Source organism: Stenotrophomonas sp. AS1 (assembly GCF_048957655.1).
GTDB lineage: Bacteria > Pseudomonadota > Gammaproteobacteria > Xanthomonadales > Xanthomonadaceae > Stenotrophomonas > Stenotrophomonas bentonitica_A.
Genome location: NZ_JARVXM010000004.1, coordinates 1 through 115,343 on the forward strand (window position 1 = coordinate 1; position 115,343 = coordinate 115,343).

Annotated in this window: 96 protein-coding genes and 1 riboswitch; of the genes, 45 read left to right on the forward strand and 51 right to left on the reverse strand. The window is 67.4% G+C overall.

What is annotated here, in order from left to right; genetic code table 11:
- Positions 1–101 precede the first annotated feature (101 nt).
- On the reverse strand, positions 102–605 hold the full coding sequence (locus tag PV764_RS07355) for a hypothetical protein (RefSeq protein WP_019183834.1): 504 nt from the start codon (positions 603–605) through the stop codon (positions 102–104).
- A gap of 361 nt (positions 606–966) precedes the next feature.
- On the opposite strand from PV764_RS07355, the gene PV764_RS07360 reads away from it, so the two are divergent.
- Entirely contained in the window at positions 967–2,994 is a 2,028-nt protein-coding gene (locus PV764_RS07360) for a sodium-translocating pyrophosphatase (RefSeq protein ID WP_421116378.1), read from the forward strand.
- A 62-nt stretch (positions 2,995–3,056) separates the two neighbouring features.
- Here the strand turns inward: PV764_RS07360 and PV764_RS07365 are convergent, their stop codons facing one another.
- The 5 genes from PV764_RS07365 to PV764_RS07385 all read right to left on the reverse strand — a co-directional run bounded on the left by PV764_RS07365 (position 3,057) and on the right by PV764_RS07385 (position 6,092).
- Positions 3,057–3,785 carry a TonB family protein gene (locus PV764_RS07365; RefSeq protein ID WP_421116379.1) on the reverse strand — a complete coding sequence of 243 codons (729 nt, stop codon included), beginning with the start codon at positions 3,783–3,785 and terminating at the stop codon, positions 3,057–3,059.
- Entirely contained in the window at positions 3,782–4,207 is a 426-nt protein-coding gene (gene exbD, locus PV764_RS07370; RefSeq protein WP_019183831.1) for a TonB system transport protein ExbD, read from the reverse strand. The genes PV764_RS07365 and exbD overlap by 4 nt, the downstream gene beginning before the upstream one ends.
- A gap of 9 nt (positions 4,208–4,216) precedes the next feature.
- A complete protein-coding gene (gene exbB / locus PV764_RS07375) occupies positions 4,217–4,948 on the reverse strand; it encodes a tonB-system energizer ExbB (RefSeq protein ID WP_284128803.1) in 732 nt (243 codons plus the stop codon).
- A 114-nt stretch (positions 4,949–5,062) separates the two neighbouring features.
- Positions 5,063–5,455: a YbaN family protein gene (locus tag PV764_RS07380; protein WP_046274323.1), complete on the reverse strand. Its 393-nt coding sequence runs from the start codon at positions 5,453–5,455 to the stop codon at positions 5,063–5,065.
- Between the two features lie 49 nt (positions 5,456–5,504).
- Positions 5,505–6,092, reverse strand: coding sequence for a biliverdin-producing heme oxygenase (locus tag PV764_RS07385; RefSeq protein WP_019183828.1), 588 nt, complete (start codon positions 6,090–6,092; stop codon positions 5,505–5,507).
- 165 nt (positions 6,093–6,257) lie between these two features.
- Between PV764_RS07385 and PV764_RS07390 the strand changes: the two genes are divergently transcribed.
- Positions 6,258–6,515: a DUF2789 domain-containing protein gene (locus PV764_RS07390; RefSeq protein WP_019183827.1), complete on the forward strand. Its 258-nt coding sequence runs from the start codon at positions 6,258–6,260 to the stop codon at positions 6,513–6,515.
- Positions 6,516–6,608: 93 nt separating this feature from the next.
- Here PV764_RS07390 and PV764_RS07395 read toward each other — a convergent pair whose 3' ends face one another.
- From PV764_RS07395 to PV764_RS07415, 5 genes are all read right to left on the reverse strand, one after another.
- Positions 6,609–9,524 (reverse strand): TonB-dependent receptor domain-containing protein, encoded by a 2,916-nt coding sequence (locus tag PV764_RS07395; RefSeq protein WP_421116380.1) that lies wholly within the window; start codon positions 9,522–9,524, stop codon positions 6,609–6,611.
- A 192-nt stretch (positions 9,525–9,716) separates the two neighbouring features.
- Positions 9,717–10,661, reverse strand: coding sequence for a FecR domain-containing protein (locus tag PV764_RS07400; RefSeq protein WP_037553337.1), 945 nt, complete (start codon positions 10,659–10,661; stop codon positions 9,717–9,719).
- 134 nt (positions 10,662–10,795) lie between these two features.
- Positions 10,796–11,296, reverse strand: a complete 501-nt coding sequence (locus tag PV764_RS07405; protein ID WP_046274129.1) for an RNA polymerase sigma factor — start codon at positions 11,294–11,296, stop codon at positions 10,796–10,798.
- A gap of 104 nt (positions 11,297–11,400) precedes the next feature.
- Positions 11,401–11,877 carry a hypothetical protein gene (locus PV764_RS07410; protein ID WP_421116381.1) on the reverse strand — a complete coding sequence of 159 codons (477 nt, stop codon included), beginning with the start codon at positions 11,875–11,877 and terminating at the stop codon, positions 11,401–11,403.
- Positions 11,874–12,374 (reverse strand): hypothetical protein, encoded by a 501-nt coding sequence (locus tag PV764_RS07415; RefSeq protein WP_421116382.1) that lies wholly within the window; start codon positions 12,372–12,374, stop codon positions 11,874–11,876. Before PV764_RS07415 ends, PV764_RS07410 begins: the two co-directional genes overlap by 4 nt.
- 258 nt (positions 12,375–12,632) lie before the next feature.
- Here PV764_RS07415 and ppa point away from each other — a divergent pair, with 258 nt between their 5' ends.
- Together ppa and PV764_RS07425 are read left to right on the forward strand one after the other, a co-directional pair.
- Positions 12,633–13,169, forward strand: coding sequence for an inorganic diphosphatase (gene ppa, locus PV764_RS07420; protein WP_019183821.1), 537 nt, complete (start codon positions 12,633–12,635; stop codon positions 13,167–13,169).
- Between the two features lie 153 nt (positions 13,170–13,322).
- Positions 13,323–14,441 carry an HDOD domain-containing protein gene (locus PV764_RS07425; RefSeq protein ID WP_019183820.1) on the forward strand — a complete coding sequence of 373 codons (1,119 nt, stop codon included), beginning with the start codon at positions 13,323–13,325 and terminating at the stop codon, positions 14,439–14,441.
- 56 nt (positions 14,442–14,497) lie between these two features.
- Here the strand turns inward: PV764_RS07425 and PV764_RS07430 are convergent, their stop codons facing one another.
- The 6 genes from PV764_RS07430 to thiC form a co-directional block, all read right to left on the reverse strand.
- On the reverse strand, positions 14,498–14,704 hold the full coding sequence (locus PV764_RS07430) for a hypothetical protein (protein ID WP_019183819.1): 207 nt from the start codon (positions 14,702–14,704) through the stop codon (positions 14,498–14,500).
- A 172-nt stretch (positions 14,705–14,876) separates the two neighbouring features.
- Positions 14,877–17,735 (reverse strand): TonB-dependent receptor plug domain-containing protein, encoded by a 2,859-nt coding sequence (locus tag PV764_RS07435; protein ID WP_421116383.1) that lies wholly within the window; start codon positions 17,733–17,735, stop codon positions 14,877–14,879.
- 69 nt (positions 17,736–17,804) lie between these two features.
- Complete coding sequence (locus PV764_RS07440) at positions 17,805–18,686, reverse strand: helix-turn-helix transcriptional regulator (protein WP_019183817.1); 882 nt, start codon at positions 18,684–18,686, stop codon at positions 17,805–17,807.
- 113 nt (positions 18,687–18,799) lie between these two features.
- Positions 18,800–21,139 carry a winged helix-turn-helix domain-containing protein gene (locus PV764_RS07445; protein WP_421116433.1) on the reverse strand — a complete coding sequence of 780 codons (2,340 nt, stop codon included), beginning with the start codon at positions 21,137–21,139 and terminating at the stop codon, positions 18,800–18,802.
- A 251-nt stretch (positions 21,140–21,390) separates the two neighbouring features.
- Positions 21,391–22,068 carry an ion channel gene (locus PV764_RS07450; protein ID WP_019183815.1) on the reverse strand — a complete coding sequence of 226 codons (678 nt, stop codon included), beginning with the start codon at positions 22,066–22,068 and terminating at the stop codon, positions 21,391–21,393.
- A 97-nt stretch (positions 22,069–22,165) separates the two neighbouring features.
- Positions 22,166–24,043, reverse strand: coding sequence for a phosphomethylpyrimidine synthase ThiC (thiC, locus tag PV764_RS07455; RefSeq protein ID WP_421116384.1), 1,878 nt, complete (start codon positions 24,041–24,043; stop codon positions 22,166–22,168).
- A gap of 113 nt (positions 24,044–24,156) precedes the next feature.
- Positions 24,157–24,258, reverse strand: a riboswitch (TPP riboswitch).
- 287 nt (positions 24,259–24,545) lie between these two features.
- On the opposite strand from thiC, the gene PV764_RS07460 reads away from it, so the two are divergent.
- The gene (locus tag PV764_RS07460) at positions 24,546–26,114 is read left to right on the forward strand and encodes a BCCT family transporter (RefSeq protein WP_019183813.1); all 1,569 of its coding nucleotides are present in this window, start codon (positions 24,546–24,548) and stop codon (positions 26,112–26,114) included.
- Positions 26,115–26,369: 255 nt separating this feature from the next.
- Here the strand turns inward: PV764_RS07460 and ggt are convergent, their stop codons facing one another.
- A complete protein-coding gene (gene ggt, locus PV764_RS07465) occupies positions 26,370–28,088 on the reverse strand; it encodes a gamma-glutamyltransferase (protein WP_421116385.1) in 1,719 nt (572 codons plus the stop codon).
- A gap of 658 nt (positions 28,089–28,746) precedes the next feature.
- On the opposite strand from ggt, the gene ilvC reads away from it, so the two are divergent.
- The 9 genes from ilvC (at position 28,747) to gdhA (ending at position 39,078) form a co-directional block, all read left to right on the forward strand.
- On the forward strand, positions 28,747–29,721 hold the full coding sequence (gene ilvC, locus PV764_RS07470) for a ketol-acid reductoisomerase (protein ID WP_421116386.1): 975 nt from the start codon (positions 28,747–28,749) through the stop codon (positions 29,719–29,721).
- Positions 29,722–29,760: 39 nt separating this feature from the next.
- Entirely contained in the window at positions 29,761–31,494 is a 1,734-nt protein-coding gene (gene ilvG / locus PV764_RS07475; RefSeq protein ID WP_046273524.1) for an acetolactate synthase 2 catalytic subunit, read from the forward strand.
- On the forward strand, positions 31,478–31,732 hold the full coding sequence (locus PV764_RS07480) for an ACT domain-containing protein (RefSeq protein ID WP_019183810.1): 255 nt from the start codon (positions 31,478–31,480) through the stop codon (positions 31,730–31,732). The genes ilvG and PV764_RS07480 overlap by 17 nt, the downstream gene beginning before the upstream one ends.
- A 153-nt stretch (positions 31,733–31,885) precedes the next feature.
- Complete coding sequence (locus PV764_RS07485; RefSeq protein ID WP_026069874.1) at positions 31,886–32,983, forward strand: threonine dehydratase; 1,098 nt, start codon at positions 31,886–31,888, stop codon at positions 32,981–32,983.
- A 2-nt stretch (positions 32,984–32,985) separates the two neighbouring features.
- Positions 32,986–34,533, forward strand: coding sequence for a 2-isopropylmalate synthase (locus tag PV764_RS07490; RefSeq protein WP_037553334.1), 1,548 nt, complete (start codon positions 32,986–32,988; stop codon positions 34,531–34,533).
- A gap of 40 nt (positions 34,534–34,573) precedes the next feature.
- Positions 34,574–35,995 (forward strand): 3-isopropylmalate dehydratase large subunit, encoded by a 1,422-nt coding sequence (leuC, locus tag PV764_RS07495; protein ID WP_026069872.1) that lies wholly within the window; start codon positions 34,574–34,576, stop codon positions 35,993–35,995.
- Positions 35,995–36,573, forward strand: a complete 579-nt coding sequence (gene leuD, locus PV764_RS07500) for a 3-isopropylmalate dehydratase small subunit (RefSeq protein WP_019183806.1) — start codon at positions 35,995–35,997, stop codon at positions 36,571–36,573. Before leuC ends, leuD begins: the two co-directional genes overlap by 1 nt.
- On the forward strand, positions 36,563–37,624 hold the full coding sequence (gene leuB, locus PV764_RS07505) for a 3-isopropylmalate dehydrogenase (protein WP_019183805.1): 1,062 nt from the start codon (positions 36,563–36,565) through the stop codon (positions 37,622–37,624). Before leuD ends, leuB begins: the two co-directional genes overlap by 11 nt.
- Before the next feature lie 110 nt (positions 37,625–37,734).
- Complete coding sequence (gene gdhA / locus PV764_RS07510) at positions 37,735–39,078, forward strand: NADP-specific glutamate dehydrogenase (RefSeq protein ID WP_019183804.1); 1,344 nt, start codon at positions 37,735–37,737, stop codon at positions 39,076–39,078.
- 11 nt (positions 39,079–39,089) lie between these two features.
- Here gdhA and PV764_RS07515 read toward each other — a convergent pair whose 3' ends face one another.
- The 3 genes from PV764_RS07515 to PV764_RS07525 all read right to left on the reverse strand — a co-directional run bounded on the left by PV764_RS07515 (position 39,090) and on the right by PV764_RS07525 (position 44,682).
- Positions 39,090–40,166 (reverse strand): hypothetical protein, encoded by a 1,077-nt coding sequence (locus PV764_RS07515; protein WP_157267042.1) that lies wholly within the window; start codon positions 40,164–40,166, stop codon positions 39,090–39,092.
- Positions 40,167–40,367: 201 nt separating this feature from the next.
- Positions 40,368–43,532 carry an efflux RND transporter permease subunit gene (locus tag PV764_RS07520; RefSeq protein ID WP_421116387.1) on the reverse strand — a complete coding sequence of 1,055 codons (3,165 nt, stop codon included), beginning with the start codon at positions 43,530–43,532 and terminating at the stop codon, positions 40,368–40,370.
- Between the two features lie 4 nt (positions 43,533–43,536).
- The gene (locus PV764_RS07525; RefSeq protein ID WP_284128794.1) at positions 43,537–44,682 is read right to left on the reverse strand and encodes an efflux RND transporter periplasmic adaptor subunit; all 1,146 of its coding nucleotides are present in this window, start codon (positions 44,680–44,682) and stop codon (positions 43,537–43,539) included.
- Between the two features lie 121 nt (positions 44,683–44,803).
- Between PV764_RS07525 and PV764_RS07530 the strand changes: the two genes are divergently transcribed.
- The 5 genes from PV764_RS07530 to mgtE all read left to right on the forward strand — a co-directional run bounded on the left by PV764_RS07530 (position 44,804) and on the right by mgtE (position 50,310).
- Positions 44,804–45,469: a TetR/AcrR family transcriptional regulator gene (locus PV764_RS07530; RefSeq protein ID WP_421116388.1), complete on the forward strand. Its 666-nt coding sequence runs from the start codon at positions 44,804–44,806 to the stop codon at positions 45,467–45,469.
- Between the two features lie 131 nt (positions 45,470–45,600).
- Positions 45,601–46,248, forward strand: a complete 648-nt coding sequence (locus PV764_RS07535; RefSeq protein ID WP_019183799.1) for a protein-L-isoaspartate O-methyltransferase family protein — start codon at positions 45,601–45,603, stop codon at positions 46,246–46,248.
- A gap of 16 nt (positions 46,249–46,264) precedes the next feature.
- Positions 46,265–47,626: a TolC family outer membrane protein gene (locus PV764_RS07540; protein ID WP_421116389.1), complete on the forward strand. Its 1,362-nt coding sequence runs from the start codon at positions 46,265–46,267 to the stop codon at positions 47,624–47,626.
- A gap of 458 nt (positions 47,627–48,084) precedes the next feature.
- The gene (locus PV764_RS07545) at positions 48,085–48,753 is read left to right on the forward strand and encodes a hypothetical protein (protein WP_019183797.1); all 669 of its coding nucleotides are present in this window, start codon (positions 48,085–48,087) and stop codon (positions 48,751–48,753) included.
- Between the two features lie 174 nt (positions 48,754–48,927).
- On the forward strand, positions 48,928–50,310 hold the full coding sequence (mgtE, locus tag PV764_RS07550) for a magnesium transporter (RefSeq protein ID WP_046273515.1): 1,383 nt from the start codon (positions 48,928–48,930) through the stop codon (positions 50,308–50,310).
- A gap of 45 nt (positions 50,311–50,355) precedes the next feature.
- On the opposite strand, the gene waaA is transcribed toward mgtE, so the two are convergent.
- Positions 50,356–51,654, reverse strand: coding sequence for a lipid IV(A) 3-deoxy-D-manno-octulosonic acid transferase (waaA, locus tag PV764_RS07555; protein WP_019183795.1), 1,299 nt, complete (start codon positions 51,652–51,654; stop codon positions 50,356–50,358).
- A 95-nt stretch (positions 51,655–51,749) separates the two neighbouring features.
- Here waaA and PV764_RS07560 point away from each other — a divergent pair, with 95 nt between their 5' ends.
- Positions 51,750–52,670 (forward strand): LpxL/LpxP family Kdo(2)-lipid IV(A) lauroyl/palmitoleoyl acyltransferase, encoded by a 921-nt coding sequence (locus tag PV764_RS07560; RefSeq protein ID WP_421116390.1) that lies wholly within the window; start codon positions 51,750–51,752, stop codon positions 52,668–52,670.
- Positions 52,671–52,761: 91 nt separating this feature from the next.
- On the opposite strand, the gene PV764_RS07565 is transcribed toward PV764_RS07560, so the two are convergent.
- The 4 genes from PV764_RS07565 to PV764_RS07580 form a co-directional block, all read right to left on the reverse strand.
- Complete coding sequence (locus PV764_RS07565) at positions 52,762–53,217, reverse strand: REP-associated tyrosine transposase (protein WP_019183793.1); 456 nt, start codon at positions 53,215–53,217, stop codon at positions 52,762–52,764.
- Positions 53,218–53,324: 107 nt separating this feature from the next.
- Complete coding sequence (locus tag PV764_RS07570) at positions 53,325–54,647, reverse strand: O-antigen ligase family protein (RefSeq protein WP_046273513.1); 1,323 nt, start codon at positions 54,645–54,647, stop codon at positions 53,325–53,327.
- A complete protein-coding gene (locus tag PV764_RS07575; RefSeq protein ID WP_421116391.1) occupies positions 54,628–55,740 on the reverse strand; it encodes a glycosyltransferase in 1,113 nt (370 codons plus the stop codon). Before PV764_RS07575 ends, PV764_RS07570 begins: the two co-directional genes overlap by 20 nt.
- Positions 55,741–55,755: 15 nt before the next feature.
- Positions 55,756–55,953: a zinc-finger domain-containing protein gene (locus tag PV764_RS07580; protein WP_019183790.1), complete on the reverse strand. Its 198-nt coding sequence runs from the start codon at positions 55,951–55,953 to the stop codon at positions 55,756–55,758.
- Positions 55,954–56,338: 385 nt separating this feature from the next.
- Between PV764_RS07580 and PV764_RS07585 the strand changes: the two genes are divergently transcribed.
- The gene (locus tag PV764_RS07585) at positions 56,339–59,695 is read left to right on the forward strand and encodes a GH92 family glycosyl hydrolase (RefSeq protein WP_421116392.1); all 3,357 of its coding nucleotides are present in this window, start codon (positions 56,339–56,341) and stop codon (positions 59,693–59,695) included.
- 8 nt (positions 59,696–59,703) lie between these two features.
- A complete protein-coding gene (locus PV764_RS07590) occupies positions 59,704–60,390 on the forward strand; it encodes a basic secretory protein-like protein (RefSeq protein WP_152663755.1) in 687 nt (228 codons plus the stop codon).
- 415 nt (positions 60,391–60,805) lie between these two features.
- Here the strand turns inward: PV764_RS07590 and PV764_RS07595 are convergent, their stop codons facing one another.
- Both PV764_RS07595 and PV764_RS07600 read right to left on the reverse strand, forming a co-directional pair.
- The gene (locus tag PV764_RS07595; RefSeq protein ID WP_019183787.1) at positions 60,806–63,100 is read right to left on the reverse strand and encodes an NADP-dependent malic enzyme; all 2,295 of its coding nucleotides are present in this window, start codon (positions 63,098–63,100) and stop codon (positions 60,806–60,808) included.
- A gap of 199 nt (positions 63,101–63,299) precedes the next feature.
- Positions 63,300–64,649: a dicarboxylate/amino acid:cation symporter gene (locus PV764_RS07600; protein WP_070425883.1), complete on the reverse strand. Its 1,350-nt coding sequence runs from the start codon at positions 64,647–64,649 to the stop codon at positions 63,300–63,302.
- A gap of 264 nt (positions 64,650–64,913) precedes the next feature.
- On the opposite strand from PV764_RS07600, the gene PV764_RS07605 reads away from it, so the two are divergent.
- Entirely contained in the window at positions 64,914–66,080 is a 1,167-nt protein-coding gene (locus PV764_RS07605) for an OprO/OprP family phosphate-selective porin (RefSeq protein WP_019183785.1), read from the forward strand.
- Positions 66,081–66,136: 56 nt separating this feature from the next.
- Positions 66,137–68,800, forward strand: coding sequence for a PAS-domain containing protein (locus PV764_RS07610; RefSeq protein WP_019183784.1), 2,664 nt, complete (start codon positions 66,137–66,139; stop codon positions 68,798–68,800).
- Here PV764_RS07610 and PV764_RS07615 read toward each other — a convergent pair.
- Positions 68,797–69,447 (reverse strand): LuxR C-terminal-related transcriptional regulator, encoded by a 651-nt coding sequence (locus PV764_RS07615; protein ID WP_019183783.1) that lies wholly within the window; start codon positions 69,445–69,447, stop codon positions 68,797–68,799. The genes PV764_RS07610 and PV764_RS07615 overlap by 4 nt on opposite strands.
- A gap of 111 nt (positions 69,448–69,558) precedes the next feature.
- Between PV764_RS07615 and PV764_RS07620 the strand changes: the two genes are divergently transcribed.
- On the forward strand, positions 69,559–70,860 hold the full coding sequence (locus PV764_RS07620) for a CitMHS family transporter (RefSeq protein ID WP_421116393.1): 1,302 nt from the start codon (positions 69,559–69,561) through the stop codon (positions 70,858–70,860).
- Here PV764_RS07620 and PV764_RS07625 read toward each other — a convergent pair.
- From PV764_RS07625 to PV764_RS07635, 3 genes are read right to left on the reverse strand one after another with little or no spacing between them, the layout of a single operon-like run.
- Positions 70,788–71,927: an ABC transporter substrate-binding protein gene (locus tag PV764_RS07625; protein WP_421116394.1), complete on the reverse strand. Its 1,140-nt coding sequence runs from the start codon at positions 71,925–71,927 to the stop codon at positions 70,788–70,790. The two genes, PV764_RS07620 and PV764_RS07625, sit on opposite strands and share 73 nt — an antisense overlap.
- Positions 71,924–73,321 (reverse strand): sensor histidine kinase N-terminal domain-containing protein, encoded by a 1,398-nt coding sequence (locus tag PV764_RS07630; protein WP_421116395.1) that lies wholly within the window; start codon positions 73,319–73,321, stop codon positions 71,924–71,926. Before PV764_RS07630 ends, PV764_RS07625 begins: the two co-directional genes overlap by 4 nt.
- Complete coding sequence (locus PV764_RS07635; RefSeq protein ID WP_019183779.1) at positions 73,296–73,997, reverse strand: response regulator transcription factor; 702 nt, start codon at positions 73,995–73,997, stop codon at positions 73,296–73,298. The genes PV764_RS07630 and PV764_RS07635 overlap by 26 nt, the downstream gene beginning before the upstream one ends.
- A 156-nt stretch (positions 73,998–74,153) precedes the next feature.
- On the opposite strand from PV764_RS07635, the gene PV764_RS07640 reads away from it, so the two are divergent.
- The 3 genes from PV764_RS07640 to phbB are packed head-to-tail and all read left to right on the forward strand — an operon-like array spanning position 74,154 to position 77,470.
- A complete protein-coding gene (locus PV764_RS07640) occupies positions 74,154–75,335 on the forward strand; it encodes an OprO/OprP family phosphate-selective porin (protein WP_421116396.1) in 1,182 nt (393 codons plus the stop codon).
- Positions 75,336–75,375: 40 nt separating this feature from the next.
- Entirely contained in the window at positions 75,376–76,704 is a 1,329-nt protein-coding gene (locus PV764_RS07645) for a CitMHS family transporter (RefSeq protein ID WP_046273531.1), read from the forward strand.
- A gap of 25 nt (positions 76,705–76,729) precedes the next feature.
- Positions 76,730–77,470, forward strand: a complete 741-nt coding sequence (gene phbB, locus PV764_RS07650; RefSeq protein WP_019183776.1) for an acetoacetyl-CoA reductase — start codon at positions 76,730–76,732, stop codon at positions 77,468–77,470.
- Between the two features lie 221 nt (positions 77,471–77,691).
- Here the strand turns inward: phbB and PV764_RS07655 are convergent, their stop codons facing one another.
- From PV764_RS07655 to rsgA, 3 genes are all read right to left on the reverse strand, one after another.
- Complete coding sequence (locus tag PV764_RS07655) at positions 77,692–79,983, reverse strand: TonB-dependent receptor (protein ID WP_019183774.1); 2,292 nt, start codon at positions 79,981–79,983, stop codon at positions 77,692–77,694.
- 177 nt (positions 79,984–80,160) lie between these two features.
- The gene (locus tag PV764_RS07660; protein ID WP_019183773.1) at positions 80,161–81,402 is read right to left on the reverse strand and encodes a flavohemoglobin expression-modulating QEGLA motif protein; all 1,242 of its coding nucleotides are present in this window, start codon (positions 81,400–81,402) and stop codon (positions 80,161–80,163) included.
- A 31-nt stretch (positions 81,403–81,433) separates the two neighbouring features.
- Positions 81,434–82,531: a ribosome small subunit-dependent GTPase A gene (gene rsgA / locus PV764_RS07665; RefSeq protein WP_026069867.1), complete on the reverse strand. Its 1,098-nt coding sequence runs from the start codon at positions 82,529–82,531 to the stop codon at positions 81,434–81,436.
- A 185-nt stretch (positions 82,532–82,716) separates the two neighbouring features.
- Between rsgA and PV764_RS07670 the strand changes: the two genes are divergently transcribed.
- The 5 genes from PV764_RS07670 (at position 82,717) to PV764_RS07690 (ending at position 86,111) form a co-directional block, all read left to right on the forward strand.
- Complete coding sequence (locus PV764_RS07670) at positions 82,717–83,991, forward strand: pyridoxal phosphate-dependent aminotransferase (RefSeq protein WP_019183771.1); 1,275 nt, start codon at positions 82,717–82,719, stop codon at positions 83,989–83,991.
- Positions 83,991–84,611 carry an SGNH/GDSL hydrolase family protein gene (locus PV764_RS07675; protein ID WP_019183770.1) on the forward strand — a complete coding sequence of 207 codons (621 nt, stop codon included), beginning with the start codon at positions 83,991–83,993 and terminating at the stop codon, positions 84,609–84,611. Before PV764_RS07670 ends, PV764_RS07675 begins: the two co-directional genes overlap by 1 nt.
- A 17-nt stretch (positions 84,612–84,628) precedes the next feature.
- Complete coding sequence (locus PV764_RS07680) at positions 84,629–85,312, forward strand: class I SAM-dependent methyltransferase (protein WP_026069866.1); 684 nt, start codon at positions 84,629–84,631, stop codon at positions 85,310–85,312.
- A 68-nt stretch (positions 85,313–85,380) separates the two neighbouring features.
- Positions 85,381–85,752, forward strand: coding sequence for a hypothetical protein (locus PV764_RS07685; RefSeq protein ID WP_019183768.1), 372 nt, complete (start codon positions 85,381–85,383; stop codon positions 85,750–85,752).
- Positions 85,753–85,787: 35 nt separating this feature from the next.
- Positions 85,788–86,111: a hypothetical protein gene (locus PV764_RS07690; RefSeq protein WP_046273502.1), complete on the forward strand. Its 324-nt coding sequence runs from the start codon at positions 85,788–85,790 to the stop codon at positions 86,109–86,111.
- Between the two features lie 30 nt (positions 86,112–86,141).
- Here the strand turns inward: PV764_RS07690 and PV764_RS07695 are convergent, their stop codons facing one another.
- A complete protein-coding gene (locus PV764_RS07695) occupies positions 86,142–86,918 on the reverse strand; it encodes a polysaccharide deacetylase family protein (RefSeq protein WP_019183766.1) in 777 nt (258 codons plus the stop codon).
- A 58-nt stretch (positions 86,919–86,976) separates the two neighbouring features.
- Between PV764_RS07695 and grxD the strand changes: the two genes are divergently transcribed.
- On the forward strand, positions 86,977–87,903 hold the full coding sequence (gene grxD / locus PV764_RS07700) for a Grx4 family monothiol glutaredoxin (protein ID WP_046273500.1): 927 nt from the start codon (positions 86,977–86,979) through the stop codon (positions 87,901–87,903).
- Between the two features lie 77 nt (positions 87,904–87,980).
- Here the strand turns inward: grxD and PV764_RS07705 are convergent, their stop codons facing one another.
- From PV764_RS07705 to PV764_RS07720, 4 genes are all read right to left on the reverse strand, one after another.
- Entirely contained in the window at positions 87,981–88,520 is a 540-nt protein-coding gene (locus PV764_RS07705) for a DUF924 family protein (protein WP_421116397.1), read from the reverse strand.
- Between the two features lie 52 nt (positions 88,521–88,572).
- Complete coding sequence (locus PV764_RS07710; protein WP_019183763.1) at positions 88,573–89,349, reverse strand: AMP nucleosidase; 777 nt, start codon at positions 89,347–89,349, stop codon at positions 88,573–88,575.
- Between the two features lie 66 nt (positions 89,350–89,415).
- Positions 89,416–89,790 (reverse strand): hypothetical protein, encoded by a 375-nt coding sequence (locus tag PV764_RS07715; RefSeq protein ID WP_421116398.1) that lies wholly within the window; start codon positions 89,788–89,790, stop codon positions 89,416–89,418.
- Positions 89,791–89,955: 165 nt separating this feature from the next.
- Positions 89,956–93,537, reverse strand: coding sequence for an autotransporter domain-containing protein (locus tag PV764_RS07720; protein WP_421116399.1), 3,582 nt, complete (start codon positions 93,535–93,537; stop codon positions 89,956–89,958).
- 252 nt (positions 93,538–93,789) lie between these two features.
- Here PV764_RS07720 and PV764_RS07725 point away from each other — a divergent pair, with 252 nt between their 5' ends.
- From PV764_RS07725 to PV764_RS07750, 6 genes are all read left to right on the forward strand, one after another.
- Positions 93,790–95,196 carry an amidohydrolase gene (locus PV764_RS07725; RefSeq protein ID WP_046273498.1) on the forward strand — a complete coding sequence of 469 codons (1,407 nt, stop codon included), beginning with the start codon at positions 93,790–93,792 and terminating at the stop codon, positions 95,194–95,196.
- Positions 95,197–95,210: 14 nt separating this feature from the next.
- Positions 95,211–96,473: an amidohydrolase family protein gene (locus tag PV764_RS07730; protein ID WP_399617263.1), complete on the forward strand. Its 1,263-nt coding sequence runs from the start codon at positions 95,211–95,213 to the stop codon at positions 96,471–96,473.
- A 72-nt stretch (positions 96,474–96,545) separates the two neighbouring features.
- Positions 96,546–97,178 carry a 2-hydroxychromene-2-carboxylate isomerase gene (locus PV764_RS07735; RefSeq protein ID WP_156785804.1) on the forward strand — a complete coding sequence of 211 codons (633 nt, stop codon included), beginning with the start codon at positions 96,546–96,548 and terminating at the stop codon, positions 97,176–97,178.
- Positions 97,179–97,268: 90 nt separating this feature from the next.
- A complete protein-coding gene (locus PV764_RS07740) occupies positions 97,269–98,213 on the forward strand; it encodes a DegV family protein (RefSeq protein ID WP_046273496.1) in 945 nt (314 codons plus the stop codon).
- Between the two features lie 112 nt (positions 98,214–98,325).
- Positions 98,326–98,664, forward strand: coding sequence for a hypothetical protein (locus PV764_RS07745; RefSeq protein ID WP_026069862.1), 339 nt, complete (start codon positions 98,326–98,328; stop codon positions 98,662–98,664).
- Positions 98,665–98,806: 142 nt separating this feature from the next.
- Positions 98,807–99,370, forward strand: coding sequence for a DUF3916 domain-containing protein (locus tag PV764_RS07750; protein ID WP_343312917.1), 564 nt, complete (start codon positions 98,807–98,809; stop codon positions 99,368–99,370).
- 42 nt (positions 99,371–99,412) lie between these two features.
- Here the strand turns inward: PV764_RS07750 and PV764_RS07755 are convergent, their stop codons facing one another.
- The 4 genes from PV764_RS07755 to PV764_RS07770 form a co-directional block, all read right to left on the reverse strand.
- A complete protein-coding gene (locus PV764_RS07755; protein WP_046273493.1) occupies positions 99,413–100,828 on the reverse strand; it encodes an efflux transporter outer membrane subunit in 1,416 nt (471 codons plus the stop codon).
- Complete coding sequence (locus PV764_RS07760) at positions 100,825–101,880, reverse strand: HlyD family secretion protein (RefSeq protein WP_046273492.1); 1,056 nt, start codon at positions 101,878–101,880, stop codon at positions 100,825–100,827. The genes PV764_RS07755 and PV764_RS07760 overlap by 4 nt, the downstream gene beginning before the upstream one ends.
- A gap of 17 nt (positions 101,881–101,897) precedes the next feature.
- Complete coding sequence (locus PV764_RS07765) at positions 101,898–103,439, reverse strand: MFS transporter (protein ID WP_421116400.1); 1,542 nt, start codon at positions 103,437–103,439, stop codon at positions 101,898–101,900.
- A gap of 180 nt (positions 103,440–103,619) precedes the next feature.
- Positions 103,620–104,534 carry a LysR family transcriptional regulator gene (locus PV764_RS07770; protein ID WP_421116401.1) on the reverse strand — a complete coding sequence of 305 codons (915 nt, stop codon included), beginning with the start codon at positions 104,532–104,534 and terminating at the stop codon, positions 103,620–103,622.
- A 148-nt stretch (positions 104,535–104,682) separates the two neighbouring features.
- Between PV764_RS07770 and PV764_RS07775 the strand changes: the two genes are divergently transcribed.
- Positions 104,683–105,129 (forward strand): universal stress protein, encoded by a 447-nt coding sequence (locus PV764_RS07775; protein ID WP_026069861.1) that lies wholly within the window; start codon positions 104,683–104,685, stop codon positions 105,127–105,129.
- Positions 105,130–105,249: 120 nt separating this feature from the next.
- Here the strand turns inward: PV764_RS07775 and fghA are convergent, their stop codons facing one another.
- From fghA to PV764_RS07800, 5 genes are all read right to left on the reverse strand, one after another.
- Positions 105,250–106,080 (reverse strand): S-formylglutathione hydrolase, encoded by an 831-nt coding sequence (gene fghA / locus PV764_RS07780; RefSeq protein WP_421116402.1) that lies wholly within the window; start codon positions 106,078–106,080, stop codon positions 105,250–105,252.
- A 48-nt stretch (positions 106,081–106,128) separates the two neighbouring features.
- On the reverse strand, positions 106,129–107,238 hold the full coding sequence (locus tag PV764_RS07785) for an S-(hydroxymethyl)glutathione dehydrogenase/class III alcohol dehydrogenase (RefSeq protein WP_019183748.1): 1,110 nt from the start codon (positions 107,236–107,238) through the stop codon (positions 106,129–106,131).
- A gap of 55 nt (positions 107,239–107,293) precedes the next feature.
- Positions 107,294–107,569 carry a metal/formaldehyde-sensitive transcriptional repressor gene (locus PV764_RS07790; RefSeq protein ID WP_019183747.1) on the reverse strand — a complete coding sequence of 92 codons (276 nt, stop codon included), beginning with the start codon at positions 107,567–107,569 and terminating at the stop codon, positions 107,294–107,296.
- A 96-nt stretch (positions 107,570–107,665) separates the two neighbouring features.
- Positions 107,666–108,121 carry a hypothetical protein gene (locus PV764_RS07795; protein WP_421116403.1) on the reverse strand — a complete coding sequence of 152 codons (456 nt, stop codon included), beginning with the start codon at positions 108,119–108,121 and terminating at the stop codon, positions 107,666–107,668.
- Positions 108,122–108,183: 62 nt separating this feature from the next.
- Positions 108,184–109,068 carry a LysR family transcriptional regulator gene (locus PV764_RS07800; protein WP_019183745.1) on the reverse strand — a complete coding sequence of 295 codons (885 nt, stop codon included), beginning with the start codon at positions 109,066–109,068 and terminating at the stop codon, positions 108,184–108,186.
- 106 nt (positions 109,069–109,174) lie between these two features.
- Here PV764_RS07800 and PV764_RS07805 point away from each other — a divergent pair, with 106 nt between their 5' ends.
- The gene (locus PV764_RS07805) at positions 109,175–110,233 is read left to right on the forward strand and encodes an NAD(P)-dependent alcohol dehydrogenase (protein ID WP_019183744.1); all 1,059 of its coding nucleotides are present in this window, start codon (positions 109,175–109,177) and stop codon (positions 110,231–110,233) included.
- Positions 110,234–110,296: 63 nt separating this feature from the next.
- On the opposite strand, the gene PV764_RS07810 is transcribed toward PV764_RS07805, so the two are convergent.
- On the reverse strand, positions 110,297–111,661 hold the full coding sequence (locus tag PV764_RS07810; RefSeq protein WP_421116404.1) for a glutamate--cysteine ligase: 1,365 nt from the start codon (positions 111,659–111,661) through the stop codon (positions 110,297–110,299).
- 207 nt (positions 111,662–111,868) lie between these two features.
- On the opposite strand from PV764_RS07810, the gene PV764_RS07815 reads away from it, so the two are divergent.
- The 3 genes from PV764_RS07815 (at position 111,869) to PV764_RS07825 (ending at position 114,477) form a co-directional block, all read left to right on the forward strand.
- The gene (locus tag PV764_RS07815; protein ID WP_070425924.1) at positions 111,869–112,567 is read left to right on the forward strand and encodes a VIT1/CCC1 transporter family protein; all 699 of its coding nucleotides are present in this window, start codon (positions 111,869–111,871) and stop codon (positions 112,565–112,567) included.
- Positions 112,568–112,570: 3 nt separating this feature from the next.
- Positions 112,571–113,404 (forward strand): helix-turn-helix transcriptional regulator, encoded by an 834-nt coding sequence (locus tag PV764_RS07820; RefSeq protein ID WP_019183741.1) that lies wholly within the window; start codon positions 112,571–112,573, stop codon positions 113,402–113,404.
- A 95-nt stretch (positions 113,405–113,499) separates the two neighbouring features.
- Positions 113,500–114,477, forward strand: coding sequence for an MBL fold metallo-hydrolase (locus PV764_RS07825; RefSeq protein ID WP_421116405.1), 978 nt, complete (start codon positions 113,500–113,502; stop codon positions 114,475–114,477).
- Between the two features lie 153 nt (positions 114,478–114,630).
- Here the strand turns inward: PV764_RS07825 and yihA are convergent, their stop codons facing one another.
- Positions 114,631–115,254, reverse strand: a complete 624-nt coding sequence (gene yihA / locus PV764_RS07830) for a ribosome biogenesis GTP-binding protein YihA/YsxC (RefSeq protein ID WP_019183739.1) — start codon at positions 115,252–115,254, stop codon at positions 114,631–114,633.
- Positions 115,255–115,343 lie beyond the last annotated feature (89 nt).

Genomic DNA, 115,343 nt, shown 5'->3' on the forward strand with positions numbered 1-115,343 from the left:
CCCGGGGGGGGGGGGGGGGGCCGGGGGGGGGGGGGGGGGGGGCGGGGCGGGGGGGGGGGGGGGGGCGGCCCCGCGCCCGCCACTACCGGTGCGTGGTCAGGTCAGTTGCAGGCCTTGCCCTCGACCTTCATCTGCGCGGCGAACATCGGCACCTGCGCGATCTTGCCGGCGGCGGCCTGCTTCTTGGCGTCTTCCAGGTATATGCGCGACTGGCCCTGGCCATCGAGTTCGGGCGTGGTGGTGACCGGCATGCGCCACACGCGCACCACCGCCTGCTGCGCCGGGCAGCCTGCATTCGGCACACGGATCACATCATTGAGCTTCCAGCCCTTGGCCTCGCTGGGCTGCGCCTTGTCGTAGTCCACAAAGCGGGCGCGCGGCTGGCACTGCTCGCTGGTGCGGACCACGGCGAACTTGTACGGCTGTGCCGCCTCGCCGGTGAACACGCCTTCCAGCCGGGCGCAGGCTTCGGGAATCTGGCGCAGGGTGTGGGCCGCGCCCACCGCCTGCGGGGTGCCCGCGGCGCGCTGCAGTTCGGGGGTCTCGGCGGCGAAAGAGGACACGGCGGGCAACAGGGCCAGCCACAACAGATGACGGGGGGACATGGCAGGACTCCAACGGCTGGGGATGGGCCGAGGCTGCCAGTGGGTGGCTGAACGGCGTGGCAAAGGCGGCCCGTCGTCCGGATCTGCGTGGTTGCCGGCCAGCGGCCGGCACTACCCATGCCACTGGTCGGCGCTACCCATGTCACTGACAGTTCGGCCTCACGCATGCGGTTTGTAATCCTCGCTGGCTTGCATCGAGGATTTGCCCGCATACTCGGGCCACCAGGGATTGCTGAACACCGCCACACGCTTGACGACCGGGCACGGTCTGAATGGGTTGGTTCATGGTTGCAGCCCGTTGTGCCCCCCGTGGAGAAGTTCATCCGTTCACTGGATGTCATTCCATCACCCGGGAGGGGACATGCTGGAACGTTATGGGCTTTCTCTGGCGCTGTTCTGCGCCATCCTCGCGATTCTCTACGGCATCGTGTCGGCACGCTGGATCCTCCGGCAGCCGGCTGGCAATGCGCGCATGCAGGAAATCGCCGCCGCCATCCAGGAAGGCGCGCGCGCCTACCTCAACCGCCAATACCTGACCATCGCCATCGCCGGTGCCGTGCTGTTCGTGCTGGTCGGCATCTTCCTCAGTTGGTACACCGCGATCGGCTTCGCGATCGGCGGCGTGCTCTCCGGCGCGGCCGGCTACATCGGCATGAACGTTTCCGTCCGCGCCAACGTGCGCACCGCCGAGGCCGCCCGCAACGGCCTGAGCGCGGCCATGGACGTGGCCTTCCGCGGCGGTGCGATCACCGGCATGCTGGTGGTCGGGCTGGGCCTGCTGGGCGTGGCCGGGTACTACGCGCTGCTGTTGAAGCTCGGGCTGGATGTCGCGCAGACGCTGCACGCGCTGGTCGGGCTGGCGTTCGGTTCGTCGCTGATCTCGATCTTCGCGCGGCTGGGCGGCGGCATCTTCACTAAGGGCGCCGACGTCGGCGCGGACCTGGTCGGCAAGGTCGAAGCCGGCATTCCCGAGGACGACCCGCGCAACCCGGCGGTGATCGCCGACAACGTGGGTGACAACGTCGGCGACTGCGCCGGCATGGCGGCGGACCTGTTCGAAACCTACGCCGTCACCGTGATCGCCACGATGCTGCTCGGCAACCTGATGATCGCCGAGGCCGGTGCCAATGCGGTGCTGTATCCGCTGGTGCTGGGCGGTGTCTCGATCATCGCCTCGATCGTGGGCGCGCTGTTCGTCAAAGTAAAACCGGGCGGCTCGATCATGGGCGCGCTGTACAAGGGCGTGATCGTATCCGGGGTGCTGGCGGCGATCGCGTTCTACCCGATCACCACGCAGTTGATGCCGGACAACGCGCATGGCGCCCTGAACCTGTATTTCTGCGCGTTGATCGGGCTGGTGCTGACCGGGTTGATCGTGTGGATCACCGAGTACTACACCGGCACCCAGTACAAACCGGTGCAGCACGTGGCGCAGGCCTCCACCACCGGGCATGGCACCAACATCATCGCCGGCCTCGGTGTCTCGATGAAGTCCACCGCCCTGCCGGTGATCGCGGTGTGCGTGGCGATCTGGCTGGCACACTATTTCGGCGGCCTGTACGGCATCGCCATCGCCGCCACGGCAATGCTCTCGATGGCCGGGATGATCGTCGCACTCGATGCCTACGGCCCGATCACCGACAACGCCGGCGGTATCGCCGAGATGGCCGAACTGCCGCCGGAAATCCGCGACATCACCGACCCGCTGGATGCGGTCGGCAACACCACCAAGGCGGTGACCAAGGGCTACGCCATCGGCTCAGCGGCCCTGGCCGCGCTGGTGCTGTTCGCCGATTACACCCACAACCTGCAGGCCGCCAATCCCGGCGAGACCTTCGCCTTCGATCTGTCCAACCATGAAGTGATCATCGGCCTGCTGATCGGCGGCCTGATCCCCTACCTGTTCGGTGCCATGGCGATGGAAGCGGTGGGTCGCGCGGCGGGTGCGGTGGTGGAGGAAGTGCGCCGCCAGTTCCGCGAGATTCCCGGGATCATGGAAGGCACCGGCAAACCGCAGTACGACCGCGCGGTGGACATGCTGACCCGCTCGGCGATCCGCGAAATGATCATCCCCTCGCTGTTGCCCGTCGCCGTGCCGGTGGTGGTCGGCCTGCTGCTCGGGCCGCGTGCGCTCGGTGGCCTGCTGATCGGCACCATCGTCACCGGCCTGTTCGTGGCGATCTCGATGACCACCGGCGGCGGCGCCTGGGACAACGCCAAGAAGTACATCGAAGATGGCCATTTCGGCGGCAAGGGCAGCGAGGCGCACAAGGCCGCGGTGACCGGCGATACCGTCGGTGATCCGTACAAGGACACGGCCGGCCCGGCGATCAACCCGCTGATCAAGATCATCAACATCGTGGCACTGCTGCTGGTGCCGCTGCTCTGAGGCAGGACGGGCGCGCGGGCCTCGTTGGCCGGCGCGCCCAAGGGGTGTTCTCCTGCCGCGCCTCAACGCCGCCGGATGAAGAACGTCACCGGTACCATCACCTCCACCGGATCACCGGCCACCTCGGCGGGCGGCGGCGGCAGCGGGCTGCCGCGGCGCACCGTGGCCAGGGTTTCCTCATCCAGCAGCGGATGACCGCTGCTCTGGCCCAGCCGGATGTTGGAGGCATTGCCCTGGCGGTCGACCGAGAAGCGCACATAGGCCACGCCCTGCTGGCGCAGGCGCTCGGCCTGGCGCGGATAGCGGCGGTACTGTTCCAGATGGCCGAGCAGCAGCCCCTGCCAGGTGACCGCCGCGTTGCCCTGGTGGCCGGCCACGGTCTGCGTGGCAGCGTAACGTTCGGACGGGCGTGCGGAGACATCCGGCGGTGCCAGCGTCTGATCGACGTTGTGCGGGTCGGTCGGCTCCTCTTCGCGCGGCGTCTGCCGACGCAGCACGCCCTGCGCGTCCGGGGTGTCGGCCGGCGGCAGATCGAACTTCGGCACCGGCGTAGGCTCGGGCCGATGCTGTTCGTGCTGCAGCGGCCCGGGCGGCATCTCCTTCGGTGGCGCGGACGGCGCCTCAGGCACCGGCGCCAGTTCCACCATCACCGCTTCCACGGGCGTGTCGCTGACCAGCACCGGCGCACGCTGCTGCCACCACAGCGCGCCGCCGATCAGCGCGCCATGCACGGCCAACACGAGGGCCAGGCTGCCCACCCAGCGCAGCGTCGCGGCGGGGTCGCGGCTCATTCGCGGCGCTGCTCCAGCCCGACCAGCGCGATCCTGCGATACCCCGCCGTGCGCAGGGCATTCATGGTCTGCATCAGATCGCCATAGGGCACCGCCTGGTCGGCGCGCAGGTAGATGCGCTGCTCGTGGTCACCGGCGGTCAGCCGCTCCAGCGCGGCTTTCAGGCCATCACGGCCCACCGGCACGTCGTTGATGCTCAGTGACAGATCGGCCTGCACCGAGAGGAACACCGGTTCGCCATCGCGTGGCTGCGGCTGCGCAGTGCTGGCCGGCAGGTCCACCGGCGTGTCCACGGTGGCCAGCGGCGCGGCGACCATGAAGATGATCAGCAGCACCAGCATGACGTCGATGAAGGGCGTGACATTGATCTCGTGGCTTTCTTCCAGCGCGTCGTCGTCGTGGCGGGCGGTCTTGATGGGCATGGCCGGTCCTCAGCGCGCGTCGTGCACGGCCGGCGCCTTGCCAAGCCGGTCCAGATCGCGCGAGACCAGTTGCTGCACGCCCGCGGACAGATCCCCCAGCAGGCCGCGGATACCGGCCAGCACGCGGGTGAAGTGGTTGTAGATCACCACGGCGGGAATCGCCGCGACCAGGCCCAGTGCGGTGGCAAGCAGCGCCTCGGCGATGCCCGGCGCGACGACGGCAAGATTGGTGGTGTTGGCATGGGCGATGCCGATGAAACTGTTCATGATTCCCCATACCGTGCCGAACAGGCCGACGAACGGCGCGATCGCGCCGATGCTGGCGAGCAGGCCCACGCCGGTGCGCAGCTGGCGCGCATGCGCCAGTTCGATGCGTTCCAGGCGCGACGCGACGCGCTCCTTGATCCCGACCGGATCATGCGCGTCATGCGAGAGGCGCAGCTCGGTGCGGGCGGCATCGATCAACGCATGCGCGACCCCCTCGTCCAGCAACCGCTGCGTCTGCGGCGCCGGCAGGTGCGCGGCCTGCAGCAGCAGCGCACGGGCCGCGCGCAACGTCGTGCGCTGCCGCGCCAGCTCCCAGGTCTTGGCGACCAGCACGGTCCAGGTGGCGATCGAGGCGAGCGCCAGCCCGATCATCACGGCCTGCACCACGCCATCGGCGGCCTGGTACATGCCCCAGGGAGTCAGGTCATGCGGCAGCGCCGCCACGGTGGCAGGAAGAGCGATGGGCAGGGTCATGGGCGGAGTCGTCGGTCAGGGCATCGCGGCGCGTGACAGGGCCGGAGGCAGGCAAAGGGCGGAGGAGTATCGGGGGGCGAAGCAGTGGGAATCAGTGCGGGGCGGACAGCACGTTCAGCGCTCCGACGGGCGATCCGGCGTGGCCGATGGCCGCGGCGCGGGCCGTGACAGCACATAGGCCGCGCTGGCGGCGAAGAACAGGCCGACGCCGAGCAGCAGCGGCCAGGACGGATGCGCGCCCCAGCAGAACATGACGAAGCCGAACGCCATGCCGGCGCCGGCAAAGGCCTTGCCCTTGCGGCTGATCGCGCCCTGCTCGCGCCACAGGCGCAGCGGTGGGCCGTAACGAGGATGCTCGAGCAGCCGACGCTCGAACTTCGGCGAGCTGCGCGCGAAGCATCCGACGGCCAGGATCAGGAAGATGGTGGTCGGCATCACCGGCAGCAGGGCGCCGATGACGCCCAGCGCCACCATGATCCAGCCCAGGCCGAACCAGAGCCAGCGCATCACGGGTGGCCGTGGCGGTCCGGCACGGCGGAGCTGTGCCGAGCGGTGCTCATGCGAATTCTTCCTCGACATGACCGTGCACGCTGCGGAAAGCGGCATCGGCGGCATCGATCACCTGTTGCTCCTGCGCCCGGGTGAGCGCGACGCCGTCGAGCGCGGCGGTGAACGCGCGCCAATGGCGGGCCGCGCCATCGGGATGTGCGGCCAGGTGGCGCGCGCCGAAGTCACTGTCCAGGCCGAGCCTGGCGGCCATCTTGTACAACACGGTGCCCCCCAGGTTGGAGCCTTCGGCCACATACAGCCAGCCGAGCGCGGCCGGCAGCGGCAGGTCGCCATCCAGGCCGGTGGATGCCGGCAGTGGCAGGGTCTGTTCCAGATCCGCCAGGTCGCGGGCGATCAGCGGCAGCCGGCGGCGCTCGTCCAGGTCAGGCAGCAGCGCGTCCAGCGCGGGGTTGCCATACAGCGCGTCGATGTCGCGGTGAAAGCGGAACTGCACGCGCACGAATTTCGCGAACAGGTCGCGGCTGGCGAAGATGTCGCCGGCCATGATGCGCTTGTCCAGCGCGCCGTGGCTGTCACGGGTGGCGGCCTTGAGGCGTTGGCTGCGGGTGGCTTGGGGAGTATCGATGACGATCATGGCACTGCTTGGATGGGGAAGTGGGGCGCGGTTCTCTGTTGAAGACGTCTGTCACGGCTGCAACCCCAAGCCCATTGTCGCGTGGGGAGCGTTGCGTCCGTCACATGCCACCGTCACGGCCTTGCCCCGATAATACGGGCCACGCCCTGCCACTGGAATGACACGATGATCACCACCGAACCGCGCATGACCAATCTGTTCCTGCAGCTCGGGCTGGAGGCCAGCGAGGAGGCGATCGCCGCCTTCATCCGCGACCACCAGCTCTCCAACGATATCCGCCTGATCGAAGCGCCGTACTGGAACGATGGGCAGCGCCAGTTCCTGACCGAGCAGCTGCGCTCGGATGCGGAGTGGGCGATCGTGGTCGATGAGCTCAGCGAAGCCCTGCACGCCGATGCGACCGCGCAGGCCAACGCCGGCTGAGCGATCACGGGCATCTGATGCCGGCCGGCCCAGGATGGGCAGGCTGGATGCACGACAGGGGCCGGCCATGCCGGCCCCTGTCGTGTCCGGGCATCAGTAGCGGTAGGTCAGCGCCAGCCGCACCGTCCGGCCCGGTGCGGGCATCACGCCCAGCGCCAGCGGATCGAGATAGTAGCGGTCGGTCAGGTTGTCCACGTTGAGGTCGACCGCGAACTGCTCGCTGGCCTGCCAGCTGGCGAACAGATCCACGATGGTCACCGAGCGGTACAGCTGCTGGATCGCCGACAGGCCCACGTTCCATTCCTTGTCCAGCGTGCTGATCGGGCCGGCGTTGTGGATCACCCGGGTGCCGAAGCTCAGGCGCTGGTCGAACAGGCGCGAGCCCAGGGTCAGGTTGACGTTGTAGCGCGGCGGGTTCTGGGTGTTGCTGTAGGACCCTTCGAAGCCACCATCCACGCAGTCCGGCGTGTTCTTCAGTTCCTCTATCTTCCGCTGGATGCCGTAGGCACGACGCTCGGCGGCGATGTCCGGCGCGCAGGTCTTGGCCTGAATGTAGTAGTGCGCGGACAGATCGGCGAACACCATGCCGCTGTCATAGCTGGACTGGAACTCCACGCCGGAGACCTTGAAGCGGTCGACGTTGCGGATCAGCCCGGCCGACAGGGTGCGGTAGTCGCGGGTGATCAGATCAGCGATGCGCGTGTTGAAGTAGGCCAGCTTGAAGCCGGCCTGGTCGCCCTCGGTGAACAGGCTGTGGCGCACCGTGCTCGCACCGACCTCCCAGGTCCCTGCCCGCTCCGGCTTGAGCTCACCGGTCGGCTTGGCCGCGGTGAACAGGCCCAGGGTCGTCTCGAACAGGCTGGGCAGCTTCACGCCCTCGGCGTACTTCACGTATACCATCGTGTCTTCGTCGAAACGGTAGGCGACGCTGGCACTGGGCATGAAGGCGCTGTCGCGCCGACGGATCGGTTGCGACCAGGTCCAGCTGACCGGCACGCTCAGATCCTCCGCATCATCGGCGTCGTAGAAGTTCCAGCCGGTGATGTCGGCCACCGTGCCCTTCTCATACGGTGATGCCAGCAGCGAGGCCTCGGTGAACTGGCCGTTGGCATCCGGATACCAGTTGAGCATGGCGATGCGCTTGGCGCGCCATGCCGGAAGATTGGGGTTGCCGTCCAGCAGCTGGGTGTAGCGGTACTGACCGATCACCCCGTACGTTTCCGGCGTGGCCAGGCGATTGCGGTCGTGCACGTTGACGCGGTTGTAGCGGCCACCGAGCACCACTTCCCAATGCTCGTCCGGCTGCCATTTGACCGAGGCCACCGCGCTGTATTCCTTGCGCTCGGCGTTGCGCAGGAAGCGGTTGTTGACCAGGTCGTCGTGCATGACCGGCGAGTGCGGGCCCGGGCCGACGTCCTCGTCGCTGAAGGACAGGCCGTAGTCCAGCGTGAACAACCCGGCGCGACCGTCCAGATGCGTGGTGTTGCCCACATCGAAACCGAGCCGGGTCTGGGTCAGCTCATTGCGGTAGGCATCCTTGTAGCCCGGATCGGTGTTGAACGAGGGGCCGTCGTACCACTCGGTGCGGCGATCGAAGTACCACGGGGTGATGCCGGTCAGGCCGTTGTACATCAGGCTGTCGGCATCGGTGTACCAGAGGTTGGCCTTCAGATCGATCCGCTCGTTGTCCGGGTTGAAGCGGTAGCGCAGGTTGTAGGCATCCATGTCGACATGGCCCGGGTCCCACTGCGGCACGCGGTCGCGGTCCACGCGGATGATCTGCGAGGCCATGATCTCGCCGGCGGTGCCTTCATAACGGCGGTAGCCCGCTTCCAGCGTCTGGTCATCGTCGATGCGCCAGGTGCCCTTGAGCAGGAAGGACTCCGAGCGCGAGGAGGTGTTGAACACCTCGGTATCCGGCGGATTCAACGGCGCCAGCGTGCGCCGGGTCTGTGGAAAGTCGTCGTAGCCGTGCTTGCCGGAGAAATAGTTGCCGTTCTCGCGCCATGCGTAGGCGGCGACCAGGTCGAAGCGATCCCAATGCTTGGCGGTGGCGATGTTGAAGAACTGGCTGCCCAGGGCGCTGCGGTCGGTGCGCGGTGCGGCGTCGTAGGCGGGCACGTTGTTGGCGCTGGCATTGGCCATGCCGGTGCGCACGCGCAGCCCGGCGTCGCGGCCCTCACGCAGCACGTCCTCGATCTTCAGGGTGTCCATCTCGACCACGCCACCGATGCCGCCGGAGGCGTTGACGCCCAGGCTCGGCCCCTTGGTGATGGTGATGTTGGAGATCAGGTCCGGATCCAGATAGGTGCGCTGCGACTGGCCTGCGTAACCCCGGTAGGTATCCATGGTCGACTGCCCGCCGTCGATGATCACCGGAATGCGGCTCTGGCCCTGGATGCCGCGGATGTTCACGTCCAGCGCGTTGGCGGTGCGCGGATCGCCGGCGGTCACACCGGCCACGCCCTTGACGATGTCCGAGGTGGAGGTGCCGCGAAAGCGCTCGATGGTGGTGCGGTCGATGTAGGCGCTGGAACCGGCGGTGCGGTACACGTCCAGCGCGCGCTCGGCGTCGCTGCCGCCCTCGATGCGATCACCTGCCACGCTGAGCGCATCGGTGACGATCAGGCCGTCGTCGTTGGCGGCCACCCGTGCGCGCTCCAGCGTTACCGCTTCCGGCCCGACTTGGCGCATGTTCAACCCACTGCCCTGCAGCAGGCGCAGCAAGGCCGACGGTGCATCCATCTGCCCGGCCACCGCCGTGGAGGTCAGCCCTTCGGCCAGTGTTGCCGGATAGGCGACCTGGACACCGGATTGCCGCATGTAGGTGCGCAGCGCGTCGGCCAGCGGCTGGGCGGGAATGTCGAAACGCAGCGTGGCCGCAGCGGAGGCCGGGCTGGACTGGGCCAGGGCCGGCAGTGCCGGCGCGGTGGCCAGGCCGGCGCTGAGCAGGGCGATGCAGAGACGTGACGGGCGCAGGCGATGCCCCGCGCGGGTGGAAGTACGCATGAAAAAACCTGTCGAAAGATCAGTGCCGCAGAGGCGGGTCATCCGCACGCAGGTGCGGATGCAGCGGACGTACGTGGCGGCGGCGGGTACGTTATGCCGGGTAAGACGAACGAACAGGTCGCTGCCCCAAGACCAATGCGCCGCCCCCCGACTGGACGCACGCCACGCCGCCTCCGCAGCAGGCCCGCCGCGCTACGGGTGGGTGGCCGGTGCCACGATCGCCACGCCCATCGGCAGGCGGGTCACGCTCAACCCGGCGCTGACCGCCAGGGCATCCAGGGCCTGCTCCGGCCGGTCGATGCGGAAGGCCGCATTGATCGCGGGCAGACTGGCCAGATCTCCGCGCACGAAGGTGGGCCCGGACCGATAGCGCGCGATGCGCCGCACCGCCTCTTCCACCCCGGTTGCGTCGAGCAGCAGTTCGCCCTCACGCCAGGCCGCGATCCTGTCCAGCGCGACGTCTTCCTGCCGTGTGACCCGCCCGCCCGGTGCAAAGCGCGCACGCTGGCCCGCGTCCAGATAGGTCCAGCCACCCCGATCGGCCGCTGCGACCCGGACCCGGCCCTGCGCCACGACGGTGTCCACGTGGTCGCCTTCGCGTGCGACCGCGAACGCCGTGGAAATGTCCTCGATCACCCCGCCCTGCGCATCCACCTGGAATGGGCGCGCCGCGTCGGGTGTCACCTGGAACCACGCTTGGCCGCGCAGCAGCGCGATGCGCCGCACCTGCCCGTCGTAGCGGATGGCGATGGCGCTGTCGGCATCAAGCACGGCGCGGCTGCCATCGGGAAGCACCACGGAGTGGATGGCCGTGCCGCTGCGGTGATCGGCTTGCAGCCGCAACCAGGCTTCCGGCGCCACCCAGGCCAACGCCACCAAGGCGGCCGTGGCCGCGCCAACGGCGGGCCAGCGCAGGCGGCGCGGCGGCCGGCTGGCCACCACCGCCGGGGCCGGTTGCGGCCCGAGGCTGCGCCACAGCTGGCGTTCGTATTCGAAGGTGCGCCGGTTGTCCGGCTCGGCCAACCACTGCTCGAAGGCCTGCATCTGCCCGGGCTCGACCGCACCGGAGGCCAGCCAGGCAATCCAGGCGCGGGCCTGGACGGCAGCAGGGTCGGACGGTGGCAAGGGTCGGGACATCGGAGGCTGTTCGTGCGGGCTCATGGCTGGCAGTGGGTGCGCAGGCGCGCGCGGACGAAGAAGAGGCCGGAAGGGTCGGCATTATGATCAAGACGGATGGGAAACGGGCTTCCCCAAGCCCGGATGCGCGCCGCTCAGCGCCCGCTGCGCGCCCAAGCCAGGCGCTGCAAGGCGCTGCGCACGTGGTTTTCGACGGTCGTCACCGACACGCCCTGGCGCTTGGCGACCTCGACCTGGGTCATGCCCTGCAGGCGGTTGAGGCGGAAGATCGTGCGGGTCGGCTCGGGAAGATGTTCGGCCGCCGCCAGCACGCGCTGCAGTTCGTCCTGCGCCATCGCCTGCTCTTCGGTGGAGAGCACCTCGTCCGGCCCCCACAGGTAATGCTCGGCCAACAGGCGCGTGCGTCGCGTGCGCTCACGGCCGTGGTCGGTGGCCAGATTCGCCGCCAGCCGATACAGGTACGCCCGGGGGTTGCTGATCGGCTGGCCGCCGTCGACACCCCGGGCCTTGAACCAGATTGACTGGATCACATCCTCCGCGCCGCCATCACTGCCCAGAATGCGCTGCACCAGGCGCAGCAGCGCCGGGCGTTCGCGTATCAACAGCTCGGTGAGAGTGGTGGCGTTGGAGGACATGGGCCAGTGCACAAAGCGGGACCGCAGGGAGACGGCAACCCGTAAGGCGCGGCATGTTACTCCGCAAATGAGAATGAGTCACGTTTGGCCATGCCTCATGCCGGTCACAGGCATCCGGTCAGCCCTTCGTAGAGATTGGTCGTGGTGCCGGGCAGCCGCACGTGCAGTGGATCGTCCTGTTCCAAGGCCTGGAGCAGTATCGGCAGGGGCGTCCTGGCGGCCAGCGGGACGGGGCAGGCCCAGCTGCGCGCATCGACGATGATCCGCCCGCTCGATCCATCCACCTGCGCGGTGCTGCCGGTGAACGTCCATACGCACTCCTCCACACCGCCATCGGCGGCGTTGACCGAACAGCGGAAACGCAGTGACTGCAGGTTGTGATACTCCCCTTCGCAGAAGGTATCGCCGCAGACCTCATCGAAGCCGCGGACCAGTCGCGTTTCCAGCGCGAGGAAGCGCTCCCGGCCGGCGGCCGGGGTCGGATAGCTGCGCGCATCGATGAAGGTCTCCGCAGTGGTGCCCCCTGCCGGGAAGCTGGCGGCTGCAAGTACAAGCGCGACGCTCGCGAGGAAGCGGTTCATGGGTGTCTCCTGTGGGACGCGGCAAGCGAACCGCCTTCGCCGAGGCAGCCCAGAAGCGCGTCATGGACCGACCGTCCGGTACCCGGCAGCGGCAGGATCAACGCGTCACGACGTCCCAGGGCGGCATGCAGGGCCTCCACAGGCGTATGCGGGGCCAGTGGCACGGCGCACGCCCAGGTACGGTTGTCTGGCATGACCTTGCCGGTGGCGGCGTCCACCTCCAGGTTGCCGGCCGCAATGACCAGCGCGCATTCCGTCACGGTGCCCGTGGCCGCGTGCACCGAACAGCGGAACTGCAGCAGGACATGGTTGGCATAGACACCCTGGCAATAGGTGACGCCGCACAGGTCATGAAACTCCCGCATCAAGTGGCCCTCGAGGGCGTAGAAACGGTCCCAGTTCGCCTCCTTGTAGGGAAAGTCGACCAGGTCCACGTACGGTCTGGACGAGGCATGGGCCTCGGCGGCCGGGGCCACCAGGCAGAGTGCCGCCGCCATCGAAAGGCCGCCATCGGGGTCATCTTGGGCATCGCCAGGCTCGGAGTGGGTTCCATGCCATGATCGCCAGCGGCGCCGGGCTCGGCCATCAGGCCTCAACCCAGCGCCGCGTCGGGATGGAAGGGGCCACCGTGTGGCGATTCTTCCCTGCCGGGCGGACCGATTCGGCGCCCCGGCGGCCGGGCCGCTGCACGTTGGCCGGCAAAGGCATAAAATGGCGGACTTTGCGCCCTACCCCCTCTCAGCTGGAGCACACCCATGGGTCTGGAACTCGTTTCGCCGGGCAAGAACCCGCCGGAAGAAATCAACGTCATCATCGAGATCCCGAAGGATTCCGAGCCGGTGAAGTACGAAGTGGACAAGGAAACCGGCGCGATCTTCGTCGACCGCATCCTCTCCACCCCGATGCGCTACCCCTGCAACTACGGCTACGTGCCGAGCACCCTGTGTGGCGACGGCGATCCGGCCGACGTGCTGGTGGTGCTGCCGCTGCCGCTGGTCCCGGGCTCGGTGGTGCGTTGCCGTCCGGTCGGCGTGCTCAAGATGAGCGATGAGGCCGGCAGCGACGAAAAGATCCTGGCCGTGCCGATCTCCAAGGTCTTCAGTGGCTATGCCCACGTGGAAGACATCGAGCAGGTGTCCAGCCACTGGCTGGAGCGCATCGGCCACTTCTTCGAGCATTACAAGGACCTGGAAAAGGGCAAGTGGGTCAAGCTCGATGGCTGGGGCGGCGCCGCCGAAGCCAAGAAGATCCTGGTCGAAGCGCACCAGCGCTACCTCGGCAACATCGCCTGAGACTGACCGGCATCGCTCCGGCACCGCCTGCCGGAGCGATGTGCATCACGTTTTTCCAATGCGGCACATCACTATTCGTGCCGGATTGGGTACATTGCGTCTCTTCACACCGTCCACGGTGCGTTTCACCGTGGTCAGCCAGGGGACCGTGTCGTGCGCATTCTGCTTGTTGGGGACGAAGCCAGCCTGTCGGCTGAGCTGTTGGAATTCATTGCCGATCTTGGGGAAGAGTGGCAACCGCTGACCGCCGCCGATGGCCAGAGCGCCATGGGCATCGTTGCCGGCTCGCCGGTGGATGCGGTGATCGTGTGCCCGCAGTTGCCCGATCTCAACGCCACCACGCTGCTCGGCCAGATCCGCACGCTGCGCCCTGAGACCATCCGCATCGCACTGGTGGATGCCGAGCACGGCAACCGCCCGCCGCCGGCGCGCCTGATCGGTGTCGCCCACCGCTTCCTGCCGATGCCGCTGGCCCCGGAAGTGCTGCTCGAAGCGCTGACCAGCCTGGAAGAGCTGCGCGAACTGCTCGACAGCGCACGCCTGCGCAGCGCCATCGGCCGGATCGAGAAGCTGCCCTCGCCACCGCACCTGTATCTGTCCCTCACCCAGGCGCTGGAACACGACGACGACACCAATACCGCCGACGTGGCCAAGCTGGTCGCGGCCGACCCGGCCATCGCGGCGAAGGTGCTGCAGTTGTCCAACTCGGCGTTCTTCAACAGCGGCCGGATCATTTCCGACCTGCGTACCGCCGTGACCCGACTGGGACTGTCGACCCTGCGCGACCTGGTGCTGGCCAGCGAAGTGTTCTCGGCCCAACCGCTGTCCGGTGCCGAGCGCAACTCGCTGCAGCAGCGCGCACTGCTGGCCTCGCGCCTGGCCGCCAAACTGCTGCCCGATTCCAGCGCCGAACTGGGCGCCACCGCGGCCCTGCTGGCCGACATCGGCCTGCTGCTGCCGGGCGTACGCAACGAGCGCACCCCGGAAGACGCGGCCGACAATCGCCCCGGCCATGCCGAGGCGGGCGCCTACCTGCTGGGGCTGTGGGGCCTGCCGATGCCGATCATCGAAGCCGTGGCGTTCCACCTGCAGCCGCATCGCTCCACCACCCGCAGCTTCTGGGTGACCGGTGCGGTCCACGTGGCCCTGGCGCTGATCAACGGTGACCCGGTCGACGAGGAGTATCTGCAGCGGGCCGGCGTGCTCAACAAGCTCCCGCAGTGGCGCGATCACGCCAACGCACTGATGGGGCTGGTGGCCAGCGACGCCTGAGTGTGGGGCGGAGCATGCTTGAAGGATGGCGCGCCCCGTGGCGCGCCATCGTCGTTTCAGCGCTGCGGACAGGCGTCCAGCACGCACAAGCGCCACAGGCGCTCGCACATGGCGGCCGAGCCACCGTCGGCGAGGCATTCGATGCGGACGTCTTCACAGTAGCGCCCTCCCCCGCAGATGATCAGGCCGGGCGACGCACTGGCCGCGGTTGCCAGGGAGGCAAGCAGAACAGCGGAAATCTTCTGAGCGAGCGTCATTTTCATATCGATCTCTCAATCGTCCACGATTGGACCGATTGACGGTATCAACTGCATTTCCGCTCGAATTGTGAGGCGGATCACCGTTCGCTGAAACTCAGACTTTCCCTACCCCACAACGCAAAGAGGGCGGACCTTGCGGCCCGCCCTCCTTTTTTTACGCCATTGCTTCGATGGATCAGAAGCGCTGGGTGTACTTCAGGTAGTAGAACCGACCGATGTCGAAGCCGCCGTAGTAGGAGAAGCTCGAGTTCGGCTGGCTGTACATCACCGGGCCTTCGTGGTTGAACACGTTGTTCGCGCCAGCCGAGATGGTGGCATCCCACGGGGTGTTGTAACGCACCTGCAGGTCATGGAACGTGTTCGAGCCGGTGTTGCGCACCGGGATCGCCAGCGTGTAGGCCGAGGAGTAGCTCGGGTTGTTGCACTCCGGACCGCCTTCGCGATCGTAGGCGCACTCTTCCTTCAGACCGGAGTAGTAACGCATGCCCCAGTTGACGCCGAAGTTGCCCAGGCTCCAATCGATGTTCAGGTTGGAACGGACGCGGAAGTTGCCGCCCCAGTCGCCCGTGCCCCAGCCGGTGTGCTGCTCGACGGCGGTTTCAGCTTCGTTGTCGCGCTTGTACTCGAGGTAGTCCACATAGGTGGTCTTCCAGTCGATGACGATGTTGCCGAAGGACAGTTCCGGCAGACGGTAACGGATACCCAGGTCGTAACCTGCGGTTTCCTGGTAGCCGCCGTTGATCAGCGTACGGGTCACGTCGACGACCTGGCCCGAATCGGTGTCACGGGTGACACGGTCACAGGCGTTGGCGTTGTTCAGCACGTAGCACTGGTTGAGGATCGAGGTGACCGACTCCGCCGCGATGACGTTGTCGATGCGGATCTTCCACCAGTCCAGGCTGACGTCCAGGCCCTGCACGAAGTTCGGGCTGTACACCAGGCCGACGGTCCAGGTCTTGGAGGTTTCCGGCAGCAGGCCGTCATTGGAACCGGACAGGTACGGATAGTTCGACTGTGCGCCCGGGCCGGTGGCATCGATGCCACCCGACGCTTCCTGACGGAAGTTGGCCGGCACGGCGCCGCCGCAACGGGCAGCGACGTCGGGGTTGCGCACGGCAGCACCGAAGAAGGTGTCGCACGGGTCGGTGTACTTGTCGAAGCTCTGCGAGGTGCCACCGTACAGGTTGGCCACGGTCGGCGCACGGAAGCCGGTGGCATAGGTGCCACGGACCAGCAGGTCGTCGATCGGCTTCCACTTCAGGCCGAACTTGGAGTTCACCGTGTCGCCGAAGGTGTTGTAGTCCGAGTAACGGCCGGCCATGTCGACCGACAGTTCCTTGGCGAACGGCAGATCGGCGAGGATCGGCACGTTCAGTTCCAGGTAGAACTCGTCCAGCTTGTAGCCACCGGCGGTCGGCGCACCAGCCAGGTCGGTGCTCAGGCCCGACTGCAGCAGTGCATCCGGGTTGTACTCGGCGTCTTCTTCGCGGTGCTCGTAACCGGTCGCGAAGGACAGGTCACCGGCCGGCAGGGTCACGATGGCGCCGCTCAGGTTGGCGCTGTAGACCTTGCTGGTGGTCAGCGAGGTATCGTGGGTCGGCAGGAACAGGTACTTCTGCAGGTCCGGGTTGGACAGCGAACCGTCCGCGGTGGAGCCGTACGGCAGCAGCGGGTTCCACGGGGTGCAGCCGGCGATCGGAGCAGCGGCGGTACCGCACTGGGCGATACCGTTGGCATCCAGGTACGATGGGCCCACGGCATTCTTCACGTTCGGAATGAACAGGTTGCCGGTGCCGGTCTTGACGCCCTTGTTGCGGTTGTAGACGTAGCCCACATCCCAGTCGAAGTACTTGTCGGCGAACTCGAACGAGCCTTCCAGACCACCGCTGAAGCGGAAGGTATTGAGCTCGGACTTGGTCTGGCGCGGCACTTCCCACGTACGACGCATGAAATCAACGTCGGTATCGAGCGGGTTGAAGACGCTGTCGCCGGACATCTGGGTGTCGTAGGCGGCCGAACGGTACGGGTAGCCGGCGATCTGCTGCAGCGCTTCGCGTTCGGTGTACAGGACGCTGGCGGTACCGCGGATGTTGTCGGTGAAGTCGAACTGACCGTTGGAGAAGACCGAACGACGCTTGATGCCGGTCGACAGGTACATCTGCTGCGACGGGTTGGACAGATCGGCGTTGCCCAGCTCGTGGTAGTCGCCGAAGTTGTTCGAGGCGCCGCCCGGGTTCAGGACGTAGTTGCCACCATCGGTAACCAGCACGCCCTTTTCGGTGATCGCGCTCCAGCCGTTGGTGTCGTCGTCGGTCGGAACCGGATGACGATAGCCGTTGGCAGAGGCGCTGTAGCGACGGTTCTTGGCCAGAACCGGCTCTTCTTCGCTGTACTCGGCGCCAAGGGTGATCGAACCGCGATCGCCGGTCTGGCCGTAGACGAAGTTGTAGGTGGTCTTGTCGCCGTCGCCCTGGCCGTACTGGCCCTTGTAGACGCTGGCTTCCAGGCCGTCGAAATTCTTGCGGGTGATGATGTTCACCACGCCGGCGATCGCGTCGGAACCGTAGATCGCCGAGGCGCCGTCGGTCAGCACTTCGATGCGCTCCACGACCGAGGTCGGGATCGAGGCCAGGTCGGTGTAGCCGCCGGAGCTGACGCCCATGCGCTTGCCGTCGAGCAGCACCAGGGTGCGCTCCGGGCCGAGGTTGCGCAGGTCGACGTACTGGCCGCCGACTTCTTCGCCCGAGGACAGCGCATCGGCGCGGCTGATCGCCGGCGAGCCGGTGGCCGACAGGTTCTGCACGATGTCGGCGACGCTGGTGAAGCCCTGCTTCTCGATGTCGGCGCGCTGCAGCGCGATCACCGGCTGCGCGGTTTCAGTGCTGGCCTGACGGATACGCGAACCGGTGACCTGGATGCGGTCCAGGTCGGTCGTGCCGCTTGCTTCCTGAGCCGAAGCAAAGGCCGGCGTCAGGGCAAGCGCAATGCCGGCGGGCAGAAGGCCCAGCCGCACTGCGGGAGTACGAAAATTCATTTATCTCTCCGAGGTACGTTAGTAGCGTGTTAAAAACGCCTCGGAAAGTTACGATTGCGTTGCAGTGAATTATTTGCGGGAGACAACCGAAGACTTTGCCGAATCTGGCGAGAGATTCGCACCGGCCTCACGATAGCGTGACGCAGACAACCCGAAGCGGGCCCGAAACGCCCGTGCGAAGCTGCAGCAGTTGTCAAATCCGCTGGCGGCCGCCACTTCGCCCACCATCATGTCCGTATCGCGCAGCAGATCGGCGGCCCGCTCCAGGCGCAGGCGCGCGGACAGCGATTGCGGACTCTCGGCATACAGGCTCTGGAACGTCTTGGACAGGTACCAGCTGGAGAAGTTGGTCAGCTCGGCCAGCTCCCCGATGCGCACCACCCGGTGGCTGTTGCCCTCCAGATACAGGCGCGCGCGCTGCATGCGTCCAAACACCTGGCGCTTGCGGCTGCGGGAGCGGCCCGGGCAACGCTGCACGCCGGTCGCCATGCCCTGCTGCAGGGCCGCCAGGTGCAACAGCACCGGGCGCAGCGCCTGGGTCGGGTGGCCGCTGGCCAGCACATCACGCCACAGGCGCAGGGCGACACGGGCATCGCTGCGGCTCATGCTGCCGCGGCCGGCGTAGAGGCTGCAGTCGGTAAGCTCACCCAGCGCGCGCAGTGCGTCCGGGGCCAGGCTCAGGCCGATGCACAGGCCATCGCGACCGGCCTGGACCATCGGGCGGGATTCCTTTTCGAAGGCGATCCACTCACGCTGGCGCAGCCGGAAGCGCCCCTCTTTGGATTCCACCCATGCGCTGCCGCGCAGCTGGATCCAGACCGTGAAGGTCGTGCCAGGGCTCTGCAGGCTGCCCAGGCGGGCCACGCCAAGGCAGGTTGGCAAGGGACCGTCGTCGACGACCTTGTCCAGAGAGAGCGCTTGACCGCGATCGGCCAGGGAGAGCTGACGCATGACGACACCGTGAGTTTGCCTTTGCTGGCCTGCAGTGTTGCCAAATCAGGCCACTGCCTCAGGAAGTCCTGGCGAGATTGATCCGAATTCGAGGCGAGAACCTTACGAAGAACTTACGAAGGGTCTTTCGTCTTGAAAATCATGGACTTGACGAAGCCGGGGAACAGCGACGGGACGCGTTCGGGAAGCGACATCACGCCAATGTCCGTGCCGTCGGCCACGGCCAGCGCCAGGTACAGCGCTTCGCCGCCCGGGCCCGCGCTGAATCCATTGCTGGCACTCAGCCGCTCTGCGTCCAGGCAGTGCTCCTGGTCGGCGACCGGCTGTGCGATGCGCGTGAACACGGTCGCGCAATCGGCACGGTTGGACAGGTAGTCGATGCTGCCCTGCGCCGATACGGTCCAGGTGCGATAGCGCCAGCGCGTGGGCCGGTCTTCACTGATCTGGCGGATGCTGCCCGGCGACAGGGCGGCATCGGCCTGCCACAGGCCCCCGGCCGAGAGGCGGGTGAACAGCACACGTTCGCCGGCGATGTCATAGCGCGCCTGCGAGACGCCCTCGATGCTGCCGAGCAGGCGCCATGGCGTCACGCTGCGATCGAACAGGGACAAGCGCATGCGTTCGTCACGGTCGCGCTCCACCACCAGCAGCTGCTGCCCATCCCTGCCGTACAGCGCCTGCAGCGGCTGCCGTACCGGCACGGGCAGGCGCACGGTCTGCTCATCGCGCGGAGACACCTCATAGATGCCGGGGTTGGCATGTTCATCGCGGCCCAGCACCAGCACGCGTTTACCGTCGTGCGACCAGTCGGAAGACTGGCGCGCCTCAGGCCGCAGCCCTTCGATCGGACGCAGCGACTCCGGCCGCTGCATGTCGGCCCACCACAGCGCGTAGCTGCCCGAACGGTCCGACGAAAACACGATCTGCTGGCCATCCGGCGACACCATCGGCTGCGCATCGCGTCCACTGGAGGGGAACAAGCGCTCCGGTGCGCCCAGCTCCCCGGCCGTCACCGGAACCCGGAACAGGCCGAACTGCGGGCGGCGGTGCACGAAGGCGAGCATGTCGCCGGTGCGCGAAACGGTCGGCGACTGCGCATCGTCCAGGCCGACATCACGCAGCACGCGCGTGTCGGTGTCCAGTTCATACAGGCGCGATTCGCTGTCGACGCGGCGGCCGAACACGAGGTGGCGGCTGTCGCTGCGCCAGGCCCAGCCACGGATCTCCGCCGAATCGTCGGTCAGCTGCTCCGGGGTGCCCCCTTCGGCAGGCATCCGCCACAGATCGCCGATCTGGGGATTGCGGACGAACACGATCCAGCGACCGTCCGGCGAATAGCGTGGCGCGTACTCGAAGTTGTCACGGCCGAGATCGTAATCAAGCGACTGCCATCGTCCGCTGGCGATATCCAGGGTGCGGATACCGCGCTGCGCATACCGGCCGGACAGCGAGCCGAACACCAGACCCCGCCCATCGGGCGTCCAATCGAAGCTGAGCAGTTCGGTACCGTCGCACCGGGTGACATGGCGCACTGCGCCGCCGGTCGCACTGGCGATCAGCACTTCGCAACTCTCGGCAGGGCCGAACCGGGCGAACGCAATCTCACGACCGTCGGGCGACCAGCTCGGGAACCGGTCGGACATTCCGTTGGGAGGCTCGACCAACAGGCGGGCAGGCGTATTGCCGGAGGTCTGCACTTTGATGACGCTGCCCGGGCGGCTGGGCACATCGGCCTCATAGGCGATCTGCGATCCATCCGGGGACAATGTGGGATACGTCTCGAACCCTGCCGTTGCGGTGATCAGCCGGTAAGGCCGCTGCGGGCTGCCGATCACCCGCGTGCCATCTTCCACCGCCGCGTCCACCGCCGAGGCGGGTGGATCGCGCTGCATCAGCATTCCCGCCATCACCAGCAGCGCCACCAGCATCGCCATGCCGACCGCCACCACCGCATAGCGACGCAGGCGACGCCGACGGCGTTTGATCGGGTCCAGCTCGGTCAGCACCGGCGGCAATGCTGCAGGCACTTCAGCCACGGTGAGCACGCTTGCGGCCGGCTGCTGGAGGTCAGGCTCGATCAGCAGCGCGGGCGCGGCATCCTCGACCGCGCTGACGGCCACCAGAAGCCGGTAACCGGTCTTGGCGATGGTTTCGATATAGGGCGCGGCCGCGTCATCATCGCTGGCGAACGCCTTGCGCAGCTGGGTCACCGCCTGGGTCAGCACGTCGTTGGTCGGCAGGGTATCCGGCCAGACCTCCGCAAACAGTTCATCCCGGGTCACGACCGCCCCCGGCGATCGCAGCAGCATCCTGAGCACGCCCAGCGCCTTGGGTGTGAGCCGACGTGGGCGACGCATGCCTTCGCTCATCACTTCCCGCGAGGAGAAAGTGACGATGAAGTCGCCGATTCGAATCACATCGGCGGAGGGGCGCTCACTGTCGTTGCTGATCATCCAGAACACGTGGAAATGCAAAAAAACCACTGGAATTCACGCGATCGTCACAATCAATACAGCCAGACGAACCGCCAGATTCCGCACACGCCATCGGCGCAAACCGCAAAAACACCAAGGCGCGCGAATACTAGCCTATGCCGGTTAACCACGCCTATGCGCGCGGGTGACGACAGGCTCTCTCTCGCCGATGAATTCACATAAATCGCCTCACCATTCGCGCCTTCTGGCGCGAATTTTTTATCCTGGATTCAGTTTCGTGCACGCGCCAACATGGTCAGCCCGACGAGCCGCGAGACCACCAGGGCGACGTACATCACGCCTGAAAACTGCTCCAGCATTACCAATGCACGCGCTTGGGAATGGATCGGCACGACGTCGCTCAACCCCACCCCGGACAACAAGCTGAAGCTGAGATAAAGCAGCTCCATCCAGGTCCTCAATTCGCTCTCGCTGGTCGCCACGAAACTGCCCGGGTACCACTGCTGGCAGACCGCGAACGCGAAGGCGAAGGCCCAGGCCAAAAGCGTGAACGTGGCGCCCGCAGCGAACAGTTCGTCACGGGTCACCTTGTGGTCCTGCAGCATGTAGGCGATCAGGCTGCCGGCCGTATAGAAATACAGCAGGCATTCGAGCAGCTGTGCGGTGGTCACCAGTGCCGGGCGCTCCAGCAGGGCGCCTGCAATGGAGAACACCACCGAGGGAATCGCCAGCACCAGCGCCACCCACATTCCAAGCGGACTGCGCCGCACTACCCACAGCGCCAGGCCGAGCACGGCGATGCCGAACGCGCCGAACAGCGCGCGGCTGGCGCCGGCCTCGTCCATCGCGGGGTAAAGCAGCACGCCCAGCAGCTGCACGGCCAACAACCAGGCCGAGGGATGCCGGCGCGCGATGGCCAGCCATTTGGTGCTGCGTGCAATCGCCATTGTGGTCCCCCACCCCTGCCTGGTCGCGCCGAGCTTAGCCGGAATCGTGCGCGCGCCGGATGATGGCCGGGACGGCGTGCCCGCCCCGGCCGATGCGTTACTCCTGCCGATACACCTCTGCGCCCAGATCGCGGAACTGTGCCGACTTCTCGGCCATGCCGGCCTCCAGCGCCGTGCGCTCATCCAGGCCCTGCCCCGCTGCATAGTCACGCACGTCCTGGGTGATTTTCATCGAGCAGAAGTGCGGGCCGCACATCGAGCAGAAGTGGGCCAGCTTGTGCGCGTCCTTGGGCAGCGTTTCGTCGTGGAACTCCTTGGCCTTCTCCGGGTCCAGCCCGAGATGGAACTGGTCTTCCCAGCGGAATTCGAAGCGTGCCTTGCTCAGCGCGTTGTCACGCACCTGCGCGCCGGGATGGCCCTTGGCCAGGTCCGAGGCGTGCGCGGCGATGCGGTAGGCCATGATGCCGTCGCGCACGTCCTGGCGGTTGGGCAGCCCCAGGTGCTCTTTGGGCGTGACGTAACAGAGCATCGCCGTGCCGTACCAGCCGATCATGGCCGCGCCGATCGCACTGGTGATGTGGTCATAGCCCGGGGCGATATCGGTGGTCAGCGGGCCGAGTGTGTAGAACGGCGCCTCACCGCACTCACGCAGCTGCTTGTCCATGTTTTCCTTGATCAGCTGCATCGGCACGTGGCCGGGGCCTTCGATCATGGTCTGCACGTCGTGCTTCCAGGCGATCTTGGTCAACTCACCCAGTGTTTCCAGCTCACCGAACTGCGCCGCGTCGTTGGCGTCGGCGATGCACCCCGGGCGCAGGCCGTCGCCAAGCGAGAAGGTCACGTCGTAGGCCTTCATGATCTCGCAGATGTCTTCGAAGTGGGTGTACAGGAAGTTTTCCTTGTGGTGTGCCAGGCACCACTTGGCCATGATCGAGCCGCCACGCGAGACGATCCCGGTCACGCGCCCGGCGGTCAACGGCACATAGCGCAGCAGCACACCGGCATGGATGGTGAAGTAGTCCACGCCCTGCTCGGCCTGCTCGATCAGCGTGTCGCGGAAGATGTCCCAGGTGAGTTCCTCCGCGCGGCCATCGACCTTTTCCAATGCCTGGTAGATCGGCACGGTGCCAATGGCCACTGGCGAGTTGCGCAGGATCCATTCGCGGGTCTCGTGGATGTGCTTGCCGGTGGACAGGTCCATCACCGTGTCACCGCCCCAGCGGATCGCCCACACCAGCTTTTCCACTTCCTCGGCGATGCCCGAGGAAACCGCGCTGTTGCCGATGTTGGCGTTGATCTTGGTGAGGAAGTTGCGGCCGATGATCATCGGCTCGCTTTCCGGATGATTGATGTTGTTGGGCAGCACCGCACGGCCGCGGGCGATTTCATCGCGGACGAATTCCGGCGTGATGCGCGCCGGGATGGACGCGCCGAAGGCTTCGCCGGGATGCTGCCTGAGCAAAGCGGCATCGACGATGGCCTCGATGCGCTGGTTTTCGCGGATGGCGACGAATTCCATTTCCGGGGTGATGATGCCGCGGCGTGCGTAGTGCATCTGCGTGACGTTGGCACCGGCCCGCGCGCGCCGTGGCTGCAGCCGCGACGGGAAGCGCACCGCATCCAGGCGCGCATCGGTTTCGCGGGAGCGGCCAAATGCCGAGCTCAGGCCATCGAGCACATCGGTATCGCCCCGCTCGGCCACCCAGCCGGCACGCAACGGCGGCAGCCCCACGGAGAGGTCGATCCGCGCATTCGGATCGGTATACGGGCCAGACGTGTCGTACACGGTGACCGGCGCGTTCTCTTCCCCACCAAACAGGGTCGGCGTGCGGGTCAGCACGATCTCGCGCATCGGCACCAGCAGGTCGCTGCGTGAGCCGGGCACATGGATCTTGCGTGAGCCGGGAATCGGGCGGGTGACCGATTCGGACAATTGCTGGGCCTGCTGCTGCAGGGAGGAAAGCGCTGCGTTCATGACGTCGTCCTGGATCGGGTTCCGCCCAGGAATAGGCGGAACGGACGAAGCGGCGGCGCACGGCAGACGCAACACGGGCGGTCTTCGGGCGGGGCAGCCCTACGGCGCAGTGCATCAGCAATTGCGAAGCTTCCCTACGCCGGTATCAACCGGATCAGGTTCGAAGGGACTGTCTCAACCTTGGCCACTGGGCCGCGGTACCCCCGCTTCGGGGCGAATTAGAGCACAAAGCGGTGACCCTCGGCGCGCTGGGGCAGACCAACCAAGCTGCTTGGCCCTGGGTGTGAACAGCGTGCCGACATCCGATGCACTACGATGCTGCAGCGCGGTATGCGGTGCGATCGGGGGTAGCGTCCCGATCACGCGCGCATTGCGCATTGTTCGACGCCATTGACGTCCGTACTGACCGGCCTCGACCGGCTTGATCCGCCCCAGTCGTTGCCGCCGTGCCGCTGGAGATTGCAAGCCTCGGCTCGCCCCTACTGATCGGAGACACGCCTGCATGGTGTTCCGCATTTCCATCGCACTGGTTGCACTGCTGGTGCTGATCGCCGGCCTCGCGCCGGGCCCCTTCAACGAGGTCGTCCAGAGCGGCCTGTCCACCATCATCCGCAGTACCGGCTGGCTGTACCTGCTGGTGGTGTTCATTACCCTGTCGTTCCTGATGTACCTGGCCTTCGGCCGCTTCGGTTCACTGCGCATCGGCGGCGAAGACGCCGAACCCGACTTCTCCAACGCGAGCTGGATGTCGATGCTGTTCGCGGCCGGCATGGGCATCGGCCTGGTGTTCTGGGGCGCGGCCGAGCCGATCTCGCATTTCGTGAAGCCACCGGAAGGGTTGGCCCCGCAAAGCATGGAGGCGGCGCGCGCATCGATGCGCTATGCGTTCTTCCATTGGGGCCTGCACCCCTGGGCGATCTACGCCCTGATCGGCCTGGCGATGGCGTGGTTCCAGTTCAACCGCAACGGCCGCGGGCTGATCAGTGATCTGCTGCAGCCGATCATCGGTGCGCATCACCGGGGCTGGATGGGCACTGTCGTCAACGTCGCTGCAGTGGTCGCCACGGCGATCGGTGTGGCAACGACGCTGGGCTTCGGCACGATCCAGATCGCCGCCGGTCTCGAGCGCGTGTTCGGCATCCAGGCCTCGGTACCGGTGCAGCTGACCATCATCGCGGTGGCGTTCGTGCTGTACATGGCCTCCACCACCAGCGGCGTCAACCGTGGCATCAAGTGGCTCTCCAACTTCAACCTGGGTCTGGCGGCGGTACTGCTGGCGCTGGTGATGGTGCTGGGGCCCACCGGTTTCATCTTCGATACGTTCACCACCACGATCGGCTCCTACCTCAATTCGCTGGTCACCATGAGCCTGCGCATGTCACCGTTCTCGGGCAGCACCTGGGTGGCGGACTGGACGATCTTCTACTGGGCCTGGTGGATCGCGTGGGCACCGTTCGTGGGCTCGTTCATCGCCCGCGTCTCGCGTGGGCGCAGCATCCGTGAGTTCGTGCTGGGCGTGGTGATCGCACCGAGCGTGCTGGGCTTCCTGTGGTTCTCGGTATTCGGCGGCACCGCGCTGTGGTCGCAGATCTTCGGCCACGTGGACCTGGCGCAGGCGCTGGGCAATGGCTATGAGACGGTGTTGTTCACCATGTTCGACAGCCTGCCGATGCCGATGGTGTTGTCGGCAATCGCGCTGGTGCTGTTAATGATCTTCTTCGTGACCTCGGCCGATTCGGCGGTGCTGGTGCTGGCGACGATGTCGACCGAGGAATCCGGTGATCCGCCGCTGGCGCGCCGGATGGTGTGGGGCGTGGCGATTGCGTTGATCGCGGGCGTGCTGTTGCTGGCCGGTGGCCTCAATGCGCTGCAGGGGATGATCACGATCGCGGCACTGCCGTTTGCGTTGTTGATGTTGGCGGTGATGTGGTCGTTGTACCGGGTGCTGGACATGGAGCATGCGCTGCAGCGGCGCCGTGCACAGCGCGCGCGGCGGTTGATGGATGAGTGGATCGAGCGGGAAATCGCGGCGCAGGAAGAAACGCGCGATGAGGCGGCTCGGGCGCCTTGAACTAAACGTTTGGAGCGTCCCGCCTTCCTGGCTATCGGTGGGCGGGGCGGGGCGGGACGGGTGGGTTGCAGCGATGACCTGATGCATCGGGTCATCGCTGAGTGAGAGGAGCCACGCATGGCATGGCTCTACCGCTTCGGCCGTGTTCGCTTTTCCCATGCGCACCGCCTCCCCCCGCAGCCCCAAAGCGTCCTGCTCTACGCTCTGCTCTGCGCTAGTGCCGACCAACGGTCGGCACTACGGAGTGCGAGAAAATCAGTAACCCGCCGCCTGCCCATCCTTGCGGCTTTCCGACGCCCCGTAATACACCCCGGTTTCCGGATCACGCAGGATCGCCTGATACCCGCCATACGGACCATCCGCAAAAACAACACGGTGGCCCTTGCGCATCAGCGCCCGCACCGTCTCGTACGGGAAGCCCGTTTCCAGATTCACCTCGCCGCCATCGCTCATCGCCGTCGCCTGCCCGGTTGGCTCGGTCGAGCCCTCATGCTGGATGCGCGGCGCATCGCCGGCCTCCTGCAGATTCATCCCGAAGTCGACCATGTTCATCACGATCTGCGCATGGCCCTGCGGCTGCATCGCGCCGCCCATCACCCCGAAGCTCATCCACGGCTTGCCATCCTTGGTGACGAACCCCGGAATGATCGTCTGGAACGGACGCTTGCCAGGTGCATACCCGTTCGGATGATCCTTCTGCAGCACGAACATTTCGCCACGGTCCTGCAGGATGAAGCCCAGGCCCGGGGGCGCCATGCCGCTGCCCATGCCGCGGTAGTTGGACTGGATCAGCGAGACCATCATGCCGTCGGCATCGGCCACGGTCATGTAGATCGTGTCGCCTTCCTGCAGCTGCTTGGGCGTGCCCGGTTGCACTTCGCTCAGCGCCTTGTCCATCGAGATCAGCTTGCGGCGCTCGGCGGCGTAACCCTTGGAAATCAGCCGGTCGACCGGGGCCGGATGGAACGCCGGGTCGGTGTAGAAGCGCGCGCGGTCGGCGAAGGCCAGCTTCTTGGCCTCCACGAACAGGTGCACGTGTTCGGGTGAGCCAAAGGGAATCCTGGAGAAGTCGTAGCCTTCGAGCACATTGAGGATCTGCAGCGCCGCGATGCCCTGGCTGTTCGGGGGCAGTTCCCACACGTCATAGCCACGGTAGTTGCTGCTGACCGGCTCCACCCACTCGCCGTGGTGGCTGGCCATGTCGTCATAGCTCAGGTAGCCGCCGTTGGCCTTGAAGTAGGTGCCGATGGTGCGGGCGATGTCGCCCTTGTAGAAGGCATCGCGACCGCCCTGGGCGATCTGCTCCAGGGTGTGGGCCAGGTTTGGGTTCTTCCACATCTCGCCCTTGCGCGGGGCGTGGCCGTCGATGGTGAACTGCTCGGTGAAGCCGGGGTACCTGGACAGCCGCGGCACCGAGCGGTCCCAGTAGTAGGCGATGACCTCGGCGACCGGGTGGCCTTCGCGGGCGTAGCGGATCGCCGGGGCCAGGTTGTCGGCCATCGGCTTGCGGCCGAAACGGTCATGCAGGGCGAACCAGCCGTCCACCGCGCCGGGCACCGAGACCGGCAGCGGGCCGGTGGCGGGGATTTCCTTCAGGCCGCGGCGCTGGAACTCGGCCAGGGTCAGCGACTTTGGCGAGCGCCCCGAGCCGTTGTAGCCATACAGCTTCTCGGTTTTGGGGTCCCAGATGATCGCGAACAGGTCGCCACCGACGCCATTGCCGGTCGGCTCCATCAGGCCGAGGGCAGCATTGGCGGCGATCGCGGCATCCACGGCCGAGCCACCGGACTTCATCACGTCCAGGGCGATCTGCGTGGCCAACGGCTGGGAGGTGGCGGCCATCGCGTGCGGGGCGATCACCTCCGAGCGCGTGGCGAAGGTGTGGCCGGTGATCCGGTCGGCGGCGATCGCCGCGGCGGGCAGCGTGGACAGCAGGGCGGCGGCGAGCAGGCCGCGGGCGAGGCGTGGGGACACGGGGGAATTCCTGAAGGATGGTAGCGACATCGATGGTGGCGGCAGATGCCCTGTGATGGCATCCCACAATGGTCATGTACCGGGGTGGAAATCGGCCCCGGATCCGCGCAATCGACAGCGCCAAAATACTGAATTCCGGTTCACCGGAACGCTTTCAGCCGCAACCATCCTTGTCTGGCGGGGCATTGCGGTGGATGCAGACGAAACCGATGGAAATTGTCCTGCCAGGGTTGACACCGCCAAAACCCGTGTGGTTTTCTCGATCTCATGTTGCAGCGCACAGCCACCCGCGAATCCATCCAGCACGCCGACCCCGGCGCGGCCGCGATCCATTCGCTTCTCGTCCTCGTACTTATTACCCAACCAACAGGTGCGGGACGGACCGGCGTGTAAGCAAGACTGCCAGGTATCCATCAAAACCCGCACCCGACCAGGTGCGGGTTTTTTCGTTTCAGAACCCTTTGTTTTCCATCCTCCCCTCCGAGTTGCCTTCCACCATGACCCGCCAGCCCGCCCCGAGCCAGCCGACGCCCACCGCCCCCACGGCGGGTGCGTTCGCGTGTGGTCGCGGCCAGGCCGGTGCCACCCCTTCCCCTGATGGGCCGACGCGTCGCTGACCGTCGGCCCTCTTTTTTCTTGCCTCCAAAGGACCTCCCCCATGAGCACCAACGACCTGCCCCAGATCAAGATCGCTGTTGTCGGCTACGGCAGCCAGGGCCGCGCGCACGCGCTGAATCTGCGTGAATCCGGTTTCGATGTCGTCGTCGGGCTGCGCCCGGGCGGTCCGACCGAGGTCAAGGCACAGGCCGACGGCTTCACCGTCAAAGCGCCGTCCGAAGCGGTGAAGGATGCCGATCTGGTCGCGGTGCTGACCCCGGACATGGTGCAGAAGAAGCTCTACGAAGACGTGCTCGCACCGAACATGAAACAGGGCGCGGTGCTGCTGTTCGCGCATGGACTGAACGTGCACTTCGACATGATCATTCCGCGCGAGGATCTGGACGTGGTGCTGGTCGCACCGAAGGGCCCGGGTGCGCTGGTCCGTCGCGAGTATGAAATCGGCCGCGGCGTGCCGTGCATCTGGGCGGTCTACCAAGACAAGAGTGGCAAGGCCGCCGAGTTCGCCCTGGCTTACGCCGGTGGTCTGGGCGGCGCCCGCGCCAACCTGATCCAGACCACCTTCAAGGAAGAGACCGAGACCGATCTGTTCGGCGAACAGGCCGTGCTGTGCGGCGGTGCTTCGGCACTGGTCCAGGCCGGGTTCGAAACCCTGGTCGAAGCCGGCTATCAGCCGGAAATCGCCTATTACGAAGTACTGCACGAATTGAAGCTGATCGTGGATCTGTTCTACGAAGGCGGCATCACCCGCATGCTGGAATTCATCTCCGAGACCGCGCAGTACGGCGACTACGTCAGCGGCCCGCGCGTCATCGATGCCGGTACCAAGGCGCGCATGAAGGACGTGCTGACCGACATCCAGAACGGCACCTTCACCAAGAACTGGGTGGCCGAGTACGAAGCGGGCCTGCCGAACTACAACAAGTTCAAGCAGGCCGACCTGGAGCACCCGATCGAGAAGGTAGGCAAGGAACTGCGCGCCAAGATGGTCTGGTTGCAAAGTCAAGCCGCGTAAACGCGCGGCTCCCCCACCCGCTTTCGTAAAGGTCACCGCATGAACACCTCCGCACACAGCACCGCGCCCCGCAACGGCGCACGCTGGTTGACGCAGGCCCTGGAAGCCGAGGGCGTGCATACGCTGTTCGGCTATCCGGGCGGCACCATCATGCCGTTCTACGACGCCCTGGTGGATTCCGGGCTGAAGCACATCCTGGTCCGCCACGAACAGGGCGCCGCCCTGGCTGCCAACGGCTTCGCCCGCGCCAGTGGCCGGGTCGGCGTCTGCGTCGCCACCTCCGGCCCGGGCGCCTCCAACCTGGTCACCGGCATCGCCGATGCGATGCTGGATTCGGTGCCGATGGTCTGCATCACCGGCCAGGTCGCCACCCCGCTGCTGGGCACCGACGCGTTCCAGGAACTGGACGTGTTCGGGCTGACCCTGCCGATCGTCAAGCACAGCTGGCTGGTGCGCTCGGTCGATGACCTGCCGCAGGTGGTCGCCGATGCGTTCCGGATCGCCCGCGAGGGTCGCCCGGGTCCGGTGCTGATCGATCTGCCCAAGGACGTGCAGGTCGCCGATGCGTCGCATCTGCCCGACCACGTCCCCTCCACCGTGGTGGCACCGCCTGCGCCGCAGGACGAGGCCATCGCGCACGCCATCGCCGCCATCGCCGAGGCCGAGAAGCCGGTGATCTATGCCGGTGGTGGCGTGGCGCTGGGCGATGCGGTGGAGGACTTCCGTGCCTTCGTCGAGGCCACGGCGATCCCGACCGTGCTGACCCTGCGCGGGCTGGGTGCGCTGCCGCCGCAGCATCCTCACTACCTGGGCATGCTGGGCATGCACGGTACCCGCGCGGCCAACATGGCGGTGCAGGAAAGCGATCTGCTGGTGGTGGTCGGCGCCCGTTTCGATGACCGCGCCACCGGCAAGTTGAACGAGTTCGCTCCGTTTGCGCGCGTCGTGCATATCGATGCCGACGCGTACGAGATCTCCAAGCTGCGCACCGCCGACATCGCGGTGCCGGGCAACGTGGGTACGGCGCTGCGCGCCCTGACCGCCGCGGCCACCGCCCCGGCCACGCAGGAGGCCTGGGCGAAGCGCTGCCAGGGCCATCGTGAACGCTTCGCGCCGCGCTACGACGCACCGGGCAAGCACATCTATGCACCGGCGCTGCTGAAGCGCCTGAGCGAACTGGCCCCGAGCGACGCGATCATCGCCTGCGATGTCGGCCAGCATCAGATGTGGGTCGCCCAGCACTGCCGCTTCAACCACCCACGCAACCACCTGACCAGCGGCGCGCTGGGCACCATGGGCTTCGGCCTGCCGGCAGCGATGGGCGCGCAGTTCGCCTGCCCCGACCGCACCGTGGTGCTGGTCTCCGGCGATGGCAGTTTCATGATGAACGTGCAGGAGCTGGTCACCATCGCCCGCTGCCGCCTGCCGGTGAAGATCGTGCTGCTGGACAACAGCTCGCTGGGCATGGTCCGCCAGTGGCAGGAGCTGTTCTTCGCCGAGCGCTACAGCGAGATCGATCTGTCCGACAACCCGGACTTCGCTGCGCTGGCGCAGGTATTCGGCATTCCGGCCACGCGTATCGAAGCACGTGACGATGTCGAAGGTGGCCTGGCCGCGATGCTGGCCCAGCCCGGCCCGGCGCTGCTGCATGTGGCCATCGATGCCCGTGCCAACGTGTGGCCGCTGGTGCCGCCCAACAACGCCAACAGCACGATGCTGGAAAGCAACCCCGCCCATCAGTCCCAGGAGTTCCCCAATGCAATACCGGCTTGACCTGGTGCTGACCCCGGCCGAAGGCGCGCTGCTGCGCGTGATCGGCATGGCCGAACGCCGCGGCTTCGCGCCGCGCGCGATCGCCGGCGCGCCCAATGCCGCCGACGATGGCCGCTGGCACCTGCAGCTGGTGGTGGACAGCACCCGTCCACCGGAAACGCTGCGCCGCCAGATCGAGAAGATCTACGACTGTGTTTCGGTGCGCATCAGCGCACTGGAACCCGGGGTATCCGCATGAACGCCCGCACCGCTGCATCGGTGCCGGTACGGAGGTCTCTTCTCGCAGCACAGGGATGGGCAAGTGGTGCGCGTGCAGGATGCACGACGTCGCACCACGGCGCGCCGTCGCAGCGCGTACCGCATGGCGACGATCACCGTGGCCGGGTGCACGATGCCGGCTAGCCGTACCCCGCAGGAACCGGATGTAGGCGACGTAAGCGTCGCCGACGTGCTGGCCGCGCAGGCGCGGCTGCGCCGCTTCCTGCCGCCCACGCCGCTGCATTACGCCGAACGTTTCGGCGTGTGGCTGAAGCTGGAGAACCTGCAGCGCACCGGGTCGTACAAGGTGCGCGGCGCCCTGAACGCACTGCTGGCCGGGCGTGAGCGCGGCGATGACCGCCCGGTCATCTGCGCCTCCGCCGGCAACCACGCCCAGGGCGTGGCCTGGGCCGCCTACCGTCTGAACATCCCCGCCATCACCGTGATGCCCCACGGTGCGCCCGCCACCAAGATTGCCGGCGTCGCCCACTGGGGCGCCACGGTCCGCCAGCACGGCGAGAGCTACGACGAGGCCTACGCCTTCGCCCGCGCCCTGGCCGACCAGCACGGCTACCGTTTCCTGTCCGCCTTCGACGATCCCGATGTGATCGCCGGCCAGGGCACCCTGGGCATCGAACTGGCCCCGCATGCGCCCGACGTGGTGATCGTGCCGATCGGCGGCGGTGGCCTGGCTTCGGGCGTCGCGCTGGCGCTGAAATCGCAGGGTGTACGCATCGTCGGCGCGCAGGTCGAGGGCGTCGATTCGATGGCCCGTGCGATCCGCGGCGACGTGCGTGAGATCGCCCCGGTCGCCACCCTGGCCGACGGCGTCAAGGTGAAGATCCCCGGTTTCCTGACCCGCAGGCTGTGCAGCGCGTTGCTGGACGATGTCGTCATCGTGCGTGAAGCCGAGCTGCGCGAAACCCTGGTGCGGTTGGCGCTGGAAGAACACGTCATCGCCGAAGGCGCCGGCGCGCTGGCGCTGGCCGCCGGCCGCCGCGTGGCCGGCAAGCGCAAGTGCGCGGTGGTCTCCGGCGGCAACATCGATGCGCTGGTCCTGGCCCAGCTGCTGGCCGACATCCGCCCCCGCCCCCCGCGCAAACCGCGCCGCCGCGCCAGCGAGCGAACACGCCCGCCCCTACCAACCGTGCTCGCGACACCCCCGATTTCCGTTTCGATTCCTACCTCTGCCATCCCATCCGACATTGCCGTCGAGGAGACCTCCTGGTGACCATGCCCAACTCCCCCCGAATCAGAATTTTCGACACCACCCTGCGCGACGGCGAGCAATCGCCCGGCTGCAGCATGAGCCCGCAGCAGAAGCTGGTGATGGCCCGCGCGCTGGACGAGCTGGGCGTGGATGTCATGGAAACCGGCTTCCCGGCCAGTTCCCAGTCCGACCGCGAAGCAATGGCGATGATCGCCCGTGAGGTCCGTCGCCCGACCCTGGCCGTGCTGTCGCGCTGCCTGGCCGCCGATATCGAAACCTCGGCCAAGGCGCTGGAGGCCGCCGCGAACCCGCGCCTGCATGTATTCCTGTCGACCAGCCCGCTGCATCGCGAGCACAAGCTGCGCATGAGCCGCGAGCAGGTGCTGGAGTCGGTGCACAAGCACGTCAGCCTGGCCCGCAGCTACGTGGGCGATGTGGAGTTCTCCGCTGAAGATGCCACGCGCACCGAGGAGGATTTCCTGATCGAGGTTGCCCGCGTGGCCGTGGCCGCCGGCGCCACCACCATCAACCTGCCCGACACCGTGGGGTTCACCACGCCCGAAGAGATCCGCGGCATGTTCCAGCGCGTGATTGCGGGTGTGCCCGACAGCGACCGCATCATCTTCAGCGCGCACTGCCACAACGATCTGGGCCTGGCCGTGGCCAACTCGCTGGCCGCCATCGAAGGTGGTGCACGCCAGGTCGAGTGCACCATCAACGGCATCGGGGAGCGTGCGGGCAACTGCTCGCTGGAAGAGATCGCGATGGTGCTGAAGGTACGCAACGCCTTCTACGACGAAGACACGCGCATCAACACCCAGCGCATCGTGGCCACCTCCCAGCTGCTGCAGCGCCTGGTCGGCATGCCGGTCCAGCGCAACAAGGCGATCGTCGGCGCCAACGCCTTCGCGCACGAGTCGGGCATCCACCAGCACGGCATGCTGCGCCACCGCGGCACCTACGAAATCATGCGACCGGAAGACGTGGGCTGGGAGTCCTCGCAGATGGTGCTGGGCCGCCACAGTGGCCGCGCCGCGGTCGACCAGCGCCTGCGTGCGTTGGGCTTCTGGCTGGAAGAAGAAGAGCTGAAGCTGGTCTTCGAGCAGTTCAAGGCACTGTGCGAGCAGCAGCGCGTGGTCACCGATGCCGACCTGCAGACCCTGATGCAGGGCAGTGCCACCCAGAACGGCTACCGCCTGGCGTCGATGACGATCAGCGATGTCGGCAGCCGCGCCAATGCGCTGGTGGAGCTGTCCGATCCTGAAGGCAACCGGGTTGCCGAAACCGCCCAGGGCGATGGCCCGGTGGATGCGTTGTTCGGCGCGCTGTCGGCCGCCACCGGCGTGCAGTTGATGCTGGACAGCTACCACGTGCACAGTGTGGGCATCGGCGCCGATGCGCGCGGCGAAGCCAACCTGAGCGTGCGCCACGAAGGCGTGGAGTACGAAGGCACCGGCACCAGCCGCGACATCATCGAAGCCTCCGCATTGGCGTGGCTGGAGGTGGCCAACCGTCTGCTGCGCCAGCGCAGCGCGACGACCGAGCAGCCCACGGCCACCGCCGCGGCCTGAGCACCCCATGACGTACCCCGAATCGCAGCAAGGCCAGTCCATGACCCCAGCTCCCCGCACCCTGTACGACAAACTGTGGGACGCCCACGTCGTCGTGCCCGAAACCGACAGCGCCCCCGCCGTGCTGTACATCGACCTGCACCTGATCCACGAAGTGACCTCGCCGCAGGCCTTCACCGAACTGCGCGAGCGCGGCCTCTCCCCGCGCCGGCCGGACCGGACCAAGGCGACGATGGACCACTCCACCCCGACCCTGCCGGCCGCTGCCGACGGCAAGCTGCCGTATGCCAGCGCCGCCTCCGAAGCCCAGGTGGCGATGCTGGCCGACAACTGCGCCACGCACGGCATCGAGCTGTTCGACCTGCAATCGGCCAGCCGCGGCATCGTGCACGTGATCGCCCCCGAGCAGGGCTTTACCCAGCCGGGGATGACCATCGTCTGCGGTGACAGCCACACCTCCACCCACGGCGCGTTCGGTGCGCTGGCCTTCGGCATCGGCACCAGCGAGGTCGGCCACGTGCTGGCCACCCAGTGCCTGCTGCAGCGCAAGGCCAAAACGATGGCGATCACCGTGGATGGCACGCTGGCGCAGGGCGTCGGCGCCAAGGACGTGGTGCTGCATATCATCGGTGTGATCGGCGTCAACGGTGGCACCGGCCATGTGCTGGAGTTCCGTGGCAGCGCGATCGAAGCGATGGACATGGAGCAGCGCATGACCTTGTGCAACATGTCCATCGAAGCCGGGGCACGTGCCGGCATGGTCGCCCCCGACCAGGTCACCTTCGACTGGGTGGCCGCCACCCCGCGTGGCCCCAAGGGCACCGACTTCGATGCCGCGGTCAGCGCGTGGTCGCAGCTGCGCAGCGATCCCGGTGCGCGCTTCGACGTGGAGGTCCACATCGACGCCGCCGACATCCGGCCGACCCTGACCTGGGGCACCCACCCCGGCACCGCCATCGCCGTGGACCAGCCGATTCCGGCGGCCAACGATGCGGCCGACCAGAAGGGGCTGGATTACATGCACTTCCACGCCGGGCAGACGCTGGCCGGCACCCCGGTGGATGTGGTCTTCGTCGGCTCCTGCACCAACGGCCGGCTGAGCGACATGCGCGAAGTGGCGCAGGTACTCCAGGGCCGCCGCGTCGCCCCGAGCGTGCGCATGCTGGTGGTGCCGGGCTCGGAAATCGTCAAGCGCCAGGCCGAAGCCGAAGGCATCGATGTGGTGGTGCGCGCTGCCGGTGCCGAATGGCGCGAGCCCGGCTGTTCGATGTGCATCGCCATGAACGGCGACCTGGTTGCCCCGGGGCAGCTGGCGGTCAGCACCAGCAACCGCAACTTCGAAGGCCGCCAGGGCCCCGGCTCGCGCACCCTGCTGGCCTCGCCGATGACGGCCGCTTGGGCGGCGGTGAACGGCCGCGTTGCCGACCCACGTGAACTGTATGCCACGCTGGAGGTGGCCTGATGAGCGGCTTCCGTACCCTGACCTCGACCAGCGTGGTGCTGCGCGAGACCAACATCGATACCGACCAGATCATCCCCGCGCGCTTCCTGTCCACCACCGAGCGCGTCGGGTTGGGCAAGCATGCGTTCAATGATTGGCGCTGGCAGAGCGAAGGCGTGCCGAACCCGGCGTTCGCCTTCAACCAGCCGCACAACGCCGGCCGCAGCATCCTGCTGGCCGGCCGCAACTTCGGCTGCGGCTCTTCGCGCGAGCATGCGCCGTGGGCGCTGACCGACCTGGGCCTGCGTGCCATCGTCAGCAGCGAGATCGCCGATATCTTCCGCGGCAATTCGCTGAAGAACGGCCTGCTGCCGATCGTGCTGGACGAAGCCGACGTGCAGACGCTGATGCAGCGCCCGGACGACGCACTGACCATCGACGTGGCCGCACGCGAACTGCGCACGCCCGACGGGCGTGTCTATACCTTCCCGCTGGACGGCTTCTCGCAGACCTGCCTGCTGGAAGGCGTGGACCAATTGGGGTATCTGTTGGGCCGTACCCCTGATATCGAACGTTACGAGAGTGAACATGCACGCTGAGATTGTCGTATTGCCGGGTGACGGCATCGGTCCGGAAGTCGCCGCCGCCGCCGTGGCGGTGCTGGAGGCCGTTGCCACCCGTTTCGGGCACACCTTCGGGTTCCAGGAGCACGACATCGGTGGCATCGCCATCGATCGCCACGGCGAACCACTGCCGGCCACCACGCTGGAGGCCTGCCGGAAGGCGGATGCCATCCTGCTCGGTGCGGTGGGCGGGCCGAAGTGGTCCGATCCCAACGCCAAGGTGCGCCCGGAACAGGGCCTGCTGGCGATCCGCAAGGCACTGGGGCTGTACGCCAACCTGCGCCCGGTGCGCACGCACGCGGCCGCGCTCGGCGCTTCGCCGATCAAGGCCGAACTGCTGGAGGGCGTGGACTTCGTCGTCGTGCGCGAACTGACCGGCGGCATCTACTTCGGTGAGAAGACCCGCACCGCCGACACCGCCAGCGACCTGTGCAGTTACAGCGTGGGCGAGATCGAGCGCGTCATGCGCACCGCGTTCCGGCTCGCGCAGACCCGCCGCGGCAAGGTCACCTCGGTGGACAAGGCCAACGTCCTGGAGACCTCGCGCCTGTGGCGCGACGTCGCCGCACGGATCGGCCGCGAGGAATTCCCGGAGATTGCCCTGGAGCACCAGCTGGTCGATTCGATGGCCATGCATCTGCTGGCCAAGCCGCGCGAGTACGACGTGATCGTGACCGAGAACATGTTCGGCGACATCCTCACCGACGAAGCCTCGATGCTGGCCGGCTCGCTCGGCCTGCTGCCCTCGGCCTCGCTGGGCGAGCCCGGCGCGGTCGGCATCTACGAGCCGATCCACGGCTCGGCGCCGGACATCGCCGGCAAGGGCATCGCCAATCCCTACGCCACGATCTTCAGCGCGGCGATGCTGCTGCGGCATTCACTGGGGCTGGACGAAGAGGCTGCTACGGTCGAGGCAGCGGTGTACGCCGTGCTGGATGACGGCGTGTTCACCGCCGACCTCGCCGCCAAGGGTTTCGCGGTGAGTACTGCCGCAGCAACCGACGCGGTCCTTGCCAAGCTGCAATGATTGTAACGAGCGCGGCCTGAGGGCCGCGTTCGTGTTTCTACATCCCGCACGGCCTCCCTGTCCCGTCGGCCACGTCGCAGTCAGCGGCCGGCCCCCAACAAGGAAAGCCCTTGAACCATCGTTCCTCTGACGACTTTCTCAACCACGTGGCCCAGCGTGATCCGCACCAGCCGGAATTCCTGCAGGCCGTCAAAGAAGTGATCCAGAGCCTGTGGCCGTTCCTGCAGCGCCACCCCCGCTACCTGGAACAGGGCCTGCTGGAGCGGCTGGTGGAGCCGGAGCGGGTGATCCAGTTCCGCGTTGCCTGGGCCGATGATGCCGGCAAGACCCATGTCAACCGTGGCTGGCGCGTGCAGCACAGCTCGGCGATCGGCCCGTTCAAGGGCGGCATGCGCTTTCATCCCTCGGTGAACCAGTCGATCCTGAAGTTCCTGGCGTTCGAGCAGACACTCAAGAACGCGCTGACCACCCTGCCGATGGGCGGTGGCAAGGGCGGTTCGGATTTCAATCCCAAGGGCCGCAGCGACACCGAGGTGATGCGCTTCTGCCAGGCGCTGATGCTGGAACTGCATCGCCACCTGGGGGCAGACACCGATGTACCGGCTGGCGATATCGGCGTGGGCGCGCGCGAGGTCGGCTACATGGCCGGCATGATGAAGAAGCTCACCAACAATGCCGCCTGCGTGTTCACCGGCAAAGGCCTCTCCTATGGTGGCAGCCTGATGCGCCCGGAAGCGACGGGCTTCGGCACGGTCTACTTCGTCGAGCAGATGCTGCACCATGCGCGGCGCGATACCGATGGCGCGAAAGTGCTGATTTCCGGCGCTGGCAACGTGGCCCAGCATGCGGCGATCAAAGCCATCGAGCTCGGCGCGAAAGTCCTCACGCTTTCCGATTCCGGCGGCACGCTGTACGCCCGGGACGGCTTCGACGAAGCGGGCCTGCAGGAGGTGATGGAACTGCGCAACGAACGTCGCGGCTGCCTGTCCGAACTGGCCGACGACACACGCTTCGAGTACCTGGACGGCAAGCGCCCCTGGCACATCCCGGCTGAGATCGCCCTGCCCTGCGCCACCCAGAACGAACTGGACGAGAACGACGCCCGCGCCCTGGTGGACAACGATGTGCTGTGCGTGGCCGAAGGCGCCAACATGCCGTCGACACTGGAGGCCATGGAGGTCTTCCTCAAGGCAGGCACCCTGTATGCACCGGGCAAGGCCAGCAACGCCGGCGGCGTGGCCACCTCGGGGCTGGAAATGAGCCAGAACGCGCAGCGCCTGTCATGGCACCACGCCGATGTCGATGAGCGCCTGCACGGCATCATGAAGGATATCCACGCCAACTGCGTGCGCCACGGCAAACGGGCCGATGGCAGCGTGAACTACGTGGATGGCGCCAATATCGCCGGCTTCGTCAAAGTGGCCGATGCGATGCTGGCGCAGGGCGTTTACTGATCCTGCCGGCTCTACCGGCGCGGGGCGACGAGGGTGCCATCCATCCTGTCGCCCGGCCACCAGCCGAACTCGCTGACGCGCTCTTCGTAGCCACACCCCACCAGGGTTGCGCCGTCTTCTTCGTCCAGTATCCACAGACGTCGTTGCTCTTCCCAACCATCCGGCGCGACCCGTACCGGCATATCCTTCAGATAGACCGGCTCGCCAAAATCGTTCTCCGCTGACGATAGACCCCAACGCCGCGCCAACTCAGCGGCGGGCACATCCTCTACGACGCCAAATGCAATCGAATCCACGAGCCGCAGGCTGCGCACGGTCACATCGCGCAGCGGCAACGGGCGCGGCAGTGCCCATTGGAAGCGCTCCGCATCGGATTCATCTCCCCACGTCGCGAACGGTGGGCTGGGCGGTCCATTCATCAACAAAGAGGTCGCAAGCGTCACCGAAGCCCGCCGGTCGGCCTTGCACTCCAGTATGTTTCCCACCAGCGGCATCACGTCCGTGCCGGCGGGATACGTCATGGGCGCCACGTCGCCCGCTCGCTCCTGCTGCTGCCGGCGGCTGTCGATGACCTCTGTGCACGCCACCCGCAGATCGCCCGGGCGCTGCGGATCCACATCCACCTCGATCACACGCTGCCGGATCCATCCGTCGCCGTCATTGCGCACTGCCACGGGGGTGAGCCACCTACCCTGGCGCTGCGGATAGTGGTGCGGCTTCAGGGCACCGGTACCAGTGAGGTTGCCGATCGGGGTGTCGGCCAGAATGGCGTGGATGCCATCGCCGCCAACCGCGATCAGGTCCGTAGGCGTGCCAAGCACCGTGACCGCGGCGGGGAGGCGAAAGCGTTGGGCTGCACCGGGAAGATCCTCCGCACGCGTGCCAGCGCGCTGCAGCAGCTCGGCGGCCAACGCCGTCTCGGTATACGCCGTCGGTTGGCAGGACACCAGGGCGGTTACGGCGGTCATCGCGCGCGCATCGGCCGGAAGTGCGACGGGCGCCAACGCCGCTTCGCTGGCAGCCGCTGACGCTACAGCCGAGCCCAGCAACGTCGAACCCGTCAGCAGCATGGGGTGCAGAAACTTCATGGAGAACCTGTGGCGGTTGGGCAGACAACTGCCTACGCTGACCACTGCGCGCACAGGAGGCAATGCAACTTCTACGAAAATTGCGCGTGATGCACCACCGCGAGGAAACAACTGCCGCCGGCCAGGCAACCGCCCATATGCCCGGACGCGGAACCGGTGGCGCCGACCAGTGGTCGGCCCACCCAATGGCATGGCCGCGGGTCAGCCAGCGCCCGCCTCATCCGGCTTCACCCGGAACCACGCCGCATACAGTGCGGGCAGGAATACCAGGGTCAGCACGGTGCCGACGATCAGGCCACCCATGATGGAGATCGCCATCGAACCGTAGAACGCACTGCGCGACAGCGGGATCATCGCCAGCACCGCGGCCAGCGCGGTCAGCACGATCGGTCGGAAGCGGCGCACGGTGGCATCGATGATCGCGTGCCAGCGGTCGTGCCCGGCATCGATGTCCTGCTGGATCTGATCGATCAGGATCACCGAGTTGCGCATGATCATGCCGGCCAGCGCGATCGTACCCAGCAGCGCCACGAAGCCGAACGGCGCGCGGAACAGCAGCAGGAACAGGGTCGCGCCAATGATGCCAAGCGGCGCGGTGACCAGCACCATCGCCGCACGCGAGAAGCTGCGCAGCTGCAGCATCAGCAACGTGGCCACCACGATCAGGAACAGCGGCATGCCGGCCTTGATCGAATCCTGGCCACGCGTGGAATCCTCCACGGTGCCGCCGGTTTCAAGCAGGTAGCCGGACGGCAGCCCGGCACGGATTCCCTCCAGTGTCGGCAGGATCTGCTGCACCACGTCCAGCGGCTGCTTCGCATCGGCGATGTCGGCGCGCACCGTCACCGTCGGCAGGCGGTTGCGGTGCCAGATGATGCCGTCCTCGAACACGTACTCCAGGCGCGCCACCTGCGACAGCGTCACCGAGGTGCCGCTGGCCGTCGGAATGGCCAAACTGCCCAGCATGTCCAGCCGCACGCGTTCGTCGTCCGGGCCACGCAGCAGCATTTCGATCAGGCGGTTGCCTTCGCGGTAGGTGCTCACGCTCATGCCCGACAACGAGGTGCCCAGCAGCTGGCTCACCTGCGCACTGGTCACGCCCAGTGCGCGTGCCCGGTCCTGGTCGATCACCAGCCGTACCACTTTGCTCGGCTCGCTCCAGTCCAGGTTGACGTTCATCACGTGCGGGTTCGCACGTACCTTGGCTTCCACCTGCCGGGCGATGGCCTGCACCTGCTCGATATGCTCGCCGGAGATGCGCATCTGCACCGGGTAGCCGACCGGCGGGCCGTTCTCCAGGCGGGTCACGCGCATCTGCACGTCCGGGAACTGCGGAATCACGTCCTTGAGCAGCCAGTCGCGGGTCGCCTCACGTGCCGTGGTGTTCTCGGTCAGCACCACGAACTGCGAGAAGTTGGTGGCCGGCAGCTGCTGGTCCAACGGCAGGTAGAAGCGCGGCGAGCCGGTGCCCACGTAAGCGACATAATTGCTGATGCCCTCGCGGTCCTTGAGCAGTTTTTCCAGCTTGGCCGCCTGGGCCTGGGTCGCCTGCAGCGAGGCGCCCTCGGCCAGTTCGATGTCCACCATCAGTTCCGGGCGGGTCGAATCCGGGAAGAACTGCTGCGGCACGAAGCGGAAGATCAGCAGCGAGAACACGAACAGCGCGGCGGTGGCGGCGATCACCCACCAGCGATGGCGCAGGCAGACATCGAGGAACCTGCGGAAGCGCACGTAGAACGGACGCTGGTACGGATCGTGGTCGTGCGCATGCACCTTCGGTGCGATCCAGCGCGCGAACGCGGGATGGCGGTCGGCCCACTGCAGGCGACGCGCGTGCCAGCGCCCGGCCAGGCTGTCCGGCCTGGGCGGCTGCGGGTTGAACAGGTCCGGCAACATCTTGTCGCCCAGGTACGGAATGAACAGCACCGCGGCGATCCACGACACCACCAGTGCGATGGTCACCACCTGGAACAGCGAGCGGGTGTACTCGCCCGTGCTGGAGGCGGCCGTGGCGATCGGCAGGAAGCCGGCCGCGGTGATCAGCGTGCCGGTCAGCATCGGGAACGCGGTCGACTCCCACGCGAAGCTGGCCGCGCGCAGGCGGTCGTACCCCTGCTCCATCTTGGTGGCCATCATCTCCACGGCGATGATCGCATCGTCCACCAGCAGGCCCAGCGCCAGCACCAGCGCGCCCAGGGAAATCTTGTGCAGGCCGATGCCGAAGTAATGCATGACGAAGAAGGTCATCGCCAGCACCAGCGGAATGGTCACGCCCACCACCAGGCCGGTGCGCAGGCCAAGCGAGAAGAAGCTCACCAGCAGCACGATCACCACCGCTTCGGTCAGCACCTGCACGAACTCGCCGACCGACTCTTCCACCGCATGCGGCTGGTCGGAGACCTTGCGCAGCTGCATGCCGGCGGGCAGTGTCTTCTGCAGCCGTTCGAACTCGGCGTCCAGCGTGCTGCCCACCTTGAGGATGTCGCCGCCGTCTTTCATCGCCACGGCGATGCCGATCGCGTCTTCCCCCATGAAGCGCATTTTCGGCGAGGCCGGATCGGCAAAACCACGTTTGATCTCGGCGATGTCACCCAGGTGCACGGTGCGGTCGCCAGCCTGGATCGGGAAGCTGCGGATGTCCTCCACGCTCTGGAACTGGCCGGTGACGCGCAGCTGCACGCGATCGGTCGGGGTTTCAAAGAAGCTGGTGGCGGCAATCGCGTTCTGGTCGGCCAAGGCCTGCTGCACCTGCTGCAGCGATACGCCCAGCGTGGCCAGCTTGGTGTTGGACAGCTCGATCCAGACCTTTTCGTCCTGCAGGCCTTCCAGCTCGATCTTGCCCACGTCGGGCACGCGCTGCAGTTCCAGCTGGATGCGGTCGGCGTAGTCGCGCATCACGGCGTAGTCGAAGCCCTGCCCGGTCAACGCGTAGATGTTGCCGAAGGTGTCGCCGAATTCGTCGTTGAAGAACGGACCGACGATCTCGCGCGGCAGGGTCGGCTTGATGTCGCCCACGCGCTTGCGCACCTGGTACCACAGGTCGGGAATCGCCTTGGAGCGCAGGCTGTCGCGCGCCACGAAGATCACCTGCGACTCGCCCGGGCGCGAGTAGGAGCGGATGAACTCGTACTGCCCGGTGTTCAGCAGGGCTTTTTCGATCGGCTCGGTGACCTGGCGGAAGACCTGTTCGGCGGTCGCGCCGGGCCAGTTCGTGCGCACCACCATCACCTTGAAGGTGAACGGGGGATCTTCGGACTGGCCCAGGTGCTTGTACGACCACGCGCCGATGATCGCAAAGGCCAGCATCGCGAACAGCACCAGGGGCCGGTTGCCCAGCGCCCATTCGGAAAGATTGAAGCGGCGCACGGGATCAGTTCCCCTTGCCGGCAGCAGGCGCGTCGGCCGCGACAGGCTTGGCTGCCGGTGCCAGCACCGGGCGGTTCTGGCGGTCCACCGCCGTCACCGGCTGGCCCTCGCGCAGCAGATGGCCGCCGGCGGCGACCACCCAGTCGTTCGCGTTCACCCCGCTCAGCACCGGAACCGATTCGACGGCGTACGCCCCGACCGTCACCGGCGTGGCCTTCAAGGTGCGCTTGGCCGGATCGACCACCCACACGCTGCTGCGGCCGTCGGCGCCGCGCTGTACGGCGGCCAGCGGCAACTGCAGCGTGCCCTGGCGTCCTGCGGCGGCGAACACGCGCGCGCTCTGGCCCAGTTCCACTTCGGTCAACGCTTCCGGTGCCAGGCTGACGCGGGTGGCATAGGTGCGCCCTTGTGCATCGGCGGCCGGGGCGATCTCACGGATCGTGCCCGGCAGCATCTGGCCGGGGCGGTTCCACAGTTCCACCTGCACCGGCTGGCCGACCTGGTAATCGCGGATGTTGCTCTCCGGCAGGGCGATCACGACTTCGCGGCCACCGTCGGCGGCCAGGGTGAACACGGTCTGCCCAGCGCTGACCACCTGCCCGGCTTCGGCCTGGCGACTGGCGATCACGCCATCGGCCGGCGCGCGCAGCTGCGCGTACTCGGCCTGGTTGCGGGCCACGGCCAGATTGGCGCGGGCAGCATTGGCCTGGCCCTGCGCGGCCTTGAAGGCAGCAGTCTGGCTGTCCAGCGCGGACTGGCTGACCAGTTGCTGCTCGGCCAGGGTGGCGTAGCGCTTCTGGTCATCACGGGCACGGATCAGGTCGGCTTCGGCAGCGGCCAGCTGCGCCTGTGAGGCGCTGGCCTGGGAGGCGTAGTCGGCGGCGTCCAGCTCGGCCAGCAACTGGCCCTTGCGCACGCGCTGGCCGGCATCGACATGACGCTTGATCAGATTGCCGCCGACGCGGAAGGAGAGCGGGCTTTCCTCGCGGGCCCGGATCTCACCGGGGTAGGCGGCCACTTCCTGGCCGGCCACGGTGCCCGGGTGGACAACCAGCACCGGCATCGGTGCGGCCGGTTCGGCATCCTGCTTGCCACATGCTGCCAACGCCAGCGCCAGCAACCCACCACCCATCCATCGCATGTTTTTCATGAGGTCCTGGACCTGAAAGTAACCCGGGAAAAGCCATTGGAAACGCTCTGTTCCAATCGCTTCAATATTGAACCAGTCGGTATAGTATAAATATCGAACCGATTGGTCTAGTATTGATTGGATGACTGATCCGACCTCCTCCAAATCGACCTCCAAGCCGGTCGCCAAGGCCGCCGGGCCGGGGCGCCCGAAGGATCTGGGCAAGCGCGCGGCCATCCTGGAAGCGGCCAAGTCGCTGTTCGTCGACCAAGGCTACAACGGGGTGAGCATGGACAGCATCGCCGCCCAGGCGGGCGTGTCAAAGCTGACCGTTTACAGCCATTTCGGCGACAAAGAGACGCTTTTCACCGAAGCAGTGCAGTCCAAATGCGTCGAGATGCTGCCTGACGAACTGTTCGTCACCGACATTGAAGGCCCGCTGCGCGACCAGCTGATGGGCATCGGCCACGCCTTCTTCACCCTGATCACCTCCGATGCGGCCGTCGCCGTGCAGCGGGTGATGATGTCGCCCGATACCGATGATCGGATCCGCGAGATGTTCTGGCTGGCCGGCCCGCAGCGGACCACCGATGCGCTGGCCGACTTCCTGCGTGCCCGTACGGCCCGCGGCGAGCTGGAGATCACCGATTTCCCGACGGCCGCCATCCAGTTCCTGACCTTGATCAAGGGCGAGCTGCATACGCATATGATGTGCGGGCTGCGGCCGGCCCCGGCCGAGTGCGATGCCAACGCTCATGTGAGCGCCAGCGTCGACTTTTTCCTGCGGGCGTATGCCCGGCGGCACTAAACTGAATGGACCGGAGGTCGCGGTGACTTCCGGCACTGCGACCCCGGCGCGACGGCAGCGATGCTTTCAGCGCGCCGCCGGCTCCCGGCACCGGTAAAATGGCCGGCCCACTGCGCTGGATATAGAACCTCATGACGATCGATTACTCCCACGCCCGCGAACTGATGGTCGAACAGCAGATCCGCCCCTGGGATGTGCTGGAAATCCGCGTGCTCGATGTACTGGCACGCTTGCCGCGGGAGGCGTTCGTCGCTGAATCGCACCGGGCCCTGGCCTATGCCGACATCGAGCTGCCGCTGGGCAACGGCCAGAAGATGATGAAGCCGGTCATCGAAGGCCGCACCCTGCAGGCGCTGGATCTGCAGCCGGGTGATGAAGTGCTGGAAATCGGCACCGGCAGCGGCTACCTGAGCGCCTGCATGGGCGAACTGGCCCGCGAAGTGCTGAGCCTGGAGATCGATGCCGAGCTGGCCACCACCGCGCGTGCGCGTCTGGACGCCGCCGGCCTGGGCAACAACGTCCGCATCGAAACCGCCGACGCGCTGAGCTGGGATACCGAGCGCCGCTTCGATGCGATCTGCGTCACCGGCGCGGTGGATGTCATCCCGTCACGTTTCGCCCAGTGGCTGCGTCCGGGCGGTCGACTGTTCGTGATCCGTGGCCGGTCCCCGGTCATGGAAGCGGTGCTGGTCAAGGCGGACGGCACCACTGAATCGCTGTTCGAAACCGATATCGACTACCTGCGCGGTGCCGCCCCGGCACCCCAGTTCCAACTCTGAGTCCAAGGAAGCCGCAATGATCCGCCGATCCCTCGCCCTTGCGCTGGCCGCCGCCCTGCTGCCGATGACCGCCTCTGCCGCCGACCTGCTGCAGGTCTACGAAATGGCGCGCAACGGCGATCCGCATCTCTCGGCTGCCGAGTCGACCCGCCTGTATGACAAGGAAGGCGCCGTGCAGGCGCGTGCCGCATTGCTGCCGCAGCTCAACGGCGAGGCCTCGCTCAACCGCAGCCGCACCAACCCGAACCATGATCTGACCTCCAGCTCGTTCACCACCAAGAGCCGGAACTACACGATCAACGGCAGCCAGACGGTCTTCAACTTCACCCAGTTCGCCAACCTGCGTTCGCAGCGCGAACTGAGCCGCGCAGCGGATTTCACCCTGGATTCGGCCAACGACGACCTGATCGTGCGCACCTCGGCGGCGTACTTCAACGTGCTGGTGGGCATTGAATCGCTGTCGGCCGCGCAGACCAACGAAGCCGCTGCCAAGAAGCAGTTCGACTTCGCCGACAAGCGCCTGGAAGTGGGCCTGGCCCCGATCACCGACGTGCACGAAGCCCGGGCCCAGTACGACCAGGCGCGCGCCAACACGATCATCGCGCAGAACACCCTGGCCGACGCCTACCAGGCGCTGACCGAACTGACCGGCCAGCCGGTCACCGACCTGCGCGCCCTGCCGGCCGATTTCCGTCCGGAGCTGCCGGCCAAGTACGCCACCATCGATACGCTGGTGAACGAGGCCGTTGCGCAGAATCCGGCGCTGAAGGCGCAGGAACTGAAGGTCAACGCTGCCGAATCCGGCGTCTCGGCCGCCCGCGGCGCGCACTACCCGACCCTGTCGATCGGTGCCACTGCCGGCAAGTCGGCCAGCTGGGGTGATGTGGTCGGCGACAGCGGCAGCTTCAGCCCGGACCGCCGCACCAACAGCGTCGGCCTGACCCTGAACGTGCCGATCTTCTCCGGCGGCGCCACCCAGTCCGGCGTGCGCCAGGCGCTGGCCCAGCGTGACATCGCCCAGGACGGTTACGAGCAGCAGAAGCGTGCCCTGGACCGCAACACCCGCAACGCCTACCAGACCCTGGTGGCGGGCATCAGCGAAGTGGAAGCGCGTCGCCTGGCGGTCGTGTCGGCACAGAGCGCCTATGACGCCTCGCAGGTCGGCCTGGAAGTCGGTACGCGTACCGTGCTGGACGTGATCCAGAACCAGCGCATCCTGTTCTCCGCGCAGCTGGACTACGCCAACGCCCGCTACACCTTCCTGCAGAACCGCCTGCAGCTGGGCCAGGCCGTCGGCACGCTGGACATCGCCGAACTGCAGGACATCAACCGCCTGCTGACCCAGAAGGCGGCCACGCCGAGCACCACCGTCAACTGATCGACGGCGCACGGCGAGAGAAAAAACCACCCGCCTGCGGGTGGTTTTTTTTTGCGTGCAAGGTGGTGATCGCGACATGCCACAGATGCTGCCCATGTGGCGGCCGCCATCGCGACCGCTTCGTGCGATGCCTACCCGCGCACACTCTCCACCGTGAACCGGTCCCCAGTCCGGCACGTGCCGTGAAAAAGGGCTTGACCCTCCGGCAGCGGCCGACTAAGGTCCGCCCCGCACCACCTTCCCTTTCCCTCCAGAGGCCCCCTCCTTGGACAGTCATAGTCGATCTCGTTGCTGCTCCTGAGCCGACGGACCCACTGACCCCAAGGTCGGTTCCGTCCGCACAGGACGGGGCCCACCGGCGCAGCTGACACGCTCGCCCGCCTCGCATCATCCGTATCGCCGTTCCACCGACCCCAAGAAGGGTGCCGCTGGCGTTTCCGTTTGCCTGGAGATTGCCCATGCACGTTTCCCGTGTGTTCGCCCTGCCCCTCGTGGCCGTGGTGATGCTTCCGCTCGACACCCGCGCCGCCGCCAGCCTGATGGTGGACGACGCCTCCATCACCGATGCCGGTCGCTGCCAGTTGGAAAGCTGGGGCCGCCATACCGATGCCGGCAACGACTGGACGGCCGTACCGGGCTGCACGTTCGCCGATACCGAATGGTCGCTCGGCGTCAGCCATCAACACGCCACCTCGACGACGCAGTGGGCCGTGGGCGCCAAGCGGGTACTGCGTGATCTGGCTCAGCGCCGCTGGGGCGTGGCGATCAGTGCCGGCCTCGGCAGCGACTGGCACCGCCCGCGCGCCGACGATTGGAGCCTCAATGCACCGCTGACGGTGGTGCTCGGCGCGTCGGATCGCACCCTGCTGCACCTCAACCTGGGCTGGGCACGCACGGACGATACACGGGGCCGCACCGATGGCATCGGCGTGGAAGTCGTCGCTGCACCGCAGTGGTCACTGCTGGCCGAAACCGCCCGCGATGCGGCGCGCCAGCGCAGCAGCCAGTTCGGCGTGCGCCACGAACTCTGGCGGGGCGCCAGCGTGGATCTGCTCGCGGGACGTGCCCACCACCGGCGCGACGGGCAGTGGATCACGCTGGGCCTCAATCTCGCCGCCGCGCCGTAATGCCGCGCGTGCCGGCTGACCGCACCGACTGATCCTGCCGGCCACCTGCGCTGCGTACGCGGCGCGCACGCACTCCCTGCCTGCCTCGCCCGGGCGCACGCCGATGCGTCCCACGCCTGTACCTCATCACTGCGCGTTGTCACCCCACGCGCCGCTTTCTGCTGGAGAACCACCATGAACCGCGAAGACCTCCTGTTCTCGATCCGCACCCTCTCGCTCTCCCTCGACGCCGCTGGCTTTGCCAGCATCGCCGCGACCACCCATCCGTCCGATCTGGTCGATGCGCTCGACGCGCTGAGCGTGGACAGGACGCTGCCCTTGCTGATGACGCTCGCGCCACCGGCGCGCGCGGCTCTGTTCGCGCACTTCGCCGAGCTCCGCCAGGATCAACTGCTGGCCGCGATGCCGCGCGAGGCGGTAGTGCAGCTGTTCGAACACATGCCATCGGATGATCGTGCCGATCTGTTCAACCGCCTTGGCGATGACGCCAAGCAGGCACTGCTGCCGGCGCTGACCAAGGTGGAACGCGACGACATCCTCAAGATGGCGTCCTATCCCGAGGGCACGGTCGGTTCGGCGACGACGTCCGACTATGTCTGGGTCTCGCCGGAAATGACGGTCGCGCAGGCGCTTTCACACATCCGCGCCACCGCGCTGCACAGCGAGACGGTGAACATCCTGTTCGTGCTCGACCACACCCTGCGCCTGCGCGGCACCGTGGCGCTGCGCGATCTGGTCCTGGCCAACGAGAACCGCACGGTCGCCTCGGTCATGCATGAGCAGCCGATCGCCGCGAAGGCACATTGGCCGCGACTGCAGGCCGCCGAGCTGATCCGTCGCTACGATCTGCTCGCGCTGCCGGTCACCAACGGCGGAGACCGCATGATCGGCATCGTCACCGTCGACGATGCGATGGACATCGACAAGGAACAGGACGCCTCGCAGCTGGCGCGCTTCGGCGGCACGGTGAGCGCGCACGGCAACGACCTGGACGTTCGCAGCACGCCACTGAAGCAGATGTTCCGAGTGCGGGTGTTCTGGCTGGCGATCCTGACCTGCTTCGGCATCGTCACCAGCACCTTCGTGGCCGCGCAGGAAGAGCTGCTGTCGCAGGTGATCGTGCTGGCCGCCTTCATCGCCCCGATCGTGGACATGGGCGGCAACACCGGCAGCCAGTCGGCCACGCTGGTGATCCGCAGCATGGCACTGGGCGAATTGAAACTGAGCTGGCGCGATGTGGCGTTCGTGATCAAACGCGAACTGCCGGTGGCCGCCGCGCTGGGCATCAGCATCGCCGTGCTGGAAGCGGTCCTGGCCTATTTCAGCAAGGGCGTGGGCATGGACGTGCTGCTGGTGGTGGGCTCGAGCATGCTGGTGTGCACCGCGCTGGGCGGCATCATCGGCGCATTGCTGCCGTTCGCCGCACGCCGCATCGGGGCGGATCCGGCCACGCTGTCGGCCCCGATGATCACCTCGGTGATGGACCTGGTCGGCGTGTTCATCTACTTCGGCTTTGCCTACGCCTTCCTGGGCGACCTGCTGGTCGCCGCTGCCTGACGCACGCGCGGGCCTGGTCGTCGCATCGCGCGATCAGGCCTGCGATCAGGCCACCGGCGGCGGCAACTGCGGGGCGATCAGGGCCACGGTGCGCTTCAGTGCGCCGCGCCCGTTGCTCACCAGCGCGCAGCCCGCCCGGGCCATGTCCTCGCGGGCCTGCGGATCACGCAGCAGGGTCAGCAGTGCATCGCCGACCCCGTTGGCATCCTCGGCAATGACCACCGCACCGGCCTCGCGCATGCGCCGGGAAATCTCGGCGAAGTTGTGCAGGTGCGGGCCGGTGACTGCTGCGGTGCCCATTGCCGCCGGCTCCAGTAAGTTGTGCCCCCCGATGGCCTGCAGGCTGCCACCGACGAAGGCCACCTGGGCGCACCCGTAGAACGACATCAACTCGCCAAGCGTATCGATCACGAACACATCGGTATCGGCCTGCGGCCACTGCTGCTGGCGGCGCGTGGCCACCTTCCAGCCCTGCTCGCGGGCCAGCGCTTCCACCCTTGGGAAGCGCTCGGGATGCCGTGGCGCCCACAACAGCAGCAGGCCCGGCACCGCCTCGCGCAGGCGGCGGTGCAGATCGATGGTGGCCTGCTCTTCGCCCTCGTGCGTACTGGCGGCGATCCAGACCGGATGCTGGGCGGGCACCAGCTCATGGAAGCGCGCGATGAAGTCCTGCACGTTCGGCGTGGCGATATCGAATTTCAGATTGCCCAGCGGCTGCACCTGGTCCGGGCGGGCGCCGAGCTGGATGAAGCGCTCGGCATCGTCGGCCGATTGCGCCGCCACACAGGTCACGGTACGCAGCGCGCGGCCGATCAGCGGCCGCAGCAGGCGGTAGCCGCGCAGCGAGCGCGCCGACAACCGCGCGTTGAGGATGTAGACCGGGATCCTGCGGTCGCGGCACCCGAACAGCAGGTTCGGCCACAGCTCGGTTTCCAGGATCAGCGCCAGGCTCGGCTTGAAGTGACCGAGGAAGCGACCCACGCTGCCCGGCACGTCGTACGGCAGGTACACGTGGTCGACCGCATCGCCCCACAGCGCGCGGACCCGTTCGGAGCCGGTCGGGGTGATGGTGGTGATCACCCAGCGGATGTCCGGACGCAGCGCACGCAAGGCGTTCACCAGTGGCGCTGCGGCGTTCACCTCACCCACCGAGACCGCGTGCAGCCAGACCCGGGGCTGGCCGCTGGAGTGCGGATAGGAGGCATAGCGCTCATCCCAGCGCTGGAAGTACTCGCGCACCCGGAAGCCCCGCCACACCAGGTGGTACACGGTGATCGGCAACAGCAGGTAGAGCACGGCCGAGTACAGGCCGCGCAGGATCCATTCGACAGGGCTTTTACGCATGGGCAAAGGATACGGGAGCGGCGCGGGGAAGACACGCCGCGCCGCCGTGATGGCCCTGCCGGGACGCATCCGGGCGCATCCATTAGAATCGAGGCATGTCCGATAACGCTTCCACCGCCACCCGGCCGTCCCTGCGCAATCCGCGCCACTGGGCGACCTTCGCTTTCATGCTGGTCGCCTTCGCGATCGCCCGCCTGCCGTGGATGCTGCAGCGTGCGCTTGGCCGCGGTGTCGGCACGGTCGCCTACCGGCTGGCCAGCAGCCGCCGGCGTGCCGCCGAGGTCAACCTGAAGCTGTGCTTCCCCGAGAAGGACGACGCCTGGCGCCAGCGCCTGCTGCGCGACAGCTTCGACGCGCTGGGCGTGGGCATCTTTGAATTCGCCCGGGCCTGGTGGGGCAGCATCGACAGCATCCGCCCGCAGGTGCAGATCGAGGGGCTGGAGCACCTGCACCGCATGCAGGCCGAGGGCCGTGGGGTGCTGCTGGTGTCCGGCCACTTCATGACGCTGGAGATGTGCGGCCGCCTGCTGTGCGACCACGTCGAGCTCTCCGGCATGTACCGCAAGCATCGCAACCCGGTGTACGAGTGGGCGGTGAAGTTCGGCCGCCTGCGCTACGCCAAGGCGATGTACGCCAACGAAGACATCCGCGCCACGGTGCGGCATCTGAAGAAGGGCGGCTTCCTCTGGTACGCGCCGGACCAGGACATGCGCGGCAAGGACACGGTGTTCGTGCCGTTCTTCGGCCACACCGCTTCGACCATCACCGCCACGCACCAGCTGGCCCGGATGACCGGCTGCGCGGTGATCCCGTATTTCCACCGTCGCGAAGGCGGCAAGTACTTCCTGAAGATCGGCGCGCCGCTGGAGAATTTCCCCAGCGAGGATGTCGAGGCCGATACTGCGCGCGTCAACCAGGCCATCGAAGCGATGGTGCGCGAGGCCCCGGACCAGTACCTGTGGATCCACCGCCGCTTCAAGCGCCAGCCCGGCGGCCGCAGCGATTATTACCGGTAGAGCCACCCCATGGGTGGCTGCCCCCTCGGTAGAGCCACCCCATGGGTGGCTGCAGGGTGCCTGACCGCGAACAGCCACCCATGGGGTGGCTCTACGCTTCCATGGGCCACCGCGACCAGGCGTGCGGGTACTCCCCCAACGCACTGGCCAATCCCGCACGTATCGGGTTGGCGAGGATGTACAGCGCCTGCCGGCGCAAGGATGCCTCATTTCTCACGGCGTGGTCGAAGTACCCGTGCTGCCAGAGCTTTCCCTTTCGCTGCAGACGCTCATTCAACAATCGGCTGCTGCGTGATTTGAACAGCAGCATGCAACGAGCCAAGGTGTCTTGCCGCAATTGGATCAACCAATGCACGTGGTCCGGCATTACCACCCAAGCTAACGTGCAACTGACCCCGCAACGATCCATGTAGCGCAGCGTGTCGATGATTACCTCTGCATTGAGGGGATCCTCGAACCACTTGCGCCTGTCGTGCGTGGTGGTGGTGAGCGCGTAGCAATACCCTGGATGCGAGTATCGGCCGCGTTGGAGGCGTTGGCTGGCCATCGCACGAGAGTGCGTTGGCCGGGGCGTGGAGCCCATCGGTGGATGGCGCGCATGTGCGTCGGCATGTCCCCATACCCGGGCCACAAGCAGCCACGCATGGCGTGGCTCTACCCGTCGTCGCGTGCCAACAGACTGCCGGCATACAGCGCGGCCAACAACAGCGTGAGGCCACCCCAGAAGGTGGAATAGAACGCCAGATGCGTGTTGAGCGGGAACACGGTCACCGCCAGCGCCAGCATCGCCGGGCGTGCGCGCTCACGGGCCTGGGCCGGCGCGAAGCGCCACGCGCGCCACGCCTGTGCGACCGCCGCCAGCCACAGCAGCAGGCCGAGGATGCCGGTTTCAGACAGGATCTCGAGCACGATCTGGTGCGCGTGCAGTGCCGGACCCGCGCCCCAGACTTCCTGGGCAGCAGGGTCCGGGTTGCAGGCCGGGTAGGCGTCGCGGAAGCCACGCGCGCCGACGCCGTTGATGGGGTGCGCTTCGATCATGCAGGCAGCTGCCGCCCAGATCTGCGCGCGGCCGGACAGGGCTTGGTTGACGCCATCGCTCTCACCCTCCCAGGCCATGGCGGTACGCGCAACGCGGTCGCCGACCTGGGGCACGGTCACGGTCAGGACGACCGCTGCCACCGCACCGAAGGCGACGCAGGCCAGCAGCCCGCGCACGCCGATCAGGCGCCAGCCGGAGAACACCAGCACCAGCGCATAGGTCAGCCAGGCCGCGCGCGAACCGGCCAGCACCAGCACCACGCCCACCGCAGCCGCTACCAGCGACCAGCCGAGAATGCCGGCGCGGCGGGAGGCAGCGAACAGCAGGAACGGCGAGAGGCTGGCCAGCACCTGGCCGAATTTGAGATTGCAGGGGCCGAGCACCCCGCTGAGCCGGTCCACCAGCGCCATCTCTTCAGGCGAGCACAGGCCGTGACCACTGACGGCCCACTTGAGCTGGTCCATCGACCAGAACAACGGACTGCTGCCGAGGAGGGCCTGCGCCAATGCATCGAGGGTCCACAGACCGGTGATCGCGGCCAGGCCGCCCAGGGTCAGCGCGCGCCGCTGCGGGGTGGCCACGGCTATCGCCACCAGCCACATGAAGGGCAGGTAGCGCAGGCCGGCGGCGGTTTTGCGCCACGCGGTGCCAGGGTCGATCGCATCGAAGGCGGACACTGCCTGTGGCAGCCAATAGCCCAGGAACAGGATGCTGGTCAGCGCCCACGCCGGGCTGCTGAGCAGGCGCTGATTGCCCTGCAGCCGCAGCTGCACCATGCGCACTGCCGCATACAGCGCGCCGAGCACCAGCACGCCTTCGGCGATGCCCGGCAACGGCCACAGCGCAACGAACGCGATGACCCACCACGGCGCCCAGCGGCCAGCGCGGGAGGCCGGCGACCCGGGCACGAGGGTCGTCTCAGCCGACGAGGGAGGCATAGAGCTGGAGCGTGTCACGCTGCATCGCCTGCAAGGTAAACGGGATCCGCGACGGCAAAGCCGGCGGCTGCAGCAACAGCTGCTGCGCGCGCGCCAACAGCGCATCGGCGTCGCCCAAGGGTACCGCGCCGGAGGGTTGCAGCTGAGTCAACAACTCGCCCACGCCGCCGTGGTTCCAGCCCAGCACGGGGCGACCCACCGACAGCGCTTCGACCACGGTGCGGCCGAACGCTTCGGCCTTGTCCGAGAGCTGCAGCACCAGATCGCTGGCGGCATAGGCCTGCGCGATGCGCGAGGTCGGCGCGGTCATCAGCACCGCATCGTACACACCCAGGCTGCGTGCCTGAGCGTCCAGTTCGGCGACATAGGATTCGCGGCCCGGCTCGCGCGTGCCCGGCATCCACAGTCTGGCCGGCACGCCGGCAGCATGCAGCCCGGCCAGCAGGGTCAGGGCGTGGCGATGCCCTTTCAGGCGGGTGCCGCGGCCAGGCAGCAACAGCAGCGGCGCATCGCCGGCCAGCGCCGGATGCTGCCCGGCCACCGCCAGAAGCGCGCGCCTGTCCTGGCGGCCCACGCGCGGGAACTGCGCGACATCGACACCGCGGGGGATCACCTGCAGCCGCTCGGCCGGGACACTGGGGTAATGCGTCTGCACGAACTCGCGCACGCTGTTGGACACGCAGATCACGCGCTCGCCGCTGGTCATCACCGCGCTGTAGCGGCCCGGGGAATTGAGGCCGTGCACGGTGGTGACCCAATGTGGGCGGGTCGCCGCAGGCAGATTGCGCACCGCGTACAGGCCCAGCCATGCCGGCAGCCGCGAGCGCGCGTGCACGATGTCCGCGCCCACCTCGTTGAAGAGATTGCGCAGGGTCAGCACGTGACGCAGGGTCAACAGCGATTTGCGGCCGATATCCAGGGTCAGGTGTTCGGCGCCACTGGCCAGCAGCGGCTCGACCAGGCGCCCACCGGCGGACACGACGATGGCCCGGTGGCCGGCGGCAACCAGGGCGGAGGCGATCTCAAGGGTGGAGCGTTCGACCCCGCCGGAGTGCAGCGCCGGCAGCAGCTGCACCACGGTCAGTCGGCGCACAGTGTGGTCCGCGGATCAGTCGGCGAGCACGAACACGGCGCCGCAGTACGGGCACGCGGCCTCGCAGTTGGGCTCGTCTTCGATCGGCAGGTACACGCGCGGGTGCGAGTTCCACAGCGCCATTTCCGGCGTCGGGCAGCTCAGCGGCAGGTCGCTGCGGTGCACGGTGTAACGCTTCTCGGCGTTGGCGGGCGCAGTGGCGGTATGGCTCATGGCGTGGACACACAAAGGGGGTTGCGAGACCGTGGATTCTAGCATCTGGTGGCCGCGTCAGGCCGCAGGGGCCCTGCGGGTGCCTGGCGCCGCCGCGGGCCCCGGCGACGCATCATCGGTCCTTTTAAATCGATCCAAATTGCTTGTCAACAATTCGATACGAAACGGATTTGCCGGATTTAGATCGAACTAATTGCACTTGTCAGGGCCAGTTGCGGTGATGCAGGATCGACCGGTACCGATCATCGACCCGATCGCCTGCCCGCCCCCACCGGACATGCATCGCCTCTTTACCTGCCGTCTGCCGATGGCTGGGGCGACGCCGTCCGCCGTGGCCATCGATGCGGGTCCTGCCTGCCGCCTGCCCTTCCCGGGAGACCCTTGCATGACCCTGTCCGACCTGCGCCCCGCCCGCCGCGCCCTTCCCCTCGCCCTGGCCCTGGCCTGCGCATCCATCGCGTTGCCGGCGGCCGCGCAGGGCCTGCAGACCTCGTTCGAGCCGGGCCAGCCAGCCCCGGCCGCGGCGGCCGGCGACGGTGCCCTGCAGGTCCGGATCGGCAATGGCCCCGCCGCGCCCTACGCGGCCAAGCCCGGCGTCGGTTACAGCGGCCTGCATGCGCTGCATTACGCCAGCACCGGCGGCCAGGCGCGCCGCCAGCTCTTCAAAACCCATCTGACCATCGACGCCGACACCACCCTGTCCTGGCTCGTGCTGCCCGAGATCGTCGGCAAGGACACCGTGGCCTCGACCTACGTCTCGCTTGACCTGGTCCTGGACGACGGCACGCGCGTTTCGGCCAGTGCCGCGCGCGATCACCATGGCGTGGCGCTGGGCGCGCGTGCGCAGGGCGATTCGAAGACGCTGTACCCGCAGCAGTGGGCGCGCAAAGCCGTGCGCCTGGGCGACACCCCGGCCCTGCGCGGGCGGCGCGTGGTCGCACTGGAGCTGGAGGTCGCCAGCGCCGAGGGCGCCCCGGTCGCCGGTTGGATCGACGACGTCCGCCTGCAGGCGCAGCCGCGCAGCACGCCGCAGCGTCCCTCGGACTGGGTGCTGACCACCCGCGGCACGCAGGCCAACGGCACCTTCTCGCGCGGCAACAATTTCCCGGCCACCGCCGTGCCGCATGGCTTCAACTTCTGGACACCGGTGACCGATGCCGGCTCGCTGACCTGGCTGTACCGCTGGAACGAACAGAACGACGCGGCCAACCGGCCGCGCCTGCAGGCGCTGGCACTGAGCCACCAGCCCAGCCCCTGGATGGGCGACCGCCAGACCTTCCAGGTGATGCCGTCGGCGACCCGTGGCGTGCCAGAGGCCGACCGCAGCAAGCGTGCGCTGAGCTTCTCGCGCGACAACGAACAGGCCCGTCCGTACCGCTACGACGTACGCTTCGACAACGGCATCGCGGCGTCGATCGCGCCAACCGACCACGCCGCGGTGTTCCGCTTCGCATTCCCGGAAGGGGGCAATGCCAACCTGCTGTTCGACAATGTCGATGCCCGCGGCGGGCTGACCCTGGATGCGGCGACGCAGACGCTCTCCGGCTACACCGACACCCGCAGCGGCCTGTCCACCGGCGCCACCCGCATGTACGTGGTGGCCAGCTTCGACCGGCCGTGGCGCAGCAGCGGCACCGTGCAGACCGGCCGCCCGACCGGCTACATCAAGTTCGATGCCGGTGCCGACCGCCGCGTCTCGATGCGCATCGCCACCTCGCTGATCTCGGTCGAGCAGGCGCGCCACAACCTCGCGCTGGAGCTGTCGGCCGCTGACGATGTCGACCGCGTAGCCGCACGCGCGCAGGATGCCTGGGACCAGCGCCTGGCCCGTTTCGACGTGGGCGACGCCACCGACGACCAGAAGACCACGCTGTATTCCAACCTGTACCGCCTTTACCTCTATCCCAACTCCGGGCACGAGAACGCCGGTACTGCGGCGGCACCTGACTGGCGCTATGCCAGCCAGGCCAGTGCCTCGGACGAGAACACCGACGGCAGCGCCACGCGCAGCTTCGCGCCGGTGCGCGACGGCAAGGTCTACGTCAACAACGGCTTCTGGGACACCTTCCGCACCACCTGGCCGGCGTATGCGCTGTTCACCAAGGACGATGCCGGTGCGCTGGTGCAGGGCTTCCTGGAGCAGTACCGCGCCGGCGGCTGGGTCGCCCGCTGGTCCTCGCCCGGCTATGCCGACCTGATGGTGGGCACCAGTTCGGACGTGGCCTTCGCCGATGCGTGGCTGAAGGGGATCGGCGGTTTCGACGCGCAGGAGGCCTATGCCGCCGCGCTGAAGAACGCGACCGTGGTTCCGCCGGACCGCCATGTCGGGCGCAAGGGCATGGACCGTTCCACCTTCCGCGGCTACGCCACTGCCGATGTGCATGAAGGCATGTCGTGGACGATGGAAGGCGCGCTCAACGATTTCGGCGTGGCCAACATGGCCGAGGCCCTGGCCAAACAGGCCGATACCCCGGCCGCCCGCGAACGCTATGCCACTGAAGCCGATTATTTCCGTCACCGCGCTGGCACCTACGCCACGCTGTTCGATCCGGCCGCGGGCTTCTTCCAGGGGCGCAAACCGGATGGCAGCTGGCGGCTGGATGCCAAAGACTACGACCCGCGCGTGTGGGGCCATGACTACACCGAATCCAACGGCTGGACCTTCGCCTTCACCGCCGCGCACGACGGCGAAGGGCTGGCCGCGCTGTACGGTGGCCGCGAGCAGCTGGCGGCCAAGCTGGACACGTTCTTCGCCACCCCGGAAACCGCCGATGCCGCGTTCTCCGGTTCCTACGGCGGCACCATCCATGAAATGACCGAGGCGCGCGATGTGCGCATGGGCATGTACGCGCACAGCAACCAGCCGGCGCACCACATCCCGTGGATGTACCTGTATGCCGGGCAGCCGTGGAAGACCCAGCAGCATGTGCGCGAGATCCTGTCGCGCCTGTACCTGGGCAGTGAGATCGGCCAAGGCTACCCGGGCGATGAGGACAACGGCGAGACCTCGGCGTGGTACCTGTTCGCGTCGCTGGGCATCTATCCGCTGCGCATGGGCGCGCCGGAGTACGTGATCGGTTCGCCGCTGTTCCGCCACGCCCGTGTCGAGCTGCAGGGCGGCGCGGTGCTGACCGTCAACGCGCCGGAGAACTCGGCCACCAACATCTACGTGCAGTCGTTGAAGGTGAACGGCACGCCGTGGACCAGGACCTGGCTGCCGCACGAGCTGCTCGCCAAGGGCGCCACGCTGGACTTCGTCATGGGCCCGGAACCTTCGCGCTGGGGCACCGGTCCGGATGATGCACCGCGCTCGCTCACCGCGCGCGACCAGCAGCCGGCCCTGCTGCACGACCTGCTTGGCAGCGGCGCCACCGCCCAGCTCGGCGACGGCCGGGCGGCCACGCCGCTGATCGATGACGACGCGGCCACGGCGCTGCCGCTGGGCGGCTCCAGCACGATCACCTTCAGCAACGTCGCCGCGGGTACACCCTCGATGTACACCCTGACCAGCGGCAATGGCCCGATCCGCGGCGGCGAATGGACGCTGGAGGCACGCACCTCCGGGGGCCGCTGGGTGCAGGTCGACCAGCGCCGGGGCGAAGCCTTCGCCTGGGCCATGCAGACCCGTCCGTTCCGCATCGCCCAGCCGGGCCGCTATGCCGAGTACCGCCTGCGCATTGCGGCACCCGGCCGCCTGCAGTTGGCCGAAGTCGAACTGCTCGCCCCGGCCGCCACCCGATGAGGCCCTGCATGCCGATCTTCCGTTGCCTGTTGGCCGCCCTGCTGGTCGGCGCCGGGCTGGCCGATGCCCACGCGTTCGAGACCACACAGACCCGCGAGGATGTGACCCTGCACTACCGCGACCCCAGCGATGCGCTGGCCCCGCCGGTGCGCGAGCGCATCATCGAGACGTTTTTCGACGCCTACCTGCGCGAGCGCGCCGATTTCCATCCTGCCGCGCCGACGCAGGTCGGCATCGTGATCGACCCCGGTTACGACGGCATCGCCTTTGTCGGTGAGAAGGCGCAGGCGGCGACGATCACGATCAACCCGGCCTGGCTGGCCAAGCACCCGGGCGACATCGATCTGGTTACCCATGAGGCCATGCACATCGTGCAGGGCTACCCGGAGTACGCCAATGCGCGCGTGCCGGGCTGGCTGGTGGAAGGCATCGCCGATTACGCCCGCGACCGCTACGGCAAGGACAATGCCGGGGCCGGCTGGGCGTTGCCGAAGCAGGTCAAGCCGGAGCAGAACTTCGATACCGGCTACCGGGTGACCGGTGCGTTTCTCGCCTGGAGCGAGGCGCAGCATCCCGGGCTGGTGAAGGCGCTCGATGGCGCCCTGCGCGAGGGGCGCTACACGCCGGCGTTGTGGGAAACGCTCAGCGGCGTGGCGTTGCCGGCGTTGTGGGAACAGTACGTGCGGGCACGCTGATTAGGGTCGGCGCCTGCCAGGAGCCGGCCAGCGGCCGGCACTACCGGTGCCATCGGTGCCCACGGGGTGTTGGCAGGTACCGACCGTTGGTCGGTGCGCTTTCGTGGGTCAGCGCGCGCCCACCAACCCGGCGTAGAGCGCGAACAACTGCTGGAAATACCGCTTCGTGCGTGGATCGCGCATGACACCGTTCCCGTGGCTGGCCGTGGAGGATATGGTCGGGCCCAGGGTGGCGGCGCCCCCACCGGAGCGCCACCACGGCCGGGCCGCGTGGTGCTATTGGGCGCCTGGGAGGTTGCAGGCGGGTGACGTCTGTGCGGCGCGCGTGTGGCAGAGCGACCGGTTTCGCGGCGCGAAACCAAAACGCGCCCCGAAGGGCGCGTTTTGGCAACTGGGGGTCAAAAAGACCGGCGGGTTACGCGCCGTTCTTTTCCGCCTCCAGTTGTTTCCGGATCTGCGCATCCACGGCCGCGATCGCGGTCATGTTGAGCACGCGGCGCGAGGTCGCGCTGGTGGTCAGGATGTGCACCGGCTTGGCCACGCCCATCAGGATCGGGCCGATCGCCACGCCGTCGGTGAACACGCGTACCAGGTTGTAGGCGATGTTGGCCGCTTCCAGGTTGGGGAGCACGAACAGGTTGGCGCGGCCCTTCAGCGTGCTGTTGGGCAGCAGCTTCTGGCGCAGGGCTTCATCCCATGCAGTGTCGCCCTGCATTTCGCCATCCACATTCAGACGCGGGTTGCGCTTGAGCAGCATCTCGCGGACCGCACGCATCTTCAGCGCGTCCCTGGAATCGTGGCTGCCGAAGTTGGAGTGCGACAGCAACGCCACCTTCGGCTCGATGCCGAACAGCTTCATGCGGTACGCCGCCTGCAGCGTGGCTTCGGTGATCTGCTCGGCGGTCGGGTCTTCCTGCACGTGGGTATCCACGAAGAAGAACACGCCCTGCTGGTTGATCACGCCGGTCATCGCCGAGGTGGAGGTCACCTTGGCTTCCAGCGGCAGCACGCTGCGCACGTAGCCCAGCTTCTTGTGGAAGCGGCCGACCACGCCGGTCAGCATCGCGTCGGCTTCGCCACGCGCCACCATCACCGCCGCGATCAGGGTCGGGCGCGAGCGCATCAGGTTCTTGGCCGCGGCCACGGTCACACCGCGGCGGCCGGTGAGGTTGTGGTAGTACTGCCAGTAATCGTTGAAGCGCGGGTCGTCGTTGATGTTGGTGATGTCGAAGTCGACACCGGCCTTCATGCGCAGGCCCAGGCGCTCGATACGCGATTCGATCACGTCCGGGCGGCCGATCAGGATCGGCTGCGCCAGGCCTTCATCGACCACGTTCTGCACCGCGCGCAGCACCACTTCTTCTTCGCCTTCGGCGTACACCACGCGCTGCTTGTCCGAACGTGCACGGTCGTAGACCGGCTTCATCATCAGGCTGGTGCGGTAAACGAACTGGGCCAGCTTCTCGCGGTAGGCGCCCATGTCGGCGACCGGACGCGTGGCCACGCCCGAATCCATCGCGGCCTGGGCCACGGCGGCCGACAGCTCCACCAGCAGGCGACGGTCGAACGGACGCGGAATCAGGTAATCACGGCCGAAGCTCGGGGTCTCATCGCCATAGGCCGAGCCCAGGTCGCTGGCCTCGCGGCGTGCCATCGCGGCGATCGCGTGCACGCAGGCGATCTTCATTTCCTCGTTGATCGCGGTCGCGCCGACGTCCAGCGCACCACGGAACAGGTACGGGAAGCACAGCACGTTGTTGATCTGGTTCGGGTAGTCCGAACGACCGGTACCGATCAGCGCGTCCGGGCGGACCGAACGGGCCACTTCCGGCATGATTTCCGGGGTCGGGTTGGCCAGGGCGAAGATCACCGGATCCTTGGCCATGGTCTTGACCATGTCCGCGGTCAGGATGCCCGGGGCCGACAGGCCCAGGAAGATGTCCGCCCCATCGACGATCTCGGCCAGCGTGCGCTTGTCGGTATCACGCGCGTAACGCGCCTTCTCCGGGTCCAGATCGCTGCGGCCGGTGTGGATCACGCCGTCGCGGTCGAAGGCGAGGATGTTTTCTTTCTTCAGGCCCAGCGAGACCAGCATGTTGACGCAGGAGATGCCCGCCGCGCCCATGCCGGTGGTGGCCAGCTTCACCTCTTCGATCTTCTTGCCGGTGACCAGCATGGCGTTGAGCACGGCCGCACCGACGATGATCGCGGTGCCGTGCTGATCGTCATGGAACACCGGGATGTTCATGCGCTCGCGCAGCTTGCGCTCAACGATGAAGCACTCCGGTGCCTTGATGTCTTCCAGGTTGATGCCACCGAAGGTCGGTTCCAGCGAGGCGATGATGTCGACCAGCTTGTCCGGGTCGTTTTCATCGATCTCGATGTCGAACACATCGATGCCGGCGAACTTCTGGAACAGCACGCCCTTGCCTTCCATGACCGGCTTGCCGGCCAGCGGGCCGATGTTGCCCAGGCCCAGCACGGCGGTGCCATTGGAGATCACGGCGACCAGGTTGCCGCGTGCGGTGAGCTCGCTGGCCTGCTGCGGGTCGGCCATGATCGCCTCGCAGGCGTGTGCCACGCCCGGGGAGTACGCCAACGACAGATCGCGCTGGGTCAACATCGGCTTGGTCGCGGTGACCTTGATCTTGCCGGGCGGCGAGAGCCGGTGATAGTCGAGGGCTGCCTGTTTGAAATCTTCGTTGGACATCGCTTTCTGCAGATGAATGGGCGAGAGGAACAGGGGATCATACCCCCGTTGGCGTGGACGGACCTGTCGCTACGCTGTCGCGGTCATGCTGCAACCGCACATAATCCAGCAGCGCGCACCGGGCCTTCAAAACAAAACATGGCCGTGCCGCCCCGGCAGGAACGGCACGACCATGCACCACACAATCAGCTCATCGGGCTCAATGCGCCGGGGCCGGCAGCGTCGCCGGCAGGTCATCGACCACCAGCGGCGGCAGCTCGGCTTCACGGCCATCGAGCACCATCGCCAGGCGGTCACGATCCAGCGCGTTTTCCCAGCGCGAGACCACCACCGTGGCCACGGCATTGCCGATGAAGTTGGTCAGCGAGCGGCATTCGCTCATGAAGCGGTCCACGCCCAGGATCAGCGCCATGCCGGCCACCGGCACTTCCGGCACCACGGCCAGGGTGGCGGCCAGGGTGATGAAGCCGGCACCGGTCACGCCGGCGGCGCCCTTGGAGCTGAGCATCGCCACCAACAGCAGGGCGATCTGGTGGCCCAGGGTCAGCTCGGTGTTGGTGGCCTGGGCGATGAACAGCGCCGCCAGGGTCATGTAGATGTTGGTGCCGTCCAGGTTGAACGAGTAACCGGTCGGGACCACCAGGCCCACCACGGACTTGCTGCAGCCAGCCTTTTCCATCTTCTCCATCAGCGAGGGCAGCGCCGATTCCGAGGACGAGGTGCCCAGCACCAGCAGCAGCTCGGCCTTGAGATAACGGGCCAGCTTGAACACCGAGAACCCGCACAGGCGGCAGACCACGCCCAGGATCACCGCCACGAACAGGAAGGCGGTCAGGTAGAACGAGCCGACCAGCCAGGCCAGGTTGACCAGCGAGCCGACCCCGTACTTGCCGATGGTGAAGGCGATCGCGCCGAACGCGCCGATCGGGGCGGCCTTCATCAGGATGTGGACCAGGCGGAACACCGGCGCGGTCAGCGCCTCCAGGAAGGTCAGCACCGGGCGGCCCTTCTCGCCGGTCAGGGCCAGCGCGATGCCGAACAGCACCGCCACGAACAGCACCTGCAGGATGTTGCCCTCGACGAAGGCACTGACCAGGGTGGCCGGGATGATGTCCATCGCGAAGCCGACCAGGGTCAGCTCATGGGATTTCTGCACATAGCCGTTGACCGCGGTCTGGTCCAGGTCGGCCGGGTTGATGTTCATCCCCGCGCCCGGCTGCACCACGTGCGCCACCACCATGCCGACCACCAGGGCCAGCGTGGAGAAGAACAGGAAGTAGGCCATCGATTTGGCGAAGACCCGGCCCACGGTGCGCAGGTGGGTCATGCCGGCAATGCCGGTGACGATGGTCAGGAAGATCACCGGGGCGATGATCATCTTCACCAGCTTGATGAAGGCGTCGCCCAGCGGCTTGAGCGATTCGGCGAAGGCCGGCTCGTAATGGCCGAGGATGGCACCGAGGACGATCGCCACCACCACCTGGAAATACAGTTGGCGGTAGAACGGCAGCGGCTTGGCCGCCAGCGGGGCGGTGGTGGGAACGTGCATGGGAAAGCTCCGGCAGTGTCACGAAGGATGCCGGCCGCGTTGGGCGGCATCTGGCGTGGCCTTTTTACGCCCGCATCTCGCCAACGCAGATAACCTATTGGTACTAGCCCCCCGGTTCAGCTGGCCGGACTGCCTACACTGCCCCGGCACCGCGCCCCCACGGCGGCGGGTGGCCCGGCAGCGGATCAAGGGGGACAGACCCACAGATTTGCCGTCCGCGGCCGTTGTTGTTCTGCCCCACCCTTATTCAAGCAGCTACCGCCCATGCGCCCTACGCCCCTGTTCATCGCCCTGGCCCTGACCACTGCCCCGCTCGCCGCCACCGCGGCCGACTGGGACAACTGGCCGACCAAGACCACTTTCAGTGACGGTACCGAGCTGGCAGCGACTGCCAACATCGCCTATGACCTCAACGACTTCTCCGGCGGCAGCGGCATCGAAGACGCCGACGCCGTGCGCCGCAAGGAATTCGGCGCGACCCTGAAGAAGAAGGGCGTGTACGACGCCATGGTCTATTACGACTTCCAGGCCGACACCTGGCTGGACGTGTTCGTCCGCTTCGAGAGCAAGGCCTTCTTCGGCAGCGACATCGGCCGCTTCCGCTTCGGCTACATGAAGACCCCGGTCGGCCTGGATGCCGGCACCTCCTCGCGCGCCGGCAGCTTCCTGGAAACCGCCCTGCCCGTGCAGGCGTTCTACGAAGGCCGCCGCACCGGTGCCGAATGGGTGCTGGAGCGCCCGCAGTACCTGCTGCAGGCCGGCGCCTACGGCGGCAAGGACCTGCAGGGCGACAACCCCGGCACCACCCAGGCCGTGCGCGGCGTGTGGACCCCGGTCAAGGCCGCAGGCGACGTGGTCCACCTGGGCCTGGCGTATTCGCAGGAAAACCCGCGCGGCTACCGCGATGGCCGTGATGTCTCGCACGCCGCCAGCGCGCGCCTGCGTGCGCGTCCGGAAGCCGGCCTGACCGACATCCGCCTGGTCGACTCCGGTGCCCTGACCACCGCCGACAAGATCGTGCGCACCGGACTGGAAGGCATCTGGATCCGCGGCCCGTTCTCGCTGCAGGGCGAAGCGCTGCAGACCACGGTCAGCCGTGACGGCAAGCCGGATTACACCGGCAGCGGCCAGTACGCGATGGCGAGCTGGATCCTGACCGGCGAATCGCGCCCGTACAGCGCCGGCGCGGTGGCCAACGTCAAGCCGGCCCACGGCTACGGCGCGGTTGAGCTGGTCACCCGCTACAGCCGCATCGATCTGGACGATGCCGACGTGTTCGGCGGCCGCCAGCACGATTGGACCCTCGGCGCCAACTGGTACCTGACCTCGCACTTCAAGTTCCAGGCGAACTACGTCAAGGTCGACGCCAGCCGTCGCGGCGTGCGCAGCCAGCCGGAGATCTTCGAACTGCGCGCGCAGATGCATTTCTGAGCCCGTCCGGCGGACGCGTTGACGCGCGTCCGCCCTGCCCTGCCTAGACTGGCGCCATGTACCGCGTCTCCCGCTATCGCCCCTGGTGGCTGCTCATCGTCCTGATGCTCGGCGGCACGGCGCTGTGTGCGCTGCTGGCCGGGCGCTATGCGCAACAGCGGGCGCTGGATGACGAAAGCCTGCAGGTGCGGCGTCAGCTCGGCCTGTATGCGCAGACCCTGCAGCAGCGCATCGATCGCTTCGGCACGCTGCCGCAGGTGCTGGCACTGGACCCGGACCTGCACCAGGCGGTGTCCCATCCGCTCACCGCCGCCGAGCGGCAGCGCCTGAACCTCAAGCTGGCCCAGGCCAACAGCGTCACCCGTGCCTCGACCCTGACCCTGATCGACCGGCACGGCATCGCCGTGGCCGCCAGCAACTGGGACCAGCCGACCAGCAATGTCGGCGAGGACTACAGCTACCGCCCCTACTACCAGCAGGCGATGGCGCGCGGCAGCGGGCATTTCTACGGCATCGGCATGACCACGGCCGTGCCGGGCTACTTCCTCTCGCAGGCGATCTACGACGATCGCGGCACCGTGCTGGGCGTGGTGGCGATCAAGATCGAGCTGCGCGCACTCGAACAGGAATGGCTGCAGAGTCCGGACATCGTGCTGGCCACCGACGCGCATGACGTGGTGTTCCTGGCCAACGGCGATGCCTGGCGCTACCGCCTGCTGCGCCCGCTCGGCCCGCAGGAGCGCAGCGAGATGCTGGCAACCCGCCAGTACGCCGACCGCTCGCTGCAGCCGCTGCAGGCCCGCACCGCGGAGGTGCTCGCCGACGGCGGGCGCATGGTGCGTGTGGAGCAGCCCGCCCTGCCACGGCCGGTGCTGTGGCAGACCCTGGCGCTGAACGAACCGCAGTGGAAATTGCACCTGCTGCATGACGCCAGCGCCAGCACGGCCGTCGGCCGCAGCGCCGCGCTGGCCGCTGGCGGGATCTGGTTGGCGCTGTGTTTCCTGGGCCTGTTCGTGCAGCAGCGCCGACGCCTGGCGGCGCACCGCCAGCGCAGCCGGCGCGAGCTGGAAAGCGTGCTCAAGCAGCATGCGCAGGAGCTGCGCACCGCCCAGGACGGCGTGCTGCAGGCCGCGCAGCAGGCCGACAGCGGTCTCAGCCGCAGCCTGGCCCACCTGCCACAGGGCGTGGTGGTGATCGACAACGAGCAGAAGCTGGTGGCGTGGAACGCACGCTACCTGGAGCTGTTCCGCTTTCCGACCGGGCTGATCCGGGTCGGACGCCCGATCGAGGAGATCTTCCGCTACAACGCGCGCCGTGGCCTGCTTGGCCCCGGGCCGATCGATGAAGCCATCGAACGCCGGTTGAACCATCTGCGCAGCGGGCGCCCGCACATGCGCGAGAGCGAGAAAGACGACGGCACGGTGCTGGAGATCCGCGGCAACCCGCTGCCCGACGGTGGCTTCGTCACCAGCTACGCCGACATCACCGCCTACAAGAACACCGCGCGCGAACTGCGCTCGCTCGCCGATGCGCTGGAGCACCGCGTCGCCGAGCGCACCCGGGATCTGGATGAAGCGCGCCGCGAAGCCGAACGGGCCAACCGCTACAAGTCGCGCTTCGTGGCCTCGGCCGTACACGATCTGCTGCAGCCGCTGAACGCCGCGCGGATGTTCGTTTCGGTGCTGCGCGGCAAGCTGCAGGGCGACGCGCGCGAACTCAGCGAGCACGTGGATGCCGCGCTCGCGGCGCAGGACGCCATCCTCAACAGCCTGCTCGATATCTCGCGGCTGGAATCGGGTGCGCTGCAGACCCATGTGCGCGCCTTCGCGCTGTCGCCGCTGCTGGAAACGCTGGCGCGCGAGTTCGGCCTGGCTGCCGAAAGCCGCGGCCTGCAATTGCGCTGGGTGGATACGCGGGCGGTGGTGGTCAGCGACGAGGCGTTGCTGCGCCGGATCCTGCAGAATTTCCTGTCCAATGCGCTGCGCTACACCCCGCGGGGCCGGGTACTGATCGGCTGCCGCCGCGACGGTGCCCAGCTGCGCATCGAAGTGCATGACCAGGGGCCGGGCATTCCCGACAGCCTGCAGGGCGAGATCTTCGAAGAGTTCCGGCGGCTGGACGATGGCGTGGACCAGGAACGCGGGGCCGGGCTGGGCCTGGCGATCGTGGAGCGCATCGGCCGCCTGCTCGGCCACCCGATCCGCCTGCGCTCGACGCTGGGGCGTGGCAGTGTGTTTTCGGTAAGCCTGCCCATGGGCGAGGCGGCAGACGTGGTGCCCGCATCGGCACCCGCGGCTGCCCCGGTGGTCGACACCGGCGATGACAGCCCGCTACGCCATTGCCGGGTCTGGAGCATCGATGATGATCCGCGGGTCTGCGCCGCCACCCGCGCGCTGTTGGAACGCTGGGGCTGTGCGGTGGAACTGGCCGATGGCCCGCAGGCCGCGCTGGACCTGGCCACGCCCGCCACGGTGCCGCAGCTGCTGCTGCTCGATGTGCGCATGGGCGAGTTCCATGGCCCCGATCTTTACGAGGCGCTGTGCGTGCAATGGCAGGCGCGGCCCCCGGTGATCCTGGTCACGGCCGAACGCGACGATGCACTGCGCGCACAGGCGGCCGAAAACGGGTGGGGATTCCTGTCCAAGCCGGTGCGTCCGCCGGCCTTGCGCGCGCTGATGACGCAGGTGCTGCTGCGCCATCGCGGTGATGCCACGCGCTAGATGCCGGGGCCTGCGTCCCCTTCCGGCTCCAGCGCCTTCACCAGCACCGCCGCCTGCGTGCGGCTGTGGCACTCGAGCTTCTTCAGGATCGCGGTCACGTGCACCTTGACCGTGTTTTCGGCCAAGCCCAGTTCATAGGCGATCTGCTTGTTGAGCAGGCCGTCGGCCAAGCACAACAGCACCCGGAACTGCTGCGGGGTCAGTTGCGCCAGCCGCGTGGCCAGCAGCGCATCGGATTCGGACCGCTCTGCCGCCATCGCCGGGAACCACACGCCGCCATCGAGCACCGCCGCCACCGCCTGGCCGAGCGTTTCGGCCGGCGCTGATTTGGGAATGAACCCCGCCGCGCCGAACTGCTGCGCCCGCCGGATCACGCGCGGGTGGTCGTTGGAGGACACGATCACCACCGGTATGTCCGGATGCGCACCGCGTACGTGCAGCAGCGAGGAGAATCCGCGCGCACCGGGCATGGTCAGGTCGAGCAGGACCAGTTCGATCTCGGCGTGCTGATCGAGCGCGCTTTCCAGTGTCGCGGCACTGGCCACTTCGATCACGTGGACCTGCGGCAGCGCCTGACGCAGGGAATGCACGACCGCAGCGCGGAGCAGCGGGTGGTCATCGGCGACCAGGACGGTGATGTCACTCATGCACGAAGTGTGGCATGCCACCCGGCGCACTGTCGCATTCGGCCGCTGACAGCTGGATGACAGCTCACCGGTGACAGGGTCGGATCGACATTTCCTTGTACTGGAGGCTGCATGCTGACACTCATCGGGCTATTGACCATTGCTGCACTGGTGGCTCTGCTGATCACCGGGCGAACGACGGCCATCATCGCCCTCGTGTTGGTCCCGCTGGTGGCTGCGCTGATTGTCGGAACCGGCACGGATGCGCTTGCTGGCTACTTCAATGACGGCTTGAGGCGGGTCGCCCCGATCGCTGCGATGTTCATGTTCGCGATCACTTTCTTCGGGGTGCTGCAGGATGCGGGGCTGTTCCGCCCCCTGGTTGACGGGCTGGTGCGGATGACTGCGGGCAATGTCGTCGCGGTCGCCATGATGACCGCACTGCTGGGGATGGTGGCGCATCTGGACGGTGCCGGTGCCACTACCTTCCTGCTCACCGTGCCGGCGCTGCTGCAGCTGTACCGGCGCCTGCACATGAGTCCGTACCTGATGCTGCTGCTGCTGGCGACCGGTGCAGGCATCTTCAACATGCTTCCGTGGGCGGGGCCGCTCGGGCGCGCTGCCGCCGTGACCGGCATCGACGTCGGCGTGCTGTGGCAGCCGCTGGTGCCGGTGCAGGTGGTCGGTGCGGTGTTGCTGCTGGCGATGGCGGCCGTGCTGGGGCTGCGCGAACGCGGGCGTGCGGCCCGCCTTGCCGCCAGTGGTGGCGACCTGGCGCCTGCCGGGACTGCTGCGCCGCTGCCCCGCGCAGCGGCGCCAGTACCCGTGCGCCATGCGGGGTTGAACGCGCTGCTGTTCGTCGCGGTCCTGGGTGCGCTGGTCGGTAGTCTGTTGCCCTCGGCCTACATCTTCATGATCGGTTTGGCGCTGGCCCTGCTGATCAACTACCGGGGCCCCGCGCAGCAGATGGAGGCGATCGCCGCGCATGCGCCGGCGGCACTGAAGATGGGTGCGATCATCCTGGCCGCGGGCTCGTTCCTGGGGGTGATGGACGGCAGCGGGATGCTGCGCTCCATCGCGGCGGACCTGGCCCATGTGCTTCCCGACCCCATGCTGCCATGGCTGCATGTGCTGCTCGGCGTGGTCGGCTTGCCGATGGAACTGCTGCTCAGTACCGATGCCTACTATTTCGGACTGCTGCCGGTGGTACTGGAGATCACTACGCCGCTCGGCGTGGACCCCGCGCACAGCGTGTATGCACTGACCATCGGGAACATCGTGGGGACCTTCATCAGCCCGTTCTCACCGGCGCTATGGCTGGCGCTGGGGCTGGCCGGAGCGGACATCGGGCGCCACATCCGCTACTCGCTGGGGTGGATGTGGGGCTTCTCTCTGCTTCTGTTGGGGGCTGCCTGGTTGCTGGGCGTGTTCTGATCTTCGCGCGGCGTGCTGTCACTGCCTGCGGGCAGCACGCTGGCGCGCCAGGCTTCCAGGAACTGGCGACGCTTGAGTGCGTCCAGATACACCAGCAGGCCGGGGCCGAGCTGGATCGGACGAAGGTTGCTGGATGGCCCGCCGCCAGTAGTGGCCGCGGGCAGGATCGAGGTCAGGCGTGCCTCCCGTGAGAGGACCTGCTGCCCGCGCGGAGACAGCAGGTAATCCAGGAATCGGCCCGCTTCCTCGGGGTGCCGGCTGCTGCGCGGTATGACCGCCGTACGCAGCACCACCAGGGTGTAGTCCTCCGGCTCGACGATGGCCAACGGCGCGCCGGCCTCGATCCGTGCGCGTGCATAGGACCCCAGCACGTTGTAGACAAGCGCCAGTTCGCCCCGGCTGACCCGGTCCAGCAGCACGCCGGTCCGTTCCTCCAACTGCACCGCGTTGTCGCCCAGTGCACCCAGCAGCGCGCCGGCAATACTGCCGCGCTGGCTGTCCTGGGTGGCCATGAGGTAGCCCACGTTGCTGCGCTCGATATCGTAGGTGCCCACCCGCGCTTTCAACGGTGCATCGGCAGCGTGCAGCAGATCGAGCAGTTGCCGGCGCGTGCGCGGCACCCGGTTCGCCGCCAGGCGGCGGGTGTTGTAGACCATGACCACCGGCTCGTAGCTGATCCCGAACGCCTCGTGCCGCCACTGCGCCCAGGAGGGCAAAGCATCGGTCTGCGCCGAGCGGTGCGGCAGCGCGTGTCCATCGTTGACGAGCTTGGTCTGCAGGTCCATGCCGCTGCTGATGAGCAGATCCGGTGCCGCACCAGGCCCCGGCACGTGCAGGTAACGGCTGTAGATATCCTGGGTGATGATGTCTTCGTAGATCACCTCCGTCCCCGGATGCAGCCGCTGGTAGTCGGCGATCACCGTGGCGAACACCTCGATGTCGGTCGAGCCATGGATGCGCAGCTGCGCGGTGGGCGTGCCCTGCGCGGGAAAGCGCTGCACGTCGCCGGGGTCGGCCGCTGCAGTGAAAGCCACCAGCATCAACAACAGACCAGACAGAACCTTCATGCGTGCCTCCTCGGCAGCCGGATCGTGGCGATCAGGCCGCCGCCCACCCGGTTGGACAGATCGATATGGCCGCCATGGCTGTCAACCACGCGCTTGACGATCGCCAGTCCGAGCCCGGCGCCACCGGCGGCCGCACCTTCGCCACGCGCGAAACGCTCGAAGACCCGCTCCGCATCGGCCGGCGCGATGCCCGGGCCGTGATCGGCGATGGTCAGTACGCAGTGGGTGTCATCGGTGGTCAACGCGAGCTGCAACGCGCCGTCCCCACCGTACTTGAGCGCGTTGTCGATCAGGTTCTTGATCGCTTCGCGCAGCAGCAGTGCATCGCCGTTGACCCAGGCCGGCTCGCGGGTCACCGCCAACTGCACGCGGGGTGCGGGCAATGCCTGCGGGAGCGCCTCATGCAGGGCCTGGTGCACGGTCTCGGCCAGGTCCACCGGCGCGAACCGCTGCAGGTTCGCGCGGTGGATCACGCTGGCATCGCTGAGCAGCTGGTTGAGCAGGCGGCTCATGTGGGTGGCGTTGCGCTCGATCGCCTGCAGGCTGCGGCGCATGTCCTCCGGATCATCGTCATCCAGTGCCAGCTGCGCCTGCGCGCGCAGCGCGGCCAGCGGCGTACGCATCTGGTGCGCGGCCTCGGCCATGAACGCGCGCAGGGTTTCATTGCTGGTCGACAGCCGCCCCATGAAGCGGTTCAGCGCACCGACCATCTGGTCCATCTCCTGCGGCGTGGCCGCATCCAGTGGCCGCAGATCGGAGGGCTCGCGCCGGGACAGCTCGCGTTCGACCCGCACCAGCGGCCGCAGCGCGCGGTGCACGCCGAGCGCGACCAGGGCCAGCGACAACAGCGAGAGCACCACGATCGCGACCAGGGCGCGGGTCACCATGTCCTGGGCAAGCGCCTCACGTGCGCGCCGGGTCTGCCCGACCTGCACACGGACTTCCGCCTGCGCGGACGGGGAGGAGACCCGCCGCGACACCACGACGAAGCGCACGGTCTCGCCGCTGTACGGCGCATCGAACAGCTGCGGACGATCGGTCGGCGTCCGGGGCGGTGCCGGCAGATCGTCGTAGCCGGTCACGGTCTGGTTGCGTGCATCGGAGACGCGATAGAACACGCGGTCTTCCGGCGCCATCGCCAGCAGGTCGAGCGCGGCGTAGGGCAGATCGACCTGCCACTGCGCCTCCACCAGCGCCACCGAATCGATGATCGACAGTGCCGAGGACACCAGCAGGTGATCGTAGGAACGATTGGCGGCGCGCTGGCCATAGTCGCGTGCACCGAAGAACAGCGCCACGGCGAACAGCGCCATCAAGCCGCCGAGATAAAGCCACAGCGTGCGCCGGATCGAGCTCGGCGCGCGGGCATCACCCACCATCGGGACGGCTGCCATCAGGCGTGGCGTCGTGTGCTTCGAGCAGATAGCCGCTGCCGCGTACGGTCACGATGCGCAGCGGTGCATCGGCCAGCTTGCGCCGCAGGCGACCGACGTAGAGTTCGATCGCGTTCGGGCCGGCCTCGTCATCGAAGCCGAACAGGCCGTTGCCGATCTCGTCCTTGCCCACCACCTGCCCCAGCCTCCCCATCAGGATCTCAAGCAGGCGGTACTCGCGGTTGGGCAGCTCGATCGGCTGGCCGTCCAGGCTGACCCGGTGCGCGGCGTTGTCGAACTGGAAGCCACCGATCTGCACCACCTCGCTGGCCTGTCCGCGGGTGCGGCGCAGCAGCACGCGGCAGCGCGCCTCGAACTCGCGGAAATCGAACGGTTTGCCGAGGTAATCATCCGCGCCGACATCCAGCGCCTGCACGCGATCTTCGATCCCGTCACGCGCGGTGAGCATCAGCACCGGCGTGCTGTCGCCGCGCTCGCGCATGCCGGCCAGCACGCGCAGACCGTCCAGCTTGGGCAGGCCGATATCGAGCACGACCAGATCGAAGCTCTGGTAGCGCAGCACGCTCGCCGCGGCCAGCCCGTCGCTCTGCCAGTCCACGGCATGCCCACTGCGGCGCATGCGGCGGACGATCGCGTCGGCCAGGTCCGGGTTGTCTTCCACCAGCAGGATGCGCATCGGTCGGGATCGGGAAAGGTGCGGGAATGCTAGCGCGTGCGGCCGCCTCCGTGCGCTTCGCTGCGGTGCAGCAATGACTGACAGGTGGATGACAGCATCCCGGCACTAGGCTGCGCCCTCGCGTCACCACTGAACATCCGGCACCTGGGAGGGTCCATGGAACTGAACGCATTGCGCTGCTGTCTGCCGGCTGCCTGCACGCTGTTGTTGGCCGCGCCGGCCTGGGCCGCCGACGACCGTGATGACGAGCGCCCGGTCACCGCCAGCCTCGGCGGCCGCCTGCACCTGGATTTCGCCGATTTCCACAACGACCGCCGCGGTATCCCGAACAAAGACGACACCGAGATCCGCCGCGCGTGGCTTGACGTATCCGGCAAGTTCTTCGTGGTCGACTACAAGATGGAAGCGGATTTCTCCGGCGACCGGGTCGAGGCCAAGGACGTGTTCGTCAGCCGCAGCTTCGGCGAAGCAGGCAAGCTGACCGTGGGCCAGTTCAAGCAGTTCTTCTCGCTGGATGACCGCACCAGCTCCAACTACGGCACCTTCCTGGAGCGCGGCAACGCCGGCACCACGCTGGCCCCGCTGTATCGCCTCGGCGCGTCCTGGCAGGCGGCACGCGGCGACATGACGTGGGCGGCCAGCGCCTACAGCCTGGAGAGCATCGACGCATGGCAGGTCAAAGGCCGTGCCGCCGGTGGCCGCGCTACCTGGGCGCCGGGCGCCACCGCCGGCGACGTGCTGCACCTGGGCCTCTCGCTGGCGCGTGAGCGCTACGACAACCCGGGCGCGAACGGCGTGCCTGCCCTGCGCATCCGGCCGCGCCCGGCCGGCCACCTCTCCGACAACAGCCGCCTGACCCTGGTCGATTTCTCGGCCGGGCGCGATACCGACGTCAACAAGTGGTCGCTGGAATACGCACAGGTGAACGGGCCGCTGTCCTGGCAGGGCGAGTTCAGCGGTGCCACCTTCGACGACGGCAGCCAGCGCGGCAAGGTGATGGCCGGCTACGGCCTGGTGAGCTGGTTCGTCACCGGCGAGTCGCGCGTGTACGACCGCAAGACCGGCCGCTTCGGCCGGGTCAAGGATTTCCAGCACCCCGCCGGCGCCTTCGAAGTGGCGCTGCGCTACGACCAGATGCGCGGCGACCAGCACCTGATCGGCCAGCCGGACCTGCGGGATGCACAGACCGAGGCATGGACGCTGGGCGGCAACTGGTACATGCGCCCGAACCTGCGCTTCATGCTCAACCTGATCGAAAGCCGCAACCGCGACCGTCTGGCCGACGCCACCGTGGACCGCACCCGTGCCGTGACCGGCCGCCTGCAGTACGACTTCTGATCCCCTCCTTCCCCTCTGTTGCTTCTGGAGAATGCAGATGATGCTGAGCATCCTCGGCTTTGGCATGGTCATTACATTCATGTACTTGATCATGAGCAAGCGGCTCTCGCCGCTGGTTGCCCTCATCACCATTCCGATCCTGTTCGCGCTGATCGGCGGCTTCGCAGCCGGTATCGACGACATGATGCTGGAAGGCATCAAGAAGATCGCGCCGACCGGCGTGATGTTGATGTTCGCCATCCTGTACTTCGGGGTGATGATCGATGCCGGGCTGTTCGATCCGCTGGTGCGGATCATCCTGCGCTTCGTCAAGGGCGACCCGATGAAGATCGTGCTCGGCACCGCCATCCTGGCGATGCTGATCTCGCTCGACGGCGATGGCTCGACCACCTACATGATCACCGTGTCGGCGATGCTTCCGCTGTATCAGCGGCTGGGCATGAACGCGTTGAACATGACCTGCGTGACCATCCTCGCCGGCGGCGTGATGAACCTCACCCCGTGGGGTGGCCCGACCGCGCGTGCCGCCACCGCGCTGCACGTGGACCCGGCCGACGTGTTCGTGCCGCTGATCCCCTCGATGGTGATTGCCTGCGCCGGCGTACTGGTCCTGGCCTGGTACCTGGGCATGAAGGAGCGCCGCCGCCTGGGCGTGGTCACCCTGCCGCAGGGCGGCAGCTGGATGGACAACAGCGTCTCCGATGACGGCAACACCCTGCCGACCGTGGAAGATGCCGAAGACATCAAGCGGCCGAAGCTGCTGTGGGTCAACCTGGCCCTGACGCTTGCCCTGATGACCGCACTGATCATGGGCGTGCTGCCGATGCCGGTGCTGTTCATGGTCGGCTTCGCCATCGCCCTGGTCATCAACTACCCGAACCTGGCCGAGCAGCGCCGCCGCGTGGTCAACCACGCCGGCAATGTGCTGTCGGTGGTGTCGCTGATCTTCGCGGCCGGCATCTTCACCGGCATCCTCAACAACACCGGCATGGTCGAGGCGATGTCGCACAGCTTCCTGGCGGTCATTCCCGACAGCTGGGGTCCGTACCTGGCCGTGATCACCGCGTTGGCCTCGATGCCCTTCACCTTCTTCATGTCCAACGACGCCTTCTATTTCGGCGTGCTGCCGATCCTGTCCGAGGCGGCCGGCAACTACGGCATCACCCCGGTGGAAATGGCGCGTGCCTCGCTGGCCGGCCAACCGGTGCATCTGCTCAGCCCGCTGGTGCCCTCGACCTACCTGCTGGTCGGCCTGGCCAAGGTGGAGTTCGCCGACCACCAGAAGTTCACCCTGAAATGGGCCATCGGCATTTCGCTGCTGCTGATGTTCGGTGGGCTGCTGTTCGGTCTGTATCCGCTTGCGTCCTGACCCGTTTACCAAGGAGCGTTCCGCCATGACTCTTCGCATCGCCTACGTCACCAGCGCCATGGGCAGTGTCGGTACTGCCATCTGCCAGAAGCTGGCCCGCAACGGCCACACAGTGGTGGCCGGCTGCGCACCCAATTCCCCGCGCAAGGCCGCCTGGCTGCGCGAACAGCGCGAGCTTGGTTTCGATTTCATCGCCTCGGAGGGCAACGCAGCGGACTGGGCCTCCACGGTGGCGGCGTTTGCGAAAGTGAAAGCCGAGGTGGGCGAGATCGACGTGCTGGTCAACAATGCCGGGGGCAGCCGCGACGTGTTGTTCCGCCAGATGAGCCCGGACGACTGGAATGCAGTGATGGGGTCGAACCTGCACGCGCTGTTCAACATCACCAAGCAGGTGATCGATGGCATGAGCACGCGCGGCTGGGGCCGGATCGTGAACATCGGCTCGGTCAGTGCGCACAAGGGCCAGATCGGCCAGGTGAACTTCGCGACGGCAAAGGCGGCGATGCATGGTTTCAGCCGGGCGCTGGCCAATGAGGTGGCAACGCGCGGGGTGACGGTGAATACGATTTCGCCAGGGTATATCGCGAGCCAGTCGATCAGCAGTTTCCCGCCGGATGTGCTGGATCGCCTGGCGGGGTCGGTGCCGATCCGTCGTCTGGGCAAGCCGGAGGAGGTGGCCAGTCTGTGCGCGTGGTTGGCGTCGGATGACGCGGCGTATGTGACGGGTGCGGATTATGCGGTGAATGGTGGTCTGCACATGTTCTGAGGATTCTGCGCGTCCTGCTTGATGCGTGACCTCCCCCACGAGGTGAGCCGCGATGCTGATTAGCGTCGCGGCTTTTTTCTTGGCTGGTTTGCGTTGTGTGGGCGTCGTTTCGGTAGTGCCGGCCGCTGGCCGGCGCCTCGCGATGGCGGGTTCAGGGGGTTGCCGGCCAGCGGCCGGCACTACCGGCACCACCGACCGACGGTCGGTGGCTCCCCCCCGGATCAGAACTCCGCGGCGACCGTCATGAACAGCTGGCGCGGCGCGCTGGCGTGGATCGCGTAGCGGGTGCCGGTCGGGTCGGTCGGGGCGAACGAACTGAGCTGGCCGGCGTAGCGCTTGTTGGTCAGGTTGGTTGCGTTGAGCGAGACCTTGATGTCGCGCAGGCCCATGCCCGGCCCGAACGAGTACCCCATGCCCGCATCGAAGGTGGTCACACCCGGCACCGACTGGTCGTTGGTGTAGGTGTAATACCGCTTGCCCGTGTACTTCGCGCGCAGGCTGGCGAAGAAGCCATCGCGGTTCCAGCTGATTTCACTGGAGGCCATGCGCTCGGGCGTATCGACCGTGATCTTCCCGGCCACCGGCACGATCGCACCGCCCGAGGTGTAGTTGTCCTCGTAGGTGGTCTTGTTCCACGAGAGCGCGTTGTACCACTGCAGGCCGTCCATCGGCTTGAGGATGAAGGTCAGTTCCGCACCGCGGCTCTTCACCGAACCGACGTTGATGAAGCGCGTGATGCACTCCGGTCGCGTACCCACTTCGATGCTGGTGCACGGGTTGAGCGAGAGCAGGCGGTTGTCGAACATCACGTGGTAGGCCGCGATCGAGGCCTGGTACTTCTCGCCGAAGGTGCGGAAGCCCGCTTCCAGCGTCTTGGACTTTTCCGGCTCCAGCCCGGCGCTGGCGGCGAAGGATTCCGGCGAGACCTGCAGCGGGCCACCGCTGCCGCCACCGACGAACGCGGCGATGTTCTCCGAGTACGAGGCGAATACTTCCTGGTTCGGGCTCAGCTTGAAGCCGATACCGGCCTGCGGCAGCACCGATTCCTTGGCGGTCAGGGTGCCGGAGGCGTAGCTGGCTTCGGTGCCCGGCTTCGCATTGGCGGTCATGCGGGTGTTCGGGCTCTTGATGCCCACATCCACGGTCAGGCGGTCGTCCAGGAAGCGCATGCGGTCCTGCACGTAGAACTGGCGCGTGCGGATGTCGAAGTCCTGGTCGAACAGGCGGCGGTCCGGGTGGTTGAGGTAGCCGTCATCCAGGAACGGACCGGTGATGTAGTAGAAGTTGCGCTCCACGTTGTGGTCGTTGCGCTCGTACCACAGCCCTGCCTCCAGCGAATGGATGCCCCACTGCCAGCTCAGCGCGGCGGTGATGCCCTGGCGGTTGATGGTGTAGTTGGTGCTGCGGATGGAGATCGGCAGCATCTCCGGCGTGCCCGGGTTGGAGGGCTGGCCCGGTGCCCACCAGTGGCCCTGGCCGCGGTTCTCGTGGTGATAGCCGAGCAGCTTCAGGCGGGCGCTGTCGCCCAGGGCGAGGTCAGCATCGAGCGAATACAGGTTGTCATCACGCAGCGCGCGGCTCTGGTAGTACGCATCATCGATGCTGTTGACGCCACCGGTGAACGCACACTTCTGGGCGTTGTAGGTGCCCGGTGCGCAATAGGCGGCGGCGACGGCGCGATCCCAGTCCGGCGCGTAGATGTTCCAGTCCCAGCCCAGGCCGCGCGCCAACATGCTCTTGGACAGGTAGGCGTAGTTGGCCTGGCTCACGCGCGAGGTCGCCGCGAACGCGCCGAAGCGATTGTCACCCACGTTCCAGATCGCCTTGGCATTGAACTGGCGGGTGGTCTGGTTCTGGTTCGGCTCGGCCCACATGTCCGCGTCCTGGTGCACGCCGGACACGTAGGCAGAGAAGCCATTGATATCGCCGGTGTCCACGCGCAGGTAGCCACGGCGCTGGTTGTCATCGCCCACGGTGACACTGGCCTTGCCGCCGAACTCGGTGGACGGGTCCTGCGAGAAATACTGGATGGTGCCACCGAGGTTGCTGGTGGAGGCCACGCCCAGCGAGCCGATGCCCTGGGACAGCTCGGCGCCGGCCAGGTTCTCGGCGATCAGCGCACGCGCGATGCTCAGGCCGTTGTAGTTGCCGTAGCTGTTGTCACCCAGCGGGATGCCGTCCAGCGTGTAGCCCAGGCGGCTCTTGTCGAAGCCACGCAGGCTGATCGTCTGCGATTCTTCGTTGGCGCCGAAGGCATCGTTGGACTGCACGGAGACGCCTGGCAGGCGGTCGAGGATCTTCTGGCCGCTGGTACCCGGCGGCAGTACTTCCTTGTCCACGGCGGTGATGCGCTGCACCTGGCGGGTCTCGCCCTGGCCGATCACCGAAACGGTGTCCAGGGTCTGCGCGCTGAGCGCGACGTTGGCAGCGGCGGTGGCGTCTACATCGGCAGCGTGGGCGTTGGCGGCGCACAGCGCGAGCGCCACCGCGATCGTCAGGGGTCGGGTAAGCATGGTCGTCCGTTACATGGGGGAAGATGACCTGCGCAATGCAGGTGCATGACCAGCATGCGAGCGGAACATGAAAGGATGTTTACGGTGCGGGTCATCGCAGATGAATTGCGATGCAGTGCTCATTAACGCACTGAGTGCATGTGGAAGGCGCGCCAGCTTGCCGGCCAGCGGCCGGCCCTACTCGGGGGCGAGCTGATCCATGCGGATGCGGTTGGCGAACAGCGAGAACGCCAGCATGCCGGCCAACCCATTCGCGCGGCTGACCCAGTGCGGGAGCCAGCGCGGCGGGCGCAGGATGCCCTCTTCGAACAGCGGCGCGAACGCGATCGCATCGGTGAGCGACATCTTGCCGGCAAACAACCAGCGGCAGACCTGCAGGCGGTCTTCGGCCAGCATGTGGCGGAAGAAGGTGTGCACCGAGACCAGCCCGCGCAGGTACACGGTGTCCTTGGTGAAGGCTGCGCCGCCGCTCGGCGGCACGCCGCGGAACACGCGCTGGGCCGAGGCGAAGCTCTCTTCGTTGTTCTGCCCCGCCGCGCAGAAATAGCGGAACACCTCGATGAAATCGGCGCCCTCGCGTGCCATCGCGATGGCTTCGGTACGCAGGCTGATGCGCTTGAGGCGCTCGATGTCGATGCTGCCGGTGATCTGTTCGGCGAACGTGGCCAGCCCCTCCTGGGTGGCGGTGACCCGCGGCGACGACAGCGCCAGGCTGGGCAGGTGCGGCTGCTCGCGTCCGTTGAGTGCGGTCAGCGAGTGCACCAGTGCTTCGTGGTGGAACAGCTGCGCGCGGTCATAGGCGCTGAAGCGGGCACTGGTGCGCAGGCGGATCCGGTTGGGGCCGGCGGCGGCCTTGGAAATCAGCTCCGGATCCAGCTGCACGGTGATGATGCGCGACTCGAAGAACGCATCCAGATCACTCTGCAACTGCAGCTGCAGCGCAGTGGCCGAGACCGGCACCTGCTCTTCGGGTGCGAGCAGTTCGTGGTCCAGCTCCTGCGCGATCTGGATGAAGTGGCGGGCAGCATCGCGGGTACTGGGTCCATTGCCTGGCAATGGCTGCTCCGGCGCGCCGAACAACTCCACCGAATAACGGTCGACCTCGGCGGTGCCCAGCGATTCGAGCAGTCCGGCGGCCTGGTCCCAGCTGTGCGCCGAGCGCTGCACGTACAGGCCGATGGGATGGTCGGGATCGCATTGGGCGCTGATCGCAGCCAGCCGGTGGCGGGTATCGCTGAAATCGAGCCGGGGGTAATCGACCTGCGGCAGCACCGGCTGGCCGCGGGCGACGCTGGCCAGGAACGGGGCCTGCAGCGCGGCCGGCCAGCTGGTCAATCCCAGCAGTTTGATCCCGCCCACCGCCTCGACCAGTTGGGCATCGAGCGCGGTGTGGTGGGCAACGTCACGATCCACGGTCATTGGCGTGTCCATGGACGGACAGTAGCAAAAGCTATCGCCGGCCGCCCTTACCGCCCGGGCGCCACTGGGCGCCCTTGCCCACGTGCTTGCGTTCGATCGCCTGCTGCGCCTGGCGCACGGCCAGCTTGGCAGCGGCGGCGGCCACTTCTTCTTTCAGCTTGAAGTAGTTGAGCAGGCGCTCTTCATCCAGCGTGCCGTCCTCGATGGCCGCGCGGATCGCGCAGCCCGGCTCACGCTGGTGGGCGCAGTCGCGGAAACGGCATTGCGCCGACAGGGCTTCCACGTCGGAGAAGCCACCTTCGCTCAGGGCCTCCTCACCGGTCGGCTTGAGTTCGCGCATGCCGGGGGTATCGATCAGGCAGGCGCCGGCCGGCAGCGGGATCAGCGCGCGGTGGGTGGTGGTGTGGCGCCCGCGCGAGTCGTTGACGCGCACATCGGCGGTCTTCATCCGCTCCTCGCCCAGCAGCGTATTGGTCAGGGTCGACTTGCCGGCCCCGGAAGATCCCACCAGCACCACGGTCTGGCCGGCGGCCAGCCACGGCAGCAGGGCCGAGGCACTGGCCGGGTCCTTGCCGTTGATGGCCAGCAGCGGGATGTTCTGCGCGGCCAGTTCTTCCAGCACGTCCAGGGCGTCCTGGCTGTACTCGGTCTGGTCGGCCTTGGTCAGCACCACCACCGGCTGCGCGCCGCCCCCGCCGACCAGCAGCAGGTAGCGTTCGATCCGGCGCGGATTGAAGTCCGCATCCAGGCCACAGACGATGAACACCGTATCGATGTTGGCCGCGATCACCTGCTGGTGGTAATGCTCGCCGGCCGCGCCACGCTTGATCGCGGTGCGCCGCGGCAGCAGGGCCACGATCTTGATCCCCTCCAGCAGCACCCAGTCGCCCACCGCCGCGCGCTCGTGGCTGGGGAAGCGTGGGCGCTGCCACTCCGGCGGCGACTCGGTCTTGATCGCCGCGTCCGGCGCATCGGACACGATGTAGCCGGTGCGATGCTGCTCGATCACCCGGCCCGGGCGCGCCTGCGGGAACTGCTCGAACAGGGCCTGCCAGGCCGGCAGTTCAGGGCCGCCCGGCCAGGGCCAGCCGATGGTCTGCAGGGCACGGTAATCAGTGGGTTCGCTCATCGTGCCCATTCTAAAGGGTGTGGCGGCCGGGCGTCGCCGCGATGGGCCGGCGCTGGGGTCGACCCGTGGAAATCCTTTCAGTTGAAACCGCCTTGCCAGCGCAGGGAATGCGGCCGGAAACGCTTGCCCTGCAACGCACCAATTCCGCTACCATGCGGTTTCCATGCCTGAATGACGGCCCGTTCATGTCCACGCCCCCGCTGAAGCCGCTCGCCACCCGCGAGCGCCTGTCCGAAGTCCGCTACGAGATCCGGGGCGAACTGGCGCGACGAGCGCGGGAGCTGGAGGCCCAGGGCCGCAAGCTGATCAAGCTCAACATCGGCAACCCGGGCAATTTCGGGTTCCGTGCGCCGGAGCACCTGCAGCGCGCGATCGCCGACGACATGGGCCGCACCGATCCCTATACCCACCAGCAGGGCCTGCCGGAGGCGCGCGAAGCCATCGCCGCCGCGTACGCCCGGCGCGGCGCACCCGATGCGCACCCGGACCGGGTATTCATCGGCAACGGCGTCAGCGAGTTGATCGACCTGTCATTGCGCGCCCTGCTCAACCCCGGCGACGAAGTGCTGGTGCCCTCGCCCGATTACCCGCTGTGGTCGGCGGCGACCATCCTCAACGATGGCCGCCCGGTCTATTACCGCTGCGCGCCGGAGAACGGCTTCCAGCCTGACCCGGTCGAGATCGAGGCCCTGGTCTCCTCGCGTACCCGCGCGATCGTGCTGATCAACCCGAACAACCCCAGCGGCGCCAGCTACTCGCGCGAGCTGCTTGAGCGCATCGTCGCCATCGCGGCCAAGCACAACCTGCTGCTGATGGTGGATGAGATCTACGATCAGATCCTGTACGACGATGCGCAGTTCCATGCCGTCGCGCCGCTGGCCGGCGAGCACCCGTGCATCACCTTCAGCGGCCTGAGCAAGGTGCATCGCGCCTGCGGCTGGCGGGTGGGCTGGGCGATGCTGTCCGGCGCGGCCGAGCGGCTGGGCGAGTTCCGCGCGGCGATGGACCTGCTCAGCGCGCTGCGCCTGTGCGCCAACGTGCCCGGCCAGTACGCCATCGACGCGGCGGTGAACGGGCCGGACACCATCTCGCCGCTGTGCGCGCCCGGTGGCCGCCTGTATGAGACCCGCCGCGCGGTGATCGAGGCCTGCGATGCCAGTGAGCATCTGTCGCTGGTGGCGCCGGCCGGCGCGCTGTATGCGTTCCCGGCGGTGGTCGGTGCGGCGGCACGCAGTTTCGACGACCATGATTTCGCGCTGGAACTGATGAACGAGGAAGGCGTGCTGGTGGTGCCGGGTTCGAGCTTCAACGTGCCCTACCGCCACCACTTCCGCGTGACCCTGCTGCCCGAGCCGGAGGTGATGCGCGATGTGTTCGCACGCATCGACCGCGCCCTGGCACGCCGTGCCGAGGCCAACACCAAGGTGGTGCCGCTCAAGCCGCGCAGCGCGGTGGCCTGATGGGCCTGCCGTATCTGGCGCTGGGCGACTCCTACACGATCGGCGAAGGCGTCGCGCCGGCCGGGCGCTGGCCGACGCAGCTGGCGGCAGCGCTGCGCGACATCGGCGTTGCGGTGGATGATCCGACGATCATCGCCACCACCGGCTGGACCACCGACGAACTTGAAGCCGGCATCGATGCAGGCGCACCGCAGGGGCCGTTCGAGCTGGTGAGCCTGTTGATCGGGGTCAATGATCAATACCGTGGGCGCAGCGTGGACGAGTACCGCCCGCGCTTCACCGCGCTGCTGCAGCGCGCGCTCGCCTTCGCCGGTGACCGTGCCGCGCGGGTGCTGGTGCTCTCGATCCCCGACTGGGGCGTGACCCCGTATGCCGTGGCATCCGGGCGCGACCGCGTGCAGATCGGGCAGGAACTGGATGCCTACAACGCGGCGGCGGCAGCGATCTGCGCCGAGCACGATGTAGCGTTTGTCGACATCACCGACCTGAGCCGCCAATGGGGGGGCGAGACGGTGATGCTGGCCGACGATGGCCTGCACCCCTCCGCGGCGATGTACACGCTGTGGCACCAGCGCGCGTTTGAGGTAACGCGCGTGCTGTGGGCGGAGCCGAGCCGCTGAGCGAGGCCACGCTGCCGCTGGCCAGGGAGCAGGCCCGCCGGATCGCCACGGCGTTCCTGCCGGCACAGCGCTTCGGCAACCGCCGCGATTATTACTACAGCCGCGGCAAACTTGGCAGCGATCCGCTATATCCCGGGGTGCTCGCCGCGCTGGATGCTGCTCCTGCCGCGCCTTTGCTGGATATCGGCTGCGGCCTGGGCCTGCTGGCCCACGTGCTGCACCAGCACGGCAGTGCGCTGGCGTACCACGGCCTGGATATCGACGCCGACAAAGTGGCCCGCGCCGAGCGGGCCAGCGCACGCGCCGCGCTGCCGCACGCCCGGTTCACCTGCGTGGATGCCAGCGCCGCCCTGCCCGCACACCACGGCAACGTCGCGCTGCTGGACGTGTTGCAGTACCTGCCCGCCGCGGCCCAGACCCGGTTGCTGCACGAGGCCGCCGCACGCGTGGCGCCCGGTGCGCGGCTGGTGATCCGCACCGTGCTGGCCGACAACAGTGGCCGCGATCGCACCACGCGCATCACCGACATGCTCGCGCACCTGGTCGGCTGGATGGGCACGCGGCCACGCCATTACTCCGATGCCGGGAGCCTGCGCGCCCCCCTGGAGCGGGCCGGGCTGCAGCTGCGGATGACACCGCTGTATGGCAACACCCCGTTCAACAACTGGCTGATCGTCGGCGATCGGGCGCGCGTCGCTTGACCGACGTGGCTCGCGCCACCGGCCGCACGCGCGCATACTCGCGCCCCCCTTCCGGCACGGAGCCACCCATGCCTCGACAGACCCGACATTCCGCGCTTGGCACCGCCGCGCTGATCGTCAGTGGCGTGGGCCTGGTGATGCTGCTGCTGAGCATGCATTACGCCCATGCGCCCGAACACGCGGCGATGCGCGAGCTGCCATGGTCGCTGGCCGCACTGCTGGGCAGCAGCGTCGGCCTGGCGATCCTGGCCCTTTTGCTCGGCCTGGGCAGCGTGCTGCAACCCCGCCGGCGCCGCCTGTTCGGCATCATCGCGCTGCTGGTGACCCTGGGCCTGCTGATCGCCCAGCTCTCGCTCGGGGGCTGGATCAGCGACCAGTGGCATGCGTCGCACCCGCCCGCAGGCGCCACGACCCCGACCACGCCCGCCCTGGCCCACTGACACCGTCCGTTCCACCGCATCGACAAGGAGCCCTGATGCACACCCCTCATTCCGGCATGGGTATTGCCGCGTTCATTACCGCCGTGTGCGGCGCCGTGTTGATGCTGGGCCTGGTCGTCATCGCCGGCATCATCGAGACCACGACGCCAGGCGGCATGGAAGAAACCTCGATGTCGGCGATCCTGGTCGGTCTTGGCCTGATGCTCACCGCCCTGATGCAGCTGGTGGCCTTCGGCCTGGGCGTGGCCGGTGCATTGCAGGCGGACCGCCGCCGCGTGTTCGCCGTGCTCGGCCTGGTGTTCTCGATCGGCAGCATGCTCGGCGTGGTGCTGCTGATGGTCATCGGCTCGCTGAGCTGAGCCCGGCCTGCGCCGGTCCCCGGTCTGGCGTCAGTCCGGCAGGCCGGCATGCAGGCCACGCGCCTGCACCGCCTGCAGCACCGCTTCGATGATGGCCAGGTTGTGGCCATGCGCGGCGCCCTCATGCAGCAGCACGATGCTGCCGGGCGCCAGATCACGGGTGATCCGCTCGACCACCTGGCCGGGCGTGCAATCGACACCGTCGAAACCACGGGCGCTCCAGCCGACCCGGGTCAGCTGCCACTGCTTCAATGCAGGGGCCACGAACGGATTGGTCATCCCCACCACCGAGCGATACCAGCGCGGCGGCGTGCCGGCGATCGCGGTGAGGGCCTGCTGGCACAGCGCGATTTCCTCCGCCATGGCCTGCCGCCCCAGCCGCCAGAAGCGGCTCTGCGGGTGGCGGTGGCTGTGGTTGCCCAGGCTGTGCCCGCGGGCCAGCATCGCCTGCACCAGCTCCGGCCGCGCCTGCGCGCGTTCACCGACCAGGAAGAAGGTCGCCTTGGCCTCGTAACGGTCCAGCAGCTCGAGCACCGCCGGGGTTTCTTCCGACGGCCCATCATCGATGGTCAGCCAGACCTTGCGCGCCTGGCCGGGCAGGCGGCTGAGCACCGGGGCATAGAAGCGGCTGTTGGGCAGGAACACCGGCACCATGAACAGGGCATGGGACGCCACCATCAGCGGCAGCCCACAGCGCCAGCCCCAGGCGACCCAGGCCAGCACCACCAGCACCTGCGACAGCACCAGCCACGGCAGCCAGCGCCAGGGGCGCCGGGGAATGCGATACAACGTTTCCGGTACGGTCATGCCCCATGATGCCATGCCGCGTAGAATAGGCGGTTCGCATATCCGGACCCCGACCGTCATGTCCCTTGATCCCGCCCTGCGCTCGCGCATCGAATCCATTCTCAACGCCAACCGCGTCGTGCTGTTCATGAAGGGTCAGCCGAGCATGCCGCAGTGCGGTTTCTCGGCCAAGGCCGTCGGCGCCCTGCAGGACCTCGGCGTGGAGTTCGACCACGTCAACGTGCTGGCCGACGCGGAGATCCGCGAAGGCATCAAGGCCTACGGCGAGTGGCCGACCATCCCGCAGCTGTACATCGATGGCGAGCTGATCGGTGGCAGCGACATCATCCTGCAGATGGCCGGCAGCGGTGAGCTGAGCAGCGTGCTTGGGCTTGCCGCCCCGGACCGCACCCCGCCGCGCATCACCGTGACCCCGGCCGCCGTGGAAATGCTGCGCGGCGCGCTGGCCGATTCCCCGGGTGCTGCGCTGCAGCTGGGCATCGACGCGCGCTTCCAGCCGAACTTCCAGCTGGCCCCGCACGACGACAACGCGATCGCCGCCGAGTCCAACGGCCTGCGCGTGCAGTTCGACCTGGCCAGCGCCCGTCGCGCCGAAGGCATCACCATCGACTGGGTGGACGACATCCGCGGCAAGGGCCTGGCGATCGACAACCCGAACGCCCCCAAGGCGGTGCAGGAACTGAGCGTGCGCGACGCCGACGACCAGCTGCGTGCCGGCAGCATCACCGTGGTCGACGTGCGCCCGGCCGACGAGCGTGCGATCGCGGCGATCAACGCCCCGTTCGAAACGTTCGACGGCGACAACCGCGCCCGCCTGGAAGCCCTGCCCAAGGACACCGCGCTGGCCTTCCTGTGCCATCACGGTGGCCGCAGCGCACAGGCCGCCGAGCAGTTCCGTGCCCTGGGCTTCACCAAGGTGTCCAACATCACCGGCGGCATCGATGCCTGGTCGAACGAGGTGGACAACGGCGTGCCGAAGTACTGATCTTCAGCACGTAGCGCGATACGAAAAACGCCGGCAATGTCGGCGTTTTTTGTGCGTGGCGCCCGGGCGTCCATCGGTTATCCCGCAAACCCGCCTTCGGCCAGGTAATCCAGTTCCTCCGGCGTCGGCATCCGGCCCAGCACCGCATTGCGGTGCGGGAAGCGGCCGAACCGGCGGATGATGTCGCGGTGCAGTTCGGCGTACTGCAGGTATTCCTTGTCGCCGAGCGCATCGAACATCGCCACCGAGCGTTCCTGGTCCTGCGGATCCTCGGAGTGCTCGAACGGCAGATAGATGAAGGCCCGCAGCTTGGGTACCAGCTGCAGGTCCAGGCCTTCTTCCACCGCGCGCATGGCGTAATGACGCGCCAGGCCATCGGTGGCGTAGGAATGGGCCGTATCGCGGAAGCAGTTGCGCGGGAACTGGTCGAGCAGGATCATCAGCGCCAGTGCGCCCTCGGCACTGCTGAGCCAATGCTCGCGGGCACGCCGGGCGGCGGCGAAATGCGCGTCCTGGAACTGCTGGCGAAACCGCGCATCGAACGCGTCATCGCGCGCGAACCACTTCTGCGGTCCGGCGTCGCGCCAGAACTCCACTACTTGTGCCGCCACGTCCATTCACTACCCCTGTGGATGGCCCGCCCCAAGACGCCCATCCGTTCCATTGCCGTTACTCGTCAAAACGCAGGTGGCGGACCGACTTGCCGTTGCGCCGTATCAGCTTAAGTGCCTCGATACCGATCTGGATATGGTTCTCGACGAACTGTGAGCTGACCTTGGCATCGGAGACCTCGGTCTTCACGCCGTCGGGAATCATCGGCTGGTCGGACACCAACAGCAAGGCCCCGATCGGGATGTGGTTGGCAAAGCCGGCGGCGAACAGGGTTGCCGTCTCCATGTCGATGGCCATGCAGCGCATCACCCGCAGCTTTTCCTTGAAGGCTTCATCGTGCTCCCAGACCCGGCGGTTGGTCGTGTAGACGGTCCCGGTCCAGTAGTCGTGGCCGAGGTCGCGGACCATGGTCGAGACCGCCCGTTGGAGGGCAAAGGCCGGCAGGGCCGGGACTTCCGGTGGCAGGTAATCGCTGGAGGTGCCCTCGCCACGGATCGCAGCGATCGGCAGGATCAGGTCACCCAGCTGGTTCTTGCGCTTGAGCCCGCCGCACTTGCCCAGGAACAGTACGGCCTTGGGCATCACCGCCGACAGCAGGTCCATGATGATGGCCGCGTTGGGGCTGCCCATGCCGAAGTTGATCAGGGTGATGTCGTCACTGGTGACGCTGGCCATCGGCCGGTCCGCACCCTGGATGGGGGCCCCGGTGAGCTGGGAAAAGGTATGCAGGTAGCCACCGAAATTGGTCAGCAGGATGTGCTGGCCGAAGTGTTCCAACGGCACGCCGGTGTAGCGTGGCAGCCAGTTTTCAACGATGTCCTGCTTGGTTTTCATGATGGATCCAACGAACGACAGGCGACAATTCTGCGAGACCCGCCGCGTGGCGTCGAGGGTGGGCACTCAATCCGGGTGGTCGATCCCATCGGCCTTGCCGCGGAGGATGAGCGAGGCCAGCGAAAGAAGGGCGGCCGGTATGGCCAGCAGCAGGACCAGCGCCATGGGCGCACCAAAGCCCCACAGCGACGCCGCAAAGGCGATGGAGGACATGCCAACCAACAGAAAGGGGTACTGGATCCGCTTGATGGCCAGGTAGCTGGCAGTGCACGACAACAGCGAGAGGGCGGCGAGGACGATGCGCACCTCGTTGGGTAGCCCGCTGGGCGAATGCTCCACGAAGCCGGCCACCAGCATCAGGCCAGACGCGAACGCCAGCAGGACCAGCACCAGGTAGTAGTGCCTGGCATGCCTGCGATCAAAGCCTTCGGTTACCTTCATCGACACCTCCTTGTGACTGTCCGGTTGCCTGCGGGCGCGGGTTGCCCGCCTGCTTGAACCTTCCACCTTGGATGACAGCGGCGCAAGTGGCGATCGCGACCTGGCGGCCGTGGGCAAGAAAAAGCGGCCCATGGCCGCCTTTTCCCGTTTACCGGTACCGCTGGATCAGAACTGCACGGACCAGCGCGCGGTGACGCTGCGGTCGCGGGCGTCGTCACCGAAGGTGCCGTTGTAGCCCAGCTCCAGCTGGTTGCGCGGGCTCAACCAGGCCGACAGGCCCAGCTCGGCGACCACGGCGTTGTCGGCAATCGCCGCACCGCTGACCGCGAAGCTGTTGCCGCCGGTCCAGGCCAGATCGACGACCTGGCTGCGGTCGCCGGAGGCACGGCGGTAGCCGACGCCACCGCGGACATGCAGCCAGCTTTCCTGCTGCCACGAGGTCTTCAGGCCCTTGTCGAACCGAACGCCGGCGGTCGCCACGTTGGTGCGGGTGTCGGCGACCTGGCCGTGCAGTGCCGCAGCCCCCCCCTGCTCGGTGATGCCGTCCACATCCACCTCGACCCGGGCGAACTGCAGGTACGGCTCCAGCCCGGCCTCGCGACTACCGAAGCGGTACGCGCCCTCGATGAAGCCCTGGCGGGTGGTGGCGTCGTACTTGGCCGACAGTGCGTCCTGGTAGCCGGCAAACGTCAGCTGACGCTTGCTGTCCACGTCATGGCGGGAATAGCCCAGACCGGCGCGCAGGCCAAATGCCCCCCACTGGTTGCCCACATAGGCACCGAAGTGGGTGTTGTCGATCTCCGACCGGGCGCCGCGACCCGCGGCCTGCTTGATGTCGGTACGGCCGGTACCGACCAGCCCACCGACCTGCCAGCCACCACCGAACACATGATCGGCACCGACCAGCAGCCCGTTGCTGTTGGAATCGGTGCGCGCAGCGTTGGCATCGCCGTCGAGCTTGCCGCTGCCCCCGATCGCCTGCACCCATGCACCACCGGCAGCCTCATCCGCGGCACCCGGCGACCGCACGCCGACCGCACGGCTCAGGGCCGCATCACGCAGGTAGCGGCTGCTTTCCACCAGCGCCATCGGCGTGGCGGCGTGGAGTTCACCACTCAGCGCATCCAGTGCTGCACCGACCTGGGCCGGGAACAGCTGGGTCAGCGGCCTGGGCAGGCCCTGGTTGATGGCCAGGCCATCGGCGCTGGTGGCCACGGCGATCTGGTTCGGCGTGACCGCAGCGCTGGCCAGCGCGTTGCCGCGGGCGACGTCGATGCGCAGCCCATTGGCGCTGTAGCCCAGGCTGAACTTCAGGAACGGCGAGAAGGCCGAGAAGTCGGTCGTGGCGAACTGACCGTTGATGCCACCGGCGGCCTGCAGGAAGTTGAACTGCTCGCCGAGGTAGTACACGCCGGCTTCCGGCAGCGCCTTCAGCGTGCCGCCCAGCGTAGCCGTACCGGAGACGCGCAGCAGATCGCTGCGGCTGCCCGGCGCCAGCTCGGCCTGGTAGATGCCGGTGGCGGTCTGCACGTAATCGCCGTTGACGGTCAGCGTGCCGATCGAGTTGCCCGGGGCGATGATGCCTTCCACGCGGGTGCTGCCCAGCGTGCCGACGCCCTTCAAGGTGCCCTTGGCACCGACCACCGTCGCGCCATCCTGCTGCACACCGTTGAAGGACACGGTGCCGGCGGTGACGAACAGGTCCGAGCCGTCCAGCAGGGCCCCGGCATTGACGCGGGTGGCACCCGCCGAGGTCAGCGAGCTGTCGACCAGCCGGCCATTGAGCACGAAGCTGCCGCCGCTGCCGACCGTGGTGTCGCCGGCCTGCTGCAGGCCGTTGAAGGTGACCGAGCCGCCGGTCACGTTGAGTGCCGAGCCATCGAGCACGCCCGTGGTGGAGATCACGCTGCTGCCCCCCAGGCTGTTGAGCGTGGTGGACACCAGGCTGCCGTTGAGCAGGAACTGGCCGCCCTGCACATCGACCGAAGCGGTCAGTGCATTGGCACCGTCCAGTTCCAGCACGCCGTCGCGCACGATGGCGCCGTTGAAGCTGTTGTCACCGCTCAGGCGCAGCCAGCCGATGCCGGACTTGGTCAGCTTGCCCGGGCCGCCGATGTCATTGGTCCAGTCGTCCCACGCATCGCCTTCCCACACCTTCAGGCCACCGGCCTTCTGGTTCATGACCACGTCGGTGTCCACGCGCAGCAGGCCGTAGCCTTCGATGGCGGTCTTCAGATCGACCATGCCCCAGCCGTAGATCGCGTCGACGCCGGGCGCGCCCAGGTCGCGTGCCGTGGTCAACAACACATCGCGTACCTGTGCGTTGTCCAGGTACGGGAAGCGCTCCATCAGCAGACCGAGCGCACCGGTGATGTGCGGTGCCGCCATCGATGTGCCGGTCTTGTAGCCGTAGGTGTATTCAGGACTTTCGCTTTCGATGAGAAAACGCAGGTAATCCTCGGTCAGCTCCATGCGACCGTTGATCTCGCCGGCCACGATCGTGCTGGCGATGTTGGTGCCCGGTGCGGACAGGCACCAGTTGGCCGAAGCACCGCAGATGCTGGAACTGGCATCAATGACGTAGTCCGTTTCCCCTGCGGTGGGGAGGCGGACATTCGCGACGGCCAGCCAGTACGGCTCGATCTCCGGGTTCCAGCGCGGCAATGCCGCCGTGATGCCGGCCATCCCCCCGGCCGAGTTGCCTGCCGACCACACCTGGATCAGCTTGGAACCCGGTGCACCCTCGGTATCACCGTAAATGCTGCCGTAAACACCATAGTCCGCGCCGATCGCTGCGTACTGCGCGTCCAGACTGGCCACCGTGGCATGGCGGGTCGAGATACCCCAACTGTGATTGAGCACGCGCACGCCCTGTGCCTCGGCCTGTGCATACATGTCCAGTGTTGCTGCATCGTCCGGGTCAGTGCGATACAGCGCACGCGGCCGGTAGAAGTTGTCAGGATCCAGGCGCCACTCGTAATACGTGTCGCCAAAGACCCGGGCAGCGGTCAGGTTGGCGCCAAAGGCCACGCCATGCATCCCGGTGCCATCGCGGTTGGCGCCAACGGTACCCAACACGTGCGTGCCATGGTCGGCGTAGCTGAAGCCGTACGGCTGGCCCGCCGCGATCAGTCGATCAGCAAGCGCGGGAGGCACACCGGGACCCAGACCGTAGTAGTTGTACCCGGGCTGGTCGCCGCGGGTACTGCCGCAGGCGCCTTCGCCCGCCACGATGCTCGGGTCGGCGCAGCCGCCGTTGCCGATGGAGATGCTGGAGGTGTTGCGTCCGGCGAATTCGTCGTGGGCAAGGGCAGAGCCCGAATCGAACACGCCCAAGCGCACGCCCTGACCGGTAAGGCCGCGCGCATACGCGTAATCGGCGCCCATCGCGGCCAGACCCCAGTCGGCATTGAACTCATCGCTATGCCAGCTTTCCACATCACCCGGCTTGCCCAGAATGGGGCCGGCGGCCTCGGCGCTGGTGCGCGGGCTCGTGAAGGAAACGGTCTGGTCGTTGGCGCCGATCGGCGCAACAAAGGTCGCCGCCAGCGAAGCGCTGTGCAGGTCACGCGCGAACGCGACGGACTGCTCTGCGCGCTGCTGCTGGTAACGCTGCAGGACATCGGTGGTTGGGCTGGCCAGCGCCGGAACGGCGATGGCGGCAAGCAGGGTGCCGGTGATGGCCGAGGCCAGCAGGGACGGCGAAGGACGGCGGGACGCCGCGCGGGACAGGGAGTGCAGGGTCATGTACTGAGAACTTCCTTGATCTGGTTCGAGTGTCGGAATCTGGAACGGGAGGATCAGCAATGCTTCTGGAACCGGCATCGATCACGCCGATGCCGACCTGAGCGTAACCGAAAAATTCATGGAAAGTTCACAATTGTTTCTCATAACGATGCTAGGTCCCATTTGATAAAAATATGCAAAAGGTCACTTGGCAAGGCGCCCCGCTCCCGGCTAGCGTCGAGTCATTGTGTCCATGCGGCTTCGGGGAGAACCATGCAGAAGTTGTTGAGCGTCGGCGTTGGCCTGGCGTTGATGTCGATCGTGTCCGCGCCGGCGCCCGCCGCGTCGCGTTTCCTCCAGGATCCCTACCCCAGCACCTATGCGCCGATCGCCTCGGTCCCGGTGTTGATCAGCAATGCCACTGTGCTCACCGGCACCGGCGTGCGCCTGGACAACGCCGATGTGCTGCTGCGCGACGGCCGCATCGCGGCGGTGGGTACCGGCCTGACGGCACCGGCCGATGCGGTGCGTGTCGATGGCCAGGGCAAGTGGGTCACTCCGGGCATCATCGATGTGCACTCGCACCTGGGCGTGTATCCCAGCCCGGGCGTCAGCGCGCACAGCGACGGCAACGAGATGACTGCCCCGGTCACCGCCAACGTCTGGGCCGAGCACTCGGTGTGGCCGCAGGATCCGGGCTTCGCCGCGGCACTGGCCGGTGGCGTGACCTCGATGCAGGTACTGCCCGGCTCGGCCAACCTGGTCGGCGGCCGCGGCGTGACCTTGAAGAACGTACCCGCGACGACCTACCAGTCCATGAAGTTCCCCGGTGCGCCGTGGGGCCTGAAGATGGCCTGCGGCGAAAACCCCAAGCGTGTCTACGGTGGCAAGGGCACCGCCCCGGGCACGCGCATGGGCAATGTCGCCGGTTACCGTGCAGCCTTCATCGATGCCAGCGAGTACATCGCCAAGAACACCCCGAAACAGCCGAAAAAGAAGCGCTGGTTCAGCGGTGACGACAAGGGCGACAGTGCCGGCGACAGCGGCGGCAAGCGCGACCTCAAGCTGGATACGCTGGCCGGCGCGATCCAGGGCGATATCCGCGTGCACATCCACTGCTACCGCGCCGATGAGATGGCCACGATGCTGGATCTCTCCAAGGAGTTCGGCTTCAAGATCGCCGCCTTCCATCACGCGGTGGAGGCCTACAAGCTGGCCGACCGGCTCGCCGAGGAAGGCGTGTGCGGTGCGCTGTGGGCCGACTGGTGGGGCTTCAAGATGGAAGCCTTCGATGGCATCCAGGAGAACATCGCGCTGGTCGACCGCCCGGCCAACAGCTGCGCGATCGTGCATTCCGATTCGCCCGAGGGCATCCAGCGCTTGAACCAGGAGGCGGCCAAGGTGATCGCCAACGCACGTCGTGCCGGCATCGAGATCGCCCCGGAGCGGGCCATGATGTGGCTGACCTCCAACGCAGCGCGCTCGCTCGGCGTGGAAACGCAGACCGGCAGCCTGGAGGCCGGCAAGATGGGCGATGTGGTGGTGTGGAACGGCAGTCCTTTCAGCTCCTATGCGCTGGCCGAGAAAGTCTACGTCGATGGCCACCAGGTCTATGACCGCCAGGACGTGAGGCGGCAGCCGCTGTCGGACTTCATGCTTGGCCAGGAGGCACGCCCATGAGCCGCCGCGTCCCGATGCGCCTGCTGCCGCGCGCACTGCTGTTGCTTGCGGGTACCTGCGTAGCGACATCCGTGTCCGCGCAGGACCTGCTGATCCGCAACGCCACCGTACATACCGCCGCGGCGCGCGGCAGCCTGGAGCACAGCGACGTGCTGGTCCAGGGCGGCGTGATCCGCGCCGTCGGTCCGGGCCTGTCGGCGCCGGCCGGCGTGGCCGTGGTCGAGGCGGCGGGCAAGCCACTGACCCCGGCGCTGTTCGGCGGCATCACCGATATCGGCATCGAAGAAGTCTCCGGGGAGTCAGCCACGGTGGACAGCACACTGAAACTGGACGACCAGCCGCTGCGCCCGGAATTCGACGTGACCCTGGCCTTCAATCCGGACTCGGTGCTGATCCCGGTCGCGCGGCTGGACGGCATCGGCTTCACCATGCTCGGGGCGAATACCGGCGGCGGCTTCATCGCCGGCCAGGGCGGGGTGGTGCGGCTGGACGGCAGTGCCGATCCGGTCGGCCCGCAGGCGTTGTTCATTCGTCTCGGCGCGTCCGGTGCGGAGCTGACCGGCACCTCGCGCGCCGCGCAGTGGATGCTGCTGGAGCAGATGGTCAGCGAAGCACGGGGCCGCGTTCCGGCCGATTCGCCGCATGCCCTGCTGACACCGGCCGGGCGCGCCACGCTGGCGCGTTACCTGGCCGGCCAGGGGCGGATCGTGGTGCAGGTCGACCGCGCCGCCGACATCCGCCAGTTGCTGCGCTGGGCCGGCCGCGAGAAGGTCAAGATCGCCATCGCCGGCGGGGCCGAGGCGTGGCGCCTGGCTCCGCAGCTGGCCCAGGCCGGCGTGCCGGTGTTCGTGGATGGGCTGGGCAACCTGCCGACCAGCTTCGATCAACTCGGCGCGACCCTGCAGAACGCCGCACGCCTGCAGGCGGCCGGCGTGCCGGTCAGCTTCGCCCAGCGCGACGATGCCTCGCACAACGCGCGCAAGATGCGCCAGCTGGCCGGCAATGCGGTCGCCAACGGGCTGCCCTGGGGGGATGGCCTGGCCGGCCTGACCCGGGTCCCGGCACAGGCGCTGGGCGTCGGCGACCGCCTCGGCACCATCGAGCCCGGCAAGCTGGCCGACCTGGTGCTGTGGGAGGGCGATCCGCTGGATGTCGGCCACTATGCCGAGCAGGTCTGGCTGGGGGGCCGCGCGATGCCGATGCGTTCACGCCAGACCGAACTGCGCGACCGCTACCAGGCCCCGGCGTCGAGCGAACCACGCGCATACTCGCGCTGAGCCCCTGCACAGGGCCGCTGCCTGCGGCGGCCCTGTTTGCGCACCCCTGTCGTCCTGCAACGTGAGCACCCGATCATGGCCCTGCGCTGGTACTTCGATTTCGTCTCACCGTTCGCCTATCTGCACTGGCAACAGCTCAAGGCGTTGCCGCAGTTCAAGAGCATCGCCCCGGTGCCGATCGCCTTGGGCGCGGTACTGCATCACCTGGGCAACCTGGGCCCGGCCGAGATTCCGGCCAAGCGGGTGTTCACCTACCGGCAGGCGTTGTGGCAGGCGCGCAGCGCCGGGGTGACACTGCGCTTTCCGCCGGGCCATCCGTTCAACCCGCTGGCGGCGCTGCGTCTGTGCCTGGCCGCCGGTGCCAGCCACGAGGCGGTCGAGATCCTGTTCAACTGGATCTGGCGCGATGGCCACGCCGGCGACAGTGCCGCCGCGCTCGCCCTGCCCGGCGCGATGCTGGACATCGCCGATGTCGCCGCGGCGATCGGCGCACCGTCGGTCAAAGAGGAACTGCGGCGCAACACGGATGCCGCGCTGGCCGCGGGGGTGTTCGGCGTGCCGACGCTGGCGATCGGCAGCGAACTGTTCTGGGGCAACGACGCCCACCCGCTGATGCAGGCGGTGCTGGCCGACCCGGGCCTGCTTGAGCAGGGGGAGTGGGCCCGGATCAAGGACCTGCCGGTAGCGGTGGAACGCAGCCGCTGACGCCCGGCCCCTCTCCCCGGTCAGGCAAGCCGAGCCGTTTTGCGATAGCGTTCACGTTTCCGAACCTACAACCTGCCGGAGGGGCACAGGATGCGCATCGGAATCGTGGTCGACTCTGCGTGCGATCTGCCGCAGGATTTCATTGAACAACACAACATCGTGCTGCTGCCGATCACCGTCCGCATCGGCGAAGCCATGCTGGCCGACCATCGCGACGAACAGGCCACGCTGAGTTTCCTGCATGCCCACGTGGCCGAGCACGGCGCCGAGGCGGAGACCATTCCGTTCACCGTCAACCAGATCCGGGACCTGTTCCTGGGCAAGCTGGTGATCGACTACGACCATGTCTTCTGCATGACGATCACCAAGACCCGCAGCCCGATCCACGACAACGCGATGCAGGCGAGCTTCGCGATCCTCAACGACTACAAGCCGGTACGGCAGGCGGCAGGGTTCAACTCACCGTTCGCGCTGCGCGTGCTCGATACCCAGAACCTGTTTGCCGCCCAGGGCGTGACCGCGGTGGAAGCAGTGCGCCTGCGCGACAGCGGCGCGAGCGTGCAGCAGATCCGCGAGCGGCTGGAACTGCTGGCGCACAACGTGCACGGCTACATGATCACCCGCGATCTGTACTACATGCGCGCCCGCGCACGTCACAAGGGCGATCGCAGCGTGGGGCTGATCAGCGCCGCGCTGGGCAGTGCGCTGGACATCAAGCCGGTGCTGCATGGCTACCGCGGCGAGACCGGGCCGGTGGCCAAGATCAAGGGCTTCGACAACGCCGTGCAGAAGCTGTTCGATTTCGTCGGGCAACGGGTCAAGGCCGGCCTGATGACGCCCACGGTGTGCATCAGCTACGGCGGCGAGCTGGCCGACCTGCGGGCCCTGCCCGGTTATGCCGCGCTGCGTGAGACCTGCCAGGCGCAGGGCGTGGATGTGTTCGAGGCGGTCATGAGCCTGACCGGGATGGTCAACGTGGGCAAGGGCGCGGTAACGATCGGCTTCGCCGACGGCCCGCATGTCTTCAGCGGCTGAGCACCCTGGCCAGCCCTGCAGCGGCCATGCCACGATCCGGGCACGGCCGCCGGTTCTGCACGCGGATTCCACCGCGTCTCTGCCAGCCTTGCCGCATTCAATGGAGGTCACCATGCCAGTTAGTTACGACATCAGCCTGCCGGATCCGGCCAAGGCGCGCGGCAACGATCCGGACCTGTCCTTCCGCGCCCAGGGTGCGGCCGGGCTGGCCGAAGAACTCGAGAACGCCCTGCGCACCACGGTGCTGTTCGACCGTTGGCGCGCCAAGCAGGACGATCCCGATGCGGTCGATCCGCAGTGGGGCGCGACCGATCCGGCCGCGACCGTGACCGGCGCGCAGGATGATCTGCGCATCAACCTGTGCGCCACCACCAGCATCGACAGCGAGGTGTTCAAGCAGCGCCTGCGCATGCTGGCCGGCAGTCACTGGGAACTGCGCAACGTGCGTTGAGGCATCCGTCCGCGCCGGGCATGGCCCGGCGCTACCAGCGCGGCGTCGCGATCACCCCGATCCCGATCGCTACGCTCCGGTAGACGCCAACCTTGGTTGGCGCTTTCCAGCGCACCGATCATGCGGCTGGCACACTGTCGGGATGAGAAACAATCATGCCATCACCCGGCCGGGTACGCGCGGCAAGAAGAAGCTGCGCGACGCTCCACGCCGGCTGCGCAACCTGCAACAGTGGGCCGGCTCCTTCAGCGGTGCATTTCCCTCCCCAGAAGCCCTGGGCAATGAAGCCCGCTACTGGAATTACAAGATTCCCACCCGTGCCGACCTGATCGAGGGTCCTGCCTCCACACGGGAAATCCAGCGGGCCTGCGCCCAATCGCTCATTGCCGCATGCACCAACCTGATCCAGTCACGCCCTGTTTCGCAGGCGGCCGTGCGGGTGACCTGCTGCATCGCTTGGCCAGGCATGTTCGCAAGCGAGATCTGCCTCTATCTCGACGAAGACTACTTCCAAGGGCATGTGGCCACCACAGCGGATGGCCAGGTTACCGCAATCACCTCACGCAGCCTGGCCGACGAGTGGCAACTCGCCCTGCCCGAAGGCGTTCAGGAGCGCGGCGTGCAGGTCAGTATTCCTCCTACCGAACACGATGACGGATTGGAGCAGGAATACTGGTTCTACGGCGAGGTGGCGGACGAGCATTGATGTATCCGCCGGGTCCGCAGCACATGGCCCGGCGTTTCCATGTCATTGCCAGCCGCCGCCCAGCGCGCGGTACAGATCCACCCGGGCGATGGCGGCAGTGGCCTGGCTGTTGGCCAGCGCGGCCTGGTTGTCCAGCGCGATGCGCTGGGTGGTAAGCACGTCCAGCATGTCCACCACACCCGCCTGGTATTGGCGGCGCGCCGCGTCCAGCGCGCGTTCGCTCTGGTCCACCGCAACCTGCAGCGCGGCCCCGCGCTGCTGCTCGGCGGCGTAGCCATCGATCGCATCGTCTACTTCGTGCCAGGCCTGCAGCACGGTGCGCTGGAACTGCAGCCCCGCCTGCTGCTGCTGCAGCCGGCTCAGCGCGAGGTTGGCCTTGAGCCGGCCGCCCTGGAAGATCGGCAGGCTGATCGACGGCCCGATGCTGAAGCGATGCGCGTTCCAGCCATCCAGATCGTCCAGCTGCTGCGCCTGGTAGCCGATGTCGCCGTTGAGGGTGATCCGTGGCAGGAAGCTGGCCTTGGCCACGCCGATCGAGGCGGTGGCCGCATGCAAGGCCGCTTCGGCGCGCCGGATGTCCGGGCGGCGCTCGGCCAGCTCGCTGGGCAGTCCGGTGGCCATAGTGGGCAATGCCGGCCAGTCGCGGCGGATGTCGGCAAGGTCTGCATCCAGCGTTCTCGGGGGGTAGCCAAGCAGCATCGCCAGTGCGTTGCGCAACTGAGCATCGCGATGCCGCAACGGCACTAGGCGGGCCTCCAGCGCCGCCACCTGGGCGGCGGCACTGGCCACCTGCAGGGTGCTGGCCACGCCCTGCGTTTGACGGACGCGGGTCAATCGCGCGATGTCGCGTGCAATGCGCAGGTTGTCCTCGGTAATGGCCAACAGCTGGCGGGTCGCACGCAGCTGCAGGTAGTCACGTGCGGTTTCGGCCAGCACGGCGGTCTGCACCGCATGGGCGTCCTCATCGGCTATCTGGATGCGCGCGTCGGCTGCCTCCACCTGGCGCCGCACGCGGCCCCACAGGTCCAGCTCCCAGCTCATGCCGACACCGGCCTGGAACAGGCCGTAATCCTCCCGCCCGCCGTTGCCTGACGGATCGTTGAGGCCCATTTCGCTGTTGCGTGCGCGCACGCCGCTGGCGCTGGCACTCACCGCGGGCGCGCGGTCGGCGGCGATGACGCCGCGCGCGGCACGGCTCTGCTGCACGCGGTTGGCGGCCAGCTGGATGTCCAGGTTGGCCTGCAGCGCCTGCGCGGCCAACGCGGCCAGGGTGGGATCCTCGAAGCCGGCCCACCACTGTGCATCGCTGGCCAGGGCGTCCGCGCTGACCGCAGCGCCCTGCCAGCCGGCGGGTAGCTGCGCGGTCGGGCGCACAAAGTCGGGGCCCAGCGTGCAGGCCGTCAAGGCCGCACACAGCGCGCCCAGCGAAAGCGCGCGCCACGCTGCCTTGCCGGTCATGCGCCCTCTCCTTCCAGGCCGCGATGGCCGCTGTCCAGGTCGACGCTGGCCTCCACCGACATGCCCGCGCGCAGCTTGTTCGCCAGCGGCTGGCCTTCGTCGAGCACGATCTTGACCGGAATCCGCTGCACCACCTTGGTGAAGTTGCCGGTGGCGTTCTCCGGCGCGATCGCGGCGAAGGTCACGCCGGTGGCCGGGGCGATGCTGTCGATCCGGCCGTGCAGCGGCTGGCCGGGGAACACATCCACCTGTACATCCACACGTTGCCCGGCATGCATCCGGGTCATCTGCGTTTCCTGGAAGTTGGCGACCACGAACGCCTGCTGCAGCGGCACCACCGCGAGCACCGGCGTGCCCGGGGTGAGGTAAGCGCCCACGCGTACGGCGCGGCGGCCGACCATGCCATCGATCGGCGCACGCAGCTCGGTGTGCGACAGATCCAGTTCGGCTCGGGCCTGCGCGGCTTCAGCCCGCTGCACGGCGGCCTGCGCGGACTGCACGCTGGCGCTCAGCAGCGCGATGCGTTGGCGCGCATTGAGTACGGCAGCGGTGCCCTGCTGCAGGTGCGCACCGGCCACGGCCTGGCGCGACTGCGCCTGCTGCGCGTTCTGCACGGTGCCTGCGCCATCACTGGCCAAGGCCTGGTAACGGCGTTGATCGGCCTGGGCGAGACGGAGTTCGGCGCGACTGACATCCACACCGGCCTGGGCCTGGTCGATCACCGAGCCCTGCTGCGCCAGTGCGGCCTGCGCGCTGGCCAGTTGCGCCCGCGCATTGGCAAGATCCGCCCGGGCCGTGGCCAGCGCGACCTGGTAATCGCGGTCATCGATGCGTGCGAGCACATCGCCCGCCTTGACTCTCTGGTTGTCCTGCACGCGGACCTCGCTGACGAAGCCAGCGATCTTCGGCGCGACCACGGTGAAGTCCGCGGTGACATAGGCATTGTTGGTGGTTTGATGGCGGCCGTCGCGCAGCAGCCACCAGGCACCGCCAGCGAACAGCAGCAGGCCGGCGGCGATGACGAAGGGAACGGAGTTGCGATGCAGGGACACGGGGGAGTTCCTTGGATTCAAGCCACGGCACGTGGCGGATGGATGCGTGTGGGCAACCACGGAATCAGCGCGATCAGCGCCACCGCCACCCACGCCACGATGAGATAGAGATCGGCCGAGGTCAGCGCCACCAACTGCGCGTGCAGGCGAGCACCCAGCCCTGGCGCGGTGCTGGCGTCGAGCCAGGGCGCGTTGCCGATCCGGTCGACCAGCACGGTCGAATGCAGGTGGCCGCGCAGGGTGGTGACCGCCTCGAGTACGCCGCCGGCAAGCACCGCGGCAAACCCTTTGACCGTGTTGAACCACGCCGAGGCGAACGGGCCATCGGTCGGCGCCAGGCTGCCGGTAGCCAGCAGCAGCAACGGCAGCACCGCCATCGGCTGGGCGATGATCTGGATCACCTGCAGCCATGCGAAGTTGTCGCGGTGCCACTCGGTGGTCAGCTGCGCACCGAGGCCGCAGGCCAGTGCCAGCAGGCCCAGGCCGATCGCCTGCACCCAGCGGCTGTCCACCCGGCGCTGGTTGAGCAGGGTGGCCACCAGCGGCAATGCAATCAGCTGCGGCAGCGCGACCCACAGCAGCATCGGCGCGGTCTGCAGCGGTCGGTACCCCTGCACTTTGGCAAGGAAGCTGGAGGGAATCATGATCACCGCCAGCAGCACGAACAGCACGCCACCCAGCGTGATCAGGGCGTAGCTCAGATTGCGGTTGGCCAGCAACTGCAGCTTGAAGAACGGCAGCGGGTGCGACCATTCGTTGTAGAGGAACAACGCCAGCAGTCCGCTGCCGCCACCGAGCAGCAGGCAGATCAACGGCGAGGCGAACCACTCCAGGCGCGGGCCCTGCACCAGCCCGATCACCAGCATCACCAGCGCCGGAAACCCGAGTGCCAGGCCGACACCGTTGAACTGCGCGAACCGCTCAAGACGCAGTGGATCCTGTGGCAGCCCCCAGGCCACCATGCCCAGCGCGGCCAGGCACCACGGCACGATCTGCCAGAACGCCCATTGCCAGCCCACGAACTCCACCCACAGGGCCGCCATCGGCGTGCCCAGGCTCGGCCCGAAGGTCGCGGTCAGCGCGTAACCGGCCAGGCCGTACAACTTGATGCCCGGCGGCAGGAAACGCAGCGCCACGCTCATCAGCAGCGGCGGCAGCGCCCCACCGGCCAGGCCCTGCAGCGCACGCAGGATCAGGAACGAGGGCAGGTCCGGCGCGAACGGGCACACCACGCCCAGCACCATGAAGGCGCCGATCATCACCATCGCAAAGCGGCGCAGCGAGAAGGTCACCGCACACCACGGTGCGAACGCCATCGCACTGACCGACATCGCCGTGTACAGCGCGATGATCCAGCTGCCGTCATCGACGCTGAAGCCCATCGCGCCCCGGATGTCGGCCAGCGCTACCTTGGTGACGTTTTCGTTGATGCCCGAGATCAGCACGGCCAACAACACACCGCACAGGCCGACCACCAGGCGCAGGCCGAACGCCGTCTGCGCCGGCAGTGCAGCCGGTGCAGCAGTCGCCATCGGCAGCGGCGCGGGCACGGCAGTCATCGTGCACCGCCGGCGGGCGGATGGGGCAGTGGGAACAACAGGGACATGAGGCCACTCCACGACGGGGAGCGGCAGTCTAGGCAGGGCCGATGTTGCGAAAAATGCTGCGTCGGCCATCGCTGGCGTGCGTCACGCGCACGCCTCGCCGGTCGCCTTGCGGGTGGACCTGGCCGTTGCCGGTCAGGCCTGCGTGGGCTCCGCGTCGCACATCGCCTTGATGCTGCGGCGCAGCCAGCGATGCGCCAGGTCGCTGTCCAGGCGGGGATGCCATGCCTGCACGACAATCGCGCTACGCACCGGAATCGGCAGCTCGAACAGGCGCAGCGGAACCCCGAGGCGTTCCAGCCGGGCCAGCATCACACTGGGCATCTGCGGCAGGATCAGGTCCGAATCGGCTGCGGCGAAGATCGCCGAGTGGAAGGTCGGCATGATCTGCGCGACCCGCCGGCTCAGGCCCAGCGCCTCCAGATCCTCATCGATCGGGCCATACCAACGGCCACGACGCGATACGGCAATGTAGTCGAAGGCCACGAAGCGCTCGGCGGTGATCTCCCCGGCGAAGATCGGGTGGGCCTCGTGCGCGGCACCGAAGAACGAGGTGCTGAACAGGTTCTGCACCTTGGTATCGGCACTGAGTTTGCCGGCGGCGCTGATGTGCAGATCGATCCGGCCCTGCTCCATCGCGTCGTCATCACCATCGCCCTCGGGGACGAAGCGCAGCACCGAACACGGCGCCTGCGCCTTGAACAGTTCGCGCATCCGCCCACCGTAGGTGCCGACGAACACATCATTGGCGCGGATGCTGAAGGTGCGTTCCAGCGTCATCATGTCGACCTCGCGGCCGGCGTTGAACACCAGGTGTGCCTGCTCGATCACCCCACGCACCTGCTCGCGCAGCTGCAGCGCGCGCGGGGTCGGGGCCAGCCCGCGGCCGGCACGGACCAGCACCGGATCGCCGAGCGCCTCGCGGATGCGGCCCAGGGTGCGGCTCATCGCCGGGGCACTGAGGTTCATCCGCCGCGCCGCACCCACGACGCTGCCCTCCTCGATCAGGGCATCCAGGGCGATGAGCAGGTTCAGATCGGGCATGGTCACGGCAGTATCACCTTCAACGTGTGGCGGTGACTTTACTGCACTCCAAACCCCCTATTCGTGCGTTGCACGCACTACTCGCCTGCGGCACACGGCATGGGTCCAGTGCGGGCAGTAGGCGACCCTAGCGGCCCCTCTTCCGAGAATGCCGATGTTCACCAAGATCCTCGTTGCCCTGGATGGCGGCCCCCAGCATGCGCAGGTACTGGAGCTGGCGGCCTCATTGGCCGGCCCTGCCTCGCGCCTGCACCTGCTGTGCGTGCTGGACCCGGCCTTCGCGCTGGCCGACGACGCGCCCCGTGCCGAGCACGCCGAGTATCCGGCCGCCGACGCGCAGGTCCACCAGGCCGAACAGCTGCTTGCCACCGCGTTGGGCCGCCTGCGCGAGCGCGGCATCGATGGCCTCGGGCATCACCCGGCCGGCGAACCGGCGCAGGTGATCTGCGACCATGCCCGCCAGCACGGCTGCGACCTGATCGTCATCGGCCACCGCCACCTGTCGCGAATGGAGCGCCTGCTGGATCGCTCGGTCGGGCAATGGACGGTGGACCATGCGCCCTGCCCGGTGCTGGTGGAAGTGCGCGGCGGCGAGGCCTGAGCGGGGCACGCCGAGTGAGGTGCCAGGCCCGGGCGCGCGCTCCCGGGCCGTGCCGGGCCCCTTGCCCGGCCCGGTTCGGCGCGCGTTGCCGCCGCCCAGCGGCGGGTCCACCGGTGTGCCTCAGGCGTACAGCGCCTTGGCGTGGTGCGCGATGTGCTCGCCGATGAAGCTGCTGATGAAGTAATAGCTGTGGTCGTAACCGGGCTGCAGGCGCAGCGTCAGCGGATGACCGGCCGCCGTGCAGGCGGCCTGCAGCCATTGCGGCTGCAGCTGGTTGTCGAGGAACTCATCGCCACCGCCCTGGTCGACCAGCAATGGCAGGCGCTCGGTGGCCGTGGCCACCAGTTCGCTGGCATCCCAGGCCGCCCAGCTGGCGCGGTCCTCGCCCAGGTAGGCAGTGAACGCTTTCTGGCCCCACGGCACGCGCGTCGGCGCGACGATCGGCGAAAACGCCGACACACTCTTGTAGCGACCGGGGTTCTTCAGGGCGATCACCAGCGCACCGTGGCCCCCCATCGAGTGGCCGCTGATGCTGCGCGCGCCAGTGGTCGGGAAGTGCGCGTCGATCAGGGCCGGCAGTTCGTCCACCACGTAGTCGTACATGCGGTAGTGCGCCGCCCACGGCTGCTCGGTGGCGTTCAGATAGAAACCAGCGCCCTTGCCCAGGTCGTAGCCTTCGGCATCGGCGACGTCATCGCCGCGCGGGCTGGTGTCCGGCGCGACCAGGATCACGCCGTGCTCGGCGGCATAGCGCTGCGCGCCGGCCTTGGTGATGAAGTTCTGTTCGTTGCAGGTCAGCCCGCTCAGCCAGTACAGCACCGGCAGCTTCTGCGTGGCCGCCTTCGGCGGCAGGTAGACGGCGACATTCATCTCGCAGCCCAGCACCTGCGAGGCATGGCGGTACACGTCCTGCCAACCGCCGGACGCGGCGCGGTGTTCGATGCGTTCCATGGGGATTCTCCGTAGGGGCGGCGCGGATCGCGCGCCGCCCGTGGTAGCTCAGAAATGCACGACCGAGCGGATCGACTTGCCTTCGTGCATCAGGTCGAACGCATCGTTGATCTCGTCCAGGCCCATCGTGTGGGTCACGAACGGCGCCAGTTCGATATCGCCCTTCATGGCGTCTTCAACCATGCCCGGCAGCTGGCTGCGGCCCTTGACGCCACCGAAGGCGGTGCCCTTCCACGAGCGGCCGGTGACCAGCTGGAACGGACGGGTCGAGATTTCCTGGCCCGAGCCGGCCACACCGATCACCACCGACTGGCCCCAGCCACGGTGCGCGCATTCCAGCGCGGCGCGCATCACGTTGACGTTGCCGATGCATTCAAACGTATGGTCCACGCCCCACGTGGTCATCTCCACGATGACCTGCTGGATCGGCTTGTCATGGTCCTTCGGGTTGATGCAATCGGTCGCACCGAACTGCTTGGCCAATTCGAACTTGGAGGGGTTGGTATCGATCGCGAAGATGCGGCCGGCCTTGGCCTGGCGCGCGCCCTGGATCACCGCCAGGCCGATGCCGCCCAGCCCGAACACCGCCACCGAATCGCCTTCCTGCACCTTGGCGGTGTTGTGCACCGCGCCGATGCCGGTGGTCACGCCGCAGCCGAGCAGGCAGACGTGTTCCGGGTTGGCTTCCGGATTGATCTTGGCCAGCGAGACTTCGGCCACCACGGTGTACTCACTGAAGGTGGAGCAGCCCATGTAGTGGTAGATCGGCTCGCCGTTGTAGCTGAAGCGGGTAGTGCCATCGGGCATCACGCCCTTGCCCTGGGTGGCGCGCACGGCCACGCACAGGTTGGTCTTTCCGCTCTGGCAGAACAGGCACTCACCACACTCGGCGGTGTACAGCGGGATCACGTGGTCGCCCGGCTTGACGCTGGTGACGCCCTCGCCCACTTCGACCACGATGCCCGCGCCTTCATGGCCGAGCACCGCCGGGAACAGACCTTCCGGATCATCGCCGGACAGCGTGAACGCATCGGTGTGGCAGACACCGGTGTGGGTGATCTTGACCAGCACTTCGCCCTTCTGCGGCGGCGCGACATCGATCTCGACGATCTTCAACGGTTCGCCAGCGGCGAAGGCAACGGCGGCACGGGATTTCATGGGAAGCACTCCAAGGCAGGGAACAAAGATGGGCAGTACGCGGGCACCCGCGCACTCATTTCAGATAGGAACGGATCAGCATGCTCATCTCGCGCACGCGCTCATCGCGCTGCGCATCGGATTGGGCCGGTTGCCCGAACTCTTCGCGCAGATGCGCCTCCATCACTTCGGACATCAGCCCGTTGACGGCACCACGGATCGCGGCGATCTGCTGCAGCACCGGCCCGCACTCGGCCCCGGCTTCCAGCGCGCGGTCGAGTGCATCGCACTGGCCGCGGATCCGACGGACCCGGGCGAGAACGCGCTTTTTTTCCTGCGGGGAATGGGGCATGGGGCAAAAGGCCGGTTAACTATACTGGGGGTGAGTATACAGCATCCACGGAATCCCCTTCGCGGTGGGTTCCGCAGCAGGGCTGATCAGGGCTGATCAGGGCTGATGACCCGAGGGTCGGCGGCGGCGTACCAGATAGAGGCGACCGGCAACCAACACCGCAAACGCCACTACCGCCGTCCGAACGAGCGGATCAGGCGTGATGGTCGGCTGGGGCCAGAACGCGAGCCAGCCCGCGAGCACTGCGAAACTGACCAACGCCAGCAGCGCGAGCGCCCTTGCAAAACGCGGGAAGAATGGCAGGGCCAGCAACGGCGCCGCGACAAGCAGCAGCCCTGCCCCGCCACACGCCAGTGCTGCGCGACCCTGCGTAACATTTCCCGTCGTTGCGATCGTCAGGATCAGCACCGCGTACAGCGCAAGGACGGCACCGCCGACCATCGCCAGAATGTTCACAAATCGTCGGTTACGCATCCATTTCACCGTTGATGAGGACAGGCCGTGGATCTGCACTACTCGACGCCAGATACGTCCAGCAGATGCGAGGTGCATGCGCAGAATGCAGCATCCGCCTTTGAAGAACGAGCATCCAGGGCAGATGCCGCCCGCAGCCGCTACCCCCGCAGCAGATCAATGAACGCCCGCAGCGCAGACGACATCTGCCGCTGCCGTGGGTAATACACCGCAAAGCCGGCGAACGGCTCGCTCCAGTCCTCCAGCACGGCAACCAGCCGGCCGTCGTCGAGATACGGGCGTGCGGAATCTTCCAGCACGTAGGCCAGCCCCAACCCGTCCACCACCGCCTGCAGGATCGTGTTCTGATCACCCAACGTGAGGCGCCCGGGCACGTCGATCTCCAGAGCCTGGCCATCGCGTTCGAACTGCCACTTGTAGAGATGGCCGCTGGCGAAGCGGAACCGCACACACTCGTGCCGATGCAGATCACGGGGGTGCTGCGGTATCTCCCGCCCCGCCAGATAGGAGGGCGCACCCACGATCAGGCCGCGCAGCGCCGGCCCCAGTGGCACGGCCACCATGTCTTCCGGCACCGATTCGTGCAGGCGCACGCCAGCGTCGTAACCGCCGGCGACGATGTCCACCAGGCCATCGTCCTGGGCCAACTCCAAACGCACATCCGGGTGCGCGAGCAGGAACTTCGCCAGGCGTGGGCCGAGCTGGGTCTGGACGGCGGCGCGGGTGGCGTTGATGCGCAGCAGGCCGGCCGGTGCCGCGCGGAAGTGGTTCATCTCTTCCAATGCGTCATGCACCTGCCCCAGCGCGGGCTGCAGGCGCTCGAGCAGGCGCTGGCCGGCTTCGGTGAGGGCGACGCTGCGGGTCGTGCGATGGAACAGACCCACGCCCAGACGTTCTTCCAGCGCGCGGATCGCGTAGCTGACCGCCGAGGTGGACAGCGCCAGCTCCGCCCCGGCCTTGCGGAAGCTGCGGTGGCGGGCCACGGCGGCGAAGGCGGCGAGGTGGGTCAGGTTGTCAGTGGCCATGATTATCCCGTTTCACTTGATGAATCATGCCGATATCCTGACTTTTTGTGCACGGGATCGGGGCGTATTGTAAAGCGCCTTTCTACAAACCTGCCAAGGATTCCCCATGTCCCTCGCCCATGGTTATGCGGTGCACGACCAGACCGCGCCGCTGGTGCCGTTCTCCTTCGAACGTCGCCCGGCCGGTCCCGATGACGTCCGCATCGAGATTCTCTTTAGTGGCATCTGCCACTCCGACCTGCACCAGGCCCGCGACGATTGGGGTGGTTCCAAGTTCCCGATGGTGCCCGGCCACGAGATCATCGGCCGCGTGACCGAGGTCGGTGCCAACGTCACCCGCTTCAAGGTCGGTGACTTCGCCGGCGTCGGCTGCATGGTCGATTCCTGCCGCCACTGCGCCGCCTGCGACGAAGATCTGGAGCAGTACTGCGAGAAGGGCGCCACCTTCACCTACAACAGCACCGAGCGCGAGAGCGGCCAGCCGACCTTCGGCGGTTACTCGGACCACATCGTGGTCGAGCAGCGCTTCGTGGTGAAGGTGTCCGAGACGCTCGATCTCAAGGCCGCCGCACCGCTGCTGTGCGCAGGCATCACCACCTACTCCCCGCTGCGCCACTGGAAGGTCGGCCCCGGCCAGAAGGTCGGCGTCATCGGCCTGGGCGGCCTGGGCCACATGGGCGTGAAGTTCGCCAAGGCGATGGGCGCCACCGTGGTGATGATCACCACCACTCCGGAGAAGGGTGCCGATGCCAAGCGCCTCGGCGCCGATGAAGTACTGGTCTCGCGCGATCCGGCGCAGATGAAGGCCCACGCCGGCAGCTTCGACTTCCTGCTCAACACCATCCCGGTCAGCCACGACACCAACCCGTACATGGGCCTGCTCAAGCGCGATGCGACGATGTGCCTGGTCGGCGTGTTGACCGAGCTGGATCCGCCGCTGATGGGCGCTGCGATGATGTTCGGCCGCAAGCACATCACCGGCTCGGCGATTGGCGGCATGGCCGAAACGCAGGAGATGATGGACTTCTGTGCCGAGCACAACATCGTCAGCGATGTGGAAGTGATCGACATCAAGACCGTCAACGAGGCCTGGGAGCGCATGGCGAAGAACGACGTTCGCTACCGCTTCGTGATCGACATGGGAACGCTGGAAAAGGCCGCCTGATCTTTACGCACAGGCATGAAAAAACCCCGGCAATGCCGGGGTTTTTTGTTGATCAATGCGAACTCAGTACGCAAATTCCTTGAACACCGGATCGATGTTGCCGCCCCACTCGCCGTGGAAGAGCGCCAGCTTGCGGTCGGCCGGAGTCAACCCGGAATCGACGATTTCCTGCAGCACCTCCAGGAACTTGCTTTCGTCCTGGCCATCGGCGTTGCGCGCGGCGCGGCGCTTGAGGCCGGCCACGGCGATCTTCAGGGCTTCGCGCGACAGGTCCAGCACAGTGCCGTTGCGGAACGGCAGCTTCAGCCCATGGCGCGGCACGCCATCACGCAGGACGTTGCATTCGACCAGGCTGAAATCACGCACCAGGTCCCAGGCGGCATCCAGCGCGGCGTCGTCGTACAGCAGGCCCACCCAGAACGCGGGCAGCGCGCACAGGCGGCTCCACGGGCCGGCATCGGCGCCGCGCATTTCCAGGTACTTCTTCAACCGCACCTCGGGGAAGGCGGTGGTCATGTGGTCCGACCAGTCGCGCAGCGTGGGCAGCTGGCCCGGCAGCACCGGCAGCTTGCCGACCATGAAATCGCGGAAGCTCTGGCCGCTGGCATCGTGGTACCTGCCATCGCGGTAGGAGAAGTACATCGGCACATCAAGCAGGTAATCCACGTAACGCTCGTAGCCGAAGCCGTCCTCGAAGACGAAGTCGAGCATGCCGGTGCGATCGTTGTCGGTGTCGGTCCAGATGTGCGAGCGGTAGCTCTGGTAGCCGTTCGGCGCGCCTTCGGTGAACGGCGAATCGGCGAACAGCGCGGTGGCGATCGGCTGCAGCGCCAGCGACACCCGGAACTTCTTCACCATGTCCGCTTCGGTGGCGTAGTCCAGGTTGACCTGCACCGTGCAGGTGCGGGTCATCATGTCCAGGCCGAGCGTGCCGACCTTGGGCATGTACTCGCGCATGATCTTGTAGCGGCCCTTGGGCATCCACGGCATTTCATCGCGCGTCCACTTCGGCTGGAAGCCCATGCCGAGGAAGCCCAGCTGCAGTTCGCCGGCCACCTGCGCCACCTCGTTGAGGTGGGTGCCGGTTTCCACGCAGGTCTGGTGGATGGTTTCCAGCGCCGCGCCGGAGAGCTCCAGCTGGCCCGCCGGTTCCAGCGTCACCGAGGCGTTGTCGCGCAGCAGTGCGATGGTGCGTCCGTCTTCCTGCACCGGGTCCCAGCCGAAGCGGGTCAGGCCGTTGAGCAGCGCTTCGATGCCGCGGTCGCCATCAAAGGTGGGCGGGCGCAGATCGTCCAGGCGGAAGCCGAACTTCTCGTGCTCGGTGCCGATGCGCCACTGCGCCTGGGGCTTTTCGCCGGAGGCCAACGTGGCGACCAGTTCATTACGGTCGGTGATCGGCGTCTCGGCGACGTGGCTGGGGCTCGACAAGGGGAGGCTCGCAGAATTCTGGTCAGGGCGGGGATGTGGGGTTCGCGCCCCCGCATCGCAAGGGCGCACTATATCGTGGCGTCCCCTGCCGTCGTGTCACCGTGACGGTTTTCAGCATCCTACTGGCATGGGCTTGACGCTGCGTCGCCCCCGCCGCGGCTGCGAGTCATTCCGCCGCGGGCCGTCGCGACCCCCTAAACTGATCCAATGAGTCGATCCCGACATCCGGAAGTCCATCGCTCCGACCGCGTCGGCTGGCTGCGTGCCGCCGTGCTTGGCGCCAATGACGGCATCGTCTCGGTGGCCGGGCTGGTGGTCGGCATCGCGGCCAGTGGTGCCACGGCGTCGACCATCCTGGCCACCGGCATCGCCGGGACCGTGGCCGGTGCGATGTCGATGGCGGCTGGCGAGTATGTTTCGGTGCAGTCGCAGGCCGATACCGAGCTGGCCGACCTGGCGGTGGAAAAGCGCGAGCTGCACGAAGACCCGCACAGCGAGCTGGAAGAGCTGGCGGCCATCTACCGGCAGCGTGGGCTGAGCCCCGCGCTGGCGCACGAGGTAGCCACCCAGCTGACGGCGCACGACGCGCTGGGCGCCCACGCCCGTGATGAGCTGGGCATCACCGAAGAGCTGCGCGCGCGCCCGATGCAGGCAGCGATGGCCTCGGCCGGTGCCTTCGTCAGCGGCGCGGCGTTGCCGGTGCTGACCGCCCTGCTCGCCCCGCATGCCTACGTCGGCCAGGCAACCACCATGGTGACGCTGCTGGGGCTGTGCCTGACCGGCACGCTGGCCGCGCACGCCGGCGGTGCCCCGCGCCTGCGCGGTGCGTTGCGCGTCACGTTCTGGGGTGCCATTGCGATGGCTGCGGCGGCGCTGGTCGGACACCTGTTCAACGTGGCAGGCTGAGCCATGTCCATCCCGATCGATACCACCGCTTCGCTGCTGGCGAGACTGGCCAGCCTGGCCGACTGCCAGCGCGCCGATGGCTACGCCTGCATCACCGCACGCCGCGAGCATGGCGCCTCCTCGGTGGACATCCCGCAGCCACAGTTCGCCATCCTCCTGCAGGGACGCAAGCAGGTTCGCACCGCGCAGCAATCCCTGGAATTCGCCCCGGGCGATCTGTTCCTGATCACCCGTCGCTGCCGCATCGATGTGGTCAACATTCCCGATCCGCACAGCGGCCTGTACCTCAGTGCGATCGTGCCGCTGTGCGCCGAAGCGCTCACGGCCGCCCGGGCGCTGTGGAACGAGCCCCTGCCCGACGCCGGTGACGCGCTGGCACGGCTGCCGCTGGCCGAGCATGGCGCGACGCTGCTGCAATGGCGGCAGGCGCTGGAGCAGGGCCACTACACCGAAGCACGGTTGGCGCTGGCCGGGCTGGCCGTGGCGTTCTGCCGGCGCGGACATGGCAGCCTGCTGATTCCACCCGAGCCCAGCGTGGCTGATCGCATCCGCGATCTGATCGCGGCCCAGCCCGAGCGCGACTGGCAGTCACGCGATTTCGAAGCGCAGCTCGGGCTCAGCGGTGCGACCCTGCGGCGGCGCTTGGCCAGCGAGCAGTCCAGCGTGCGCGAGCTGATCACCGATGCGCGGCTGGCGCATGCCATGAGCCTGCTCTACACCACCCGGTTGCCGCTGAAAACGGTGGCTGCGCGCGTGGGCTACCGCTCGCTGGGGAGCTTCAACAAGCGCTTCGCCGAACGTTACGGGTTGGAACCGGCGGCGATCGGCAACAGCTGAGGCGAGCGGATCGCGCGGCATTCTGAGCGGATCGCAGCAGGCGGCACGCGCAGCATGGAGACACCGCGGCACTGCCGCTCCGTTCGGATCCTGACATGTCGTTTCCCCGCATTCGCACGCTCGCCACGGCGCTGCTGCTGGCCGTTGCCGCCGGCCCGGCACTGGCCACCACCACACACACCCCGCGCGGGCAGGTGCCCGGCGTCTACCACCAGCAGATCGGCACGTTGCAGGTCACTGCCCTGTTCGACGGCACGGTCGCACTGGGCCGACAGGAACTCGTCGGGATCGCTCCCGGCGCGGTCACCCGCCTGCTCGATCACCGCTACGTGCCCGAGGATGGCAAAGGCCTGCATACCGCGGTCAACGCCTACCTGGTGCAGCAGGGCGATCACCTGACGTTGGTCGATACCGGCACCGCGCAGTGCTTCGGCCCCGGGCTGGGCCAGGTGCTGGGCAACCTGCGCAAGGCCGGCTATGACCCGGCCGAGGTGGATGATGTCGTGCTGACCCACGCCCACCCCGACCACCTGTGTGGCCTGCTGGATGCGCAGGACACGCTGGCCTACCCGAATGCCACGGTGTGGCTGTCCGCCGCCGATGCGGCGTTCTGGCTGGATCCGGCCAGTGAAGCCACCGCGCCGCAGGGCGTCCGGTTTGCCTTCGCATTGGCACGCAAGGCGGTGGCACCGTATGAAGCGAGCGGGAAATTGAAGCGCTTTGCCCCTGGCGACACGTTGCCGACCGGGATCACCGCATTGGACAGCCACGGCCACACCGTCGGGCATGTGTCTTACCGGATCGATGGTGGCGCCGGCCAGCAGCTGCTGGTGTGGGGCGACATCGTGCATTTCCATGCCGTGCAGTTCGCCCAGCCGCAGGCCTCCTATGAAGCCGACAGCGACCGCACGGCTGCGATCGCCAGTCGGCGCCGGATGATGGCGCAGGCTGCGGATCAGGGCTGGTGGGTGGCCGGCGCGCACCTGCCGTTCCCAGGGCTGGGCCATGTCCGGCGTGAAGGAGAGGCGTTCGCCTGGGTACCGGGCGAATTCGCGCCGTTACCGGCGAAATGAGGGGACACGACCGCGCCGTACACGGGGCGTCAGGCGCATTCGGGTGGTGCCGACCGCTGGCCGGCTCCCGATACATCTGATGGAAAGAGCAGCCGGCCAGCGGCCGGCACTACCCGGCGCCGCGCGGCCCGTTGGACCGCGGCAACGCCCGGATCAGGCCGCTTCGGGCGCCGGCTTGTTCAGGCCCAGCCAGCCGCCGATGATCCCGCGGGCTTCATCCACGCCCTGGCGGGCGGGGCCGGAGAAGGTCTGCACGCTGACGGTGTCGCCGAACGAGGAATGCAGTTCCTTGCGCACCTTCTGCAGGGCGATGCCCTGCTGGCCACGGCCAAGCTTGTCGGCCTTGGTCAGCAGCGCGTGCGCGGGCAGGCCGCGCTGCACGGCATAGGCCAGCATCTGGCGATCGTAGTCCTTCAGCGGGTGACGGATGTCCATCACCACCACCAGGCCACGCAGGGCCTCGCGGGTACGGAAGTACTGGTCGATGAAGGCCTGCCAGTGCGCCTGCAGGTCCAGCGGGACCTTGGCGTAGCCGTAACCGGGCAGATCGACCAGCTTGGCCTCCGGGGTGACCTCGAAGAACACCAGCTGCTGGGTGCGGCCGGGGGTCTTGGAGACCCGGGCCAGGCTGTTCTGGCGGGTGAGGGCGTTGAGGGCACTGGATTTGCCGGCGTTGGAGCGACCGGCAAAGGCGACTTCCGCGCCCACGTCTTCCGGCAATTGCCGGGTGTTGTGGGCCGAAAGCAGGTATTGGGCGCGTTCGAGGAGCAATGACATGGGCATAGGATCGCATGTCCGGGGCTGCTCCGCGCTGTCTGCCCCCGGTTTTGCTGCACCCTGCGTTGACCGTGGCGTGAAACGGCGTT

Coding starts and splice junctions, on each gene's coding strand:
- PV764_RS07355 (WP_019183834.1), bottom strand. CDS start 605: ATGTCCCCCCGTCATCTGTTGTGGCTGGCCCTGTTGCCCGCCGTGTCC.
- PV764_RS07360 (WP_421116378.1), top strand. CDS start 967: ATGCTGGAACGTTATGGGCTTTCTCTGGCGCTGTTCTGCGCCATCCTC.
- PV764_RS07365 (WP_421116379.1), bottom strand. CDS start 3,785: ATGAGCCGCGACCCCGCCGCGACGCTGCGCTGGGTGGGCAGCCTGGCC.
- exbD (WP_019183831.1), bottom strand. CDS start 4,207: ATGCCCATCAAGACCGCCCGCCACGACGACGACGCGCTGGAAGAAAGC.
- exbB (WP_284128803.1), bottom strand. CDS start 4,948: ATGACCCTGCCCATCGCTCTTCCTGCCACCGTGGCGGCGCTGCCGCAT.
- PV764_RS07380 (WP_046274323.1), bottom strand. CDS start 5,455: ATGCGCTGGCTCTGGTTCGGCCTGGGCTGGATCATGGTGGCGCTGGGC.
- PV764_RS07385 (WP_019183828.1), bottom strand. CDS start 6,092: ATGATCGTCATCGATACTCCCCAAGCCACCCGCAGCCAACGCCTCAAG.
- PV764_RS07390 (WP_019183827.1), top strand. CDS start 6,258: ATGATCACCACCGAACCGCGCATGACCAATCTGTTCCTGCAGCTCGGG.
- PV764_RS07395 (WP_421116380.1), bottom strand. CDS start 9,524: ATGCGTACTTCCACCCGCGCGGGGCATCGCCTGCGCCCGTCACGTCTC.
- PV764_RS07400 (WP_037553337.1), bottom strand. CDS start 10,661: ATGTCCCGACCCTTGCCACCGTCCGACCCTGCTGCCGTCCAGGCCCGC.
- PV764_RS07405 (WP_046274129.1), bottom strand. CDS start 11,296: ATGTCCTCCAACGCCACCACTCTCACCGAGCTGTTGATACGCGAACGC.
- PV764_RS07410 (WP_421116381.1), bottom strand. CDS start 11,877: ATGAACCGCTTCCTCGCGAGCGTCGCGCTTGTACTTGCAGCCGCCAGC.
- PV764_RS07415 (WP_421116382.1), bottom strand. CDS start 12,374: ATGGCGGCGGCACTCTGCCTGGTGGCCCCGGCCGCCGAGGCCCATGCC.
- ppa (WP_019183821.1), top strand. CDS start 12,633: ATGGGTCTGGAACTCGTTTCGCCGGGCAAGAACCCGCCGGAAGAAATC.
- PV764_RS07430 (WP_019183819.1), bottom strand. CDS start 14,704: ATGAAAATGACGCTCGCTCAGAAGATTTCCGCTGTTCTGCTTGCCTCC.
- PV764_RS07435 (WP_421116383.1), bottom strand. CDS start 17,735: ATGAATTTTCGTACTCCCGCAGTGCGGCTGGGCCTTCTGCCCGCCGGC.
- PV764_RS07440 (WP_019183817.1), bottom strand. CDS start 18,686: ATGCGTCAGCTCTCCCTGGCCGATCGCGGTCAAGCGCTCTCTCTGGAC.
- PV764_RS07445 (WP_421116433.1), bottom strand. CDS start 21,139: ATGATCAGCAACGACAGTGAGCGCCCCTCCGCCGATGTGATTCGAATC.
- PV764_RS07450 (WP_019183815.1), bottom strand. CDS start 22,068: ATGGCGATTGCACGCAGCACCAAATGGCTGGCCATCGCGCGCCGGCAT.
- thiC (WP_421116384.1), bottom strand. CDS start 24,043: ATGAACGCAGCGCTTTCCTCCCTGCAGCAGCAGGCCCAGCAATTGTCC.
- PV764_RS07460 (WP_019183813.1), top strand. CDS start 24,546: ATGGTGTTCCGCATTTCCATCGCACTGGTTGCACTGCTGGTGCTGATC.
- ilvC (WP_421116386.1), top strand. CDS start 28,747: ATGAGCACCAACGACCTGCCCCAGATCAAGATCGCTGTTGTCGGCTAC.
- ilvG (WP_046273524.1), top strand. CDS start 29,761: ATGAACACCTCCGCACACAGCACCGCGCCCCGCAACGGCGCACGCTGG.
- PV764_RS07480 (WP_019183810.1), top strand. CDS start 31,478: ATGCAATACCGGCTTGACCTGGTGCTGACCCCGGCCGAAGGCGCGCTG.
- PV764_RS07485 (WP_026069874.1), top strand. CDS start 31,886: ATGCCGGCTAGCCGTACCCCGCAGGAACCGGATGTAGGCGACGTAAGC.
- PV764_RS07490 (WP_037553334.1), top strand. CDS start 32,986: ATGCCCAACTCCCCCCGAATCAGAATTTTCGACACCACCCTGCGCGAC.
- leuC (WP_026069872.1), top strand. CDS start 34,574: ATGACCCCAGCTCCCCGCACCCTGTACGACAAACTGTGGGACGCCCAC.
- leuD (WP_019183806.1), top strand. CDS start 35,995: ATGAGCGGCTTCCGTACCCTGACCTCGACCAGCGTGGTGCTGCGCGAG.
- leuB (WP_019183805.1), top strand. CDS start 36,563: ATGCACGCTGAGATTGTCGTATTGCCGGGTGACGGCATCGGTCCGGAA.
- PV764_RS07515 (WP_157267042.1), bottom strand. CDS start 40,166: ATGAAGTTTCTGCACCCCATGCTGCTGACGGGTTCGACGTTGCTGGGC.
- PV764_RS07525 (WP_284128794.1), bottom strand. CDS start 44,682: ATGAAAAACATGCGATGGATGGGTGGTGGGTTGCTGGCGCTGGCGTTG.
- PV764_RS07530 (WP_421116388.1), top strand. CDS start 44,804: ATGACTGATCCGACCTCCTCCAAATCGACCTCCAAGCCGGTCGCCAAG.
- PV764_RS07535 (WP_019183799.1), top strand. CDS start 45,601: ATGACGATCGATTACTCCCACGCCCGCGAACTGATGGTCGAACAGCAG.
- PV764_RS07540 (WP_421116389.1), top strand. CDS start 46,265: ATGATCCGCCGATCCCTCGCCCTTGCGCTGGCCGCCGCCCTGCTGCCG.
- PV764_RS07545 (WP_019183797.1), top strand. CDS start 48,085: ATGCACGTTTCCCGTGTGTTCGCCCTGCCCCTCGTGGCCGTGGTGATG.
- mgtE (WP_046273515.1), top strand. CDS start 48,928: ATGAACCGCGAAGACCTCCTGTTCTCGATCCGCACCCTCTCGCTCTCC.
- waaA (WP_019183795.1), bottom strand. CDS start 51,654: ATGCGTAAAAGCCCTGTCGAATGGATCCTGCGCGGCCTGTACTCGGCC.
- PV764_RS07560 (WP_421116390.1), top strand. CDS start 51,750: ATGTCCGATAACGCTTCCACCGCCACCCGGCCGTCCCTGCGCAATCCG.
- PV764_RS07565 (WP_019183793.1), bottom strand. CDS start 53,217: ATGGCCAGCCAACGCCTCCAACGCGGCCGATACTCGCATCCAGGGTAT.
- PV764_RS07570 (WP_046273513.1), bottom strand. CDS start 54,647: ATGCCTCCCTCGTCGGCTGAGACGACCCTCGTGCCCGGGTCGCCGGCC.
- PV764_RS07580 (WP_019183790.1), bottom strand. CDS start 55,953: ATGAGCCATACCGCCACTGCGCCCGCCAACGCCGAGAAGCGTTACACC.
- PV764_RS07585 (WP_421116392.1), top strand. CDS start 56,339: ATGACCCTGTCCGACCTGCGCCCCGCCCGCCGCGCCCTTCCCCTCGCC.
- PV764_RS07590 (WP_152663755.1), top strand. CDS start 59,704: ATGCCGATCTTCCGTTGCCTGTTGGCCGCCCTGCTGGTCGGCGCCGGG.
- PV764_RS07595 (WP_019183787.1), bottom strand. CDS start 63,100: ATGTCCAACGAAGATTTCAAACAGGCAGCCCTCGACTATCACCGGCTC.
- PV764_RS07600 (WP_070425883.1), bottom strand. CDS start 64,649: ATGCACGTTCCCACCACCGCCCCGCTGGCGGCCAAGCCGCTGCCGTTC.
- PV764_RS07605 (WP_019183785.1), top strand. CDS start 64,914: ATGCGCCCTACGCCCCTGTTCATCGCCCTGGCCCTGACCACTGCCCCG.
- PV764_RS07610 (WP_019183784.1), top strand. CDS start 66,137: ATGTACCGCGTCTCCCGCTATCGCCCCTGGTGGCTGCTCATCGTCCTG.
- PV764_RS07615 (WP_019183783.1), bottom strand. CDS start 69,447: ATGAGTGACATCACCGTCCTGGTCGCCGATGACCACCCGCTGCTCCGC.
- PV764_RS07620 (WP_421116393.1), top strand. CDS start 69,559: ATGCTGACACTCATCGGGCTATTGACCATTGCTGCACTGGTGGCTCTG.
- PV764_RS07625 (WP_421116394.1), bottom strand. CDS start 71,927: ATGAAGGTTCTGTCTGGTCTGTTGTTGATGCTGGTGGCTTTCACTGCA.
- PV764_RS07630 (WP_421116395.1), bottom strand. CDS start 73,321: ATGGCAGCCGTCCCGATGGTGGGTGATGCCCGCGCGCCGAGCTCGATC.
- PV764_RS07635 (WP_019183779.1), bottom strand. CDS start 73,997: ATGCGCATCCTGCTGGTGGAAGACAACCCGGACCTGGCCGACGCGATC.
- PV764_RS07640 (WP_421116396.1), top strand. CDS start 74,154: ATGGAACTGAACGCATTGCGCTGCTGTCTGCCGGCTGCCTGCACGCTG.
- PV764_RS07645 (WP_046273531.1), top strand. CDS start 75,376: ATGCTGAGCATCCTCGGCTTTGGCATGGTCATTACATTCATGTACTTG.
- phbB (WP_019183776.1), top strand. CDS start 76,730: ATGACTCTTCGCATCGCCTACGTCACCAGCGCCATGGGCAGTGTCGGT.
- PV764_RS07655 (WP_019183774.1), bottom strand. CDS start 79,983: ATGCTTACCCGACCCCTGACGATCGCGGTGGCGCTCGCGCTGTGCGCC.
- PV764_RS07660 (WP_019183773.1), bottom strand. CDS start 81,402: ATGACCGTGGATCGTGACGTTGCCCACCACACCGCGCTCGATGCCCAA.
- rsgA (WP_026069867.1), bottom strand. CDS start 82,531: ATGAGCGAACCCACTGATTACCGTGCCCTGCAGACCATCGGCTGGCCC.
- PV764_RS07670 (WP_019183771.1), top strand. CDS start 82,717: ATGTCCACGCCCCCGCTGAAGCCGCTCGCCACCCGCGAGCGCCTGTCC.
- PV764_RS07675 (WP_019183770.1), top strand. CDS start 83,991: ATGGGCCTGCCGTATCTGGCGCTGGGCGACTCCTACACGATCGGCGAA.
- PV764_RS07685 (WP_019183768.1), top strand. CDS start 85,381: ATGCCTCGACAGACCCGACATTCCGCGCTTGGCACCGCCGCGCTGATC.
- PV764_RS07690 (WP_046273502.1), top strand. CDS start 85,788: ATGCACACCCCTCATTCCGGCATGGGTATTGCCGCGTTCATTACCGCC.
- PV764_RS07695 (WP_019183766.1), bottom strand. CDS start 86,918: ATGACCGTACCGGAAACGTTGTATCGCATTCCCCGGCGCCCCTGGCGC.
- grxD (WP_046273500.1), top strand. CDS start 86,977: ATGTCCCTTGATCCCGCCCTGCGCTCGCGCATCGAATCCATTCTCAAC.
- PV764_RS07705 (WP_421116397.1), bottom strand. CDS start 88,520: ATGGACGTGGCGGCACAAGTAGTGGAGTTCTGGCGCGACGCCGGACCG.
- PV764_RS07710 (WP_019183763.1), bottom strand. CDS start 89,349: ATGAAAACCAAGCAGGACATCGTTGAAAACTGGCTGCCACGCTACACC.
- PV764_RS07715 (WP_421116398.1), bottom strand. CDS start 89,790: ATGAAGGTAACCGAAGGCTTTGATCGCAGGCATGCCAGGCACTACTAC.
- PV764_RS07720 (WP_421116399.1), bottom strand. CDS start 93,537: ATGACCCTGCACTCCCTGTCCCGCGCGGCGTCCCGCCGTCCTTCGCCG.
- PV764_RS07725 (WP_046273498.1), top strand. CDS start 93,790: ATGCAGAAGTTGTTGAGCGTCGGCGTTGGCCTGGCGTTGATGTCGATC.
- PV764_RS07730 (WP_399617263.1), top strand. CDS start 95,211: ATGCGCCTGCTGCCGCGCGCACTGCTGTTGCTTGCGGGTACCTGCGTA.
- PV764_RS07740 (WP_046273496.1), top strand. CDS start 97,269: ATGCGCATCGGAATCGTGGTCGACTCTGCGTGCGATCTGCCGCAGGAT.
- PV764_RS07745 (WP_026069862.1), top strand. CDS start 98,326: ATGCCAGTTAGTTACGACATCAGCCTGCCGGATCCGGCCAAGGCGCGC.
- PV764_RS07750 (WP_343312917.1), top strand. CDS start 98,807: ATGAGAAACAATCATGCCATCACCCGGCCGGGTACGCGCGGCAAGAAG.
- PV764_RS07755 (WP_046273493.1), bottom strand. CDS start 100,828: ATGACCGGCAAGGCAGCGTGGCGCGCGCTTTCGCTGGGCGCGCTGTGT.
- PV764_RS07765 (WP_421116400.1), bottom strand. CDS start 103,439: ATGACTGCCGTGCCCGCGCCGCTGCCGATGGCGACTGCTGCACCGGCT.
- PV764_RS07775 (WP_026069861.1), top strand. CDS start 104,683: ATGTTCACCAAGATCCTCGTTGCCCTGGATGGCGGCCCCCAGCATGCG.
- fghA (WP_421116402.1), bottom strand. CDS start 106,080: ATGGAACGCATCGAACACCGCGCCGCGTCCGGCGGTTGGCAGGACGTG.
- PV764_RS07785 (WP_019183748.1), bottom strand. CDS start 107,238: ATGAAATCCCGTGCCGCCGTTGCCTTCGCCGCTGGCGAACCGTTGAAG.
- PV764_RS07790 (WP_019183747.1), bottom strand. CDS start 107,569: ATGCCCCATTCCCCGCAGGAAAAAAAGCGCGTTCTCGCCCGGGTCCGT.
- PV764_RS07795 (WP_421116403.1), bottom strand. CDS start 108,121: ATGCACCTCGCATCTGCTGGACGTATCTGGCGTCGAGTAGTGCAGATC.
- PV764_RS07800 (WP_019183745.1), bottom strand. CDS start 109,068: ATGGCCACTGACAACCTGACCCACCTCGCCGCCTTCGCCGCCGTGGCC.
- PV764_RS07805 (WP_019183744.1), top strand. CDS start 109,175: ATGTCCCTCGCCCATGGTTATGCGGTGCACGACCAGACCGCGCCGCTG.
- PV764_RS07815 (WP_070425924.1), top strand. CDS start 111,869: ATGAGTCGATCCCGACATCCGGAAGTCCATCGCTCCGACCGCGTCGGC.
- PV764_RS07820 (WP_019183741.1), top strand. CDS start 112,571: ATGTCCATCCCGATCGATACCACCGCTTCGCTGCTGGCGAGACTGGCC.
- PV764_RS07825 (WP_421116405.1), top strand. CDS start 113,500: ATGTCGTTTCCCCGCATTCGCACGCTCGCCACGGCGCTGCTGCTGGCC.
- yihA (WP_019183739.1), bottom strand. CDS start 115,254: ATGTCATTGCTCCTCGAACGCGCCCAATACCTGCTTTCGGCCCACAAC.